This window comes from Bradyrhizobium centrolobii, from assembly GCF_001641635.1.
Lineage (GTDB): Bacteria > Pseudomonadota > Alphaproteobacteria > Rhizobiales > Xanthobacteraceae > Bradyrhizobium > Bradyrhizobium centrolobii.
The window spans coordinates 114,230-202,650 of record NZ_LUUB01000106.1; the positions used below are offsets into that span (position 1 = coordinate 114,230).

Consider the following 88,421-nt stretch of genomic DNA (forward strand, 5'->3'; position numbering starts at 1 on the left):
AAGGCGAACTTGGTCAGCGTGATCGGGTAGAAAAGCAGCAGTAACACCAGGACCAGCGCGGCGCGCCAGCGATAGCCGAGCAGCCAGTAGCAGGCGAAAGAAAACGGCAGCAACGTGCTGGAGGTCCAGCCGATCAGGTAACGCAGTGCGCCGGGGAAGTCGAGGGCATCCCGATAGTCGTAGATGTGCGCGATCGTGACCAGCCTGAAATTGTAGGTCGAGGCCACCGCGACGGTTGCCGCCGAGAGCACCATGATCGCCGTGAGCAGGTGTTCGAAGTTCGCCTGCGACAGGATGACGAGCTGCCTGAACGGCGCCCGGACGAACAGCACGGGCAGCAGGAGGAGCACGAGCGACAGCGCCGCCGAAATTCCCGCGAATAATCGCGCGTAGCTGTAGTTCGAGAAGACGTCGATCCACAGGAAGCCGAGTATCATCGTGTAAAGATAGAACCCGGCGAGATAGCCGAAGCTGAAGCGGGCGGTCACGAACAGCAGCGATACGGCCGAGAAGGCGAGCGCGATGGCCACCGCAGTCCAGACGTGCGCGTGGCTGAAGTGAATGTAGGATTGATAGTTTGCGACCTTGATGAGCGACAGGCAGGTGACGACGCTGTGGAGCGCCACCAGGATCGCCAGGCCGGGCTTCGATTCGAGCCGGAATCGGACGTCGTCGATAAAGCCGGACGATGAGATCATGATGAGGAGGTTGTCTGCGGGCGAAGGGTGATCAGGCCAGTTCCAGCGTGCGCTTGAAATAGGCGACCGTCTCCTTCAGGCCGTCCTCGAGCGCGACCTTCGGCTCCCAGTTCAGCACGGCCTTCGCCCTCGCGAGGTCGGGCTGGCGTTGCCTCGGGTCGTCCTGGGGCAGCGGCTTGAAAATCAGCTTCGAGCGCGAGCCGGTGAGCTTGATGACCTTTTCGGCGAGCTCCCGGATCGTGAACTCGGAATTGTTGCCGAGGTTGATCGGCCCCGTGATGTCCTCCTCGGTCACCATCAGGCGGATGATGGCCTCGACGAGATCGTCGACATAGCAGAACGAGCGGGTCTGCTCGCCGTCGCCGAACACGGTGATCGGCTCGCCCTTGAGCGCCTGGACGATGAAGGACGACACCACGCGGCCGTCGTTCGGCTGCATGCGCGGGCCATAGGTGTTGAAGATGCGCGCGACCTTGATCGGCAGCCCATGCTGGCGCCAATAATCGAAGAACAGCGTCTCGGCGCAGCGCTTGCCCTCGTCGTAGCAGGAGCGGATACCGATCGGATTGACATTGCCCCAGTAGTCCTCGGTCTGGGGATGGATCAGCGGGTCGCCATAGACCTCGCTGGTCGAGGCCTGGAAGATGCGCGCCTTGAGCCGCTTGGCGAGCCCCAGCATGTTGATGGCGCCGTGCACGGAGGTCTTGGTGGTCTGCACGGGATCTCGCTGGTAGTGAATCGGCGAGGCCGGGCAGGCCATGTTGAAGATCGCGTCGACCTCGATGTAGAGCGGGAAGGTGACGTCATGCCTGACCGCCTCGAACAGCGGATTGGCGATCAGATGGGCGATGTTGCGCCGGCTCCCGGTGAAATAATTGTCCGCGGACACCACCTCGGCGCCGGCATCGAGCAGCCGCTCGCAGAGATGCGATCCGATGAAGCCGGCCCCCCCGGTCACGAGGATGCGGCTGTTCTTGTAGCTTTCAAACGGCATTATCGATTCCAGACGGGTTTTGGGACGGAGTGGGGTCACGCGCGGGCCGGCAGAGTGGTATCGGCAACGGGAGGAAACGCCAATAGCTTTGCATTAACGGTAACAAAATACCTCGCCGAGACAATTTTCCAGAAACCGCCGCTTCGTATAGAAGCTCCTCTGGAACGCGAGGGGATCAGGCCTCCGGTTCGGAGCAGGTTGATGAAAGTCGTAATCCTCGCGGGAGGTCTGGGAACCCGAATCGCCGAAGAGACCAGCACGAGGCCGAAGCCGATGGTCGAAATCGGCGGCCGGCCCATTCTCTGGCACATCATGAAGATCTACAGCCATTACGGCTTCCACGACTTCGTGATCTGCGTTGGCTACAAGGGCTACATGATCAAGGAGTACTTCGCGAACTACTTCCTGCACATGTCGGACGTAACCTTCCATCTCGCCGAGAATCGGATGGAGGTGCATCGCGAAACCGCCGAGCCATGGCGGGTCACGCTGGTCGATACCGGCGAGGAGACTCAGACCGGCGGCCGGCTGAAACGGGTATTGCCCTACGTCGCCGATGAACCGTTCTTCGCACTGACCTATGGCGACGGCGTTGCCGATATCGATCTCGCCGCCGAAATCGCCTTCCACAAGGCCCATGGCCGCAGGGCGACCGTCTCCGTGGTGCGGCCAGCCAAGCGGTTCGGCGCGGTCGCGATCGAGGGCGACCGGGTCGTCGATTTCGAGGAGAAGCCGCATGATGACGGCGGCTGGATCAATGGCGGCTTCTTCCTGCTGTCGCCGTCGGTCGGCGACCTGATCGCAGGCGACAAGACGATCTGGGAACGCGAGCCGATGGAGCAGCTCGTCCGCGGCGACCAGCTTCGCGCCTTCGTGCATCACGGCTTCTGGCACCCGATGGACACGTTGCGCGATCGAAATTATCTCGAGGACGAGTGGGCCAACAACCGCGCCCGGTGGAGGGTTTGGTGACTGATCCGGCGTTCTGGCGCGGCAAGAAAGTCTTCCTGACCGGACACACCGGCTTCAAGGGCGCGTGGGCATCGCTGCTGCTGCGGCGCTTTGGTGCCAGTGTCTATGGCTACGCCTTGCCGCCGGCCCATCCATCGTCGCTATTCGTGGCGGCGCGGGTCGCCGAGGACATCGAGCAGTGCCTTGCTGACATCCGTGATCTCGGCAGCCTGCGCGCTGCGCTGTCGGAAGCCGAGCCCGACGTGATCATCCACATGGCGGCGCAGGCCCTGGTGCGGCCCTCCTACGCCGAGCCGGTCGAGACCTTCGCGACCAATGTCATGGGAACGGTGCATGTGCTGGAGGCGGCGCGGCATGTGCCATCCGTGAAGGTCGTTCTGATCGTCACCAGCGACAAATGCTATGAGAACGACGGTGGCCAGTCCGCTTTCCGCGAAGGCGATCGCCTGGGCGGCAACGATCCCTACAGCAACAGCAAGGCTTGTGCGGAACTCGTGACGCATTCCTACCGGCGAAGCTTCTTCGCGCAGAACGGCGCGCCGCGCATCGCGACCGCGCGGGCGGGAAACGTGTTTGGCGGCGGCGACTGGGCGCGTGACCGCCTGGTGCCGGATGCGATGCAGGCGTTCCTGGACCGTCAGCCGCTGCGCATTCGCAATCCCAATTCGGTGCGCCCATGGCAGCATGCGCTCGATCCTATCCTCGGCTATCTCACCCTCGTCGAGAGGTTGGTCACTGATGCGAGCTTTGCCGATGGCTGGAACTTTGGTCCGAACGCCGAGAGCGAGCAGCCGGTGCGGAACGTCGTGGAGCACCTGAAGTTGCTGTGGGGCGATGGCGCAGGCTGGACCAGCGATGATGGTCCGCATCCGCATGAAGCGGCTTTTCTGAGGCTTGATTGCGAGCGGGCCCGCTCGCGGTTGAACTGGACGCCGCGTCTCGACCTGCTACAGGGGCTGGGCCTCACCGTCGACTGGTACAAGGCGCTTCAACGCGGCCAGGATCTGCGACAGGTCTCGCTCGAACAGCTCGAACTCGTCCTGGACGGCGCCGTCGCGAACGGCGCATCACAGTCGCTATCCGAACCATCTCGCGGCCAGGCCGCCGCAGTCAACGCGAAGTCCTTCACATGAAAATGGCGCCAGCACCCGCGCGGGCGGGTCAACGAAGCCCCGAGGAGATCAGGGCATCGATCATGGAGCTGGTGGAGGAATACTCCGCCATCGCACATGCGCCGAAGCCGTTCGTCGCCGGTCAATCGCCCGTGCCCGTATCGGGGCGCGTGTTCGATGCGAGCGACGTCAAGTCGCTGGTCGATTCCGCGCTGGATTTCTGGCTGACCGCGGGCCGCTTCAACGACGAGTTCCAGCAGAAGCTCGCCACGCGCGTCGGCGCCCGCTACGCGATGACCGTCAACTCCGGCTCCTCGGCCAATCTCATCGCCTTCTCCGCGCTGACCTCGCCCTTGCTCCGCGACCGGCAGGTTCTCCCCGGAAGCGAGGTGATCACGGCTGCGACCGGATTTCCGACGACCGTCAATCCCGCAATGACGCAGGGCATGGTGCCGGTCTTCGTCGACGTCGACATCCCCACCTACAACATCGTTCCCGAGCTCGTGGAAGAGGCGATCACGCCGAACACGCGCGCGATCATGGTGGCGCATACGCTCGGCAACCCGTTCGACGTCGGCAAGATCGCCGATATCGCCAGGCGGCACCGGCTCTGGTTGATCGAAGATTGCTGCGACGCGCTGGGCGCGACGTTCTCGGGGCGTCACGTCGGCACGTTCGGCGACATCGGCACGCTCAGCTTCTATCCGGCCCACCACATCACGATGGGCGAGGGCGGCGCGGTCTTCACCAGCCACCCGGGCTTGCGCCGCGCGATGGAGACGTTCCGCGACTGGGGGCGTGACTGTTATTGCGAACCGGGCAAGGACAACACCTGCCAGCGCCGCTTCGACTGGCAGCTCGGCGAGCTGCCCTATGGCTATGACCACAAGTACATCTACAGCCATCTCGGCTTCAATCTGAAGATCACCGACATGCAGGCGGCAGTCGGAGTTTCCCAGCTCGATCATCTCGAAGGCTTCATCGCCGCGAGACGGCGCAATTTTGATCTGTTGAAGGACGGGCTCAAGTCGCTTGAGGAGTTCTTCATTCTGCCGGAGCCGACGCCGAACAGCGAGCCCTCCTGGTTCGGCTTCGTGCTGACGCTGCGCGAGCGGGCACCATTCAAGCGCGACGCCATCGTTCGTCATTTGAACGAACGCGGGATCGGCACCCGGCTCTTGTTCGGCGGCAATCTGGTGCGGCAACCCTACATGACCGGACGGAATTTCCGCGTGCACGGCTCGCTCGCCAACAGCGATACGATCATGAACCAGACCTTCTGGATCGGCGTCTATCCGGGCCTCGGCGACGAGCACATCGGCTACGTGCTCCAGGTGATCCGCGATTTCTGCGCCGTCCAGACCCGCGGCGCCTAGTGTGGGAATGACGCGATGAACGGTGCACAGTACATTGCGGAATTCCTCGCGCGGGTCGGCAGCGATCGGGTCTTTCTCCTGACGGGCGGCGCCTGCGCGTTCATGATCGATGCTATCGCGCAACATCCGAAGCTTCACTACACCTGCTTCCAGCACGAGCAGGGCGCGGCGATGGCTGCGGACGCGCTGTGGCGCGTCAATCACAAGGTTGGGGTGACCTTGGCGACCTCCGGCCCTGGAGCGACCAACCTCATCACCGGCATCGCCACCTCTCATTTCGATTCCATCCCGTCACTGCACATCACCGGTCAGGTGAACCAGCGCGAGAGCAGCGCATTCCACGGGGCGAATGTGCGCCAGGCCGGATTCCAGGAAACCAAAATCGTGGAGATGGTACGGCCGGTCACCAAATACGCGGTGATGGTCAGGAGCGCGGCCGAGCTGCGCGAAGAACTGGCCAAGGCCTATTCGATCGCGACATCGGGCCGCATGGGGCCGGTGCTGATCGACGTCCCCATGGACGTCCAGCAGGCCGAGGTCGGAGACGACGTGCTGCTTCCTTCCCGATCGCCCTCGGCGACCGAGGAGGCGGCGAAAGTGCTGTCGGATTTGAAGCGGACGCTGGCCGACGCGAAGCGTCCGGTGGTTCTGTGGGGTGCTGGCGTGGGCCTCGCCGGCGTCGAGCGGGACGTTGCGGAGTGGCTGCGGCACAGCGGCCTGCCGTTCGTATCGAGCTGGGCCGGCCTGAGCTACTTCGATCACGATCATCCGGGTTTCGTCGGGCAGATCGGCGTCTACGGCAATCGCGGCGCAAATTTCGTGTTGCAGAACGCGGATGCTGTGATCGTCCTCGGCAGCCGGCTCGACAACCGTCAACGCTCCGGCAACACCAAGCAGTTCGCGACGGGCGCGACCGTCCACGTCGTCGACGTCGACAACGAGGAACTGGCCAAGTACCGCAACGACGGCTATCGCGTCAGCCATCTGGATTTTGCGGAATTGCCAGAGCTGTTGCGCCAGCTGGATACCCAATCGCCGAGCCCGGAGTGGCGAGACTATGTCGCCGCCATGAAGCAGCGTTACTATCACAAGGAGGTCAGCACGTCGGCGGCGCGGCTGAACTCGCTCTCCCCCTACGACGTGATCCGCCGCGTCAACGCGATCATCGCGGAGGATGCGATCGTCATTGGCGATACCGGCGCCGCGGTGTGCTGGCTCTACCAGGCGTTCAAAGTGAAGCGGCACACCCTGTTCAATCCGGGAGGCAACTCGCCGATGGGCTATGCGCTGCCGGCCGCGATCGGAGCCAAGCTCGACCGCCCGGACCGGCAGGTCGTTTCCTACAACGGCGACGGCGGATTTCATCTCAACATACAGGAACTCCAGACCGTCAGGCACAACAATCTCGACATCGCGATCATCGTCATGAACAACGGATCGTACGGGATCATCAAGCAGTTCCAGGACAGCTACATGCAGGGCCGCTACAGCGCCTCGCGCGACGGCCTGAGCTTTCCGGATTTCGGGGCGCTCGCGGCGGCCTACGGATTGCGCTACGCGCGCATCGAACATCTGGAGCAGATCGAGCCGGCCCTGTTCACCGGAGGGCCGATCGTGATCGACGTGATGCTGAGCGAACACACGCTGATCGAGCCCAAGCTCGAGATGGGGCGTCCCATCAACGATCAGTTTCCCTATCTCAGCGAAAGCGAGTACGCAGCAGGCAACCGCTTCGTGGACTATCCGAGACCGGCTTCGCTGCGAACCGCGTAGGATGGACCCGGCGGCAGGTCACTCCAGGATATTGGCGGGATCGCGATGCGCATATTCGTGACGGGCGCCACGGGCTTTCTGGGCTCCTACGTCGCCGAAAATCTGGTCGAGCAGGGGCATGACGTTGCAGTGCTGCTGAGACCTGGCACCAAGCCCTGGCGCCTCGCCTCCATTCTGGAACGCCTGACCGTCGTCGAGAGTACGCTGGATGATCCAGCAGCGCTCGGAGCGGGACTTCGTTCCTTCGCGCCGGACGCCGTCGTGCACATGGCCTGGCGCGGGGTGGGCAACAGCGACCGAAACAGCAAGGATCAGGCGCGCAACATCGGCGACACCGTGGAACTGGTGGATCTCGCGGCAGGTGCGGGTGCAACGATCTTCGTCGGCGCGGGGTCGCAGGCCGAATACGGTCCTTACGATCGTGCGATCGTCGAGAGCGACGTGCCGCGCCCGACGACGCTCTACGGCATTGCCAAGCTCGCAAGCGGACTGATGGCCGAGCGCCGCTGCGCCGAGCGCAGGCTGCGCTTTGCGTGGCTGCGCATATTCTCGGCCTATGGTCCCAGAGATGGCGAGTCCTGGCTGATTCCGAGCCTGATCCGGACCCTGCGCGCCAATGGACGCATGGCGCTGACGGCCTGCGAGCAGCGTTGGGGCTTTCTCCATGCCAGCGATGCCGCGGCTGCCGTCAGCCTCGTGCTCGCAAGCCCCGCCGCGCAAGGCATCTACAATCTGGGCAGCCCCGATGCGCCGCCGCTGCGCGATACGGTGAGGCGGCTGCGGGACCTGATCGGTCGCGGCGAGCTCGCCTTTGGCGAAGTGCCGTATCGGCCCGACCAGGTCATGGTGCTTGCGGCGGACGTCGCGCGGCTGGAAGCTCTGGGCTGGCGTCCCGCGGTCGGACTCGATCAGGGACTGCGCGAAACGCTTGCCTGGCACGAGGCCGCGGAGCGGGGAGCGACGTAAGCCCTACGGCCGCGGCGGGTCGAAATTGACGCGCTCGCGTTCGAACACGACGGGCTTTTCGCGGACCTGGCCGTAGATCGCCAGGATGTATTCCCCGATCATTCCCATGAAGAAGAGCTGGACGCCGCCGAAGAAGAACATCGCGACGATGAGGGTCAGGACGCCGGGCTCGGCAAGGCGCTGATAGAGAATGAGGCCGAGCAGCAGGTTGACGACGGCATAACCGATGCTCAGGAACGAGAGGATGAACCCTGCATAGAGGCCAAAGCGCAGCGGTGCCGACGTGAAGGAGACCAATCCATTGAGCCCCTGGTCGATGAGCGCTGCGGCGCGGTTTTTCGACAGTCCTTTCTTGCGCGTGCGCCAGGTGTACGGTACGCCGACGGCGCGGCCGCCGCATTCGAAGGTCATCATCCGCATGAACGGATACCCGTCGCGGACCAGCCGCATCCGCTCGACCACGTCGCGATCGACGAGCTGGTAGTCGCCCACGCCCGGCGGCACCTTGATCTCGGAAAAGCGGGTCAGCACGCGGTAATAGGCGTTGCGGAAGCCGCGCATCAGCCGCCCTTCCTCGCGCACGGCACGGATGCCGTAGACGATCTCGTAGCCCGCTTCCCACAGCTTAACGAATTCGGGAAGCAGTTCGGGCGGATCCTGGAGGTCCGCCGGCATGAACAAGAGCACGGCGTCGCCGCGGGATGCCATCACGCCGTTGAAGGTGTTGCGCAGCGGTCCGAAGTTGCGCGCGTTGATGATGATCTTCACCGCGGGGTCGTGCGCGGCGATCTCGCGCAGGATCTCCACGGTGCGGTCGTCGGAGGCGTTGTCGCAGAAAATGTGCTCGCGCCGATAGCCCTTGAGCTCGGTGTCGAAGATCTGCCGGATTGCCTCATAGCAATCCCTGACGTTCAGCTCTTCGTTATAGCAGGGCGTGATAACGCTGATTGTCTTCACGTTGATGTTCTCTGGAAAAAAGTGCTTGCAGCACGGTCACGGCGAAGCGTCGGCGGCGTATATAGCAGACTTGTGGTAGTATCTGGCGATACAGTCGTTAGGCAACCTGCCCGCATCGGCCGTCACGTCGGCGCTCATGAGCAGCGACGGTGTCCATCTGTGCTTGGGAACGGCGACCACCGGCTCAGGGCTCGCCGTCAGGAGTTCGTGCCGCGCGACGCTCTCCCGNCCCGCCAATACGGGTAGAGGCTCGGCCACTGCCAGCGCAGCAGGGACGCCGTCGAGCTCAAGCCGAGCGAAGCGATCATGAGAAGCGCTAGACCGGTTGGCAGCGCGACCGGCCCGAGAAGGCCGAGATAGCCGCTCGCCGAAAGCCGCTCGCGCAATTGCGGACGATAGGCGCGGACCAGCAGCATGACACTCAGCATGATTCCAAACAGCAGCAGGATCAACGCCTCGTTCTGCGCCCTTTCGACGAGCCGCATTCCCGTCGCATATTGATGCGCGAAGTATTCGAAATAGCAGCACGCCAGGCAGATGGCGCTCGCGCCGAGCGCCAGCAGCTTGCTGTTGCGGGGCGCCCGCGTCGGCGGTTCCCGCTCGGCCAGGGCGATGAGGCCGGCGGCGACGAGCAAGACGATGACCGCCGGTTCGCGAAGGAATCGGCCGAGCCCGATCAGCGAATAGTGGAGCGCATCGAACAGCGACGAGAAGATGTGCCCAGCGTTCGGGAGCTGCCCCATGCGCGTGCTGTTGCCGCCGGCCGACACCACGATGATCCAGCCGACGGCGATTGCGACAGCGATCAGACCGTGATGCGCGATCTGGCGCTGCTGGCCGAAGAGGTGACGCGCGGCCAATGATGCGGCCATGATCAGCAGCAGCCAGACGCCGGTGAACTCGTTGCACATCGCGGCGAGAAGCCCGCCCAAGGCCATGCCGAGGCTGAGCAGCCACGAAAATCCTGTTTCGGTGTCCAGGGCCCGAATGCACTCTCCAAGGATCAGGATGGTGATGAGGGCGGGCGGAACGTAACAGGTCAGGCCGGCCAGCCAGTAGAGCAGTTCTCGCAGGCTCGGCGCGGCGCTGACCACGGCGCTCGCAAATGCCAGGGCGAGGAAGGTCAATTGGAGCGCGCCGGTGCGGGGCCAGGCGCGGCTCATCGCGAGAAAGGTCGCGAACAGGAACAGGCCCGCGCTCACGGCCAGGGTCAGCGAATAGGCCGACAGCAGGCTGACGTTCGCGGCAGCGGCGATCGCCGGCGGGAGCTGGGTCAGGAAGAGGGCCACGATCCGGCCCGACTGCGTGTGGTAGAAGATCGAAATGGTCTGGATGAAGCCGTAGCGCGCATTCAAGTCCGCGAAGCAGAAATCGTCATGCTCGGGCGCGCTGAAGAACGTCAGGGCAAACAGAAGCAGCAGAAAAGCTGCGGGAAACAGGCTGCTCAGCGCCCAGGTGATTTGGGCGCGGTGCTGCGCGGCGGGGCGCGCGGCCGACCGCATAACGTCTTGATTGTACACGCAGAGCCCCCCTTTGGCCCATGGCCAGACTAGTGGCAACCGGTCAAGGTCGCAACGTTCAATTCCGTCGTTACAGGCAGTTGCCGTGCGATGCTCGGCTCACGCGATCGCAGCTATCGCGCCGTCAAAATTCCCGGCGCTTCAGCCAGGCGCGCGCGCTCCAATGGCCGAAGCACCAGGCCGACTTGAGCAGCGGCAGCCGTTCGACGTTGCGGTAGATGTTCCAGACCCATTTGGCCGAGCGCACCGGGCGGCTGGAGACGGAGGAGCCTCTGACGCGATAGCGCCCGAGATCCTCGTTGAGGCCGTGGGCGACGTGACCCCGCCTGAGAATGGAAAGCCACAGGCAGAAATCGTCATAGCCCTCGTTCGTCATGGCGACGGGGCCCGAGATCTCGCGGTCGACCAGCGCAGTCAGCGTCGCGATCGAAGTGTTCTTCAGAAGCTGATTGTAGCTCAGCGACGCCGGCACCTCGATCAGCCGGCCGGCGATCGTGTTGGCTTCGTCGATGCGGCGGAACGCGGTGTAGCTCAGCGCCGCGCGCTTCTCGCGGGCGAAGGCGAGCTGGCGCTCGAGCTTGGCCGGCAGCCACAGATCGTCACTGTCGAGAAAGGCGAGGTAGCGGCCCTGCGCATGGTCGATCGAGGCCTGGCGCGCCAGCGNGGGCCGCCGTTCTTCGGCTGGCGGATCAGCTTGACGCGGGGGTCGCTGGCGCCGATGTCGGCAATGATCTCGGGCGTCCGGTCGGTCGAGCAATCGTCGGCGATCAGAAGCTCCCAGTCGGCGAAGGTCTGGCTCTGCACCGAGCGGATCGTCTCCTCGATGAAGCCTTCGACGTTCCAGGACGGGGTGATGATCGAGACGAGCGGCATGGCGCGGGGGTCCGTTCAGTGCGCGACGGCAGGCTCGGCGAGCGCAGCTTGCAAGGAAGCCGTGAACGTGTCGAGCAGCTTGGTATCGCTGATATAGAGCTCGCCGGGAAACGAGCGCCGCCATGCCGCCTCGAAATAGGGCGCGCCCTTGGCTGGATCGAACGGTCCGGCTCGGAGCGCCTCGCGCAGGCGCTGCGGAACGTCGGCCAGGCGGTCGGCGCGATGCACCAGCGGGCAGGTTCGATAGAACGCATCGCCCATCACAACGACCGGCTTGCCGAGCAGCAAAGCCTCCGCGCCCGACTTGCTGTTGACGGAGATCACCGCATCGGACCGGTTGAGCACCGCATAATTGTTGGTCTGCGGCGGCAGCAGCACGAAATTGTCGAAGCGCCGCGCGAGCTCGAACAGTCGTTCGGCCGAGATCGCGCCGATCTGCGCGGGATGTTCCTTGACGACCAGGACGTGCGAATCCGGGATCGTGCGCAGCAGGAAGTCGACGGTTGCAACCTGGTCGAGATAGTCCGGCGCGCGCAGCGTCAGCGCCATGTCCGCGGGGACATGGAAGGGATAGTAGACGAAGGGCGTGTCCGGGATCGGACGATACAGCTTGCGAAGTCGAGCCGCATTGACGGCCATCATGGCGTGCACGCGGGCATGCCGCAGATTGTGTCCGAACTCCTGGTGCTTGCCGAGCGCAAACTGGTCCCACAGTTTTTCCGCAAGGCGGCGCGAGTTGCGCAGGTTGACGACCTTCTTCAGGGCTGCCGAGTAGTGGTGCTGGTCCTTCTTCGGGATCACGATCGCGCGCTGGTTCAGCGTTTCGTCGAGATAGGCTTTCACGTCGGACGACACCGCTTCGGCCGGCCTCGCCATCATCTCGGGCGCGCCAAAGCTGTCCGGCGTGAAATACATCCGTCCGCGAAAGAACGACGGCTCGATGAACCAGTTGCGGATGCCGCGGCGCCGCGCCGCGTAGAAGCTCGTAATCACCGACAGGAAGCCGCCGAGCTCCTGGATCAGCTCGGCGCCCTTGCCTTGGGCCTCGAGCCGGTCGAGCAAGACTTCCATGGCGTTGGTGTAGATCATGAACCGCCGGCGCAGCGATGCAGTGTCGCGGATGCCGAAGGTGAAGCGCTCGTGGCTGAACAGGAAATTGCTACCGTCGAGCCCGTAGCCTGCCACGCGCGCGTCGAAAGCCTGCCCGTCGTCGGGTGGCGCGCCAGTCTTGAGGCCCTCGCGATACATGTTCATGGCGGGCACGCCGGCGGCCGCCGACATCTCGGCGCTGCGATCGTCGAAGGCCAGCAGTTCGACCTCGCGTCCCGCCGCCCGCAGCCGCTGTGCCACGGGAATCCAGAACCGGGTCTGGTATTCGGCGAGCGTCGTGATCAGGAGGGTCTTGTCGGATGACATGCGTGGGGCGGGGTTGTTTGGTTGCGGTTTCCGCATATAGAAGCCTGCCCGATAGCTCAAGGGTGGATTGAAGCGAGTTCCGTTGCCGAACTATGGTAGTAAACGGCTCTTTCTGGCCGCGCCCCGCGGGGTAAACCTGCGTGCTGGCCGACCGGGGGCAGGGCAGAGGAATGCTGGCTCGAATCGATGAATAGGCAGGCCGTCTTTCGCGTCGACGCTTCGGTCGAGATGGGACTGGGTCACCTGACGCGGTGCCTCACACTCGCCAACGCGCTCGCCAGCAGCGGGGTGAGATCGCGCTTCCTCATGCGCAGCCACGCGGGCGGCCTGGCGCACCTGGTGGAAGGCAGCGGACATGCAGTGCAGCTGCTGCCCGACCCGTCCGCGCCGGCGCCGGAGACCGACGATCGCGCCGGTCCGCATGCACACTGGCTGCCGACGACGTGGCGACAGGACGCGGAGCAGACGAGGAGCGCCCTGGCCGAGATCGGTCCGGCCGAATGGCTCATTGTCGATCACTACGCTCTTGACGCCCGATGGGAGCGCGCCTGCCGGCGAGAGGGCTTGCGCATTCTCGCCATCGATGATCTCGCCGACCGCGACCATGATTGCGAGATGCTCCTCGACCAGAATCTCGTTCTCCATATGAAGACGCGCTATCGCGACCGTGTTTCCGCCGGCTGCGTGCAGTTGCTCGGGCCCGGCTACGCGCTGCTGCGACCGGAGTTCGCCGCACAGCGACGTTTGCGCGCACAGCGCGACGGCCGGATCGGTCGCATTCTGATCTGCTTCGGCGGCTCGGACCCGACCAACGAGACTGCGAAAGCGTTGCAGGCGATCGGCAGTCTCGCGATGTCGCGGCTCGCTGTGGATGTCGTCATCGGTCAGACGAATCCGCACGCCGATTCGGTCGAAGCGCTCTGCCGCGGGGTACCGAACGTCGAGCTGTATCGTGGTGCGAATAATATTGCCGAGCTGATGAGGCGTGCCGATTTATCGGTCGGCGCGGGCGGCGTGATGAGCTGGGAACGTTGCTGCCTCGGTCTGCCGGCCGTGGTGGTCCATATTGCAGCAAACCAGATTGGAACGCTTGCTGCGCTGGCCGATGCAGGGGCGGTTCTATACCTCGGATCGGCCGCTTCCGTCAGCGCCGAGACGCTTGGGCATGCTCTCCGCTCCCTGCTGGACGATTCGGCTCGTGCCGTCGCGCTGGGGAAGGCTGCCTTTGCACTGGTGGACGGAGAGGGCAGTGGTCGTGTGTGTGCCATGCTCGGTTCCCGACCCTGACACGGCAAGACCGGCGATTCCCAACGATGTCGTCACGATTTCTCTTGATTTTACAATAGGAAGCAGCGCTAGCGCGGGTTCTCCTCGATGTTGACTAACGTTGGGCCTGCGCCTATTGGGATCGCGGTTGGGCGGGGTTGCCATCATGAGCGATTTTCGAATACGACCGGCCACTAAGGACGACGCTCGACGGTTGTTCGAGTGGCGCAATGACGAGTCGACCCGCACGATGTCCAAGAACAAGGACGTTGTGGAATGGGATGAACATCTTGGTTGGCTTGATCGAAGGCTCAAGATGAATAAGCCAGGCCTTTTCATCTTCGAGTTGGATGGAGAGCCGGTTGCAACTTTCAGGGTGGACGGCGAAGACGTGTCTTATACCGTCGCGCCGGAGCATCGTAACCGCGGGGTCGCGAAGCTGATGCTGAACGAAGTTAGGGCCCGCTTTGGTTGCCTTCGCGCCCACGTCTACTCAGACAATGAGCCGTCCATCAGGGCCGCGCGGCGCGCCGGCTTCGAGGTTGTGATAATAGATGCCTGATACGACGAACCGATCAGGTCGTGGTCGCCCCGGCGGCGGCATCTTTGGAAGTGTCGGGAGCAGCTGATGACGGACACGATCTCTATTGCTGGTCATGCAATCGGCCGGTCGCATCGGCCATTCATCATTGCCGAGATGTCGGGCAACCACAATCAGTCGTTGGATCGGGCGCTGGCGATCGTCGATGCCGCCGCGAAGTCCGGTGCTCATGCGCTCAAGCTTCAGACCTATACCGCCGACACCATGACGCTCGACCTTGCGACCGACGAATTCGTCATCGAGGATCCGAACAGCCTCTGGGCCGGCCGCGCGCTGCACAACCTCTACCAGGAGGCCTACACGCCCTGGGAATGGCATGCTCCGATCTTCGAGCGTGCGCGCGCGCATGGCATGATTCCGTTCTCGACGCCGTTCGACGCCACTGCGGTCGACTTCCTCGAGGGCCTCGGCGTTCCCTGCTACAAGATCGCCTCGTTCGAGAACACCGATCTGCCGCTCATTCGCAAGGTGGCGGCGACCGGCAAGCCGATGATCGTCTCGACCGGAATGGCGAGCGCAGGCGAGATCGATGAGGCCGTGCGGACGGCGCGGGCCGCCGGCTGCAAGCAGCTCGTCCTGCTCAAATGCACCAGCACCTATCCGGCGTCACCTTCGGACACCAATCTGCTCACCATCCCCCACATGCGCGCGCTGTTTGATTGCGAGGTGGGCCTTTCGGATCATACCTTCGGCATCGGCGCCTCGGTGGCGAGCGTTGCGCTCGGCGCGACCGTGATCGAGAAGCACTTCACGCTGGCGCGCGCCGACGGCGGCGTGGATTCGACGTTCTCGATGGAGCCGGAGGAGATGGCCGCACTCGTCGTCGAGACGGAGCGGGCGTGGCTCGCGCTTGGCCAAGTGCAGTATGAACTGACGGAGAAGGAGCGCAAGTCGCTGACGTTCCGTCGTTCGCTCTACGTGTCGGAGGACCTCGCGGCCGGCGACGTGTTGAGCGAGAAGAACCTGCGCATCATTCGCCCCGGCCTTGGACTGCCGCCGAAATATTTCGACACCTTGATCGGCAAGCGGGTCGGCCGCGCGGTTCGCCGCGGTACGCCGATGAGCTGGGACCTGCTGTCGTCCGCGGACGAGGCGGCATCGGCGAAGCAGGGGACGGCGAGGAGCGCCCGTGGCTGACCGGCCGCATGTCTGCCTGATCGTCGACAACCCGCTTCGCGACCTCGAAGGGTTGGCGCTGCTCGCGCGACAACTGGCGACGCGTGGCGCGCGGGCCACGCTGGTGCCGATGTACGAGCAGGGTTTTGATGTGCCGGCGCTGCGGCCGGACATGGTGCTCGTGAACTACACCCGGCCCAATAATGTCGACCTGATCAAGGCCTACAAGCGTGCGGGAATGCTGGTTGGTGTTCTCGATACCGAAGGCATCGGCGGCAAGAATGCCGATCAGTTCGCGGGCATGGTGAAGAGCGCCGGTGGTGGCGAACTCGTCGACCTCTATTGCGTCTGGGGACAGGCGCAGTATGCGGCCTTCCTGCGGCACGGCACCGTCTCGGCGGATCTCCTTCATGCCACGGGCTGCCCGCGCTACGATTTCTGCGCGCCGCCCTGGCGCGCTGCGCTGCCGGAACCGTCCGTCGGGTCGGGCTACGTCTTGATCAACACCAACTTTCCGACCGTCAACCCGCGCTTTTCGAACAGTTCGTCCGACGAGGAAGCGACGATGGTGCAAGCCGGCTTCTCGCAGGAGTTTGCGCGCCAGTTCATCGCCGACGGCCGGAACGCCTATCGCAACACGCTGGAGACGGCGATCACGCTTGCGAAGCACTTTTCCGGGGTGCAGTTCGTGCTGCGGCCACATCCGTTCGAGAACATCGGCTCCTACGACACGCTGGCCGCGCTGCCCAATGCGCGTGTGATCCAGAGCGGCACGTCGCTCGAATGGCTGAGCGGCGCGCGCGTGCTCGTCCATCAGAACTGCTCGACCGCCATCGAGGCGACGATGCTGAACGTCGAGCCGCTCAGCATGGAATGGTTCAATACGCCCGCGTTGCGCCTCGATTCCGCGACGCGCGTCAGCCGCCCGGCGATGGACACGGACGAGATGATCGAACTGGTCGGGCAGGGGCTCGAGGCGAAGCTGCCGCCGCCGCCGCCGGAGACTGCAGCGTTTCGCGGCCAGATCATCAGCGAGCTCTATACCGCCGTCGACGGCGCGAGCTCCGCGCGCGTCTGCGACGCCGTCTTCGCGACCATCGCAGCCGCAGGACGCGATGCGCTGCCGCGCCGCGCCGTGCCGGCGCCGTCCCTTCGGGGCGTCGCCGTCGATGCGGTTCGCCGTACCCTCGGATACAGGGCGAGCTCCGCGCTGCGCCGGCGCTATGAGTCCGCCGAGAACGAGCGTCGCCGGGCCGGCAAGGCCTTCGGGGTCGACGCGGTGAACGCGATCATGCACCGCCTCGATGCCGCCTCGGGCGACCAGCGCCGTTTCGTGGTCAGGCCGGCGACGAGCATGCAGGCGAGCCGCATGTTCAGCGGCGCCAGCCTTCAGCTCGCGGAAGCGGATTGATCCGTGCTCCGCCGCTTCCTGCACAACACTGCGATCTCCGCCGTCGCTTTCGGCCTTGCCGGCGTGCTGGGACTGTTTTCGGTCGGCCTGATTGCGAAATTCTATGGTCTCGCCGTCCTCGGCCTCATCGCCCTCGCACGGTCGTTTCTGCCCAATGGCTTTCTGTCCCTGATCGACTTTGGCGTGTCGGAAACCACGACCCAGATGGTCGCCCGCGGGCGGCTCGGCGATTGGGCGGCGGCAAGCGAGCGGGTCTCCTTCCTGACCGTGGTCGCCGTGATTACGGGACTGGTCTCCAGCGTGGTGCTGTGGTTCGCAGCGCCCGTGCTCGCAGTCTTGTTCAAGGTGGCGCAGGAGGAGATGCCGGCCTTTATCTCGATCCTGAAGGTCACCGCGCTGATCACGCCGATCGCCTTCGTCGGCCTCGTGGTGGAAGGCGTGCTGAAGGGGTTCGAGGAATATGGCTGGTTGCGGATGACCGAGGTGGGAGGCAGCGTCCTCTACGTCGCCGCGATCTATCTTGCGGTCTGGAGCAATCTCTCCTTCGAGTGGATCGCCTACGCCTATCTCGCCACCGTGGTCGTCAAATATCTCGTGCTTGCGCTCATCGTCGCCTTCGCCATGCGGCGCACGTCGCTTCGCTTCGGCACCTGGAGCCGTGAGACGCGTGACGATCTGGTGTATCGGGGCTGGCTGATGTTCAACGCGCGCATCGGCGGTGTCCTCCAGCAGACCATCATTCCGCTCGCGATCGGCGCGCTCTATGGCCCAGCCCAGGTCGGCGCCTACGATCTTCTGATGCGCCTGCCACGCTTCCTGAAGGCCGTGCTGAGCCCGCTGTTCTCCGCGATCCTGCCGATCTCGGCGCATATCGACGAGAAGACCGACGTGCGACGGTTGCAGCTCCTGGGCCGCAACAGCTTCGTGCTGCCTGCCGCGATCGTGATTCCGATCGTGGTGTTGATGGCGCTGTACTCGGAGGAGATATTGAAGGTGTGGGTCGGGCCGCAAAGCGCCGAGCAATGGCCCTGGCTCGCACTTGCGCTGATCGTTCCGGCCGCCAATGTCATGATCAGTGCCGGACAGACGGCGCTGATGGTGAGGGCGGATTTCATGCGCTTCGCCAACCGCTACCTGTATTCGCAAGTGGCTGTGCAATATGCGGTGACCGCGATCACGCTGCATTGGTTCCAGGACCGGGCGTTCATCGTGGGCTGGGTGGTGTCCTATGTCGTGCTCACGCCGGTCCTTGCGCATCGCATGCTGAGGCTCATGGGCCTGCCGAGGCGGCTGTTCTGGCAGCATGTCGCCAGGCAGGCGCTCGTGGCTGCGATCCTCGCGGTGCTGGTGCGCGCCTATAAGATCTACGTGACGCCGGAGACGCTCCCGGCACTGATCGTCGCCGGTGCGACAGGTTGCATCGCAGCGTGGGCGCTGAGCATGATGCTGATCCTTTCGCGCGGCGACCGCGCCATGTTCGGCAAGTTCGCGCGCGCGATGACGAATCGATAGGCGCAGGCCCGCCGTCTAGCGTCGCCAAGTTCCCGGCAAACACTCTGCGGTTGCTCGCTATTGGCGGATTTGCTAATGGCAACCGTCCGATCAGCCCTTGGGCACAGGGGATGCGCAACATATTTCCGGCACGATTGGGTGGGGCAACATGGGATTGATGTCCAGAGCACTTTGGCACGTGAATCGGTCTCCGCTCCGGTGGGCCGTAAAAGCCGGCGTCAATACCTGGCATCTGAATGAGAAGCGCGAGAGGCGCCGGCAGGCACTGCTGCTCGACGTCACCGCCGCCGAACGCGCCAAGGCCGATGACCTGAACCGGGACGGCTACGCGATCGTCACGGATTTGATCGATTCCAAAATCCAGCAGCAAATCGCTGCCGCCGGTCAGGTCAGGCTTCAGAACATCGAATCCGCGGAAGCGGGCCAGAATTCCACCTGGAAGAAGTTCTGGGTGCGGCTTCTGGACGCGGAGATGGAGAACGGCCAGCTCAGCGCCGACAACGTCTTCGTTCAATATGCGCTGCAAGCCCCGGTCATCAACGTCATCTCGGCGGCGCTTGGGGAGATCCCCTGGCTCGATTACGTCCTCCTATCCTATTCGCGCTACACCGGCGAGGAGCTCGCCTCGTCGCAGCTCTGGCATCGCGACCATGACGACGTCCGGGTCATCAAGTTCTTCAGCTACCTGACCGACGTCGAGGAGGACGGCGACGGTCCGTTCACCTTCCTGCCGCGACAGGCGACGGACAAGTTCGGCTATCCTCTGCTGTCCAGCCACTTCCCCGACGAGCAGGTGTTCAGCAAGGTGCCGCGCAGCGACATCAAGGTGATGAAGGCTCCGCGACTGGCGGCATTCATGGTCGACACCACCAAGTGCCTGCACATGGGAAGCCGAATGGGTCCCGGGCATGGCCGCCTGCTCTATACCGCCACCTTCTTCTGCTTCCCGCGCATGGTGCCGACGCAGAACAGGCGTCCTTTCTTCGCGACGCCGAATACGACCGAGCTGCAAAAGCTCATCATGGGCCTCTGATTGCGCGCGCATCCCGGCACGACTTTCTGACGATTGGCTCGGCCCGGGGGATTGGACCGCTTCTTTTTGTCCAAAGGGGAAGAGATGCTCGTCTCGTGGTGGTCGTTCGAGACCTTGCTTCCGGCTCTGCTGGACATCGTCGCGATCGGATTCATCCTGGCGATCATGATGCGGATCGCCGTGAGCCGGCCGGGGCTCGCAGTGATGGTGTTCCTGGTTTTCTTCTCGTTCGTCTGGCGACTGATCTCCGTCTTCTATATCGACGCGTTCGGACCGGTGTTCTCCGAAGAATTGGAGCGCTATGTCGGACCAGGCCTGGCGGTGCTGCCGCTGGCTGCGTCACAGGGCCTCTTCATTGCCGCGCTGCTGGTCTCGTTTCGTCCGCAGCGTCTGCAGGCGCTCGCGACCGGCTCGCGAGGCTGGCTCGCTGGCGTGCTGCCACCGGGGCGCTTTGACCTTTCCAACGTCGCATTCTGGGTCGTGCTGGTCTACGTGCTCGCGCTCTGGATCGAGTTGCGGCTAAGCGGCCCGATCCCGCTCCTGGCCGGGATCGAGCGGTTCGACTACACGCGGCAATATGGCGGCCCCCTGCATCAGCGCCTGGTCGAGTGGGGCCCGATGCTGGCCTTCCAGCTCGGTCTGTTCATGACTTTGCCGGTGCTGCGCGGCGGCCGGTTCGACCTGCGGTTTGCGGCCTTGTTCGGCGCTCTGCTGATCTATCTGTTCGTGGTCGGGCACCGTTTCTCGTCGTTCTATTCCTACTCGTCATTCTTTATCATTCCCGTCGGCGCCATGCTGCTCCGGCCGCAGAAGGGCGTCGAGCAGCGCAACCCGGTGCGGATCCTGTGCTATTTCGGGCTGCCGGCGGCCGGACTTGTGGTTCTGATCGCAGCGGCGCTGATTCACTCGTACACGGTCGTTCGCGGCTCGGAAATCGATCTGGTGCGGTTCAAGCTCACGCAGCGCATCCTGGTCCAGCAGGGCGAGATGTGGTGGGCCAGCTACGAGCGGGTCTTCATCAACGGCGACTGGAACGGCGCTCTCGCCATGTTCAAACTGTTCGTCGATCCGTTCAATCCGGCGACCAATTCCACCATGCAATTTCTCATGGGGCAGGCGCTTCCGCTCGACCGCGCGCACGCCTTGCTCACGCAGGGACAGACCTACACCGGAGGTTGGCCCGAAGTGCTGTTCGAAATCGCTGGGCCCGTGGGAGGATTTTTCCTCGTGGCGGCCTCGGCCATATTGTTCTCCGAATTCATGTTCTTGCTGACGCGCTGCATTATCGAGGAGCGTTATGCCACTTGCTTTTTTCTCACTCCGATATTGTATGCGGTCGCGATCTGTGTCGTCTCGGGAATGGTGAATTCGTTCGTCCAGCTCACCTTCATGGTGAAGCTGGCGCTGGCGGTTCTTGTTTACGTCATGGAGGACAGGTGGCGGGCGAGCCGGGTGGCATCGACGGCGAACCCAACGGATGCAGCGGTCGTTTTCGAGAGGGCGCCACAGCATGAATGATACGTCGGCTTCCATATCGAGCGTCGATTATGTCGGCGGAATGCTCGGATATCTTGGCCAATCGGTCCGCGCGCGGTTACGGCTGATCGTTCTGGGCACGCTGATCGCGATGCTGGTCGTGTTCGTGGTGGATCGCACGCGTCCCGCGGTCTACTCGGCGGAGGCCACGATGCAGCTCGGCCGGGTCGACGGCGCGGATGTCATGCCGATGCAGTCGACTGTGCTTCACATGAATTCGGCACCGTTCAGGCGCCGTGTTGCGGAGGCAATCGGCTCGGCCGGCGGCGGCGACAAGGCCGAAGAGCGGCTCTTCGACAATTTCACCGTTCGGCCGCAAACATCCGATCTGGCGTCGCTCACCGTCAATGGCCCCAGCGAGCAGCGCACGACCGAGGCGTTACAGGCCATCCTGCGGACTCTGAACGCGGACCAGGAGAAGCTCCGGCTTCCCGTTCTCGAGGAGCTCAACACCCAAATGGCCTTGATCGATGCCAACGTGGCCAGCCTCATGAAGGTGCGCGAGACGCTGGCATCGATGGACGCGGTCGCACCGTCGTCATCAACCGATCCAGCCTCGCTCGCGCTGCGGCGGGTCTGGCTGCTCGACCTGGTGTCGCGAAACGAGGATCGGCTGGCGGTCGCCACCAGCGAGCGGCGCGCGCTGGCGACGCGGATCGGGCCGTCCAAGACCTATCCGGCGACGCTCGGCGACGACGTGACGATCAGGCAGGTTTCGCCGCGGCCGTTTCGCTACGCGGCTTTCGCCGGGGCGATTGCATTGCTGGCGCTGCTGCTCTACGCCATGATGAGCAAGCCGAGGCGGGCGCGCATGCGCTAGGCGAATGCCACGCCGCGGCTCCATTGATTTCCTGAGGTGCCCCGGCTGAGATGACATTCGATCGCGATGTGGTCCCGTCTGCGCGACAGGCTGCGGAACTGGCGACATGGTAAGGCAGGTCGTCATCCTGATCGGCGGTGTAGAAACTCCGTCCGGCGAGTCGGCACGGCCGGTCCCCGTGCCGCTGCTGGACATCGCCGGCAGGCCGTTTCTCGATTATCTGCTCGACGAATTGTCGCGCTATCCGACGATCGACGACATTCTCCTGCTCGCCGACCACGCTGCCGCGGGCATTGCCGAAGACTATCATGGCAGGCGTTGGCGTGGCGCGAACATATCCGTGGCGACGACGCCCTCGCATTTCGGCAGCGCCGGCGCATTGAAGCATGTCTCGGTGCGATTGCAGGCGCGCTTCTTCCTCCTGAACGGCCGCACATTCTTCGACTTCAATCTGCTTGGTCTCGCTGGCGCCGCACACGGGGCCCCGCCGGTCATCCAGGCGGCCGTGAAGCCGGCTGCGGGCGGACCGGCCAACGGCGGCGTCTATTGTGTCGACCGCACGATTATTGACTACATCGGTGAGGCGCCGTGCTCGCTCGAGCGGCAGATCGTGCCGCGGCTCGTGGAGGAGGGGCGGTTCGTTGCCAGGACCTACGACGGGTTCTTCGTCGACATAAGCGATCCCGCCGGTCTCGCACGCGCCCGGACCGCCTTGCCCGGCATCCTGCAGCGCCCGGCGGTGTTCTTCGACCGCGACGGCGTCCTGAACGTCGACAAGGCCTATGTCTACAAGATCGACGATTTCGAGTGGATGCCGGGCGCGCGCGAAGCCATCAGGCTGTGCAACGATCTCGGCTACTACGCCTTCGTCGTGACCAATCAGTCGGGCGTCGCGCGCGGCTACTACGGCATCGACGACGTCCACCGGCTGCACGACTGGATGAGCGCCGAGCTGGCCGCAATCGGCGCCCATATCGATGACTTCCAATATTGCCCCTACCACGAGGACGGCACGGTCGAGGCGTATCGGGGCGCGAGTGACCGGCGCAAGCCGGCGCCCGGCATGATTCTCGATTGCCTGAAGGCCTGGCCGGTGCGGATCGAGGGCAGCCTGCTGGTCGGCGACAGCGGTCGCGACATCGAGGCGGCCGGCGCGGCGGGCATACCCGGGCATCTGTTCGGAGAGGGTGATCTCGCCGCCTTCCTCCGTCCGTTGCTCGTCGACCGGAACTAGCTCCGGTTGATCGCGCGGAACATGTATTCGGCCTGCTCCCAATCCTCGACGGTGTCGATGTCCTGGACGAAGTGCCGCGGCAGCACAATTCCAACAGAGCGCTCAGAGAATATAGGCACATCCTCGAGAAACGCAGCCGCCGTGCCCCAGTAGAACTGGCCCGCGTCGTGATAGGCCGGTTCGAGGTCCTGTGATCGGGTCAGGCGGTGCTCGGGATAAAACGGATCGACGCGGCCGGCAGCGGTCATGCGCAAGGCGCGCTGGATCGGAAACGCGTAGCTCGTCACCGAAAACGCGAAGGCGGCGTCGGAGCGGGTGAGGGCGTCGTGGGCTTCGCGCAGGAATCGCGCCTGGACCAGCGGAGCGGTCGCGTAGATGCAGCAGACGTGCGTGACGTCGTTGCCGCGTTCGATGAACCAGGCGACTGCGTGCTTGACGACCGCGGCGGTTCCGGTGTGGTCGTCGGCGATCTCCTTCGGCCGGACGAACGGCGCCGTCGCGCCGCATTGGCGCGCCACTTCCGCGATCTCCTCATCCTCCGTGGAGACGACGATCTCGTCGAACAGGCCGCTCTCCCGTGCCGCCTCGATCGAATAGGCGATGATGGGCTTGCCACAGAATGAACGGATGTTCTTGCGCGGGATGCGCCTGCTGCCGCCGCGGGCCGGGATCACCGCGATCTTCACGCGAGGATCTTCGTGAGCGCCGCGACGACGGTGTCCTGCTCGGCATCCGTCATCTTCGAGAACAGCGGCAGCGTGATGGCATCCTGGTAGTAGCTCTCGGCCTCCGGGAACATGCCGACCTTGAAGCCCATGCGCTGGTAATAGGGCTGGGTGTGCACGGGGATATAGTGCACGTTGACGCCGATGCCGGCGGCGCGCAGCGCCTCGAAAACCTGGCGACGGCTGAGCCTAATCTCATTGCGCCGCAGCCGGATCACGTAGAGGTGCCAGGCCGAATTCGTGTCAGGATGCTGCCACGGTCGGATCACCGGCAGTTTCGCGAGCAGGGTATCGTATCGCGCGGCGAGCTCGCGCCGGCGCGCGACGAAGGCGTCGAGCCGGGAAAGCTGGCTGGTGCCGAGCGCGGCCTGGATGTCCGTCATGCGGTAGTTAAGCCCGAGCTCGATCTGCTCATACATCCAGGGACCGTGCCGGTCTTCGTTGGAATGCCGCTCGTCGGCCGGGGCAGGCGCCTGCGCGGGGCGAACGATGCCGTGGGTGCGCAGATATGACAGCCGTTCAGCGAGCTTCGGCGCGTTGGTCAGCAGCATGCCGCCTTCGCCCGTCGTGATGATCTTGACGGGATGGAAGCTGAACACCGTGACGTCGCTGAGGCCGCCGCTACCGACCTTGCGTCCCCGATAATCGCCGCCGACCGCGTGAGAGGCGTCCTCGATGATGCGAAAGCCGTAGCGCTGCGACAGGGCGCGGATCTCTGCCATCTCGCAGGATTGCCCCGCGAAATGCACGGGCACCACGACCTTCGGCAAACGCCCCGCTGCGTCCGCCTGCGCGAGCTTTTCGGCCAATGCCGCGACGCTCATGTTGTAGGTGCGTGGATCGATGTCGACGAAATCGACGCTCGCACCGCAATAGAGGGCGCAATTGGCCGACGCCACGAAAGTGTTCGGCACCGTCCACAGGAGGTCGCCGGGCCCGAGATCGAGCGCGAGACAGGCGATGTGAAGTGCGGCGGTTGCGTTCGAGACGGCGACGGCGTGGTCCGCGCCGCAATATTTGGCCAGCGCCTGCTCGAAGCGTGGGCCGGCCTGTCCCTGGGTCAGCCAGTCCGATGTCAGGACGTCCCTGACCGCGTCGATGTCCTCAGCGGAAATATCCTGGCGCCCATAGGGGATCATTGGACCGCTATCTTGTTGAAGTCTCTGATCTTGGCCACGTCGAGGAAGTGCTCGTTCCTGCCCGAATTGTACTCGAAGCCGTCGGGTACCGCCTCGCCGCGTTCGCCGATCTGGTTGGTGAGGTAGTCGACGTCGCGGCGGAAGAACTTGATCGTCGGCTTGATCACGAAGTGGTCGTGGAATTTCAGCGTCAGATGCGAGTCGTCGATCGGGCACATGACTTCGTGGAGCTTCTCGCCCGGCCGGATGCCGATCACGCGGGTCGGCAGGCTCGGCGCCATCGCGGCCGCGAGGTCCGGGATGCGCACCGACGGGATCATCGGCACGAAGATCTCGCCGCCCGACATGCGCTCAAAACTCTTGATCACGAAGTCGACGCCCTGTTGCAGGGAGATCCAGAACCTGGTCATGCGCGGGTCGGTGATCGGCAGGTGATCGGCGCCCTCGGCGATCAGCTTGTTGAACAGCGGCACGATCGAGCCGCGCGATCCGACCACGTTGCCGTAGCGGACCACGCTGAACGATGTGCGATGGCCGCCGGCCATGTTGTTGGCCGCGATGAACAGCTTGTCGGAGGCGAGCTTGGTCGCCCCGTAGAGATTGATCGGCTGTGCCGCCTTGTCGGTCGAGAGCGCGACGACCTTCTCGATGTCGGCTTCCAGCGCCGCCTGGATCACGTTCTCCGCGCCATGGACGTTGGTCTTGATGCATTCCATGGGATTGTATTCGGCGGCCGGCACCTGCTTCAGCGCCGCGGCATGGACCACGAAGTCGATGCCTTTCATGGCCGTGCGCAGGCGCTCGCCGTCGCGAACGTCGCCGATGAAGTAGCGCATCACCGGCTGGTCGAAATCCTGCTGCATCTCGTACTGCTTCAGCTCGTCGCGCGAATAGACCACGACGCGGCGCGGCTTGAAGTTCTTCAGGAGGCCGGCAACGAACTTCTTTCCGAACGAGCCCGTGCCTCCGGTGATCAGAACAGATCTTTCGTCAAACATTGGCGTGTACGGCAGCTTGCGGTGTGATGTCGGGGAAACGGCGGCTGTTACCATACGCGCCCCCGGGCAGTCTATGGCCAAATCGGCCGGCGATCGGCGGCGGGAGCGGGTGCTGCATCGGTTTCACCGGCCCTCGAAGTTCGAGAGCCGTTGCAGCGCGACGCGAAAGCCCTCGCCGTCGTTCTCGTGGCCCTGCCAGATCTCCGGGATGAACGAGGCCTGCGGAGCCTGCCGGTTCAGCACCCGGAACACATTGCCGAAATCGATCTCGCCCTCGCCGATCTGGAGGCCCTCGCCGTCGACGCCGCGGGCGTCGGCCATGTGGACATGGGCGACGAACGGCCCGATCGTCTCCATGAACTCGTCGAACGACCACCTGTTCTCCGTGCATGCGAGCTGCGAATGCGAGGTGTCGAAGCAGATGCGTACGCCGAGATCGCGGCAGCTTCGCGCGATGTCCTCGCTGGAAACGAACAGGTTGTGATAGCGCTGGCCGCCGAAATGCCAGGGATAGGGCGGCATGGTCTGCGGCCACAGCTCGACCGCGGCATCGGCGAGCTCGCGGATGCTGGCGCGGAGGTGGGATTCGCAAATCGCCCGCTCCTCGGCGGTCAGGAAGCGTGCCGAGGAAAAGCCGCCGACATTGCAGATGATGCCGACCGGGCCGTCGTTCCTGAAGCGCAGCGCCAGTGCCTTGGTCTTGGCGATGACGCGTTTCATCTCCGCGATCGAGCGCGCACGATAGTCGTCGTCCGGCGTCGTCAGATCGAGCACGTGGTCGCCCTCGAACAGCTCGGGTGCGTGCACGATCAATCCGCACGGATAGCTGTCGGCGAGAAAATCCGCATCGTCGATGCCAAGGTCGCGGTAGCTCAGGTGAAACTCGACGAAATCCGGATTGATCGCCGCGATCAGCTTGTTGGCGTCGCGATGGCGCACCGGAACGCCCCAGGGGCGCTTGAAGCTGATCTGTCCGACGGCGGCAACCTCGCCGAGCTCGGATATATCGGACGGGTAGAGCGGCGTCTGCGCCGGGATCGTACGCCGCGCCCTCTGGCCGATCACCTCGTCGATGCGGTTCGGCGAAAGCCCCTGGCCCGGGCTGCGGATCTCGATCATCTCCCGCGTAATGGTCGTGCCGGCCTCGATGCTGTCGATCGCAAAGATCGACTTGCCGAGGCTGATGCGATTGGCCTTCTCGCCCTGGCTGAGGATGCGGGGCAGGGCGCTGCCCAGGGAATCCTCGACCTGGCGCACGCCTTCGGCCATGCGCTGGAATTCGTGCGGCAGCAGGCTGACCTTGTGGTCGTTGCCTTCCTGGTCGCGCGACAGCGTGAAATGCTTCTCGATCAGGCGCGCGCCCATCGCGACCGCCGCGGCCGATACGAAGACGTCGCGCTCGTGCCCGGAATATCCGACCGTGCTCTCGCACAGCTCCTGGAGCCGCAGCATGTATTTCAGGTTGATGTCGCGGAACGGCGCCGGATAGGTCGAGTTGCAATGGAGCATGACGTACTCCGCGCCCGACGTCTGGAACAGCTTCACCGTCTCGCGGATCTCGTCCTCGGTCGACATGCCGGTCGAGCAGATGATCGGAATCCGCTGATCGACGATGTGCCGGAGCAGCTCGTGATTGGTGAGGTCCGCGGACGCCGTCTTGATCGCCTTCAATCCGTAGGCGCGGCACTTGTCCGCGCTGTTGACGTCGAAGGCGGTGCAGAGCGGCTCCATGCCGAGCGAGGCCGAATAGTCGAAGCAGCGATAGAGGTCCTCGTCGCCGAGCTGGAAGCGGTCGAGCAGGTCAAGCACATATTCGGTGCCGAGATCTTCGCTCTGGCCCTTCGTCCGCTTGCCGTAGAGGCCGGACATGTCGCGCATCTGGAACTTCGCGGCGTCTGCGCCGGCCTCCGCCGCGGCCTTGATCAGCGCAAAGGCGGCCTCGAGGCTGCCATTGTGGTTGTTGCCGATCTCCGCGATCAGGAAGGTCGGGTTCTCGTCCGCAACGGTTCGGTTGCCGATCCTGATGCCTTCACCGGGATGCCGCTTGCGGGCGACGCCGACGACGTGGCGCTCGGCGTCGACCAGTGGAACGTAGAGCACCTCGCGCAGCAGCCGGTTGGCGGTCTCGCGATCACCCGAGACGGCGCTGCGGACCCGGCGGTTGCAGAGATCGCCGACCGCGGCCTGCACGCCGGAAGCGGCGCCTGCTCCGATCCAGCGGATGATGTCGCCGTTCGAGAGGCTGCCGAGCAGCCGGCCGCTGCCGTCGACGCAGAACACGATTTCGCGCCGGTTCGCCGCGACCTTGCTCGCCGCCTCCTGGATGGAGGCGTCCTCGTGCACCAGATAGCTCTGAAGGTCTCTGTCGATGATCATCTTGCGATGTTCCTGCGGAAGGCGGCCTCGAGGGTCTCCCAGTCGGACAGTTCGTCGAGCTCGATGCTCGCGCTCTCGTCCATCTCGTAGACGGCGATCTTGCCGTGAAGGCGCGCGCTGCCGCCTCTCAGCCGCTCCACTGTCGAAATGTAGAAGGCGCCGTTCTCCATCAGCGTGCCGCTCCATTGCTGGCGCAGCGGGCGCTTCGCCGGATCGTAATTGATCGGTGTGCCATCGTCATTCCAGAAGAAACGCCGGGTGCGGACGCAGGTGACGAGCGAATCGGCACCGATCGCCAGCAACTGGGAGATCGCAGCCGAAACGTCCCGGCGGGTCGTCTGCGGGCTGGTTGCCTGCGCGGTGACGAGATATTTTTCGGAGATGTCGCAGGCGTCGATCAGATCGTAGATCGCCTCTTCGGTGGTCGCGCTGTCGGTTGCCAGATGGACGGGACGGGGGTGGACGAGAATTCGGGTATCGATCGACCTCACCACGGCCGCGATCTCCTCGCTGTCGGTCGAGACGAAGACTCGCGAAATCTCCTCGCAGTCCAGCAGCGCCCTGAGCGTCCAGGCGCAGAGCGGCTGGCCGCAGAACGGCTTGATGTTCTTGCCGGGAATGGATTTCGAGCCCCCGCGCAGCGGGACCACTGCCGCGATGCTTTGCTTGCCAGGCGACGCGTTCATTGAATCAACGTTCATCCATGCCAGGTGGATCGCCGGGGGGAAGCAGGTTCGCGATCTCGGCGATGATCACATGGCTCGTCCACCAATGCCGCGTCTGCCGTTGATAGGCCGAAAAACCAGAGGTATTTCCGTCCCTTACCCCCCAAGACGAGCCGTTCGATCAGCCTCGATCGGGAGTCGCTAGATACGGCAGAGGGCAGGATCATGCAAGGTTTCCGGCAGTAGCGGAGGGGCGCCTTGTGTGCTAGCGGCAAGTCGCCGCTGGCCGCGATGGAGCGATCTGGGACCAACTCGCCCAGGCGCCGGGTTGCGGAACCCTAGATTTGCTTCACCCTTGGGACGGGCGCGCGTGCAGGCAGCAAAAGATCTCCTCAGGCCTTGGTTTCCGGCATTCGCGGTGGCGCGTTCCGGTTCGATTGAGGACACCAAGGCCAGCCCCGTCCAATTTGTCACGATCTTCACCGTGACGATGTCGGCGGTCTCGGCCGTGATCTGCGCGATCGTGCGCGGGCCCCTGGGCGGTGCCCACTGGCTGGCCTTCGCCAAGGCCTTCCTGCTGTTGGCGGCGATCGTGTCTACAGTGACGCTGACGCTGTCCTTCGTGGAGCGGCATGGCCGATCCTATGCCGGGGTCCTGATGGCCGCGCTGGCCGTGCTGTTTCTGAATTGCCTCGCCCTGCCGTTCGGGCGGGTGGCCGATCTCTTCATCGATCCGATCCTGCTCGCGCTCGCTGTTCTCGGCATCCGGCAGACCGTTATTGCAGCGCGCGCAATGCCGTTCCGCCACAAGCTGCCGGCCGTCAGCCTGGGCGTTCTGGCCGGTCTCGGCTATTTCCTGGTGATCAACGCGCGCGGCCTTGCCTCTGTGCTCTCGCCCGAACAGGCGATCGTCGGCGTCCAGAATCTGGATACGCTGTTTCACGCCGCGATCGCGAACATGCTCGTCAATTACGGTACGGTCAGCATGGGCATGGACGGCCTCGTGCCGGTCACCTATCACTTCCTCTCGCACATCTGGCTTGGTTGCCTCGGTCGCTGGCTCGGCAGTGGTACCTACCAGGCCTATTTCATCGGGGCGCAGGTTGTTGCAATCCCCTTGCTGTTCTTCAGCCTGTTTCTTGCTGCCTATCTGCTGCGCCCGCGCGGTGAGCGGCTTCGCTCCGGCGCGCTGCTCGCGCTCGCCCCGCTCTTCCTGCTGTTCTGCACGGAGATGTGGAACACATCGTCCTACCTGTTCTCGGAATCCTATTTCCTTGCCGCGATCATCTTCCTGCTGAGCCTGCCGCTGTTTGCGGAAATCTCGACAACCGCGAGCCGCCGGAGACTTTGCATTCAGGCCGGGTGCGTCGCCGTCGTCGGACTGCTGATGGAAATGTCGAAGGTATCCGTCGGCGTGGTGTTCCTGCCTGCGGCCGGCTACCTGCTGCTCAGGCAGCTGGCCCTGAAAGCGAGGACGCTCCTGATGCTCGGGGCCGCTGCCCTCGTGCTGGCTGCGGTCGCGGCATTCGCCATCTTCAGGGCAATGGGCGGGTCGCTGAAGATGGTCGATCCGCTGAACTTCCTTTGGGAATATCCCGAACTGGCCTGGCCGTCACTCGTCGCGAATTTCGTGCTGCTGTGTGCCACCATCGTGGTCTGGATCGTTAGTCGGCGTGCCGATCGCCTGTGCGCGGAAGCATTCGCGATCATGGCGCTTGCGGCAAGCATTCCGAGCGTGTTGCTGGTGATACCGGGGGGCTCGGCCTACTACTTCATTCATGTCGGGACGTTTGCCGCGGTCGTGTTCGTGGTCGCCTATGCCGGCCCCTGGCTCGAGCACAGGGTGCCGAGCCTGTTCAGACCGGAGCTCCTCGTCGCCGCGCTCGTGCTCGTGACGCTCGATACGCCGCAGAAGATCAGGAGCCCCATCGTTGTCGGTGAGGAATGGGCGGAACTCGCGCGGCGCACGAGCGGCTATCTCGGTAACGCGACCGACGTCGGCGACTCGACACGAAAGCGCCTCGGTACGCTTCTGCTTCCGGGCAGCGGGAGACGCCGCGCCCTTGCCGAGGACATGATGCGTCTGCCCCGTGCGCAATCGATCAAGACCCTGCGCGATAGAGGGCTCGCCGATGCGCCGGGCAGTGCCGTGTTCGTGCCGCCAGAAAACGTGCCATTCTGGTCGTACCTCCAGGACTGCCGCACCGTCTCGGAGATCATTCCAGCGCTGCTCGGCGTACCGATGATCAGAGGGCTCAATCCCACAGCGGCCGAGTGTCGCAACGAGGCCAATTATGGCTTTCCTGCCTACGGCCCCGACTCCGTTTCCCAACCCACCTCGGATGACGAGCTCTGCGCCCACGCGACCAGATGGGGGCTGCGCACCGTCTTCGTCCTCGCCAGGCCGACCGAGGTGCGCAGGATCGATTGCAGGCGCTAGCTGCGCGCTATTTCACTAGGCAAGCAGTTCCTATAGAAGGCGTCCCAGAGGTATTAACGCATGTATGTGATCGGAATCAGCTCGGGGATCAAGCACGGCCATCATGACGGCGCGGCGGTGTTGCTGCGCGATGGCCAATTGATCGCCGCGGCCGAGGAGGAGCGCTTTACGCTGGCCAAGCATGCGCGCGGCGAGCTGCCGCGCGGCGCGATCGGCTTCTGCCTCAGGCAGGCCGGCATCACCATGCGCGACGTCGACTGGATTTGCTCGCCGCTGAAGACCTACACCAACTACGCGCAGCGGCTGACCGAATATTTCAGGTACCAGTTCGGCCACTGCCCCAGGATTGAGCTGTACGACCATCACATCTGCCATGCCGCGAGCTCGTTCTACGGCTCCGGCTATTCGGAGGCGACGGTCGCCTGCTTCGATTTCTCCGGCGACTCCAGCTCTGGCCTCGTCGCGCACGCGCGCGGCAGCGATTTCCGCGTGCTGACGCGGTTCGGCCGTCACAACAGCCTCGGGCTCTATTACGGGATGCTGACCCAGTATCTCGGCTATCAGATGACCAATGACGAGTACAAGGTCATGGGTCTGTCCTCCTATGGCAGTCCGGAATATCTCGACAAGTTCGCCACGCTGCTCCGTCCCAACGGCATCAACTATGAGCTCGATCCGGAGCTCGACAAGCGCAGGCGCGACGCCGAGATATTCACCAGCGATTTCTCGACGCGGCAGGAGCGGATATTCACCGAGAAGATGGAGCAGATCCTCGGGCCGCGGCGCCTGCGCGGCCAGCCGCTCGACCAGCGCCTGACCAACATCGCGGCGAGCGGCCAGAAGCAGCTCGAGATCGTGACCACCGAGGTGATCCGTTCCGCGATCCGCCAGACCGGTTGCGGCGACGTCTGCATCGCCGGCGGCGTCGGATTGAATTGCAAGATGAACATGGAGATCGCGGCCGAGCCGTCCGTGAACCGGCTCTACGTCCCGCCGGTGCCGCATGATGCCGGCGTGGCGCTCGGCGCTGCGATGCTCAAATGCGCAGAGGCCGGCCACGCCATCGCGCCGCTGACGCATGCCTATTGGGGACCCGAATATTCCAACGACACGATCCGGGAGACGCTCGACAAGATCGGCGCGCGCTTCGAGCTGCTCGACGATCCCGTGGCGCGCTGTGTCACCGATCTGACGGATCAGAAGACGGTCGGCTGGTTCCAGGGGCGGATGGAGTACGGCCCGCGCGCGCTCGGCAACCGCTCGATCCTGGCCGATCCGCGCCAGGCCGGCATGAAGGACCGCATCAATCTCACCATCAAGTATCGCGAGGAGTTCCGACCCTTCTGTCCCTCGGTGTTGTACGAGCGCCAGGCCGACTATTTCGAGAACACCTTCGATGCACCCTTCATGGTCGTGACGTTTCCGGTCAACGCGAAGGTCGCCGAGACGATGCCCGCGGTGGTCCATGTCGACAACACTGCGCGCATCCAGAGCGTCCACGCAGAGAGCAATCCGCTCTACAGCCGCCTCCTCGGCGAGTTCGCGAACGCGACGTCGCTGCCGGTGCTGATCAACACCAGCCTCAACATCAACGAGCAGCCCACGGTGAACGCCCCGCTGGAGGCGCTGCATACTTACTTCTGCTCGGGGCTGGACGTGTTGTATCTCGGCAACTACCGGCTGTCGAAGCCGAGCTGAACTCGCGCGACACACTCTCGCAGAGGCCTGTGGTCAGCGGGGCTTTGGGCGAAATGGGGGTTGTGCGCGGAATGGTTGCGGGCTAGTTTTCCGCAGCCTTTTGATTAGCTTAAGGACCTCCGCGTGACGCAACGAAGATTGCTGATCCCATCGCTCGTGGCCCTCGGACAAGAGGCGGGCTTCGCGATGAACGCCGGGGTCGACCTGATCAGGATCCGGACCTTCCAGGACGGCGCGCTTGCCGCGGTCACAGAGCTCAAGCCGGATCGGATCGTCAGGATCTGGCGGTCGCACTGGGCGCAGCAGCTCCCTGCCACTGCCGATGAGATGAACACGGTGGAGCTGGTAGGTGGGAACATCGGCGAGTTCGAAGGCGAACTGTGCTTCCGCAATGACGACCAGCAGATCGCGGTGTTGACGGGACTGGTGCCGCTTCGCGATCCCAATTTCAAGTTCTCGCCGATCCTGCATCAGGCGCACTACAACGTCCTCATGCCGAACTGCGAAACCTACGTCGTCCTGGTCAATCTTGCCGGTGAAGGCGACAAGCCAGCACGGCCGAACAGGCTTCAGGTCGAGATCCGAAATCTCGCCGCGGACGTGTTGGCCGTGACCGAGATCGAGGCGAGTTTCAATACGACCTGTCTGCTTCCGATTGGCGACGTGGCGCGGCGGAACGGCGTGGCGCCGGAGCAGGGACTGTCGGTGCGTATCCGCGGCGGGGCGAGCCAGTTTGCGGTTTTCACGGTGTTCCGCAACCTGTCCAGCGGCGCCCTCGGCATCGAGCACTCGCTGCCGCCGATCTATTTCACCGAGGCGCCGTTCAATCCCGCTCTGCGATCGTGCTTTCAGAAGGCCGCGTTTGGAGATTTGAAGTTATGACCGCCTTTATTCCCAAGGCGCTGGCGCGCGCCGGCCGCATGGTCGATGCGGCCCATATGAAGCTGAAAAAGGCCAATCCGGCCCTGTTCGGATCGCCGATCCGTCAGAACATGGTGCAGCTTTATCGGCATGACGGCGATTTCGACACCGTCATCAGCATTCCGCATCACCTGAGCTTCCTCGCCCCCGACACCAATATCGACATCATCTACGGTATCCGGGCGTTCGACCGGAACGGCGGCCTGGTCGCGTTTCGCAAGCATCGGGTGAAGCATTTCGAAACGCTTCAGAAGCCGATATCGGAGCTGCTCGGCCGCGAGCCCGATGAGCACGGCATGTTCTCGATCACGTGCCACTACAGTTCGCCGTCGGGTATCGACTTCCTCGGCACCACGTCACCTCAGTTCATGACCATCTTCATGCCGCGCAGCGACCGCGGGGCGCCGCAGATCACCCATTCGCATAAATACATGGATCAGTTTCCGCCGCTGAAATCCAAATTCGTGCGCCGCTCCGCCCTCGTAGAAGGCGACCGGAATCTGACCGGCATCAGCTATTTCATCATGAACTCGAGCCAGGTCACGGCCAGCGCGAACCTGACGCTGACCGGGCCGTCGAGCTCGTTCTCGCATTTGGTCAAGCTCAATCCGCATGGTGCCGCGCGCGTCGATTTCGATGCCGCGGGCGAGGGGCCTTTCGAGCTCGCCTGCGAATGGGACCGCGTCGTCAATCACCGCAAGCCGATCGCGTTCAGGCGGTTTTCCTCAGGCCTCGTCACCGCCGCGCATTCCTAGCCGGTTATCGCCAGCTAGGTCATCGAGTCTGGACGCTGGCGGGACCGGGTTGGGCCGCAGCGTCGCGGCGGCCATCGGCAAGCGCCGCCGTCAATCCGATTCTCTCGGCAAAGTCCCGCCGCGTCTGCGGGCGCAGATTCCGCCGGATGTGGCCGCCGTCACGCCAGAGAAACTCGCCGTCCATCGAGACCTCGCAGGTGTCGTTGCGGCAGAGCCGCTCTGCGGGGATCACGGCCGAGACGTTTGGGGCCGACTTGGCAACCTCGACGAACATGGCATCGATGAAATCCGTCTTCTTGCGGATCAGGCGCTCGTCGGCCCGCTGGATCGTCGCCGCGCAGGGTGCCCGCAGCAGCGTTGAATGGAGCTGATGGGCGCATTCGACGACGCTCAGGGGAAGCTCCGGCACCGTGCCGACCAGGATGAAGCGGCGCTGCGGCATTGCGGTTTGGTTGGCGAGCTTCGACAGCGCGCTGCGCATCGCTTCCAGGCCGAACGCGGCGTCGTCCTTGTTGCCGATCCGTACGGGCAGATCGAGCCAGTTGGAGGTGAGGATCACCTGATCGATTGCGGTGTCTTCCCGCAGCAGCTTCTCACCATTGGCATGAAAGCGCCGGCAATAGTCCGGATATTGCGGAGCGCCGACGGGGAAGATGTCGTTGCCGTCGCCGAGCACGGCCGAGCAGCCCGCATAGACCAGGAAGGATCGTTCGGAGTCGCTGTTGATGGCGTCGACGACCGGCGCAAAGTGCGATGCGTGACTGTCGCCCCAGATCAGCGTCTTGCGCTTCGCACCTTTCCAGGGCGCGCCGAACACGCAGTAGGCGCCGGGGATCGTGTCGATCGTCATCTCCTGGCAGGGCCAGTCCCACATCACGGCCAGGCTGCGCATCGCGAGCCCGGTTGGAGGAATCCGCTGCGGCAGCCCATCCGAACTGTCGACATACATCGAGGCGCAGAAGACCGCCATGATGCCGGCGAGCCCGGTCGCGACGGTCTGGGCCGCGCTCCAGCGCCGTCTACGGAAGGGCTGCTCGACATAGCGGTAAGAGGCCGCCGATATTATGATTGAAGCGGCTGCGATGACGATGGCCTGGGTGTGATCCGGCATGCCGTTGCCGATGTAGGTCCGGAACAAGACCCAGATCGGCCAGTGCCAGAGATACAGGCTGTAGGAGATCAAGCCGATCGGCGCGAGCAGGCCGAGCAGGCGTCCCGAAAGCGTCGGTCGCGCACACGGCCAGATCACCAGGGCCGCGCCGAGGCAGGGGAAGAGCGCGGCCGCGCCGGGAAAGTTGTCTGACGATACCAGGTGAAATCCGGCGGCGACGAGCGCCAGCCCGGCCACCGTCGCCAGCTCGCCGATCAGGCGCGGCAGCACAGGCAGAAAGACAAGGAGCGCGCCGAGCCCGAGCTCCCAGGCTCTGGGCAGCGCCATGTAGAACGCGCTCTTGGGCTCGATGCCGAAATAGGCGATGCTGCCGGCGCAGCCGATCGCGACGAATGCGGCGAGGGTCGCGGCAAGCGCAAATCTCGCGCCGATCATGGTCAGGCCGAGCAGCAGCAGCGGCCACACCACATAAAACTGCTCCTCGACGGCGAGCGACCAGGTGTGCAGCAGCGGCTGGAAATCCGCAGCGCGATCGAAATAGCCGGTGTGGTCGAGGAAGTAGAAGTTCGAGACACCGAACGCCGCACTGGCGGTGCTCTTCGCGAGCGATGCGTAATCGCCCGGCATCAGCAGGAACCGGCCTGCCAGCAAAACAACGCCCAGCATGGTCAGCAGCGCCGGCAAGATGCGCCGCATTCGCCGATCATAGAAGCCAAGGACGGAGAAGGTCCCGGCGGCAATCTCGCTTGCCAGGATCTGCGTGATCAGGAACCCGCTGATGACGAAGAATACGTCGACGCCGGTGAATCCACCGGGAAGCGGCGCGCCGTAGTGGAAGGCAAGAACAGAAAGAACCGCGATCGCGCGCAGGCCGTCGATCTCGGCGCGATAGCCGACCTTTGTCGTGAGTTCCATCCTGACCTGCCCACCGGGTTGCGCGGGGCATAACACCGCGATCCGCCAGGAACAAGGGTAGCGCGTTTCCGCGAGAAGGACTACGGCGCGCTCCGATACGGAATGCCTGAGACGGATATTCTCCCCGAGTTGGGCCTCCGACAGCGATCTTTCACGTGCAGTCCGGCGACCTCGCATGCTTGATCGGCGCCTCGTCGTGCCGCGTACTTGGGGACGGAATGACCTTCGGAGGCACCTCGCGACTCGCGTCCGCAAATGTTCGCATTTACTCTGGAGACGTCGTTCGGGATTTCGTTGATCGCGATCCGGTTTTCGGGAGCAGACCGGAAGTGACGCGAGGCATGATGCCGGCGGAATCGCCCGCGCGTGGCGATGCGCCGTAGCCGGCGCCGTGCATCGCCCGGCAGGCCCTCCAGCAGGTTCCTGACCTCGTTTTGCGCCAAAGAATGCCTGTTGAATGTGCGGGGAAGCGCCGATATTGTCCGGCCGCAACTTGGGCGAGAGGGATATCGACGCAGACAATGACGGCAGATGCAGTGGCTTCGACGCAGCGATTCACCCTCGCTTCCTTGATCGCAGTGTTGTTGTCCCTGGTGGTCTGGACCGGGATCTACGGGCGTATCGGCGATGTCGCGATCCGGTTCGACAAGGATCTGCTGTATCTGTATCTGTGCGGGGCCGAATATGGCGGGCAGGCGTCGCACGACCAGCAGGACAAGCTTGTCGAGCATCTCGTCGCAGCATCAGCCCACGAGCACTACGTCTATCGCGCGAAGATGCGCGCCGCTTATTGCGACAATTACCCGTACACGTCGCTTTCGATGTATTTTGCGGGGCAGGTACAGCGATCGCTCGGCATGACCGATCCTGCCAAGGATTTTGCGGAATTTTTGTTCGTCTCGCTGCGCTGGGGCATGGTGTTGTCCGGCGCGCTTCTCGGCGGCCTGTGCCTGCTGATCGCGTTCTGGGCGGCCAGGGGACCACTGGTGCTGCCGCTGTTCGGAGCCATCGCGCTGGCCGCGCTGTTCTATCTGGCCGTGCCACCGCCCGACATTTCGTGGTCGTTGTATCAGCAAACACCCGCACCGCCCGCGCCGATCGTTAGTCTGCATCGTACGTTCGGGCTCGGTCTCTACACGTGGATCAATCCCACGGGTGCGTTCTCGCCTTTCTCGGTTTTTCCGCGCTCCCTCTGCGCGATGCTTGCCTTCGCCGCATACGCGCTGCGCTGGTCGGGGCGCGGCGGGCTGGCCTACTGGGCGCCGATCGCCGTGAGCTTCGTCCACCAGAGCGAGGCGCCGATCCTGCTCGGCGTGATGATCGCATGCGATGTCGTGCATCAGCCGAAGGCGCTGCTCCGCCCGGCTTGCTTCGTGCCGATCGTCGTCACGGTCGCCCTCACGGCGCTGCGTGAGCGCATGTTCTCGATCATGGGGTTTTCCTGGGTGACGGCGGCTATTGTGCTTGCCGTGCTGATCGGGCTTATTGTCCTCGCCTTCACGGTTCCGAGGATTCGATCTGCCGTGACGTCGACATGGTCGCTTATCGATCGTTTGCGGGTGCGCTGGTTCGCAGGCCTGTCCCTTCCGGCGTCGGATACCATTGTCATCGTGGTTGGGTGGGTTGCCGTCGTCATCCTCTGCTACGTCGTCTCCCGGCACGACTACGTCTACCGGGTGGGCTATCTCTGGTCGGAACTGTTTCCGCGCTACATTGGCCTGTTCCAGTTGCCGGTATTCGCCGGCCTGATCTACGCGGTCTGGCCCTGGGTTCTCGCGAAGCGCCCGACCGCGACGCGCGAGGCGCTGGCGGTCCTGTCCTGTCTCATGTTCGTCATTGCGATCATCGAGTGGAAGGGGCCGTGGACCCCGACCGCCGACATCGTCGCCAAGTCCCGGACCTACGAGCAAGAGGTGCTCCAGCAACGTTACACGCCGGAAGAGGCTTCGTTCTCCAAGATCGAAACCCCGTGGTACTATCTGATGCTCAGGCACGCTTATCTTGGAGGCAAAGGCCTTGACCAGTATTTTTCCAAGAGCTGACGTCATCCCTGCCGAGCGTGCGGGCTGCCAAGAGGCTTGTGCCCGCCCTGCCGCAGCGTCAGGAATCGGTCTGGATCGGACGTGATAGGCTATGACTGATCGAACTCCGCCGGGCCTTTCCGTCATCGTGCCCGTCTACAACGAAGAGCAGTCCCTCCCCATTCTGGTGGAGAAGCTGATGGCCGTCCTGCGCGGGCTGCCCAACCAGTTTGAGATCGTTCTGGTCAACGATGGCAGCCACGACGGCTCTCTGCCGATTCTCCGAGAGCTGTCGCTCGCGCATCCCGAGGTCAAGGTCGTCGACTTCCGCAGGAACTACGGCCAGACCGCTGCGCTGATGGCGGGTATCGACCATGCCTCGAACGAGATCGTGGTCATGATCGATGCCGATCTGCAGAACGATCCCGCCGACATCCCGCGGCTGCTCGCCAAGCTCGACGAAGGCTACGACGTCGTCTCAGGCTGGCGCAAGGAGCGCAAGGATTCCGAGCTGAAACGCAACTGGATCAGCCGGGTCGCCAATCGCTTCATCTCGCGCGTGTCGGGCGTGCAACTGCATGACTACGGCTGCACGCTGAAGGTCTACCGCCGCAGCATGGTGAGCGGCGTTCGTCTCTATGGCGAGATGCACCGCTTCATCCCGATCTATGCGGAGTGGCAGGGCGCACGCATCACCGAGCTTCCCGTCGCGCATCATGCGCGGCAGTACGGCGCGTCGAACTATGGTCTGGAGCGCATTTTCAAGGTCGTGCTCGACCTGCTGGTCGTGATGTTCCTGCGGCGCTATTTCGCCAAGCCGATCTATCTGTTCGGCGGGTTCGGGTTGATGTCGATCATCGCCGCCTTCGCCACCATCGGTCTCGCGATCCTGCTGCGCCTCTTCGCGCATATCTCGCTGATCCTGACGCCGCTGCCGCTGCTGGCGGCGCTGTTGTTCCTGGTTGGCATGATCAGCATCCTGCTCGGCCTCGTCGCCGAGATGCTGGTGCGGACCTACTACGAATCGCAAGGTGCGCGCGCCTACCTCGTGCGCGAGCTGATCAATTTCGAGGGCGAGGCGGCCGCGAGAACCGGTCCGCGGGAAACCTGACGAGATGTGCGGCATAGCCGGATTCTGCGGTGCGGGGGACATCGGCGACATCCGTGCGATGACGGATGCGCTCGCGCATCGCGGTCCTGACGGGTTCGGCTACCACACCGACGAGAAGCATCGCATCTTCCTCGGGCACCGGCGTCTCGCCATTATCGACATCGGCGGCGGCGCGCAGCCGATGTGGAACGAGACCGGGACCATCGCCGTCATCTTCAACGGCGAGATCTACAATCATGTCGAGCTTCGCGGCGAGCTGGAACGGTGCGGACACCGCTTCGCCTCCGACCACTCCGACACCGAGGTCCTCGTCCACGGCTACGAGGAGTGGGGCCACGACCTGCCGCGGCGCCTGAACGGCATGTTCGCCTTCGCGATCTGGGACAGCGAGCGCGCCCGGCTCTTCCTGGCGCGAGACCGGTTCGGCGAGAAGCCGCTGTTCTACGCCAAGGGCGCCGGGTTCTTCGCATTCTCGAGCGAGCTCCGTTCGCTGGCAAGCCACCGCGGTTTCGACGCGACCCTCGACATCCGTTCATTGCAGAAGCTGTTCGCCTACGGTTTCTTCCCGGCGCCGCGGACGCCCTATCGTCATGCGACGAAGCTGACCGGCGGCTCCTGGCTGTGCTTCGACCTCCGCTCGGACCGCGTCACCACGGCGCGATACTGGCAGTTTGCGTTGGCGCCGGACGAGTCGCTGTCGTCGCGCAAGGAGGACGAGCTCGTCGACGAGCTCGATCATCTCGTCACGCAAGCAGTGCGCCGGCGCCTGATCAGCGACGTGCCGCTCGGCGTATTCCTGAGCGGCGGCATCGATTCCAGCGCGGTGCTGTCCGCCGCAACCGACATCATCGGCCAAGGGCGGCTCGAGACGTTCACGATCGGCTTCAACGAACGTTCGTTCGACGAGTCCGCGCATGCGAGCCGCGTGTCGCAGATCTTCAACTCGCTGCACAATGAGCAGAAGCTCGATCTCGCGCAGGCGCGTGACGTCATTCCCGCTCTCCTCGACAAGATCGGAGAGCCCCTCGGCGACTCTTCGCTACTGCCGACTTATCTCCTATGCGAGTTCGCGCGCCGGAAGGTGACCGTGGCGCTCTCCGGCGACGGCGCCGACGAGCTCTTTGCGGGCTACGATCCGTTCCACGCCCTGCGTGCGGCGTCCTTCTACAACAGCAGCGTTCCCGGCGTGCTGCACGGCCTGATCCGCGGTCTGGCGAGACGCCTGCCGGTATCGACGCGGAACATGAGCCTTGATTTCAAGCTCAAGAGGACGCTGACCGGATTGTCCTACGGACCGGAATTGTGGAACCCGACCTGGCTCGGTCCACTCGCGCCTCCGGAGATCGAGCGGCTCTTCGGCGAGACGATCCCCACCGAGGACCTCTATGAGGAGGCCCTGACGCTGTGGAACGACTCTCCCGGACTGGGGCTGGTGGAGAAGACGCTGGAATTCTACACCCAGTTCTATCTTCAGGACGGCATTTTGACCAAGGTCGACCGGGCCGCGATGATGAACTCGCTCGAGACCCGCGCGATCTTCCTCGACAACGATCTGGTCGATTTCTGCGCACGGCTGCCGACCGCGTTCAAATACCGCAACGGCGTCGGAAAATACCTGTTGAAGAAGGTGCTGGCGCGAAAGGTCCCGGCCGATCTGGTCGCCCGGCCCAAAAAGGGGTTCGGCATCCCGCTCGCGGCCTGGCTCCGGGAAATTCCCCAGCGCATTCCGCTCGAGAAAATCGCCGGCATCGACCTCGCGGAAGCCGCCGATTTGTGGCAACAACACCGCAACAGGCGTTCGAACCATGCCATCGCCCTGTGGGTCTGGCTCGGCCTGCAGGCGTTTCGTCGCTCTCCTGCTACGGGATAGGACCGAATGTTGCGGAAAGCACTCGAGCGGGTTCTGGAACTGCCCGCCGTCTACGATCTCAACCAGTTGATCGGCCAGCCGACGGTGCGCCGGTACACACAGTTGATCGCCGAGGAGGTGCCGTTGACCGCGGAGACCTCCGTGCTCGATCTCGGCTGCGGCACCGGCGCGACGCGGCAGATCATTCCCGGTCGCTATTGCGGGATCGACATCAATCCCGACTATATCGCGGCCGCCAAGCGAATTCGTTCGGGCGGCGAGTTCATTGCGATGGACGCGACGAAGCTCACCTTCCCGGATGCCTCGTTCGACCAGGTCATCTCGGTCGCGACCACGCATCATCTCGACGGCGGCCAGCTCCAGGCGATGGCGCTGGAAGCGTTGCGTGTGGTCAGGGCGGGCGGCGCGTTTCACATCATCGATGCGATCCTGCCCGTCAATCCGCGCGATCGCGCCAAGGAGATGTTCTTCAGGATGGATCGCGGCCGCTTTCCGCGCAAGCTGGAGGATCTCGTCGCGGTCGTGTCGGGCGTGGCCGGCGTGGCGCGCACGCGAGTCCTGAACGGGCCGATGCACGACGTCGCCTATGTCAAGGTGGTTCGCGCTGGCGCGATAGCATGACGGAGGGGGCGATGCAGCGCCAGTACGACGAGAAGTTCATGGATTACGCATCCATGTCGTCGCACTATGCCGCCTCGGAGATCATTCCGCTGCTCTTGCGCGCGCTTCCGATCGCAAGCGTTGCCGACATCGGCTGCGCGGCGGGCGGCTGGCTCAGCGTCTGGCGCAGTGCGGGGATTGCCGACATCAGGGGCGTCGATGGCGATTATGTGCGGCTGGACGATCTCGGGATTCCACGCGAGTTGTTCACGCCGGCCGACCTGTCGCGCCCGCTCGATCTCGGGCGCACGTTCGATCTCGTGCAGTCGCTTGAGGTCGCCGAGCATATCGACGCGCAGTTCGCCGATCAGTTCGTGCAGAACCTCGTGGCTCATGCGCGCAAATACGTGATGTTCTCCGCGGCGGTACCGGGGCAGGGCGGCGAATATCACGTCAACGAACAGCCCTACGATTTCTGGCGGGAACGGCTTGTGCGGCACGGGTTCGACGCCTACGACTTCATCCGGCCGCAGGTCGCAGGCAATCACCGCATCTCGTTCTGGTATCGCTACAACACCATCCTCTACGTCCACCGCGACCACCAGGCCGCGCTTGATCCGGCGATCCAGGCCACGCGCGTCCGCGACGGTGTGCCGATCGCCGATTTGTCGCCGCGCTGGTTCCGCCTGCGAAAGAGCGTCGTGAGGGCATTGCCGCCCGAGGTCCGCGATGGTCTGGCGCGGCTGAAGGCGCGCGTCGCCCCGACCGGAAGGTTCTGATGAGCGAGAACAGCACCAGCATGAGCAAGCCGACCGGTTCGTCCGAACGGTTCGGCTACGAATGGAGCCACTACAACGAGATTCGCGCCGACTACGAGACGCAGTTCCGCAAGTGGACGCCGTTTGTCGGACCGGACGACTGGAAGGGCATGAGCGTGCTCGACGTCGGCTGCGGCACCGGACGAAATTCGTTGTGGCCGCTGAAATACGGCGCGCGTGAAGCGGTGGCGATGGACATCGACGACGGCTCGCTCGCGGTCGCCCGCCACAACCTCGCCCAGTTTCCCAACGCGACGGTGCTGAAGCAGAGCGCGTTCGACATCGGCTTCGAGGATCGCTTCGACATCGCGTTCTCGATCGGCGTCATTCATCACCTCGAAAGCCCCGAACTGGCGCTGCGGCAGATGGTGAAGGCGGCCAAGCCTGGCGGGCGCGTGCTGATCTGGGTGTACGGCTACGAGAACAACGAGTGGATCGTCCGCTTCGCCGATCCCTTGCGCAAGGCGCTGTTCTCGCGCCTGCCGATCGGCCTCGTGCATCATCTCTCGCTGTATCCGAGTGCGGTGCTCTGGCTGCTGCTGCGTCTGGGCGTCGGGCGGCTTGCCTATTTCGACCTGCTGCGGACGTTCTCGTTCCGGCACCTCCGCTCGATCGTGTTCGACCAGATGCTGCCGCGCATCGCGCATTACTGGCGCCGCGAGACGGTCCAGAGCCTGATGGAAGACGCGGGGCTGAAGGGCGTGCGCCTCGAATGGGTCAACGAGATGTCGTGGGCCGCGATCGGCTCGAAATAGCCACCCGCCTGCAGGCCTCACCGTTCGTCCGCGATCACCTTGCCGTCGTTCGGCAGCGCGCCGGCGGAAACCAGCTCGACCGCTCCGCCGAGCTTCGTCACCGCGCGCAGGCTGGCAGCAATCTCTTCGCGCAGCGCATCGCTTGGCGCGCCCGTTTCCGCCCTCAAGGTCATCGCATCGGTTTCGCGCTCGCGCGTGACGACGAGGCGCAGGCGTCCGAGCGCGGGATGGCGCTTGCCGATCTCTGCGATCTGCTCGGGGCGGACGAACATGCCCTTGACCTTGGTGGTCTGGTCGGCGCGGCCCATCCAGCCCTTGATGCGCATGTTGGTGCGCCCGCATTTGCTCGGGCCCGGCAGCGCCGCGGTGAGGTCGCCGAGTGCGAGGCGGATCCAGGGGTGGTGCGGGTCGAGCGACGTCACCACGATCTCGCCGACATCGCCTTCCGCAACGGGATCGCTGGTGCCCGGCTTGACGATCTCGAGGATCAGATCCTCGTTCACGACCATGCCCTCGCGCGCCTCGGTCTCGAAGGCGATGAGGCCGAGATCGGCGGTGCCGAAGGCCTGGTAGGCGTCGATGCCGCGCGCCTTGATCTCGGCCTGGAGCGAGGGCGGGAACGCGGCGCCCGAGACCAGCGCGCGCTTGATCGACGAGACGTCGCGCCCCGAGGCTGCTGCGGCATCGAGCAGGATCTTCAAAAAGTCCGGCGTGCCGCTGTAGCCGACCGGCCGGTAGGCCTCGACCAGCTCGAATTGCTGCTCGGTATTGCCCGGGCCCGCGGGGATCACGGCGCAGCCGAGCGCGCGCGCCGAGGCATCGAAGATGAAGCCGCCGGGGGTGAGGTGATAGCTGAAGGTGTTGAGCACGACGTCGCCCTCCCGGAACCCGGCCGCGAACAGCGCCCGGGCGCCGCGCCAGGGATCGGCCTGCCGCCCCTCCGGCTCGAAGATCGGGCCCGGAGAGGTGAAGAGCCGGGCGAACGAGCCGGGTGCAGCCGCCACGAAGCCGCCGAAGGGCGCCGAGGCCTTGTGCAGGGCCGGCAGTTCCGATTTGCGCAGCACCGGAAGGCGCGCCAGCGCCGCTCTGGAGGTCACTGAGGCCGGATCGAGGCCCCTGAGCCGCTCGGCATAGGCGGGCGCGGCCATCGCGCTCTCCAGCACGCCCGGCAGGCGGGAGAACAGCTCGGCCTCGCGCGCGCCTTGCTCGCGCGTCTCCAGGGCGTCGTAATGGGCGGTCATGGCTGGTCCTCGGGGGTTGGCATCCGTTGCGCGCCGCCGCTGGCATCGCTATCAGACGGCAATTGCGGTGGCCTGGAGAGGTTAAGGTGGCGGACGAACCGATCATTGCGGCGGAGGCGACGGCGGACGTCGTCGCGCGCCTGAAGCGCCGCATGATCGACGAGGCGCTGCCATTGTGGTCGACCGTCGGCTGGGACGCTGCCGCAGGCGGTTTCGTCGACCGGCTGCACCGCGACGGCACGGCGGATGCGGCCGCGCCACGGCGCGTGTTCGTGCAGGCACGCCAGATCTGGTGCTTCGCCAAGGCGGCGCAGATGGGCTGGTATCCGGATGGCCGCGCCCTCGCGCTGAAGGGGCTGGAGCACATGCTGGCGAAGGCCAAGGCGCCCGACGGCCGACCCGGCTATGTGCACCGGCTGACGCCGGGGGGCGCGGTGCTGGACGCGCGGCGCGATGCTTACGACCACGCCTTCATCCTGTTTGCGCTGGCGACCGTCTATGCGCTCGATCAGGACGCGCAGGTTCGCGCGGAGATCGACGCGCTGCTGGCGTTCCTCGACGGCCATTTGCGCTCGCCCCATGGTGGCGTCCACGAAGGCCTGCCGGTGTCGCTGCCGCGCCGGCAGAATCCGCACATGCATCTGTTCGAGGCGATGATCGCCTGTTTCGACGCGACCCACGATCTGTCGTTCCAGAACCGCGCCGGCGAGTTCTTCGCGCTGTTCCTCGCCAATCTCTACGACAAGCAGAAGCGGATCTTGACGGAGTATTTCGAGGAGGACTGGTCGAAGATCGAGCCGGTGAGCGTCGAGCCGGGCCATCAGGCCGAGTGGGTGTGGCTGCTCAAGGGTTTCGAGCGCATCACGGGATGCCCGACCGGGCAGCGGCGCGCTGAACTTCTGGTCACCGCGCTGCGCTATCGCGACGAGGCGACCGGCTGCCTCGCCGACGAGGGCGATGACGCCGGCGGCATCCGTCGCAGCTCGCGCCGGCTGTGGCCGCAGACCGAGATGGCGAAGGCGTGGATCGCGCAGGCCGAGTCCGGCGAGGCGGGAGCAGCGGAGGAAGCGCGCGCGGCGCTGGTGCGGGTCGAACGTCATTACCTCAGCCATCCCGTGAGGGGCGGTTGGTATGATCAGTTCGATCGCGACGGCACGTCGCTGGTCGACACCATTCCTGCGTCGTCGTTCTATCATGTTCTCTGCGCAGTCACGGAAGCGGAGCAGGTGCTCGAATAGGCGCTTTTGTTTTGACGCGTTTTCTTCACGGGAACCGGTTCCCACTTCGCTTGAGTACGCTATAGCCAGCGCTTGCGCCGCTTGAAGCTCTTCAGGTTCTTGAAGCTCTTGCGCTGGTCGCCGGCGCCGCCGAGATAGAATTCCTTGACGTCCTCATTGTCGCGCAATTCGTCCGCGGTCCCGTCGAGCACGACCTTGCCCTGTTCCATGATGTAGCCGTGGCTTGCGACCGACAGCGCGGCGCGTGCGTTCTGCTCGACCAGCAGAATGGTCACGCCGAGGTCGCGGTTGATCTTCTGGATGATCGAAAACACCTCTTTCACCAGCAGCGGCGACAATCCCATCGACGGCTCGTCCATCAGGATCATTTTCGGGCGCGCCATCAGCGCGCGGCCGATCGCGAGCATCTGTTGCTCGCCGCCGGAGAGGTAGCCGGCAAGCCCGGTGCGCTCCTTCAGGCGCGGGAAGTAGTTGAAGACCATGTCGAGATCGGCATCGACCTCGCGGTCCCTGCGGGTGAAGGCACCGAGCCTCAGGTTTTCCAGCGACGTCATGTCGGCGACGATGCGCCGGCCCTCCATCACCTGGAAGATGCCCCGGCGCACGATCTTGTCGGGATCGATGCCGGCGATAGCAGAGCCCTCGAACAGGATCTCGCCGCGCGTCACCTCGCCGTCCTCGGTCTTGAGCAGCCCCGAGATCGCCTTCAGCGTCGTCGACTTGCCGGCGCCATTGGCGCCCAAGAGCGCCACGATCGCGCCCTTGGGCACGTCGAGGCTGAGGCCGCGCAGCACCAGGATGACGTCGTCATAGACGACCTCGATGTTGCGCACGCTGAGGAGCGGAGGTGCGGGCACGACGCTGGGAGAGGGACGAGTGACTTCGGCGGTGTCAGTCATGCTTCATAGATCTCCGCTCTCGTCGCCCGGCTTGACCGGGCGACCCAGGATTCCAGAGACGCTCGACGTCCCCAGAGCAGCCGCGGCGTACTGGATCCCCCGCTTTCGCGGGGGATGACAGTTGTGCGTGCGGCCAGCGTTGAGCTCACCACCCCAGCAATTCCGGCTTGCGCGGCAACTCGATGGTCTTGACCTTCTCGAGCTTGATCGTGCCCTTGGCCATGAGGTCGTTGAGGTCGCCGTCGGTCGCGCCCGCGACCTTGGTGCGATAGAGATCGACCTTCAGCGTGCCGCGGTGGTCTTTCTCGGTCCAGGTCGAGGGATTGCAGACGCCTTCCATGCCGGCCGGCACCCAATCCTTCCTCTGGTAGAAGCCCTTCACGACGTTGTCGCCGGTGGCGCCGCCGTTCTTGGCGGCCCAGTCGAGCGCCTCCTTCATGTAGAGCGCCGAGCAGACGGCCGCGATGTAGTGCACGGGACGATAGACCTTGCCGGTCGGATCCGACATCTTGGAGATTTCCATCACCGTCTTCATGCCGGGCGCATCGCCGCCCCAGCTCACCGCGGTGCGCAGCGGGAAGATCACGCCGTCCGCAGCGTCGCCCGCGGTCTTGGCGGCATTCTCGTCCATGCCCCAGACATTGCCGAGGAACTGCACGTCGGCGCCGGCGGTCTTGCAAGCCTTCATGACGGAAATGTTCGATGCCGCTGTGTTGCCGAGATAGGCATAATTGGCGCCGGAGGATTTCAGGCTGAGGCACTGCGCGCTGTAGTCACCCGGCGACAGCGCGAACACCAGCGGCGGCAGCACCTCGAAGCCGAGCTCCTGCGCCATGGCTTCGCCGGCGGCCTTCGGCGCGTTCGGATAGGGGTGGTTGGCGCCCATGTGCACGAATTTCGGCTTGCCGGGCTTGCCCTTGGCCTTCCAGTCCTCGGCCGCCCACATCAGCATCGCGCGCAGCGAGTCCGAATAGCTCGGGCCGTAGAAGAAATTGTAGGGCGCGGGCTTGGCCTTGCCGCTCGTGCCTTCCGGATCGGTCAGCGCCGCGGCGTGGGAGCCCGACATGTCGGGAATCTTGTCCTGGGCGAGGAAGCCGGTGAGCGCCTCGGTGTCGGCCGTGCCCCAGCCCATGATCGCAGCGACCTTGCTGTCGGGCGCCGACCACTTCTTGTAGAGCGCGATCGCGCGCGGCACCTGGTAGCCGTAATCATTGGTGTCGACGCTGATCTGTTTGCCGCCGACGCCGCCGTTCTTGTTGATCCAGGCGAAGGTGTCGGCGACGGCCTGGCCGTAGGGCGTGCCGACGTCGGAGGTGCCGCCGGAATAGTCGGCGAGGTGCCCGATCGCAATCTGCGCCTGCGCGCTCGCCGAGAATGCGGCGATCGCCAGCGCGAGCGATGCGGTGCTCAAGAGCGATTTCGTCTTCATGGGTTGGTTCCTCCTGTTATCGTTTAAGTGAAGTTGCCGCGCTCAATGCGAGAACGGGTAGAGTTTCCAGTAGGCCTTGATCTGCCGCCAGCGGTGCGCGAGCCCGTCGGGCTCGAACATCAGGAACGCGATGATGATGAGGCCGATCGCGATCTCGCGCAGGAACGTGATGTTGTTGTTGAGCGAGAGCGCCTGATCGATCGCGCCGCCTTTCAGGTGCAGGCTCAGCCACTCCATCGATTCCGGCAGCAGCACCACGAAGGCGGTGCCCATCAGCGTGCCCATGATCGAGCCGGTGCCGCCGATGATGATCATGGCCAGGAACAGGATCGAGCGCTCGATGCCGAAACCCTCCTGCGATACCACGAGCTGGTAGTGCGCGTAGAGCGCGCCCGCGATGCCGGCGAAGAAGGCCGCCAGGCCAAACGACAGCGTGCGGTACTTGGTGAGGTTGATGCCCATGATCTCCGCGGAGAGATAATGGTCGCGGATCGCGACCAGCGCGCGGCCGTCACGCGTGCGCATCAGATTGGTGACGAGGACGTAGCTTGCGAGCACATAGGCCAGCACGACGTAGAAGTACTGTTTGTCGCCGCGCAGCGTGTAGCCGAAGATCGAGAACGGGTTTGCGCTCGCCGGCACCGAGCCGCCGGAGAACCATTCGGCGCGGGAGAAGAAGTCGAGCAGGATGTATTGCGCCGCGAGGGTTGCGATGACCAGGTAGAGCCCCTTCAGCCGCGCCGCCGGAATGCCGAAGATAAGCCCGACCAGCGCAGTGACGATGCCCGCAAGCGGGATCGCGAAGAACACCGGGATCGGCGCATTGTTGGAGATGTAGGCAGAGGTGAAGGCGCCGAGCAGGAAGAAGGCGGCGTGCCCGATCGAGATCTGCCCGGTGAAGCCGACCAGGATGTTCAGGCCGAGCGCGGCGATCGAGAAGATGCCGATCTGGATCAGGATGCTGAGCCAGTATCCGCCAAAGAATTGCGGTGCGAGACAAAGCAGCAGCACGCCGGCGATCGCGAAGTTGCGGCTGGTCTTGGTCGGGAAGATCGTGGTGTCGGCCGCGTAGGAGGTGCGGAAATCACCAGCAGGGATGAGGGCAGGGCCGGCCATGGGTCAGATCCGCTCGATGTCGTGGGTGCCGAACAGGCCGTAGGGCTTGATCATCAGCACGATGATCAGCACGTAGAACGGCGCGATCTCGTAGAGATTGCCCCAGTGCAAGTACTGGCTGTCGACATATTGTGCGATGTTTTCCAAAAGCCCGATGATGATGCCGCCGAGCACGGCGCCGCCGACGGAATCGAGCCCGCCGAGGATCGCGGCCGGAAATACCTTGATGCCGTAGGCGGCAAGGCCCGAAGACACGCCGTTCACGACAGCGACCACCACGCCAGCGACCGCTGACACCGTGGCCGAGATCGCCCAGGCCATCGCGAACACGCTTTTGACGGAAATGCCGAGCGACTGCGCGACCTGCTGGTTGAACGCAGTCGCGCGCATCGCAAGGCCGTACTTTGAGGCGCGGAAGAACCAGGCCATGCCGATCATCATGGCGACCGAGACGACGAGGCTCATGATATAGACGGTCTGGATCTGGAGCCCGAACAGGCTGACCGACTGGCTCTCGAATACGCGGGGAAACGGCTGCGGATTGACGCCGAACATCCACTTCAGCGTTGCCTGCAACACGGTGGAGAGGCCGATCGTCACCATGATCACCGAGATGATCGGCTCGCCGATCATCGGCCTCAGGATGAGAACCTGGATCGCGATGCCGAACACGAACATGAACACCAGCGTCATCGGCATGCCGATCCAGAACGGCACCTGGTATTTCGCAAGCAAGGCCCAGCACACCCAGGCGCCGACCAGCAGGAGCTCGCCTTGGGCGAAATTGACGACCTGCGTCGCCTTGTAGATCAGCACGAACGACATCGCCACCACGCCATAGAGCGTGCCGACCACGAGGCCGTTGACCAGAAGCTGAATGAGGAAGGCGGTGTTCATGTATGTTGGACCTTTCGCCTCTCCCCGCTTGCCGGGAGAGGCCGACGTGCAAAGCGCGGCGGGTGAGGGGGAGCTTCCGCATGCGAAGTGCCGATGAGTCCAAGACCAAGCGTGCGAGAAACTTGCGATCGGAATTGACGAATGCGGAAGGGACGCTCTGGTATCGCCTGCGTGCTCGCCGGTTGAATGGTTATAAGTTCGTCCGGCAGGAGCCGATCGGGCCGTACACCGTAGACTTCGTTTGCCGCGAATGTCGTTTGATCATTGAAGTCGACGGCGGACAACATGCCGACAGTCCGCAGGATGCCGTACGCGACAAATGGCTGACCGACAGCAACTATCGGATCCTGCGCTTCTGGAACAACGACGTAGCGAGCAATCTGGCCGGCGTTCTCGAGACCATCGTGACCGCCCTCGCGGAGGCTCCCCCTCACCCGGATCGCATCTAGCGATGCGATCCGGCCTCTCCCGGCAAGCGGGGAGAGGCGAAGAGCGGCAGTGCGCGCTTCCTGAATCACTCCGCCGCCTCCGCCATGATGCCGTGGACGCCGAGGTCCACCACGCGCAGGGTAGTGCGCACGCGCTGGGTGGTGCCGTCCTGGAAGCGGATGACGGTGTCGACCGGGATGTCGGCGTCGCCGCGGTAGATGGCGTCGATGATGCCTGCGTATTTCTCGTTGATGACGCTGCGGCGCACCTTTCTCGTGCGGGTGAGCTCGCCGTCGTCGGCGTCCAGCTCCTTGTAGAGCAAGAGGAAGCGCGAGATGCGCTGCGCCGGTGGCAGCGTCGCGTTAACGGTCTCGACTTCCTTCCGGAGCAGCGCATAGACCTCGGGCCGCGAGGCGAGGTCGCTGTAGGTCGTGAAGGAGAGCCGGTTCTTCTCCGCCCATTTCGAGATGATGGAGTAGCGGATGCAGATCATCGCCGCGAGCGCGTCGCGTCCGGCGCCGAGCACCACGGCCTCGGCGATATAGGGCGAGAACTTCAGCTTGTTCTCGATGAACTGCGGCGAGAAGCGCTCGCCGCGCGAGGTCTCGGCGAGATCCTTGATGCGGTCGATGACGACGAGCTGCTTGTTGTCGTTGAAATAGCCGGCATCGCCCGACAACATCCAGCCGTCCCTGATGTCGGCGACGCTCGCTTCCGGGTTCTTGTAGTAGCCGAGAAACATGTTGGGATGCCGCACCACGATCTCGCCGACGCCGTGGATATCGGCATTGTCGATGCGGATCTCGATATCGTCGGCCATCGGCACGCCCGTGGTATCTGGATCGACCTTGCCCGCGGGATGCAGCGTGTAGGCGCCGAGCAGCTCGGTCTGGCCGTAGAGCGTGCGCAGCGGCACGCCCATCGCCTGGAAGAACTTGAAGGTGTCGGGCCCGAGCGCCGCGCCGCCGGTTGCCGCCGAGCGCAGCCGGGTGAAGCCGAGCCGGTCGCGCAGCGCGCGGAACAGGATCGCATCGGCCAAGCCCGAACGTTTGCCCTGTTCGAGTGCGGCGAGACCCGTCTTCATGCCGAGATCGAACAGGCGCTGCTTGAAGGGCGTTGCGTCCATCACCTTGGCGCGGACGTCGGCTGCGATCGATTCCCACACGCGTGGCGCAAACAGCACGAACGTCGGCGCGATCTCACGCAGATCGTTCATCATGGTGTCGGGCTCTTCGACGAAGTTGATCTTCATCCGGCACAGGAGGCCTTTGCCGAGCACGTAGACCTGCTCCATGATCCACGGCAGCGGCAGCACCGAGACATATTCGTCCTCGGGGCCCTTCGGGTCGAAGGCGAGATAGGTCGCGCAATGGCCGAGCACGCGGCCGGCGGCGAGCATTGCGAGCTTCGGATGCGAGGTGGTGCCCGAGGTGGTGCAGAGGATCGCGACGTCCTCCCCCTTGGTCGCATCCACGAGGCTGTCGTAAAGCGCCGGCTCCCGCGCGGCCCGGGCGCGGCCGAGCTCGGCGAATTTTTCCGCCGACATCAGGCGCTGATCGTCATATTTCCGCATCCCGCGCGGATCCGAATAGATGATGTGCTTGAGCTTCGGCACGCGGTCGGCGAGCGCAAGCAGCTTGTCGACCTGCTCCTCGTCCTCGGCGAACACGAGCTGCGCCTCGCCATAGTTGAGGAGATAGGACGCCTCCTCGTCCAGCACGTCGCGATAGAGCCCGAGGCTCAAGCCGCCGATCGCATGGGTCGCCACTTCAGCCGCGACCCAGTCCGGCCGGTTGTCGCCGATGATGCCGATGACGTCGCCGCGGCCGAGGCCGAGCTCGACGAGGCCAAGCGCGAAATCGCGTACCCGCGTCTGGTAGTCGCTCCAGGTGAACAGGCGCCAGAGACCAAAGTCCTTCTCGCGCAGCGCGATCTCGCTGCCATGCTCCTTCGCGTTGAGCCGCAGCAGCTTTGGGTAGGTGTCGGCCCGCGCGACGCGCCCCGCGTAATCCATCATGCTGCGCTCTCTGTCCGCACCGGTGCGTCGTCCGGATCGACCAGCACCTCGTCCTCCTCACCGAGATAGGCGCGCTTGACGTGGGGATCGGCCAGCACCGTGGCCGGATCGCCCTCGGCGATCTTGCGGCCGAAATCCAGCACCATGACGCGGTGGGAGATGTCCATCACCACGCCCATGTCGTGCTCGATCATCACCACCGTCATCCCGAACTCCTCGTTGAGATCGACGATGTAGCGGGCCATGTCCTCCTTCTCCTCGAAGTTCATGCCGGCCATCGGCTCGTCGAGGAGGATGAGGCGCGGCTCCAGCGCCATGGCGCGTGCGAGCTCCACGCGCTTGCGCAGGCCGTAGGAGAGGGTGCCGGCGGTCGCCTTGCGCACCGACTGGAGGTCGAGGAAGTCGATGATCTCCTCCACCTTGCGGCGGTGCTCGAGCTCCTCCTTGCGCGCGCCGGTGAGCCAGTAGAGCGAGCCGGTGATGAAATTGTTCCTCAGGAGGTGATGGCGGCCGACCATGATGTTGTCGAGCACGCTCATATGGTGGAACAGCGCCAGATTCTGGAAGGTGCGCCCAATGCCGAGCGAGGCGCGGGCATTCGGCGTCAATCCGGTGATGTCACGGCCCTGGTAGAAGAGCTGGCCCTCGGTCGGCTTGTAGCGACCGGAAATACAGTTCACGATCGAGGTCTTGCCGGCGCCGTTGGGGCCGATGATCGAGAACAGCTCGCCCTCCTTGATGGCGAAGCCGACATCGGTCAGCGCGCGAACGCCGCCGAACCGAAGGGACACGCCGCGCACTTCAAGACTGGTAGCCACCAAAAAATACCCTCCCCGGTGATGGCGCTTGGCGCGCTCTTCATCCGTTCGTGCCTGGCGATCCTAATACGGCCGTGCCGGAGAGGCCATGCAGCTATTGGTCTCGACCGGCTTGGTGCCGCTCTCGTTCCCGTCGGGATCAAAAGCCGCATCGTCCAAGGTGGCCCTCAATAGGGTAAAGCGCTATTTTGAAATGTCTTGCGCCTGACAATTCGGCGACAATGTTTTTCGGGCGAGGGGGCGCCTTCATCTTTCGTCGGATGGAGGGTGCGGCGGTCATGCTGCAATGCAGCAAACGGGTGGAGTGACGAAACGGTGCGGCTGGCTTCGGGATCATGATTTCAGAGGATCATCTGAAGCGCGTCGCCGCGTGGTCGCGCGAGCTCACGGAACGAGAGATCGAGGTCGCCCGCACCGGCATCACGGAGCGGTCCTACGGCACCGGCGAGACCGTTTTCATGCGCGGCGACAAATTCGACTATTGGGTCGGCATGGTGAGCGGCCTTGCCCGCATGGGCGGAGTCTCGCGTGACGGCAAGGAGACGAGCCTTGCCGGGCTCACGGCCGGCGCCTGGTTCGGCGAGGGCAGCGTGCTCAAGAACGAGCCGCGCCGCTACGACGTGGTTGCCCTGCGCGACAGCCGCGTCGCGCTGATGGAGCGCAGCGCCTTCATGTGGCTGTTCGAGAACAGCGTCGGCTTCAACCGCTTCCTGGTACGCCAGCTCAACGAGCGGCTCGCCCAGTTCATCGGCATGCTCGAGGTCAACCGCACACTGGACGCCACCGCGCGTCTCGCCCGCAGCATCGCCTCGCTGTTCAACCCGATCCTCTATCCGGAATCGACCACGCATCTGGAGATCACCCAGGAGGAGATCGGCGCGCTCTCCGGCATGTCGCGACAGAACGCCAACCGCGCGCTGAACCGGCTGGAGAAGGAGGGCCTGCTGCGGCTCGAATATGGCGGCGTCACCATCCTCGATATCGAGCGGCTGCGCGCTTACGGCGACTAGAGCCCCGGGTACGTGCCTCGTCATCCTGCGTTGGCCGGCGCGTGTGTCGGCCACAGACCCTTACGCCAGCGCACGAAGACTGCCGTCATCGCGATGAAACCGGAGATCGCATAGAGCGATCCCATCGCGGAATAGCCGATGATGTCGATCAGGCTGCCCGCCGCAAGCAGCCCGAGCGGCAGGCCGTAGATCACCATCATGCGCACCCCCATGACGCGGCCCCGGAGGTGCGCGCTCGCCGTACGCATCAGGATCACGGCGGCCGCAATCATAGACATGCTCTGGGCGATGCCGGTAAGCACGAGGCAGGTCATGGCCACCGGCATGGTCCTGATTTCGACGAACACCAGCAGCATCGCGTACCAGGCGAGCGTCGCGCCGATCAGAAGCCGGGCGATGCGCAGGCCGCTCACCAGGCTGAGCGTGATCGAGCCGGTCAGCGAGCCCACGGCGAAGCTCGCCGACAGATAGCCGAGGCCGGTCTGGTCGGTATGAAAGATGTCGCGTGCGACATAGGGCAATAGCCCGTTGGTCAGCGGAAATGCGGTGAGATTGGCCAGGAACGCGACAGAGAGCGCCGCGCGCATCCCCGGACCATTCCAGGCGTAGACGATGCCGTCCTTGAGGTCGCGCAGCAGTCTCGCGCCGGCACTGTGCCCCGGCGGGTGAGTGGCGACGGATTTCTTCGGCCGGGTCAGGCAGAGCATCAGGACAGCGGCCGCGAGGTAGAGACAGGCGATCGCCACATAGACGAGCCCAATGCCAAGCGCGGCGAACAGTCCGGCGCCGGTCAATGCGCCGACGATGCGCGCGCTGTCCTGCGTCGTGCGCGACAGGCTGATGGCGCCAACCAGTTGCTCGGCTGGCATGATGTCGGCAAGCAGCGCGCCGCGAATGCCGAGATCCGAGGGGCGGATCAGGCCCATGATCGCGACGATGATCATGACGTTGAGCGGCGCCAGATGGCCGCTGAGAGCCAGCGCCATGATGGTCGACGACAGCGCCGTATAGGCAAGACGCATCGCGACCAGGAGATCGCGGTGACCGACGCGGTCTCCGATCATCCCGAACACCGGCGCTACCAGCGTCCCGACATATTGCAGCGATGCAAGGACGGTGAGCAGCAGCACCGAGCCGGTCTCGGCCAAGACGTACCAGCCGAGCACCAGCGTCTCGACCTCGAACGCCCAGGAAGTGAGCAGATCGGACGGCCATTGAAAGCGGTAGTTGCGGATGCGGAATGGCGCGAGCGCCGAACGACGCGCGGTTGAGCTCAAGACGCGATGACGGGTTTCACTGGCGATTCCCTGCCCTTATTATTGTTCTTTCTGTTCGGCAGCGTAGTGCCGGGGGTCCTCGTGTCAATTGGCACTAGCGCATGCCTCCATGCTCGCCGACAATTCGCGAGGCGCCGTGCACCGCGTTCGCGCAGCAGCCGGTTTTCGATCCGGCAGTGCGCCCGCAGCATCGGCTCGCTGTTCACCCCATTACAGGAGGAGTGAGACTAGTCGCCGCTTGCGCTTCGGGCACACCGAGCCCATTCTGGCCCGCATCCTGGGTCCATTCGGCAGGATCCAGAAGTTCGCGCCATCGCGGCTTCCGCGAGGTCTTGGGCCATCAAGAGGTCTTGGGCCATGAAGAGATCTTGGGCCATGACGTGCTCGGGTTGCGGTTGTGAGGTTCAGAGCGGCTTTGCCTTCTGCCCGAAGTGCGGCACGAAGCAGCCGAACGCATGCCCTAGCTGCGGCTTTCCATGCGCACCGGATTTCGCGTATTGCCCAAAATGCGGCGCTCTCGTCGGTGAGGCCCCCAAAGGCGGCTGGCAGGCATCGGTGCGGACGGACCCGATGACACTCCGGATCAACTCATCCTCACCACAGCTCGCGCCGACTGCCGAGGCTCAACACGCATTTCGAGCGCAGCCGGATAGCGAAGCAAACCGCCGCACCATCACCGTGCTGTTTGCCGATCTCAGCGGCTTCACCGCCATGAGCGAGCGGCTCGACCCCGAGGTCATGCAGACGCTTCAGAACGAATTGTTCGAGGAGCTGACGGCCGCGGTGCAGAGCTTTGGCGGCTTCGTGGACAAGTTCATCGGCGATGCGCTGCTTGCTCTGTTTGGTGCGCCGGCCGCGCACGAGGACGACCCGGAGCGAGCGGTCCGCGCTGCTCTCGACATGATCAGCCGGACGGCGCGCCTCAGCGACCGGGCGAAGCCGTATGCCGGTTCACCGCTGCTGCTCCATGTCGGCATCAACACCGGGCACGTCGTTGCGGGCGGGCTGGGCGTGGGTGTCGCCAAATCCTATTCGGTGACCGGCGACACCGTGAATACCGCCCAGCGATTGCAGTCGATGGCGCCTCCGGGCGAGGTGCTGGTGGGGCCGCTGACCCACCGACTGACCCGGCATGCGTTCGCCTATGACTCGCTTGGTGAGGTCTCGCTCAAGGGCAAGATGGGCAGCGTACTGGTCCACCGTCTGAAGGGGCCGCTCGACACACCCCGTGCAGCACGAGGCCTCGACACGCTGGGTCTCAATGCGCCGCTGATCGGGCGCGACGCCGAGCTTGCGCGCACGATCGGCAGCCTCGATCTCGCGTGCGGCGGTGCGGCTCAACTGGTGCGGCTGGTCGGCGAAGCCGGCATCGGGAAAACGCGGCTGGTGAGCGAATTCGTCGCTCGCATCCGCGATGAGGATCGCTTCGCGGGCGTCGCGATCCGGGAGGCGGTCTGCTCGCCGCTCGGCGAACAATCCTACGGCACGCTCGCCGCCGTGCTGCGCAGCGCCTATGGCATCACACAGAAAGCCGGCGCCGCAGAGGCAGAGGCGAAGCTTGCTAAGGCGCTGTCGGAGCTTGGGCTCGCGGCGGAAGAGGTCGACCGCCTGATGCCTCTCTATTTGCACGTTCTCGGCCTCGGCGATCCCAGAGCCGTGCTCAGGCATGTCGAGCCCGAACAGCTCCGCCGGCAGGTCTTTTTCGCGATCCGCACCGTCTTCGAGCGCCGCCTCGCCTTGTCGCCGCTTCTGGTCATCGTCGAGGATCTGCATTGGGCCGATGCGGTGTCTCTTGAAGCGTTGCGGTTCCTGATGGACCGGCTGGAGCGGACGCGGCTGATGCTGCTGTTCACACATCGCCCAATGCTGGTGCTGCATCAGTTCGGTTCGAGCAGGATCAGTCACACGACCCTTCGACTGCCTCCGCTCGGCGATGCTGACGGACAAAGGCTGCTCGCGGCTTACTTCAGTCACGGTTGGCGTGAACCGCCGGGAGATCTGTTCAACCGAATCCTCGAGCGCGCGAGCGGCAATCCGCTTTTCCTCGAGGAGATTATACGCGGCCTCATCGAAGCCGGCGCCCTGGAGCGTGACGGCTCGCAGTGGCGCATGAAGTCGGATGTTGCTGCCACCGACATTCCTGCAAGCATTCAGGCATTGTTGCTGGCGCGCCTGGACCGGTTGCCGCATGAGGTGCGCCACTTGGCCCAGGAGGCCGCGGTGATCGGTCCGCGCTTCGATACGTCTGTTCTCGGTGCGGCGACAGCCGAGCGGGCGAGGGTCGAAGCAGGGCTCGAACTTCTGTGCGACGCCGAGATCGTCGAGGAGGTGGCGGGCGCGAACTCGATTTCGCTGCGCACTTACCGCTTCACGCAAACCATGCTTCAGGACGTGATCTATCAGAACCTGCTCTTGCAGCGCCGGATCGAGCTCCATGGACGGATTGGTGCTGCGCTGGAGCGGCTCTACGGCAACGAGCCCGAGCGGCTCGAAGATCTCATAATGCTGGGGCATCACTTCAGTCTCAGCGCAAACAAGCCGAAAGGCGCGCGCTATCTGCGCGCGGCCGGCGATCGCGCACGCGCGAGCTATGCCAATGACGATGCCATTCGCTTCTACCAGCAATCCCTCACCGTGCTGTTGACCGGTGGCGAACCGGAGCCGGAGCATCTTGTCCTGTACGAGCGGATCGCGGACCTCTGTCGCGTGGCTGGTCGCCGAAGCACGGCCGAAGAGCATTACCAGAGCGCACTGGAGGGGCACCGCACGGCAGAGGATCGCATCGGCGAAGCGCGGATTCTTCGCAAGCTCGGCCGATTGTTGTGGGACGCCGGCAAGCGCGTCAACGCAGAGGCGCACTATGCCGAGGCGGCAGAACGGCTTGCCGGGACCGAAGCGCCGATCGAGTGGGCGCACCTCCTGCAGGAGCGCGGCCGTCTCGCGTTTCGCGTGGGTGATCATGTCGCTGCCGCGCGATGGGCAGACGAGGCGCTCGGCTATGCGCGGTCCGTGCCGGCGGACGCGGACGAGCAGGTCGGGCTCGAGGCGGCGCGCGCCATTGCGGAGGCACTCAACACCAAGGGGGTCGCGCTGGCGCGGCTTGGGCGGCACCAGGAGGCAGTGCACGAGGTGGAGCAAAGTGTCGCAGCGGCCGAAGCCGCCGGCCTACTCAACGCGGCGTGTCGCAGCTACACCAACCTTGGCGTGCTCTACACGATCATCGACCCGGCGCAAGCCATCGGCGTTTGCCGGCGCGGGCTCGAGGTCGCGCATCGAATCGGCGATCTCGGCTTCCAGGCGCGCCTCCTTGCCAATTTCGCCGTCGCTTGTTGCACCTTCACGGACAGATGTACCGAGGAGGGGGTGCCGGCTGCCGAGAAGGCGATCGAGATCGACCGTGCGCTCGATCAGCGCGAGCATCTCCCGGTGCCCTTGATCGTGCTGGGGCAGATCCATCAATGCCACTTCCGCCCCGATCTTGCCGCGCGCTGCTACAACGAGGCCATCGAGGTGGCGACCGAGACGGGCGAACCGCAGCAGCTCTTTCCGTGCTATGATGGTCTTGCGACACTGAACCTCGATCGAGGCGACATGCCCGAGGCCGAGCGGTATTTCGCGCTGGCCCATGATGTCTGTGCCCGGCACGGGCTCGATCCCGCAGGGCTGATCGTACTGCCATTTCTTGACTAGCCAATGTGAGGGAGTTCAATCATGCCAGACCGTCATGTCGATGGACCACTTCAGCCGGGCGATCACGCACCGAACATCGTCCTGGACGCCATCACGCGCGAAGGAAAGATCGCGCTCGAGGATTATCGCGGGCACAGTCCGATATTGGTCGGCTTGTTTCGTGGCCTGCACTGCCCGTTCTGCCGGCGCCATATCGCGGCCCAGGCACAGCTTGACGGCGCGCTCCGCAGGAGGGGCATCGAAAGTCTCACCGTTGTCAATACGCCGATCGAACGGGCGCGGCTCTACTTCCGCTATCATCCGTTGCCCAACCTGCTCGCCGCGTCCGATCCCGCGCGGGTCTCGCACCGCGCCTTCGGCCTGCCCAACATCGAGTTCACGGAGAATGAGACCGAGTGGCCGCGCAAAGTGGGCATGGACCTGGTCATGAGCATGCAAGTAAATATGCCCGGCGAATTGCCCAGTCCGATGAATCGGCCGGCTGCCGCCGAGTATCTCAACAACAAGGATGGTTACGAGATGACCGAGGCCGATCAGCGCATGGCGGCAACCGGCACGGGCCAGCTGTTCGGCCAGTTCCTGCTCGATCGGGAGGGGATCGTGCGCTGGACGTTTACGGAGGTTCCTGATGGCGGCCGGCGCATGTTCGGGGCGCCAAGCCCACAGGAATTGATGTCGGCCGCCTCGCAGGTGGCGGGCTAAGTATCGGCGCCTGGCGATTAACCCGCCTCCCTCGGCCGCTTCTGCGCCAGCGCCGCTGCCATTGCCGAGATCAGCGGGCGCATGAAATAGGCGTCTTCCGCCGGCGAGACATCGGTGCGCAAGCCGTGCGCGGCGAGCTCGCCTGAGACCGCCGGTCCCACCGACGCGATCAGCGTCCGCTCGAATCCTGCGCGCAGGCGCACCTCGCTGCCATGCGCCTTCGCGGTCTCGATCAGGCGACGGACCTGGCCGAGATTGGTCAGTGCGATGGAATCGATCCGCCCCTCAGCCATGGCGTCGATCGCGGCCACGATGTTGGCGTCGGCTGCCTTGGGATCGTAGACATAAGGCAGCACGGTATCGACATCGGCGCCCTGCGCCGCGAGCGCGCCGGTCAGCGCGCTGTGGTCCTTGTCGGGATAGAGCTGCAGGCCGAGGCGATGTCGCTTCAGGTCGATCTTCGCCAGCATCTCGATGACGCCCTCGGTGGTCGGTTTCTCGGTGGTCTGCTGCGCTTCGAGTCCAACCTCGCGCAGCGCCTTGCCGGGTTTCGGCCCGCGGGTGAATTTTCGCGACTTCGCGAGGGACGCGACAAGGGCCTGATCGAGCTCGCGCGCAGCCGCGAGCTTCATGATCCGCCGCAGGCCTTCGCCGGTCATCAGCACGAGGTCGTCGAACGGCTTGTCGATCGCGCGACGGATCCAGGCCTCGACCGGGGCGGGGTCGGCCGCGTCGTGAATGGCGAACATCGGGCATTGCACGACCTCGGCGCCTTGCTCGGCCAAAAGCTTGGAAAACTGCGCCTCCTCGCGCGCTTCCAGGATCAGGATGCGGTAGCCGTTCAAGCGGTCTGCCATGGGCGTGCTCCGGTCGAAAATCGCAATGGTACGTTCATCCTGACTCCGCGTGCGGGATTGGCGCAAGGGCGGGGTCGGTGATAGAGCAGGGCGCAAATCGCGGTGTTCCGCATCGTCTGCCCAAACCCTCATCAAGGCCCATGCCCGACCATCAATATATCCTGACGCTCTCCTGTCCGGATCGCCCCGGTATCGTCTCGGCGGTGTCGACCTTCCTGGCCCACAACGGACAGAACATTCTCGACGCCCAGCAGTTCGACGACATCGAGACCAAGAACTTCTTCATGCGCGTGGTGTTCACCGCGGCCGATCTCGCCGTGGAACTGTCGGCGCTGCAGACCGGCTTCGCCGCGATCGCCGAGCGTTTCGGCATGGAGTGGCAGATGCGCGATCGCGCCGCGCATCGCAAGGTGATGCTGCTGGTGTCGAAGTCCGACCATTGCCTGGTCGACATCCTCTACCGCTGGCGCACCGGTGAACTGCCGATGATCCCGACCGCGATCGTCTCCAATCATCCGCGCGAGGTCTATGCCGGGCTCGATTTCGGCGAGATCCCGTTCCATCACCTGCCGATCACCAGGGAGACCAAGCGCGAGCAGGAGGCGCAGATCCTCGATCTCGTTGCGAAGACCGGGACCGATCTCGTGGTGCTCGCGCGTTACATGCAGATCCTGTCGGATGATCTCTCCGCAAAACTCTCGGGCCGCTGCATCAACATCCACCACTCCTTCCTGCCGGGGTTCAAGGGGGCAAAGCCCTATCACCAGGCCCATGAGCGCGGTGTGAAGCTGATCGGCGCGACCGCGCATTACGTCACGCGCGACCTCGACGAGGGCCCGATCATCGACCAGGACGTCGAACGCATCAGCCATCGCGACACGCCCGAAGACCTCGTCCGCAAGGGCCGCGACATCGAGCGCCGCGTGCTGGCGCGCGCGATCCGCTACCACCTCCAGGATCGCGTCATCCTCAATGGCCGCAAGACCGTGGTGTTCGTGGATTGAGCTGTTTCACCTCTCTCCGCCTGCGGGAGAGGTGAGATTGCGGCCGGCGATGCGAAGCATCGTCCGGTGCAATCCGGGTGAGGGGGACTCTCCGCGAGTCTCTCTGTCACCGTCCTTGCGGAGACTCCCGCTCACCCCAGCCCTGTCCCGCAAGCCGGGCGAGGGAGCGCACGGGCCTAGCGCACCGCGCCGCCTGAGGTCGAGCCCGTGGCGCCCTTCTGGGGCTGCTCTTCCTTCTCGCGATCGGCCGCCGGCATCAGCCGCTTGCGCTCGCGTTCCTTCATGTAGGCGTCGTATTGCGGCGTCCCCGGCCGCGGCGGCGCGTCCGCCGGCAGCCCGCCGGCCCATTGCGGGATGTAATCGCCCATGCCGGCCGACAGCTTCTCGTTCATCGTGCCGCAACCGGATAGCCCCGCGCCGAGTGCGAGGAGGATCAGGTGGGAGCGGAAATGTTTCAGCATTGTAAGTAGCGCAGGGAATCGGAACGGGTTAGCCGGAGTCCGGCTGGAGCCGGCGCCGGGAGACTAGCCATCAACAAGGTAAAATAGACTTATTCGAGGTAGGTAATTGGCTACCAAACCTTGGCAAGCCAAGAGTCTTTCAAGGTAGAAATTCTGCAAAAGAAAGACGAAATCCTCCATCCACCCGGTTGATCGCATTTCTAAACTGCGGCGAGAAGCTCGCGACAAAGTGGCTTGATCGGCGACGGGGTTTTTCGTTGACAAGTCCATTTTATTTGTACAACCGTACAAATCGAAGCGTCCAAGGTCGGGGTGCTCGGGTTACCTCGACGTAACCACGACATCGCTCCCCGCTGTTGGCAATCGGAACGCTCGGCTTGCGCCGAATGGTCGCCAAACGTCCGATTGACAATGAGGGCGCGAAGGACGCCATGTGGCGCGCGACATGGCGCGCGACATGGCTCGCGTGTGAGCTAAGGTGAGGCAAGGACCGGGCACTCGGTTCAGGGCACAAAAGGTCAGGAATTAAGGGGAGGGACAGTCTGATGTTCGAACGCAAACAGTTTTCTCGGGTCGCTGCGGCGGCCGCCATCGCGGGCCTTGCAGCCGTCGCGCCCGCCAAGGCGGCGGACAGCGTCAAGGTCGGCCTGATCCTGCCGATGACCGGCGGCCAGGCCTCGACCGGCAAGCAGATCGAGAACGCGATCAAGCTCTACATGCAGCAGAACGGCGACACGGTCGCCAGCAAGAAGGTCGAGATCATCGTCAAGGACGATGCCGCGATTCCCGACAAGACCAAGACCGCCGCGCAGGAACTGATCGTCAACGAGAAGGTCAATTTCATCGCCGGCTTCGGCGTGACGCCGGCGGCGCTCGCCGCTGCGCCGCTCGCAACGCAGGCAAAGATCCCGGAAGTCGTGATGGCGGCCGGCACCTCCATTATCACCGAGCGCTCGCCCTACATCGTGCGCACCAGCTTCACGCTGGCGCAGTCCTCCACGATCATCGGCGACTGGGCGGTGAAGAACGGCATCAAGAAGGTCGCGACGCTGACCTCGGACTACGCGCCGGGCAATGACGCGCTCAACTTCTTCAAGGAGCACTTCACCGCCGGCGGCGGCGAGGTGGTCGAAGAGGTCAAGGTGCCGCTCGCCAACCCCGACTTCGCGCCGTTCCTGCAGCGCATGAAGGACGCCAAGCCCGACGCGATCTTCGTGTTCGTGCCGGCGGGCCAGGGCGGCAACTTCATGAAGCAGTATGCTGAGCGCGGGCTCGACAAGGCCGGCATCAAGGTGATCGGACCGGGCGACGTCACTGACGATGACCTTCTCAACAACATGGGCGACGCCGTGCTCGGCACGGTCACCGCGCACCTTTATTCCGCGGCCCATCCCTCGCAGATGAACAAGGATTTCGTCGCAGCCTACAAGAAAGCGTACAACACCCGTCCCGGCTTCATGGCGGTGAGCGGCTATGACGGCATCCACCTGATCTACGAGGCGTTGAAGAAGACCAACGGCGATACTGACGGCACCAAGCTGATCGAGGCCATGAAGGGTCAGAAGTGGGAGAGCCCGCGCGGCCCGATCTCGATCGACCCGGAGACCCGCGACATCGTGCAGAACATCTACATCCGCAAGGTCGAGAAGGTCGACGGCGAGCTCTACAACGTCGAGTTCGCGACCTTCGAGGCCGTCAAGGATCTCGGCAAGACCAAGAAGTGACGCGCGAAAGCGCGTCATCCCGGAGCGCGCTTAGCGCGCATCTCTGATGCGCAATTGCGCATCAGAGATCTCGAAGCTGTTGAAACGAGATTCCGGGTTCAGCGCTGCGCGCTGCCCCGGAATGACGAGCGCTTACCAGGAACACTCCACTTTCGATGACCGCAATCCTCACCAACCTGTTCGATGGCGTTGCCTACGGCATGCTGCTGTTCGTGCTCGCCTGCGGGCTCGCGGTCACGCTCGGCCTGATGAACTTCGTCAATCTCGCCCATGGCGCCTTCGCCATGGCCGGCGGCTATGTCTGCATGGTGCTGGTCAACCGGATGGGCTGGCCGTTCTTCGCCGCTCTGCCGCTCGCCTTCGTCTCCGCAGCCGCGATCGGCATCGCGCTCGAGCGGACGCTCTACCGCCATCTCTACACGCGCAGCCATCTCGATCAGGTGCTGTTCACCATCGGCCTGACCTTCATGTCGGTCGCGGCGGTCGACTACATCCAGGGATCCTCGCGGGTCTTCATCAATTTGCCGGCTGCGCTCCAGGGTCAGTTCGACGTGTTCGGCATCGGCATCGGCCGCTACCGGCTGATGATCATCGTGATCTGCGGCCTCCTGACCATCGGCCTCCAGATGGTGCTGGCCAAGACCCGCTTCGGCAGCCGCCTGCGCGCCGCGGTCGATGATCCCCGCGCCGCGAGCGGCCTCGGCATCAACGTGCCACAGGTGTTCGCCTTCACATTTGCATTCAGCTGCGGGCTCGCCGGCCTCGGCGGCGCGCTGAGCGCCGAGATCCTCGGCCTCGACCCGTATTTCCCGCTGAAGTTCATGATCTACTTCCTGATCGTGGTCACCGTCGGCGGTTCGTCCTCGATCACCGGTCCGTTCCTGGCCTCGCTCCTGCTCGGCATCGGCGACGTCGCCGGCAAATATTACGTGCCGAAGATGGGCCCGTTCGTGATCTACACCATGATGATCGTGATCCTGATCTGGCGTCCGAACGGCCTGTTCGGCCGCGCGTTGAGTCCAAGCCGATGAACGCTGCTTCCGACGTCGGTAATCACGCCCAGCGCCAGGCGCGCTGGCATTATGGCGAAGTCGCCTTCTGGCTCATCGTGCTTGCCTGCGGCTTCCTGTTCCCCACGCGCTATCTGATCATGACCGACATCCTGCGGCTGGCGCTGTTCGCGATGTCGCTCGACCTCATCCTCGGCTATGCCGGCATCGTCTCGCTCGGCCACGCCGCCTTCTTCGGCGTCGGCGCTTATGCGGCGGGGCTTCTCGCCTTGCATGGCATCATCAACGAGCCCGTGCTGGCGCTGCTCGCGGCCGGTCTTGCCGCCATGGTGCTCGGCTTTGCCACCAGCTTCCTGGTGATCCGCGGCGTCGATCTCACCCGGCTGATGGTGACGCTCGGCATCGCGCTGCTGCTGGAAGCGCTCGCCGAGCGCTTCTCCAACATCACGGGCGGCACCGACGGCCTGCAGGGCATCGAGATGCAGCCGATCTTCGGCCAGATCCCGTTCGACATGTTCGGCAAGGCCGGTTTCTTCTACTCGCTTGCCGTACTCTTCCTTTTGTTCCTGCTCGCGCGCCGCGTCGTGCATTCGCCGTTCGGCCTGTCGCTGCGCGCGATCAAGAACAATCCCTTGCGCGCCGCCGCGATCGGCATCCCCGTCAACCGCCGCCTGATCGCGATCTACACGCTCGCGGCGTTCTATGCCGGCATTGCGGGCGCGCTGTTCACCCAGACCACGGCGATCGCCTCGCTCGACGTGTTCGCCTTCGAGCGCTCCGCCGACCTGATGCTGGTGCTCGTCATCGGCGGCACCGGCTATCTCTATGGCGGCCTGATCGGCGCGGTGGTGTTCCGCATGCTCCAGGAACTGTTCTCCACCATCACGCCGCAATACTGGCAGTTCTGGATCGGCCTCGTGCTGGTCGTGATCGTGCTGGTCGGTCGCCAGCGCCTGCACCGCTGGGTGCTGTACGTGCCGAACCTGATCATCAAGCAGGTGGCCGGGCGCAAGGCCGTCGTCGCCGTGCCGGAGAGCGACGTATGACCATCGCGCTCGAAACCCTGAATCTCGAAAAGACCTTCGGCGGCCTGCGCGTCACCCGCGATCTCTCGCTCAAGATCGAGCAGGGCGCCCGCCACGCGCTGATCGGCCCGAATGGCGCCGGCAAGACCACGGTGATCAACCAGCTCACCGGCGTGCTCAAGCCGAATAGTGGCCGCATCCTGCTCGAAGGCCAGGACATCACCGATCTGCCCGTCCACAAGCGCGTGCTGCGCGGCCTGTCGCGCACCTTCCAGATCAACCAGCTCTATCCTGACCTGACCCCGCTCGAGACCATCGGCCTCGCCGTCTCCGAGCGGCTCGGCCATGGCGGCGACTGGTGGCGACGGATGGGCACGCGCAATGACGTCAATGACGAGATCGCCGATCTCTTGACGCGCTTCCATCTGCTCGACGTCATGAACGAGCAGACCGTGACGCTGCCTTACGGCAAGCAGCGCCTGCTCGAGATCGCGGTCGCGATCGCGGCCAAGCCGCGCGTGCTGCTGCTGGATGAGCCCGCCGCCGGCGTGCCCGAGAGCGAGCGCCACGACATTCTGGCGGTCGTCGGCGCGCTGCCGCGCGACGTTACCGTGCTCCTGATCGAGCACGATATGGATCTCGTCTTCTCCTTTGCCGACCGCATCTCGGTGCTGGTCTCGGGCGCGCTCCTCACTGAAGGTCCGCCCGACCAGGTCGCACGCGACCCGCAGGTCAAGGCCGTCTATCTCGGCGAGGAGGCGGTCAATGTCTGACCTGCTCGCGATCGACTCACTTCGCGCCGGCTATGGGGAGGCGGTGGTGCTGCCCAACATGTCCCTACGCCTCGCGGAGGGCCAGGTGCTGGCGCTTCTGGGGCGCAACGGCACCGGCAAGACCACGCTGATCAACTCCATCGTTGGCGTCACCCGCCGCTTCTCCGGCTCGGTCGGGCTTGCCGGTACCGACGTGACGACCTTGCGGCCCGACCAGCGGGCGCGGGCCGGCATCGGCTGGGTGCCGCAGGAGCGCAACATCTTCCGCTCGCTGACGGTGGAAGAGAACATGACCGCGGTGGCGCAGCCCGGCCCCTGGACGGTCGAGAAGGTCTACGAGATGTTCCCGCGGCTCAAGGAGCGGCGGAGCAACTTTGGCAACCAGCTTTCCGGCGGCGAGCAGCAGATGCTGGCGATCGGCCGCGCGCTCACCCTCAATCCGAAGGTCCTGCTGCTGGACGAGCCGACCGAGGGCCTTGCCCCCATCATTGTCGAGGAGCTCCTCAAGGCGATCGGGACCATCACCCGGGCAGGCGGCATCTGCTCGATCATCGTCGAGCAGAATGCGCAAAAGATTCTGGGGCTTGCCGACCGCGTTGTGATATTGGAGCGCGGAACGATCGTCCACGACGCCCCGAGCGCCGCGCTGAAGGCCGACCCCTCGGTCCTCGAGCGCCATCTCGGCGTCGCCGGGGCGGCCGCCCACTAGTCTGTCTGACGCGTTTTCTTCACGCGAACCGGTATCCACTTCGCTTGAAAACGCTATAGAAAATTCGGGAGTGAACCCAATGCAGCGAACCAAAGCCCCGTTCCGCGCCGACGAAGTCGGCAGCCTCCTGCGCCCCGCCAAGATCAAGGAAGCCCGCGCGAAGCTCGAGAAGGGCGAGATCTCGGCCGATGACCTGCGCAAGGTCGAGGACATGGAGATCGAGAAGGTCGTGCACAAGCAGGCCTCGATCGGCCTGAAGCTCGCAACCGACGGTGAATTCCGCCGCTCCTGGTGGCATTTCGACTTCCTGGCCAAGCTCACCGGCTGCGAAATGTTCCACCCGGAGACGGGCATCCAGTTCGCGGGCGTCGAGACGCGGCATGACGCGGTGCGGGTGATCGGCAAGCTCGACTTCCCCGACAACCACCCGATGCTGGATCACTTCCGCTTCCTGAAGAAGTATGCCGACCAGGCCCACGTCACCGCCAAGATGACGATCCCGTCGCCGGCGGTGCTGCACTTCCGCGGCGGCCGCAAGTCGATCTCCAAGGACGTCTATCCCGATCTCGACGCCTTCTACGAGGACCTCGGCAGGACCTACCGCAAGGCTGTGAAGGCCTTCTACGACGCCGGCTGCCGCTATCTCCAGTTCGACGACACGGTCTGGGCCTATCTCTGCTCGCAGGACGAATTGAAGAAGGCGCGCGAGCGCGGCGACAATCCCGACGGCCTCCAGCAGATCTACGCGCGCATCATCAACTACGCGCTCGCCGAGAAGCCGGCCGACATGGTGATCTCGACCCACGTCTGCCGCGGCAATTTCCGCTCGACCTGGATCTCCTCGGGCGGCTACGAGCCGGTCGCCGAGACCCTGCTCGCCGGCACGAATTACGACGGCTACTTCCTGGAATACGACTCGGACCGCGCCGGCGGCTTCGAGCCGTTGCGCTTCCTGCCCAAGGGCAACAAGGTTGTCGTGGTCGGTGTCATCACCTCGAAGTTCGGCGAGCTCGAGAAGAAGGACGACATCAAGCGCCGTCTCGAAGAAGCCGCGAAGTTCGCCCCGCTGGAGCAGCTCGCGCTCTCCCCACAATGCGGCTTCGCCTCGACCGAGGAAGGCAACATCCTCTCCGAAGAGGAGCAGTGGGCCAAGCTCGGCCTCGCCGTCGAGATCGCGAAGGAGGTGTGGGGCAATTAAGCCCCACGTCCTTCGGGTTAGGCGGAAATACCTCGCCACTCCCTCAGTGTCGTCCCGGCCTAGTGCGCAATTGCGCACGGGGGCCGGGACCCATAACCCCAGGGAGGAGTTTGGCGAAGACTAGTCGTTCGGTACCGCTACCTTAAGCAATCGATAGATTCCGCGGTATGGGTTCCGGCCTTCGCCGGGACGACGCTGAGTTTGCGGGCGCAATCTTCCGCTACGCAGGCCGCATCATCGGTCCCAGCATCTCGTGGACATCATAGGTCATGACCGCGAGCAGCGCCGCGAGCGCCAGATAGCCGCTGCCATATTCGAGCTTGGTCTGCAGCGGCACGCCGTAATAGGCGACGTTCTCCGGCGCATGGGGATCGTATCGCCACGCGTTGATGAGTTGCGGAACCGACAGCGCCACTACGATGAGAAGCATCGGGCTTGGCCGGTATATCATGAGCGCAACCAGGATCGGCGCGCCGAGGAGCCAGATCCGCGGGCTGAGAACGGCGGTCACCCGGCCGCCATCGAGCGGCGAGATCGGCAGCAGGTTGAACAGATTGAGGAACAGGCCCGCGTAGGAGATCGCGAGCAGCAATCCGCTGTCCTCCGATCTCGCCCACAGATACACCGCGAGCGCGGCGGCCGTTCCGACAACGGGACCCGCGAGCGCCACATAGGCTTCGGTCTCGACGTCGACCGGCTTGTCCTTGAGCGCGATCCAGGCGCCGACGAAGGGAATGAAGGCCGGTGCGCCCACGTCCAGGCCGCGCTGCCGCGCGGCGACGTAGTGCCCCATTTCATGCGCAAACAATAGCGCGATGAAGCCCGCAGCATAGCGCCAGCCCCAGATCGTCGCGTAGACCGCGAGCGACAACAGCATGCTGCCGCCGCTGGTGGCGAGCTTTCCCCATTTCAGGCCGGAGAACAGCAGGTGGAAGATCGTCTTCATGCGGCCCCGCCGGCGGAATCGTCCCGCGGCTTGCGGCGGAAGAACTTCATCACCCCGGCGCCGAACACGGCCAGCCCGAAGATGATCGCCTTGGCGAATTTGAGCGCGAAGGCGAGCAGCACAGCAAACAGGCCGAGCTTCTTGGCCGCGACGCCGCCGACCAGCGCGAGCAGCCCATATTCGGCGATCCGGTCCGTGCTTGCGCTGAAGTTCTCGTAGCGCTTGCCGGACTGATAGGAGAGGTTGGCAAGCAATTCGTGGGCTACGGCCTTGTCGGTTGCGATCCGGTTCGAGTCGGACAACAGGTTCAGGCTGAAATAGCCTTCGCGCCCGAGTGCATAGGTATTGTAGTTGACGTCTTTTTCAGCGGTGTCCGGTGCGCCCTTGTCCTTGCCGAGCACCGACCACACCAGACGATGCGACATGGCATCGTAATTCGGCGGCTCGATCCAGCCGATCAGCTCCATCTCGGGAAATCCGCGGGCGGCGCGATCCTTGTTCGATTCCTCGACGCCTTCCCTGAGGTTCTTCAGGAGGTCGTCGGCATTCCAGTCCTTAGCGGCATCATCCTTGATGTAGCCTTCCTTGATGTAGTTGATCACCACCAGCCAGCGGTCGTTCTGCCGGGTGCCGAGCACGAGGCCGACAAAGGTCGTGTCGCGAACCGTATTGCCGAGCGCGCGCAGAACCCGCGCTCCTTCGGCCTTCGGCACGAAGAAGTCGCCGGCCGGAATCTTCAACGTAGCCTGGTCGATCAGGGCGATGTCGGCCGGACCGGCGGTGCCAGCATTGCCGGCCGCCTGCCAAGCGGCGTTCAGTTCTGCTTTCCGCGCGGCTTCGCCGGACTGAGCACTTTGGGCGAGACCGGGCCGTGACCCCGCGATGACAAAAAGGATGGCGCCGACGACGGCAGCAAATTTCTTCACAAAATTCCCCCAGCAAATTCCAACGACGATCAGTTTATTGCCGGTACTGTAGAATAACGATAGTCAACATGACAGAGCAGCCGCAGGTTGCGTTCGACTATCCTGAGAGCTGTTGCAATTTTAGCTCGTTCTTGCGCGCGACCAGACGGCGCAAGCGCACCGTCATCGCCGCCATGCATCATCGGCGCGAGACGGAAAATTCGCGCAACCCCTCCGGTGTCGTCCCGGCCTAGTGCGCAATTGCGCACGGGGGCCGTCCACAGCATCAACCCCAGGGAGAGGTTGTGGCGCGAAATCGGTAACCACTAGTCTTCACCAAACCACGTCCTGTGGTTATGGGTCCCTGATCTGCGCTTCGCTTGTCCGGGACGACACCGAATTTGGGGCGAGGTACTTCCGTCTCGCGACAGGCGACGCAAGCGCCCCGTCACTTCTCCGCCAGATAAACCTCGCCCAGCAGCGACGAGTTCGACCACGGCACCTGCTTGTTCTTCGTGGTCGACACCACCTCCGCCCGCACCCGCGTCAGCATCTGCTGCACCTCCAGCCCCGGCGTGCCGATATGGCGGGAGAGGGCGGCGGAGAACGGTGAATTGGCGCCTTCGCCGTCGAGCGCGACCTGGCCCGGCGCGGTGGCGAATGCGATCAGTGTGCCGGCGCCCAGCGTCGCACCGGCCCCTAAGCTCATTGGAGCTGCGAGGCCCGAGGCGCCTTCGATGCCGCGATTGGTGCCTGCGGACGCCACCGGCTGCGCCATCGGATTGTTGCGGCAGGCATCGAAGATCAAAATGTTGGTGCGGACCTGGTCGTCGAGGCCGGCCATGATCGTGTCCATGTCGATCATCGCCTCCGTCATGCTGCTGCCAGCCTTGAGCTCGACGTCGACCGGGATGAGATAGTTGCGGCCGTCGACCTGCACGCCGTGACCGGCATAGTAGACCAGTGCGACCTGCGCCCGCGCCGCCTCGCGCAGGAAGTTGCGCGTCATCTTCTGCATCGCCGCTCGGTCGAGATCGACGCCTTCCGATACGGTGAAGCCGATGTCGCGCAGGCTCTTTGCCACCGCACGCGCATCGTTGGGCGGATTGGGCAGCGCCTTGACATGCGCATAGGCGCCGTTGCCGATGACCAATGCCATACGCTTGTCTGGGCTGGCAGGTGCAGGCGAGGGCGCCGGCGTGGTGTTGCCCTGCTGCTGCGTGGGCGTGCTCTGCTGTGTCGATGCCGGCGCGTCGCGCGGGATCGGCGCGCTTGCGTCCGTCACCAGCGACAGCCGCACTTTTGCCGTCGCCTGATTGGCCTTGCTGCCGGCGTCGGAGGCCACGATCGCCAGCGTCGCCTTGTAGTCGTCGCGGGCATGGGCATAGTCGCCCTTCGCCTCATAGGCGAGCGCGCGATGGATGTAGCCCGAGATCAGCACGCTGTTCGGCGGCGTCATGATGTTCGTCGGCGGCTTCTCCTTCGCAAGCCGGATCGCTTCGCTGCCGTCGGCAATCGCGCGATCGAGATCGCCCTTGGCCCGCCAGATCGCGGTGCGGTCGATCAGCGGCTGCGGCAGGCTCGGGTCGAGCCGGATCGCCTGGTTGATGTCGGCAAGCGCGCCGTCGAGATCGCCAAGCGCCTCTTTCGAGATGCCGCGGTTCTTGAACGCGAACGCCGATTTCGGATCGGCCTTGATCGACATGTCGTAGTCGGCGATCGCCATTGCGTAGTCGCCCTTTCCGCGCCAGGCATTGCCGCGGTTGTGAAAGATGATGCCGCTCGGCGGCCCGAGCTTCAGCGCATCGTCGAAATCGGCGATCGCGATGTCGTACTCGTCCTTGTCGTAATAGGCCGATCCCCGAAGATTGTAGACCGCCTGGCTCGGCTGCAGCCGGATCGCCTCAGCGGCATCCGCAATGACCCTGGTGTAGTCGCCCTTCTTGTTCCAGCCCACGGCGCGCCAGAAATAGATCGTCGCAAGCTGCGGGCCCTTGAACACCTTGAGCGCGACGATCTTGTTGCAGGCGTCGATCATCTGGTCCGCCGGCGTGGTGTCGGTGGTGCAGAGCGGCCCGAGCTGGCTGCGCGCCTGCGCAGAGCAGGGCGCGGACCACAGTGTTGCAGCGAGCAGGCAGAGCGCGACGAGCAGGCGGCGCATAGCGGTGGTCCCGTAAGAGGAGAAGCGCTTGTTTGTTGCCGGGCGGCGCATCGGGGTTCACGCGCCCGTCATTGGAAGTGAAGTAAAGCAAGCCGGGTATTCCCCCAGTGGGCAGATTTTGCTAAGAGGTTGGTCATAACGCTGCTGCCCACCCGTTTCCCACCGATGAAGAACGACGAAATCCTGAGCCAGATCACCGAGTTCTGCCGCAAGGCAGACATGGCGGAATCGACGTTTGGCCGGCGCGCGGTGAACGATGGGAAGCTGGTGAATCGCCTGCGCGAGGGAAAGCGCATCACCATCGACACGCTGGAGCGGATCCAGGCCTATATGGCCGCATCGATGGCCGGCGGCGTGCCGCCGCCGCGGGGACTTCAGGTGCCTCCGGAAAAGCGCGATCCGCGCGGCAATTTCCGTTTCTTCGAGAACCGGCAGAAATATCTGCTGTTCGTCCACACCTGCAGCGAGAAGCGGGTCATCGCCGACCGCGTGGCGCTGGAGCTTGCCACCATACATCCACGTCCGCCGGCACTGCGCGTGTTCGACGCGGGCATCGGCGATGGCACAGTGCTGGCGCGGGTGCTGCGCGCAACGCACCAGCGCTTTCCACACATGCCGTTCTATGTCGCCGGCAAGGAGCTTAGTCTCGAGGACCTGCGCCTGACGCTGGAGAAGGTGCCGGATCGCATTTTCGAGCATCCGGCGTCGGTGTTCGTCTTTACCAACATGTTCTACTCGGAGGCGCCTTGGCTCACGCCGGCATCGCCCGCGGCGGCGGCTGCCACCGTCTGGCAGGAAGTCCCGCTTCGGGGCGCTTCGTCGGGAGAGTTTGAGACGCAGATCGCAGAGCTGAGGCCGTTCCTGGAGCAGAACTGGCGCGCCGCGATCAGCCCACGCACGGCCATGCCACTATATGAGCGGCCCGTCGTCCTGGTGCTCTATCGCGAGGACCACAGGTTCCTTTTGGATTCGACCATTCCGCGGCCAGGCCAGACCGAGGCCAATTTCGACCTCGTTATTGCATCCCAGCCATACCGCGCCCTGTCCTCGGTTAATTTTCGGGCAAAACGGATCATTGCGCCTCTTGCACGGGCGCTTCGGCCCGGTGGGCGCCTGATCGGTATCCACTCCCACGGTCAGGATCCGGGCATGGAAATGATCCAGGCGATCTGGCCTGGAGAAAATCCTTTCTCGGTCAGCCGTCATGAGCTACTGCGCGCAGTTAAGTATGAGCTCGGATCGTTGGGCCGGGACCTAAATTTTAATGCTTACGCGGATAACCGTTCGATCTTCAGGTATGATATGGAAGCGCTGCCCAACGAGGTAACCGGCACGATCGGAACCTCGACAGCCTTTGCAGCCTGGAATGCGGCGGTGTATGTCGCTCAGATCGAGGACGACCGATTGACAGAAATGACTCAAAACGGCCGCACCCTGGATGCCGCCAGGGATGTGCTGCGGAAGTACAATGGGCTCTGGTTTCTTGACGAATCCTACGTCATCTCGCGCCGGCGTGATTGACATAATCCAACGGTAAACATCGCAAACGCCCGCCGGCTCTAGTGGCGGAACAAGGGGTTACTTGATGCGCGCGTCCTATCTCTTCACCAGCGAGTCCGTGTCTGAAGGCCATCCGGACAAGGTGTGCGACCGGATCTCCGATGAGATCGTCGATCTGTTCTACCGCGAAGGGCCGAAAGCCGGCATCGATCCTTGGGCTATCCGCGCCGCCTGCGAGACGCTCGCGACCACCAACAAGGTGGTGATCGCCGGCGAGACCCGCGGTCCGAAGTCGGTCACCAACGAGCAGATCGAGAGCGTCGTGCGCGGCGCCATCAAGGACATCGGCTACGAGCAGGACGGCTTCCACTGGAAGACCTGCGACATCGAGATCCTCCTGCACCCGCAGTCGGCCGACATCGCGCAGGGCGTCGATGCGCTTCAGCCGGGCGAGGTCAAGGAAGAAGGCGCGGGCGACCAGGGCATCATGTTCGGCTACGCCACCAACGAGACGCCCGACCTGATGCCGGCACCGATCTTCTACGCCCACAAGATCCTGCGCCTCATCTCCGAAGCGCGTCACTCCGGCCGCGAGAAGGTGCTGGGTCCCGACTCCAAGAGCCAGGTCACCGTGCAGTACGAGAACGGCAAGCCGGTCGGCGTGCGCGAGATCGTGGTGTCGCACCAACACCTCGTCGAGGACCTCACCTCCAACCAGGTTCGCGACATCGTCGAGCCCTATGTGCGCGAGGCGCTGCCGAAGGACTGGATCAACGGCAAGACCATCTGGCACATCAACCCGACCGGCAAGTTCTACATCGGCGGTCCCGACGGCGACTCCGGCCTGACCGGCCGCAAGATCATCGTCGACACCTATGGCGGCGCGGCTCCGCATGGCGGCGGCGCGTTCTCCGGCAAGGATCCGACCAAGGTCGATCGTTCGGCCGCTTATGCCGCGCGCTACGTCGCCAAGAACATCGTCGCGGCCGGTCTCGCCGACCGCTGCACGCTCCAGCTCGCTTACGCCATCGGCGTGGCGCGTCCGCTGTCGATCTACATCGACACCCACGGCACCGGTAAGGTGCCGGAGGACCAGCTCGAGAAGGCGGCGGCGCAGGCGATGGATCTCACCCCGCGCGGCATCCGCACCCACCTCGACCTCAACCGCCCGATCTACGCGCGCACCTCGGCCTACGGACATTTCGGTCGCACGCCCGACAACGAGGGCGGCTTCTCCTGGGAGAAGACCGACCTGGTCGAGCCGCTCAAGCGCGCGCTCTAACCGCACCGTCATTCCGGGGCGCCGCTTCAAGCGGCGAACCCGGAATCTCGAACCTCTGGATTCCGGGTTCGCTCGTTTCACGAGCGCCCCGGAATGACGAGCAAACAAACAGGAAGCTCTCATGAACGCGAAGCCCGGCTTCACCGATTACATCGTCAAGGACATTTCGCTCGCCGATTTCGGCCGCAAGGAGATCTCGCTTGCCGAGACCGAGATGCCCGGCCTGATGGCCACCCGCGAAGAGTTCGGCCCGAAGCAGCCGCTGAAGGGCGCGCGCATCGCCGGTTCGCTGCACATGACGATCCAGACCGCGGTCCTGATCGAGACGCTTGCCGCCCTCGGCGCCGACATCCGCTGGGTCTCCTGCAACATCTACTCGACGCAGGACCACGCCGCCGCCGCGATCGCGGCCGCCGGCATTCCCGTCTTCGCCGTCAAGGGCGAGACGCTGACCGAGTACTGGGACTACACCGCAAAGCTGTTCGACTGGCATGGCGGCGGCACGCCGAACATGATCCTCGATGACGGTGGCGACGCCACCATGCTGGTGCATGCCGGCGTGCGCGCCGAGAACGGCGACACCGCCTTCCTCGACAAGCCGGGTTCCGAAGAAGAAGAAATCTTCTACGCGCTGGTCAAGCGCCTGCTCAAGGAGAAGCCGAAGGGCTACTTCGCCGAGATCGCCAAGAACATCAAGGGCGTCTCGGAAGAGACCACCACGGGCGTGCACCGTCTCTATGAGATGGCGAACAAGGGCACGCTGCTGTTCCCCGCCATCAACGTCAACGACAGCGTCACCAAGTCGAAGTTCGACAATCTCTATGGCTGCCGCGAATCGCTGGTCGACGGCATCCGCCGCGGCACCGACGTCATGCTGTCGGGCAAGGTGGCGATGGTCGCCGGCTTCGGCGACGTCGGCAAGGGCTCGGCGGCTTCGCTGCGCCAGGCCGGCTGCCGCGTGATGGTGTCGGAAGTCGATCCGATCTGTGCGCTGCAGGCGGCGATGGAAGGCTATGAGGTCGTGACGATGGAAGACGCCGCGCCCCGCGCCGACATCTTCGTCACTGCCACCGGCAACAAGGACATCATCACCATCGAGCACATGCGCGCGATGAAGGATCGCGCCATCGTCTGCAACATCGGTCACTTCGACAACGAGATCCAGATCGCGTCGCTGCGTAACCTGAAGTGGACCAACATCAAGCCGCAGGTCGACGAGATCGAATTCCCCGACAAGCACCGCATCATCCTGTTGTCGGAAGGCCGCCTCGTGAACCTTGGCAACGCGATGGGCCACCCGAGCTTCGTGATGTCGGCGTCCTTCACCAACCAGACGCTGGCGCAGATCGAGCTGTTCGCCAACAACAAGGACGGCAAGTACGTGAAGAAGGTCTACGTACTGCCGAAGACGCTCGACGAGAAGGTCGCGCGCCTGCACCTCGCCAAGATCGGCGTCAAGCTCACCGAGCTGCGCAAGGACCAGGCCGACTATATCGGTGTGAAGCAGGAAGGTCCTTACAAGAGCGATCACTATCGCTACTGAGACACCAGTCCGATCGACGATCGATGTGAAGCCCCGGAGCGATCCGGGGCTTCGTTGTTTTGAACGTGCCGGGTGAATCTCCTTCTGGTTGTGCCTTTGGTCCATTGCCAGTTGACGGGCCGCGCCCGCAGGCGGACAATCCTCAGCGGCGGAGGAAACCATGTCCCAAGAACATTTCGACGTGCTGATCGTCGGTGCCGGCCTGTCGGGCATCGGCGCGGGCTATCATCTTCAGACGAAGTGCCCGACGAAGAGCTACGTCATCCTGGAGGGTCGCGACTGCATCGGCGGCACCTGGGATCTGTTCCGCTATCCCGGCATCCGCTCCGACAGCGACATGTTCACGCTCGGCTATTCCTTCAAGCCGTGGACCGATTCGAAGGCGATCGCCGACGGTCCGCAAATCCTGAACTATGTGCGTAAGACGGCGGCTGAGAACGGCATCGACAGCAAGATCCGCTATCGTCATCGCGTCAGGCGCGCCTCCTGGTCGACACCGGACGCGCGCTGGACCGTCGAGGCCGAGCGGGCGACGGGCGAGGGCGCAACCGAGCTCGTGCGCTTCACCTGCAATTTCCTGTTCATGTGCTCCGGCTATTACAAATACGAGGAAGGCTATACGCCGGAGTTCAAGGGCACGGCCGGTTTCCAGGGCCGTATCGTGCATCCGCAGAAATGGACCGACGATATCGACTACGCCGGAAAACGCGTCGTCGTGATCGGTTCGGGCGCGACCGCAGTGACGCTGGTGCCGGAGCTTGCCAAGAAGGCCTCACAGGTCGTCATGCTGCAGCGCTCGCCGACCTACGTGGTGTCGCGGCCGGCGCAGGATCTGCTGGCCAACAAGCTCCGCCGCAATCTGCCGGCGACACTCGCCTATCACCTGATCCGCTGGCGCAACGTGATGTGGGGGATGTTCTTCTTCCAGCTCAGCCGGCGCCGGCCTGCCAAGGTGAAGGACCTGATCCTCAAGGGCGTGCAGATGGCGCTCGGTCCCGACTACGATGTCGCGACCCATTTCACGCCACGCTACAATCCCTGGGATCAGCGGCTGTGCCTCGTGCCGGACGGCGACCTGTTCAAAGCGATCCGCGAGCAGCGGGCCTCTGTGGTTACCAACGAGATCGATACTTTTACGCGCGACGGCATCCGCCTGAAGGACGGCAGCGAGCTTGCGGCCGACATCGTCGTCACGGCCACGGGCCTGGTGCTCCAGGTCGTCGGCGGCCTCGAGATCAGCGTCGACGGTCGCACCGTCGATTTCGCGAAGACGCTGACCTACAAGGGCATGATGTATGCGGACGTGCCGAACCTTGCCTCGGCCTTTGGCTACACCAACGCGTCCTGGACGCTGAAATGCGATCTCACCTGCGAGTATGTCTGCCGGCTCATCAACTACATGGACCGCTGCAATTTCCGCCAATGCATGCCGCACAATGATGATCCTGCGGTCACGGCCCAGCCCTCGCTGGACTTCACCTCCGGCTATGTGCAGCGCGCGATTGCGAAGATGCCCAAGCAGGGCTCGAAGCGGCCATGGCGGCTCTACCAGAACTACGCCTTTGACATCGTCTCCTTACGCTTCGGCCGGATCGACGACGGCGTGATGCAGTATTCCTGATCATCGCCGCCGTCGTCGCTAGGCTTTGCGCGTGGTCAGGGCCATCGCGAGATCGATCGCGAGCGCCAGGACCACGGCGCCGCCGCCTAGGGCGAACAGCACGAGATAGTCGCCGCCGGTGTGCGCATAGAGCCAGGAGAAGCCGTAGGCTGCGGCCGCCTGGAACAGCGCGAAGCTGGTGGTGGCGTGGCTCCACGTGGTGCGCTGCTGCTCGGTGCTGTGCGGGACGAGCTCATGGATACGTCCGAGCACGAGCGGCACGATACCGGGCGTGAAGCCGCCGACCACGACGCTCGACACGATCAGCGAGACCGGCGCCGTGCTCACGGTCGGCAGCAGGACGGCAGCTGCTTCCACTAGAAAGGCCGCGCGCAGCGCCGGTCCAAATCCGGCCCTGTCGCCGAGATGGCCGGTGACGAGCGGGCCGACGATCGCGCCGAGGCCGTACAGCACCCAGTAGCGCGATCCCGCGGCGATGCCCTGGCCGAGGCCGCGCGCCACGAAATCGACGATGAAGACCATGTGCGGCACCAGCGCTACCGCATTGAGGCCATACTGGACCAGCAAGGCCTGAGCTGCGGGCGAGGTGTGACGTTGCTTCGCCGGATGCGGCACAGGCGCGGCATCGGTCTTGGCCTCTGCTGGCCAGTTTCGCCAGCTCACGAGCGTCAGCAGGCCTGAGAAAGCGCCAAGGCCGTACCAGCTCTGCGGCAGGCCCTGTTGCAGCAGCAGCGGCACCAGCGTGCCCGATGCAGCAACGCCGAGGCCGACGCCGGCGAAGATCACGCCGCCGACGATGCCGCGCTTGGCGGGCGAGGTATGCGGCAGCACGACGGACGCCGCCAGCACCATGATGATGCCTCCGGTGAAGCCCGCCAGGAAACGCCAGACGAAGAACCAGGTGAACGACACCGGGTGTGAGCTCGCGAAAAAGGAAACGGTGGCGAGCAGCATCATGATGCGCAACGAGCGGACCGCGCCGATACGGGCCGCCCCAGCGCGCGCCGCGAGCGCGCCGGCGAGATAGCCGGCAAGGTTCGCGGCGCCGAGATAGACGACGTCGGACGCGCTGAACCACTTTGCGGCGATCAGGGCCGGGATCAGCGGCGTATAGGCAAAGCGGGCGAGGCCGAGGCCGACCAGCGATGCGGACAGGCCGGCCACGGCATATCGCCAGGTTTGCTGCGAAGTTGATTGTGACGTCGATGCCTGCCGCTGATGCGGCCGGGCATGGTGCTTGGTATCTGCATTCAGTTCGGTCATGTCATCCTCCTGCGCGGATTACCCGCGCGGATCAGCCTGTCTGTGCGGCCCTGCGGCGCCGGAATTCCAGCGCGGGCAGCCCGCCCCAACCCCAATTGTCAGTGTCGACCTCCTCGATCACGACGAAGGTCGAATCGAGCGGTTTGCCGAGCACGTCGAGCAGGAGCTGGCTGGAGCCCTTGATCAGCGCGGCCTTTTCCTCCGCCGTGAGCGACGCCGCTCCCGGCGTCGTTCCCTCGCGGGTCACTTGAATGGTGACGATGGGCATCGTGGCTACTCCTGTCGGCTCAATGGCCGGCGCTCTGGCCGCCGTCGACGTGCAGGATCTCGCCGGTCACGAAGCCGGCCTGCTCGAGATAGAGCACGGCGTCGACGATGTCGGCCATCTCGCCCATGTGACCGACGGGGTGGAGCGCGCCGAGCTGGGCATGCGTCTCGACCGGATGCATCGGCGACTTGATGATGCCGGGCGACACCGCGTTCACGCGGATGCCGCGCTTGGCATATTCGATCGCCAGCGACTTCGTCGCCGCGTTGAGGCCGCCCTTGCTCAGCGAGGCTAGCACCGACGGCACGTTCGAATTGGCCTGATCGACCAGGCTGGTCGTGATCTGGACGACATGGCCGGAGCCCTGCTTTTCCATCTCGGCGATGGCGAGCTGCGTGATGCGGAAGAAGCCCGCGACGTTGATGCCCATCACCGCCGCATAGTCCTCGGCCGTGTACTGCGTGAACGGTTTTGCGACGAAGATGCCGGCATTGTTGACCAGAGTGTCGATGCGGCCGAAGCGCGCAACGGCCTGCGGGACCACGCGCTCGGCGGTGCTCGGGTCGGCGATGTCGCCGGCGACGGTGAGGATGTCATCGTCGGCGGAAGGCTTGATGGAGCGCGCCGTTGCGACGACGCGATAGTTGCGATCGCGATAACCCTTGACGAGGGCGGCGCCGATGCCCTGCGAAGCACCGGTGATGATGGCGACTTTCTGCTCGATACCCATGATGGGCTCCTGTTGTTGGATCTGTGAGACTGACCCTGTGCCGATCGACTGCGGGGCAGCCACTGGCTCGCGGTGAGAGGTACGCCGCAGCGGCTCGGGTGCGAATACGCGCTGTCCGGCAGACACTCTTTCGCGCCGCGATCGAATGGCGGATCGGTCTCCGGAGGTTGTCGCGGCGCGCGCGAGCGCCTAGCTTGCAGTCGGATTTTGATGGGGCGGCGGAAAGGCCATGGATCGGCTGGACGCGATGAAGGTGTTCGTCCTTGCGGCGGACGAGGGCAGCCTTGCTGCCGCAGGGCGCAAGCTGGGCCGGTCGCCGGCGGCGGTGAGCCGTGCCATCGCCTTCCTGGAGGAACGGGTCGGCGTCGAGCTCCTGCACCGCACGACGCGCTCGATCAAGCTCAGCGAGGAGGGCGAGCATTACGTCGCGATCTGCCGCCGCGTGCTGACTGAGCTGGAGGAGGCCGACGATATCGCGGCCGGCCCCCGTGCCGCACCGCGCGGTACTCTTGCGATCACCGCGCCGGTGGTCTCAGGCGAGATGGTGCTGCGGCCGATCCTCGATGCCTTCCTGGATGCCTACCCGACAGTGTCGGCAAAACTGTTGCTGTTCGACCGCGCGGTCAACCTCATCGAGGAGGGGATCGACGTCGCCCTCCGCATCGGTCCTCTCTCGGATTCGGCAATGGTTGCGACGAAGCTCGGCGACGTGCGCCGCGTGGTGGTGGCCGCGCCGCGATATCTGAACCAGCATCCGCGCATTGCGGAGCCGGGTGATCTCGCCAAGCACCAGATCATCGCCATGGCCCACCTGCCGAATTCCTGGAGCTTTGCGCCGCAACGCGGCTCCTCGAGCCCGCGAACCGTCCAGTTCACGCCGCGGCTCGTGATCAACAGCACCTATGCCGCGGTCGCCTCTGCGGTCGCCGGCCGCGGCGTCGCGCGGATGTATTCCTACCAGGTCGCCGAGCAGGTGCATCGCGGCGAGCTCGACATCGTGCTCGCGGGCGACGAGGATCCCGAGATGCCCGTGCACCTGATCTCGCCGCAGGGCCGGCTGTCGGTGCCGAAGGTGCGTGCCTTCACGGACTTCGCGGTGCCGCGGCTGAAGAAGCAGTTCGCTGTCCTGAAGAAAGCGATCGACACGCGCTGAATGACAGTCGCTGAATTGTGACTCGTCGGCTGCGCGAAACGGTGCTTCCCTCGCTGGCCATTCGCCGTCTCGGTTGCGCCTACGTCTGACATGATAGAGCGGCCGCCGGCTACGCCGAGCGCCTCTTTCCAATTCAAGAGATGGATATGTCAGAAAAAATAATCCCCGATCGTCGCAGCTTCCTGGCCTTCGCCGCGATCGGCATCGCCGCGCCGCTGGTCTTCGGCAGCGCCGCCGCTGCGCAGTCTCGCAAGGCGAGCCCGTCGAATTTGCCCACGGTCAAGCCGGGCGCGAATACGACCTTTGCCGCGATCAAGCAGATCGACGCCGGCGTCCTCAACGTCGGATATGCCGAGGCCGGTCCGGCCGATGGTCCCGTGGTGATCCTGCTGCATGGCTGGCCCTATGACATCCACAGCTTCGTCGACGTCGCGCCGACGCTGGCGCAGGCGGGCTACCACGTCATCGTTCCGCATCTGCGCGGCTATGGCACCACGCGCTTCCTGTCGCCCGACACCATGCGCAACGGCGAGCCCGCAGCGCTTGCCGTCGACATCGTCGCGCTGATGGATGCGCTGGGCATCAAGCAGGCGACGCTCGCCGGCTACGATTGGGGCGGGCGCACCGCCAACATCGTCGCGGCACTCTGGCCGGAGCGCGTCAACGCAATGGTCTCGGTGAGTGGCTACCTGATCTCGAGCCAGGCGGCAGGCAAGATGCCGCTGCCGCCGAGTGCCGAGCTGCAATGGTGGTATCAGTTCTATTTCGCCACCGAACGCGGCCGTGAGGGCTACGCCAAGAACCGGCACGACTTCGCCAGGCTGATCTGGAAGCTCGCCTCGCCCAAATGGCATTTCGACGACGCCACCTATGACCGCAGCGCGGCCTCGCTCGAGAACGCCGACCACGTCGACATCACCATCCACAATTATCGCTGGCGGCTCGGGTTGGCCGAGGGTGAAGCGAAATATGCCGAGCTCGAGCAGCGGTTGGCGAGCTTGCCCGTGATCACCGTTCCCACCATCACCATGGAAGGCGACGCCAACGGCGCACCGCATCCGGAGCCCTCGAGCTACGCGAAGAAATTCTCCGGCAAGTACGAGCACCGGACCATCACTGGCGGCATCGGGCACAACCTGCCCCAGGAGGCCCCGCAAGCCTTTGCCCAGGCCGTCGTCGATATCGCCGGGAGCTGAAGGTGCGGGCAGCCGGCGCGCGCTGCTGCTCTGGCGCCGCGCCAATGCGTCGTTTTGCGTATTCGGCCGTCAGGCCGAATCGGCCACGGTGCCCGAACGGTTAATGCCGAATTAACCGGTGAGTCCTAGCCTGTCTCGGCCGGGGTACTCGCAAGGCCGAGGTGAGCCCAATGGAAGCCCAGAAGATCGCGGTCGACGCCGTCGTCGCGCTGACCGCTTGTGACCGCGATGCCGTCGCCGCCTTCATCCGCCAGTTCTATCTCGCGGGCGTCAGGGATCCCAAGCGTCTGACGTTCAAGGGGCTGCAGGCGCTGGCGCGCGCCTGATTCGGCCCCTTCCGGCTTGTTCAGCGCCGGTTCCGTTCTTTGTGATCCGCCGTCAGACAGCAACCCACCGGTGAGTACCTTGCCGCTGGGGTCGCACCGCGCTACACGACACCTCGGCTGGGTCACTTGGGGACGGGGATATGCTGAAACAGCTTTTTGCGCCGCAGCTGGTCATTCTTTATGTGCTTGCGGCATCGACGATTTACGTTCACTTCCGGGGCAAGCAGCGGCTGCGCTTTGCGCGCCAGCTCGGCGACCACTCGACCTATCTCGCACCCTACAACGTGCTGATGTATGCGGGCTCGGCCGTGCCGAACAAGCCCGTGATCTCGGTCGACCAGTTTCCCGAGCTCACGCCGCTCAGCGAGAATTGGGAGACCATCCGCGACGAGGCCGTTCGCCTGTTTGACGAGGGCTTCATCCGCGCGGCGGCGAAGAACAACGACTGGGGCTTCTATTCGTTCTTCAAGAGCGGCTGGAAGCGCTTTTACCTGAAGTGGTACGACGACTTCCTGCCGTCGGCGCGCACGCTATGCCCGAAGACGGTGGAGCTGTTGAACTCGATTCCGAGCGTGCACGGCGCGATGTTCGCGATGCTGCCGCCGGGAGGCAAGCTCGGCGCCCATCGTGATCCCTTCGCCGGCTCGCTGCGCTACCACCTCGGCCTCGTCACGCCGAACTCGAACAAGTGCCGCATCCTGGTCGATGGCGTCGAATGCGTCTGGCGCGACGGCGAGGCCTTCATGTTCGACGAGACCTTCATCCACAGTGCCGAGAACGCGACCGACGTCAACCGCATCATCCTGTTCTGCGACGTCGAGCGTCCGATGAAGTACGGCGTCATGACCGCGATCAACCGCTGGGTCAGCCATCACATCGTCAAGGCGTCGGCGACCCAGAACGTCGACGGCGAGAATGTCGGCGCGCTCAACAAGGTCTTCGGCAAGCTCTACGAGATCCATCTCGCCAGCCGCAAGGTCAAGGAATGGAACCGCAACGTCTACTACACGCTGAAGTACTCGCTGACGGGGCTGATCCTCGGTCTGATCGTGGTGTCGGCGCTGAGGTGATTGGCGCGCTGCGCCAAGCCTGAATTGAAAAGCCCCGGAGCGCGCTCCGGGGCTCTGACGTTTTAGCGCGCACCTGGCCGGCGCGCGATGTGCTGGCGTAGTCGCAATCAGGCCGGGCGGGCACCGGTGTGAATGATCGTCCCGACGTGCTGACCGCGCAGCGCCGCCGCGAGCCGGCCGGGAACGAGGCCGTTCACGACCTGCAGGCGCGCGATGTGCCGCGCGTTCGTCATGACCTCGATCAGCGCCGGATCGAACGGCAGCGTGCCCTTGAGCTTCGCAAGCTCGGCGACGGTGGTCTCCCGCAACAGCTCCGCTTTCTTGCCGTCGGCGCCGTTGGGATCGCTGGTGTAGACGCCATCGACGTCCTCCACGATCGTGAGGCCCGCGGCACCAAGCGCGTCGGCGAGCAGGAAGGCGCCGGTGTCGGCCCGATGCAGCGGGATGCGCGAGGTCGGGAATTCATGATGGTGGTACGGCGGAAAGGCGCTGCCGATGACCGCGCGGGCCGCGCTGAGGTGGATGGCGAGCTGGCTCGCGATGGTGGGATGCTCGATGTAGGAGACGCCCTCCGGCGCGAGCAGGCTCGCAAGGATATGGCCATTCTGGCCCGCCTCGCTCGCGGCGAGCGGCGCAAGGGACCCGACGGGCAATCCGAGGTCGAGGCCGACGCTATAGAGGTGGCGGGCGCGGATACCGGCGCCGGTCAGGATGAGCAGGCGGTGCTCGGGCAGGAGCGACCGCAATTCGTCGACGAGCGGGAGGATCGCTTCGTGACCGCGATCCATGACGCGGCCGCCGATCTTGATGACCTGCACCCAGGGCAGCAACTTGTTCGGACGGTTGCCAGCGATGGGGCGGGTGAGATCGCCGTCGAGGAGAGTCTGGCGCGCGAGCGGCGAGGCGACGTGCTTGATCTGGTTGGTGACGGTCATGGCGCTAATCTCTTCAGCTCGCAGCGATGATGGTGCCGACATGCTCGCCCGCGAGCGCGCGGGTCAGATTGCCGGGCACGAGGCCATTGATGATCTGCACTTCGCGGACGTGGCGCGCCGCGGCGAGCAGATCGAGTACCGGGAATTCCAGAACCGAGTCCTGAAGGCCCTTGGCCTTCATTTCGGCCACCGAGATCTTCGGGATGAACGTTGCGTTCTTTGCGGTCTTCGGGTTCGCGGTGTAGAGGCCGTCCTCGTCCTTCACGTAGATCATCGCCTTGCAGCCGAACTGCTCGGCCACGAGGAAACATCCGGCATCCGTGCGATAGGGCGGGATCACGCCCTCGGCTGCGGGGCGCATCCACAGGCTATAGGGCGGCATGCCGCTGAAGATGACGGCGTTCACCTCGGCAAGGAAAAGCGGCACGGACGAGAGCCCGGCGCTGCTGACGGCGGAGATGCCGTGCTTGGCAAGGAGCTGCCCGAGCATTGCGGCGTTCTGATCGGCAACGGAGGCGCCGAGCTGCGACAGCACGCCGGCCGGCAGGCGAAGCCCTGCGGCGATCGAGTAGAGGTGGCGGGCGCGGGTGCCGGCGCCGGTCCCGATCAGGAGCTTGTGGATCTTGCGGGCAGCGACAATCTCGTCGACCAGCGGGTAGACCGCGGCGCGACCGCGATCAATGACGCTTTGTCCGCCGATCTTGATCACTGTGGCATCCGGCAGGATTCGGAAATCCGAAGCCGTCTCCGCCGCGGCCAGAAGCTGTGGGTCGGTGAGCGAGCGCTGCATCAGCAGCCCCTCGAGCTCCGTGATCGTGTTCGACATCCGAGACATCCTCTCGTTTTCTGATGCGGTCTTGACGGCGGCCCCTCCGGTCCCGACCGATCTCCACCGGTAGCCTCAAAGCGCGAGTCTTGCTGGATACGTCGCTCCATGGCAACAAGATTGCCGAGACTTAGTGGCCGAATATGGAGCATGCAATGGCCCCCTTGCCGACCGCGAACACCGAGACAGCGCAGTTCTTCCGCAGTTGGCTGGAAACCTTCGCAGGCTATGTCCGTGAGGTCGACTACGCTTCGGCGAGGCCGCTCTTTCACCCGGCCGTGCTTGCCTTCGGCACACATAACGACGTCATCCCGGGCCTTGATCAATGGGTCGCCACGCAATGGGATAACGTCTGGCCGAAGACGACCGACTTTCGCTTCGTCCTCGAGCAGACCTCGATTCTGGCGTCCTCCGACGGCACGATGGCAACCGTGATCGCGCCGTGGACCAGCACGGGCTATCATCCCGATGGTCGCCCGTTTCCGCGTCCCGGCCGGGCCACAATGGTGTTCACCAGAAATGCCGACGGTTGGCTGTGTGTGCATTCCCACATGTCACTCAATCGCGGCGTGCCGCAGGCGAGCCATGCCGATCGGCCGGTGAAGGCCTGGTAGATCGCATAGTCCGACATTCCTGCCCGCGCGATCCCAATGCAAAAAGGCCCCGGACACGTCCGGGGCCTTTCGATTTCTACACGTTGTGCAGCCTATTCCGGCTGGCCGATCGACACCTTCAGCGTGCCGACGCCGTCGACGCCGCATTCGAGCTTGTCGCCGGGCTGGAGCTGCGACACGCCGGCGGGCGTGCCCGTCATGATGATGTCGCCGGCGGCGAGCTTCACCTGCTGCGAGAGCTGCCAGATGATTTCCGGCACGTTCCAGATCAGCTCGGTGAGGTCGCCCGTCTGCGCTTCCTTGCCGTTGACCGTGAGCCAGATCTTGCCCTTGGAGGGATGGCCGATCTTCGAAGCCGGCTGCACCGCAGAGCAGGGCGCGGAATAGTCGAACGACTTGCCGATCTCCCAGGGGCGCTCCTTCTTGCGCGAGGCGATCTGGAGGTCGCGGCGGG

Annotated in this window: 75 protein-coding genes and 3 pseudogenes (1 of these 78 cut by a window edge); 45 read left to right on the plus strand and 33 right to left on the minus strand. The window is 64.4% G+C overall.

Annotated features, from left to right (window positions below; genetic code table 11):
* Both AYJ54_RS38550 and AYJ54_RS38555 read right to left on the minus strand, forming a co-directional pair.
* Positions 1 to 698, minus strand: the 5' portion of a protein-coding gene (locus tag AYJ54_RS38550) for a hypothetical protein (protein ID WP_063707630.1). The gene continues 643 nt to the left of window position 1, outside the view; only the first 698 of its 1,341 coding nucleotides appear in the window; its start codon is at positions 696 to 698; its stop codon lies off the left edge, out of view.
* A gap of 31 nt (positions 699 to 729) precedes the next feature.
* The gene (locus tag AYJ54_RS38555) at positions 730 to 1,692 is read right to left on the minus strand and encodes a UDP-glucuronic acid decarboxylase family protein (RefSeq protein WP_063707632.1); all 963 of its coding nucleotides are present in this window, start codon (positions 1,690 to 1,692) and stop codon (positions 730 to 732) included.
* Positions 1,693 to 1,893: 201 nt separating this feature from the next.
* Between AYJ54_RS38555 and rfbF the strand changes: the two genes are divergently transcribed.
* The 5 genes from rfbF to AYJ54_RS38580 are packed head-to-tail and all read left to right on the plus strand — an operon-like array spanning position 1,894 to position 7,891.
* The gene (gene rfbF, locus AYJ54_RS38560) at positions 1,894 to 2,664 is read left to right on the plus strand and encodes a glucose-1-phosphate cytidylyltransferase (protein WP_063707635.1); all 771 of its coding nucleotides are present in this window, start codon (positions 1,894 to 1,896) and stop codon (positions 2,662 to 2,664) included.
* Positions 2,661 to 3,797: a CDP-glucose 4,6-dehydratase gene (gene rfbG / locus AYJ54_RS38565; RefSeq protein WP_063707823.1), complete on the plus strand. Its 1,137-nt coding sequence runs from the start codon at positions 2,661 to 2,663 to the stop codon at positions 3,795 to 3,797. Before rfbF ends, rfbG begins: the two co-directional genes overlap by 4 nt.
* Positions 3,794 to 5,152, plus strand: a complete 1,359-nt coding sequence (gene rfbH, locus AYJ54_RS38570; RefSeq protein WP_063707638.1) for a lipopolysaccharide biosynthesis protein RfbH — start codon at positions 3,794 to 3,796, stop codon at positions 5,150 to 5,152. The genes rfbG and rfbH overlap by 4 nt, the downstream gene beginning before the upstream one ends.
* A gap of 15 nt (positions 5,153 to 5,167) precedes the next feature.
* Complete coding sequence (locus AYJ54_RS38575; protein ID WP_063707643.1) at positions 5,168 to 6,925, plus strand: thiamine pyrophosphate-binding protein; 1,758 nt, start codon at positions 5,168 to 5,170, stop codon at positions 6,923 to 6,925.
* A gap of 45 nt (positions 6,926 to 6,970) precedes the next feature.
* On the plus strand, positions 6,971 to 7,891 hold the full coding sequence (locus AYJ54_RS38580) for an NAD-dependent epimerase/dehydratase family protein (protein ID WP_063707645.1): 921 nt from the start codon (positions 6,971 to 6,973) through the stop codon (positions 7,889 to 7,891).
* A 3-nt stretch (positions 7,892 to 7,894) separates the two neighbouring features.
* Here AYJ54_RS38580 and AYJ54_RS38585 read toward each other — a convergent pair whose 3' ends face one another.
* The 6 genes and pseudogenes from AYJ54_RS38585 to AYJ54_RS38600 form a co-directional block, all read right to left on the minus strand.
* Entirely contained in the window at positions 7,895 to 8,848 is a 954-nt protein-coding gene (locus tag AYJ54_RS38585; protein WP_063707648.1) for a glycosyltransferase family 2 protein, read from the minus strand.
* 36 nt (positions 8,849 to 8,884) lie between these two features.
* Positions 8,885 to 9,076, minus strand: a pseudogene (locus AYJ54_RS53090) (DUF6056 family protein); the annotation flags it as partial.
* 1 nt (position 9,077) lies between these two features.
* Positions 9,078 to 10,350, minus strand: a pseudogene (locus AYJ54_RS38590) (DUF6056 family protein); the annotation flags it as partial.
* Positions 10,351 to 10,492: 142 nt separating this feature from the next.
* The coding region (locus AYJ54_RS38595) for a glycosyltransferase family 2 protein (RefSeq protein ID WP_245329236.1) at positions 10,493 to 11,031 on the minus strand (539 nt) is incomplete at its 5' end.
* 1 nt (position 11,032) lies between these two features.
* Positions 11,033 to 11,241 (minus strand): annotated as a pseudogene (locus tag AYJ54_RS53095) (glycosyltransferase family 2 protein); the annotation flags it as partial.
* Positions 11,242 to 11,256: 15 nt separating this feature from the next.
* On the minus strand, positions 11,257 to 12,657 hold the full coding sequence (locus AYJ54_RS38600) for a capsular polysaccharide export protein, LipB/KpsS family (protein WP_063707651.1): 1,401 nt from the start codon (positions 12,655 to 12,657) through the stop codon (positions 11,257 to 11,259).
* Between the two features lie 186 nt (positions 12,658 to 12,843).
* Between AYJ54_RS38600 and pseG the strand changes: the two genes are divergently transcribed.
* The 9 genes from pseG to AYJ54_RS38645 all read left to right on the plus strand — a co-directional run bounded on the left by pseG (position 12,844) and on the right by AYJ54_RS38645 (position 23,186).
* Positions 12,844 to 13,944 (plus strand): UDP-2,4-diacetamido-2,4,6-trideoxy-beta-L-altropyranose hydrolase, encoded by a 1,101-nt coding sequence (pseG, locus tag AYJ54_RS38605; protein WP_063707654.1) that lies wholly within the window; start codon positions 12,844 to 12,846, stop codon positions 13,942 to 13,944.
* Between the two features lie 145 nt (positions 13,945 to 14,089).
* Complete coding sequence (locus AYJ54_RS38610) at positions 14,090 to 14,485, plus strand: GNAT family N-acetyltransferase (RefSeq protein WP_063707824.1); 396 nt, start codon at positions 14,090 to 14,092, stop codon at positions 14,483 to 14,485.
* Positions 14,486 to 14,551: 66 nt separating this feature from the next.
* A complete protein-coding gene (gene pseI, locus AYJ54_RS38615; protein ID WP_063707660.1) occupies positions 14,552 to 15,661 on the plus strand; it encodes a pseudaminic acid synthase in 1,110 nt (369 codons plus the stop codon).
* On the plus strand, positions 15,654 to 17,051 hold the full coding sequence (locus tag AYJ54_RS38620) for a surface carbohydrate biosynthesis protein (RefSeq protein WP_063707662.1): 1,398 nt from the start codon (positions 15,654 to 15,656) through the stop codon (positions 17,049 to 17,051). The genes pseI and AYJ54_RS38620 overlap by 8 nt, the downstream gene beginning before the upstream one ends.
* Before the next feature lie 3 nt (positions 17,052 to 17,054).
* Positions 17,055 to 18,563 (plus strand): oligosaccharide flippase family protein, encoded by a 1,509-nt coding sequence (locus AYJ54_RS38625; RefSeq protein WP_063707663.1) that lies wholly within the window; start codon positions 17,055 to 17,057, stop codon positions 18,561 to 18,563.
* A gap of 178 nt (positions 18,564 to 18,741) precedes the next feature.
* On the plus strand, positions 18,742 to 19,596 hold the full coding sequence (locus AYJ54_RS38630; protein WP_245329237.1) for a hypothetical protein: 855 nt from the start codon (positions 18,742 to 18,744) through the stop codon (positions 19,594 to 19,596).
* An 84-nt stretch (positions 19,597 to 19,680) separates the two neighbouring features.
* Positions 19,681 to 21,114 carry a DUF6418 domain-containing protein gene (locus AYJ54_RS38635; RefSeq protein ID WP_063707667.1) on the plus strand — a complete coding sequence of 478 codons (1,434 nt, stop codon included), beginning with the start codon at positions 19,681 to 19,683 and terminating at the stop codon, positions 21,112 to 21,114.
* On the plus strand, positions 21,107 to 21,952 hold the full coding sequence (locus AYJ54_RS38640) for a GumC domain-containing protein (protein ID WP_063707669.1): 846 nt from the start codon (positions 21,107 to 21,109) through the stop codon (positions 21,950 to 21,952). Before AYJ54_RS38635 ends, AYJ54_RS38640 begins: the two co-directional genes overlap by 8 nt.
* 106 nt (positions 21,953 to 22,058) lie before the next feature.
* Positions 22,059 to 23,186 carry an HAD-IIIA family hydrolase gene (locus AYJ54_RS38645; RefSeq protein ID WP_063707671.1) on the plus strand — a complete coding sequence of 376 codons (1,128 nt, stop codon included), beginning with the start codon at positions 22,059 to 22,061 and terminating at the stop codon, positions 23,184 to 23,186.
* Here AYJ54_RS38645 and pseF read toward each other — a convergent pair.
* From pseF to AYJ54_RS38670, 5 genes are all read right to left on the minus strand, one after another.
* Positions 23,183 to 23,872: a pseudaminic acid cytidylyltransferase gene (gene pseF / locus AYJ54_RS38650; RefSeq protein ID WP_063707673.1), complete on the minus strand. Its 690-nt coding sequence runs from the start codon at positions 23,870 to 23,872 to the stop codon at positions 23,183 to 23,185. The genes AYJ54_RS38645 and pseF overlap by 4 nt on opposite strands.
* Complete coding sequence (gene pseC, locus AYJ54_RS38655) at positions 23,869 to 25,050, minus strand: UDP-4-amino-4,6-dideoxy-N-acetyl-beta-L-altrosamine transaminase (protein ID WP_063707675.1); 1,182 nt, start codon at positions 25,048 to 25,050, stop codon at positions 23,869 to 23,871. The genes pseF and pseC overlap by 4 nt, the downstream gene beginning before the upstream one ends.
* On the minus strand, positions 25,047 to 26,048 hold the full coding sequence (gene pseB, locus AYJ54_RS38660; RefSeq protein WP_063707678.1) for a UDP-N-acetylglucosamine 4,6-dehydratase (inverting): 1,002 nt from the start codon (positions 26,046 to 26,048) through the stop codon (positions 25,047 to 25,049). The genes pseC and pseB overlap by 4 nt, the downstream gene beginning before the upstream one ends.
* Positions 26,049 to 26,171: 123 nt before the next feature.
* Positions 26,172 to 28,424 carry an N-acetylneuraminate synthase family protein gene (locus tag AYJ54_RS38665; RefSeq protein WP_063707679.1) on the minus strand — a complete coding sequence of 751 codons (2,253 nt, stop codon included), beginning with the start codon at positions 28,422 to 28,424 and terminating at the stop codon, positions 26,172 to 26,174.
* Positions 28,421 to 29,110 (minus strand): acylneuraminate cytidylyltransferase family protein, encoded by a 690-nt coding sequence (locus AYJ54_RS38670; protein ID WP_063707825.1) that lies wholly within the window; start codon positions 29,108 to 29,110, stop codon positions 28,421 to 28,423. The genes AYJ54_RS38665 and AYJ54_RS38670 overlap by 4 nt, the downstream gene beginning before the upstream one ends.
* Before the next feature lie 349 nt (positions 29,111 to 29,459).
* Here AYJ54_RS38670 and AYJ54_RS38675 point away from each other — a divergent pair, with 349 nt between their 5' ends.
* From AYJ54_RS38675 to AYJ54_RS38690, 4 genes are all read left to right on the plus strand, one after another.
* Positions 29,460 to 31,529 carry a hypothetical protein gene (locus tag AYJ54_RS38675; RefSeq protein WP_063707681.1) on the plus strand — a complete coding sequence of 690 codons (2,070 nt, stop codon included), beginning with the start codon at positions 29,460 to 29,462 and terminating at the stop codon, positions 31,527 to 31,529.
* Between the two features lie 60 nt (positions 31,530 to 31,589).
* The gene (locus AYJ54_RS38680; protein WP_063707683.1) at positions 31,590 to 33,227 is read left to right on the plus strand and encodes a carbamoyltransferase family protein; all 1,638 of its coding nucleotides are present in this window, start codon (positions 31,590 to 31,592) and stop codon (positions 33,225 to 33,227) included.
* 123 nt (positions 33,228 to 33,350) lie between these two features.
* Entirely contained in the window at positions 33,351 to 34,109 is a 759-nt protein-coding gene (locus AYJ54_RS38685; protein ID WP_136624225.1) for a hypothetical protein, read from the plus strand.
* Positions 34,106 to 34,903 (plus strand): hypothetical protein, encoded by a 798-nt coding sequence (locus tag AYJ54_RS38690; protein WP_063707687.1) that lies wholly within the window; start codon positions 34,106 to 34,108, stop codon positions 34,901 to 34,903. Before AYJ54_RS38685 ends, AYJ54_RS38690 begins: the two co-directional genes overlap by 4 nt.
* Positions 34,904 to 34,922: 19 nt before the next feature.
* On the opposite strand, the gene AYJ54_RS38695 is transcribed toward AYJ54_RS38690, so the two are convergent.
* Positions 34,923 to 36,929, minus strand: a complete 2,007-nt coding sequence (locus AYJ54_RS38695) for an acyltransferase family protein (RefSeq protein WP_063707689.1) — start codon at positions 36,927 to 36,929, stop codon at positions 34,923 to 34,925.
* A gap of 521 nt (positions 36,930 to 37,450) precedes the next feature.
* Between AYJ54_RS38695 and AYJ54_RS38700 the strand changes: the two genes are divergently transcribed.
* From AYJ54_RS38700 to AYJ54_RS38725, 6 genes are all read left to right on the plus strand, one after another.
* A complete protein-coding gene (locus tag AYJ54_RS38700) occupies positions 37,451 to 38,971 on the plus strand; it encodes a hypothetical protein (protein WP_136624226.1) in 1,521 nt (506 codons plus the stop codon).
* Positions 38,972 to 39,062: 91 nt separating this feature from the next.
* The gene (locus tag AYJ54_RS38705; RefSeq protein WP_063707693.1) at positions 39,063 to 40,061 is read left to right on the plus strand and encodes a glycosyltransferase family 2 protein; all 999 of its coding nucleotides are present in this window, start codon (positions 39,063 to 39,065) and stop codon (positions 40,059 to 40,061) included.
* A 4-nt stretch (positions 40,062 to 40,065) separates the two neighbouring features.
* Entirely contained in the window at positions 40,066 to 41,931 is a 1,866-nt protein-coding gene (gene asnB / locus AYJ54_RS38710) for an asparagine synthase (glutamine-hydrolyzing) (protein WP_063707695.1), read from the plus strand.
* A gap of 6 nt (positions 41,932 to 41,937) precedes the next feature.
* Complete coding sequence (locus AYJ54_RS38715; RefSeq protein WP_063707697.1) at positions 41,938 to 42,552, plus strand: class I SAM-dependent methyltransferase; 615 nt, start codon at positions 41,938 to 41,940, stop codon at positions 42,550 to 42,552.
* 11 nt (positions 42,553 to 42,563) lie between these two features.
* The gene (locus AYJ54_RS38720) at positions 42,564 to 43,310 is read left to right on the plus strand and encodes a class I SAM-dependent methyltransferase (protein ID WP_136624227.1); all 747 of its coding nucleotides are present in this window, start codon (positions 42,564 to 42,566) and stop codon (positions 43,308 to 43,310) included.
* The gene (locus AYJ54_RS38725) at positions 43,310 to 44,104 is read left to right on the plus strand and encodes a class I SAM-dependent methyltransferase (RefSeq protein ID WP_063707700.1); all 795 of its coding nucleotides are present in this window, start codon (positions 43,310 to 43,312) and stop codon (positions 44,102 to 44,104) included. Before AYJ54_RS38720 ends, AYJ54_RS38725 begins: the two co-directional genes overlap by 1 nt.
* A 17-nt stretch (positions 44,105 to 44,121) precedes the next feature.
* Here AYJ54_RS38725 and AYJ54_RS38730 read toward each other — a convergent pair whose 3' ends face one another.
* Entirely contained in the window at positions 44,122 to 45,345 is a 1,224-nt protein-coding gene (locus AYJ54_RS38730; RefSeq protein ID WP_063707702.1) for a phenylacetate--CoA ligase family protein, read from the minus strand.
* Between the two features lie 86 nt (positions 45,346 to 45,431).
* On the opposite strand from AYJ54_RS38730, the gene AYJ54_RS38735 reads away from it, so the two are divergent.
* A complete protein-coding gene (locus AYJ54_RS38735; protein ID WP_063707704.1) occupies positions 45,432 to 46,583 on the plus strand; it encodes an AGE family epimerase/isomerase in 1,152 nt (383 codons plus the stop codon).
* Positions 46,584 to 46,642: 59 nt separating this feature from the next.
* Here the strand turns inward: AYJ54_RS38735 and AYJ54_RS38740 are convergent, their stop codons facing one another.
* From AYJ54_RS38740 to AYJ54_RS38755, 4 genes are all read right to left on the minus strand, one after another.
* Positions 46,643 to 47,482, minus strand: coding sequence for an ABC transporter ATP-binding protein (locus tag AYJ54_RS38740; protein WP_063707705.1), 840 nt, complete (start codon positions 47,480 to 47,482; stop codon positions 46,643 to 46,645).
* Positions 47,483 to 47,627: 145 nt separating this feature from the next.
* Positions 47,628 to 48,911: an ABC transporter substrate-binding protein gene (locus AYJ54_RS38745; protein ID WP_063707707.1), complete on the minus strand. Its 1,284-nt coding sequence runs from the start codon at positions 48,909 to 48,911 to the stop codon at positions 47,628 to 47,630.
* A gap of 42 nt (positions 48,912 to 48,953) precedes the next feature.
* A complete protein-coding gene (locus tag AYJ54_RS38750; RefSeq protein WP_063707709.1) occupies positions 48,954 to 50,027 on the minus strand; it encodes a branched-chain amino acid ABC transporter permease in 1,074 nt (357 codons plus the stop codon).
* A gap of 3 nt (positions 50,028 to 50,030) precedes the next feature.
* Complete coding sequence (locus tag AYJ54_RS38755; protein ID WP_063707710.1) at positions 50,031 to 50,924, minus strand: branched-chain amino acid ABC transporter permease; 894 nt, start codon at positions 50,922 to 50,924, stop codon at positions 50,031 to 50,033.
* Between the two features lie 80 nt (positions 50,925 to 51,004).
* Here AYJ54_RS38755 and AYJ54_RS38760 point away from each other — a divergent pair, with 80 nt between their 5' ends.
* Complete coding sequence (locus AYJ54_RS38760; protein ID WP_063707712.1) at positions 51,005 to 51,373, plus strand: endonuclease domain-containing protein; 369 nt, start codon at positions 51,005 to 51,007, stop codon at positions 51,371 to 51,373.
* Positions 51,374 to 51,438: 65 nt separating this feature from the next.
* Here AYJ54_RS38760 and AYJ54_RS38765 read toward each other — a convergent pair whose 3' ends face one another.
* Positions 51,439 to 53,370, minus strand: coding sequence for a long-chain fatty acid--CoA ligase (locus AYJ54_RS38765; protein ID WP_063707714.1), 1,932 nt, complete (start codon positions 53,368 to 53,370; stop codon positions 51,439 to 51,441).
* A complete protein-coding gene (locus AYJ54_RS38770; protein ID WP_063707716.1) occupies positions 53,367 to 54,188 on the minus strand; it encodes an ABC transporter ATP-binding protein in 822 nt (273 codons plus the stop codon). Before AYJ54_RS38770 ends, AYJ54_RS38765 begins: the two co-directional genes overlap by 4 nt.
* A gap of 335 nt (positions 54,189 to 54,523) precedes the next feature.
* Between AYJ54_RS38770 and AYJ54_RS38775 the strand changes: the two genes are divergently transcribed.
* The gene (locus AYJ54_RS38775; protein WP_063707718.1) at positions 54,524 to 55,198 is read left to right on the plus strand and encodes a Crp/Fnr family transcriptional regulator; all 675 of its coding nucleotides are present in this window, start codon (positions 54,524 to 54,526) and stop codon (positions 55,196 to 55,198) included.
* A 20-nt stretch (positions 55,199 to 55,218) separates the two neighbouring features.
* On the opposite strand, the gene AYJ54_RS38780 is transcribed toward AYJ54_RS38775, so the two are convergent.
* Positions 55,219 to 56,475 carry an MFS transporter gene (locus tag AYJ54_RS38780; protein WP_063707720.1) on the minus strand — a complete coding sequence of 419 codons (1,257 nt, stop codon included), beginning with the start codon at positions 56,473 to 56,475 and terminating at the stop codon, positions 55,219 to 55,221.
* A gap of 375 nt (positions 56,476 to 56,850) precedes the next feature.
* Here AYJ54_RS38780 and AYJ54_RS38785 point away from each other — a divergent pair, with 375 nt between their 5' ends.
* Positions 56,851 to 60,165, plus strand: a complete 3,315-nt coding sequence (locus AYJ54_RS38785) for an adenylate/guanylate cyclase domain-containing protein (protein ID WP_063707722.1) — start codon at positions 56,851 to 56,853, stop codon at positions 60,163 to 60,165.
* A gap of 21 nt (positions 60,166 to 60,186) precedes the next feature.
* A complete protein-coding gene (locus tag AYJ54_RS38790; RefSeq protein WP_063707724.1) occupies positions 60,187 to 60,867 on the plus strand; it encodes a redoxin domain-containing protein in 681 nt (226 codons plus the stop codon).
* Between the two features lie 17 nt (positions 60,868 to 60,884).
* Here AYJ54_RS38790 and AYJ54_RS38795 read toward each other — a convergent pair whose 3' ends face one another.
* Positions 60,885 to 61,724 carry a uroporphyrinogen-III synthase gene (locus AYJ54_RS38795; RefSeq protein ID WP_063707726.1) on the minus strand — a complete coding sequence of 280 codons (840 nt, stop codon included), beginning with the start codon at positions 61,722 to 61,724 and terminating at the stop codon, positions 60,885 to 60,887.
* Between the two features lie 140 nt (positions 61,725 to 61,864).
* Here AYJ54_RS38795 and purU point away from each other — a divergent pair, with 140 nt between their 5' ends.
* Positions 61,865 to 62,728 carry a formyltetrahydrofolate deformylase gene (gene purU / locus AYJ54_RS38800; RefSeq protein WP_063707728.1) on the plus strand — a complete coding sequence of 288 codons (864 nt, stop codon included), beginning with the start codon at positions 61,865 to 61,867 and terminating at the stop codon, positions 62,726 to 62,728.
* 176 nt (positions 62,729 to 62,904) lie between these two features.
* Here the strand turns inward: purU and AYJ54_RS38805 are convergent, their stop codons facing one another.
* Entirely contained in the window at positions 62,905 to 63,189 is a 285-nt protein-coding gene (locus AYJ54_RS38805) for a hypothetical protein (protein WP_063707730.1), read from the minus strand.
* A 545-nt stretch (positions 63,190 to 63,734) separates the two neighbouring features.
* Between AYJ54_RS38805 and AYJ54_RS38810 the strand changes: the two genes are divergently transcribed.
* The 6 genes from AYJ54_RS38810 to AYJ54_RS38835 all read left to right on the plus strand — a co-directional run bounded on the left by AYJ54_RS38810 (position 63,735) and on the right by AYJ54_RS38835 (position 69,628).
* The gene (locus AYJ54_RS38810) at positions 63,735 to 64,913 is read left to right on the plus strand and encodes an ABC transporter substrate-binding protein (protein ID WP_063707732.1); all 1,179 of its coding nucleotides are present in this window, start codon (positions 63,735 to 63,737) and stop codon (positions 64,911 to 64,913) included.
* Positions 64,914 to 65,068: 155 nt separating this feature from the next.
* Positions 65,069 to 65,944, plus strand: coding sequence for a branched-chain amino acid ABC transporter permease (locus AYJ54_RS38815; RefSeq protein WP_063707734.1), 876 nt, complete (start codon positions 65,069 to 65,071; stop codon positions 65,942 to 65,944).
* Positions 65,941 to 66,969 (plus strand): branched-chain amino acid ABC transporter permease, encoded by a 1,029-nt coding sequence (locus tag AYJ54_RS38820; protein WP_063707736.1) that lies wholly within the window; start codon positions 65,941 to 65,943, stop codon positions 66,967 to 66,969. Before AYJ54_RS38815 ends, AYJ54_RS38820 begins: the two co-directional genes overlap by 4 nt.
* The gene (locus AYJ54_RS38825; protein WP_063707738.1) at positions 66,966 to 67,721 is read left to right on the plus strand and encodes an ABC transporter ATP-binding protein; all 756 of its coding nucleotides are present in this window, start codon (positions 66,966 to 66,968) and stop codon (positions 67,719 to 67,721) included. Before AYJ54_RS38820 ends, AYJ54_RS38825 begins: the two co-directional genes overlap by 4 nt.
* Positions 67,714 to 68,430 (plus strand): ABC transporter ATP-binding protein, encoded by a 717-nt coding sequence (locus tag AYJ54_RS38830; RefSeq protein ID WP_063707740.1) that lies wholly within the window; start codon positions 67,714 to 67,716, stop codon positions 68,428 to 68,430. The genes AYJ54_RS38825 and AYJ54_RS38830 overlap by 8 nt, the downstream gene beginning before the upstream one ends.
* 79 nt (positions 68,431 to 68,509) lie before the next feature.
* Positions 68,510 to 69,628, plus strand: a complete 1,119-nt coding sequence (locus AYJ54_RS38835; protein WP_063707742.1) for a cobalamin-independent methionine synthase II family protein — start codon at positions 68,510 to 68,512, stop codon at positions 69,626 to 69,628.
* 220 nt (positions 69,629 to 69,848) lie between these two features.
* On the opposite strand, the gene AYJ54_RS38840 is transcribed toward AYJ54_RS38835, so the two are convergent.
* The 3 genes from AYJ54_RS38840 to AYJ54_RS38850 form a co-directional block, all read right to left on the minus strand.
* Complete coding sequence (locus tag AYJ54_RS38840) at positions 69,849 to 70,574, minus strand: site-2 protease family protein (RefSeq protein WP_063707744.1); 726 nt, start codon at positions 70,572 to 70,574, stop codon at positions 69,849 to 69,851.
* Positions 70,571 to 71,500: a DUF2167 domain-containing protein gene (locus tag AYJ54_RS38845; RefSeq protein WP_063707746.1), complete on the minus strand. Its 930-nt coding sequence runs from the start codon at positions 71,498 to 71,500 to the stop codon at positions 70,571 to 70,573. Before AYJ54_RS38845 ends, AYJ54_RS38840 begins: the two co-directional genes overlap by 4 nt.
* Positions 71,501 to 71,927: 427 nt before the next feature.
* Positions 71,928 to 73,640 carry a caspase family protein gene (locus tag AYJ54_RS38850; RefSeq protein WP_063707826.1) on the minus strand — a complete coding sequence of 571 codons (1,713 nt, stop codon included), beginning with the start codon at positions 73,638 to 73,640 and terminating at the stop codon, positions 71,928 to 71,930.
* A gap of 165 nt (positions 73,641 to 73,805) precedes the next feature.
* Between AYJ54_RS38850 and AYJ54_RS38855 the strand changes: the two genes are divergently transcribed.
* The 4 genes from AYJ54_RS38855 (at position 73,806) to AYJ54_RS38870 (ending at position 79,586) form a co-directional block, all read left to right on the plus strand.
* Positions 73,806 to 75,161 (plus strand): hypothetical protein, encoded by a 1,356-nt coding sequence (locus AYJ54_RS38855; RefSeq protein ID WP_063707748.1) that lies wholly within the window; start codon positions 73,806 to 73,808, stop codon positions 75,159 to 75,161.
* Positions 75,162 to 75,225: 64 nt separating this feature from the next.
* Positions 75,226 to 76,422 (plus strand): methionine adenosyltransferase, encoded by a 1,197-nt coding sequence (metK, locus tag AYJ54_RS38860; RefSeq protein WP_063707750.1) that lies wholly within the window; start codon positions 75,226 to 75,228, stop codon positions 76,420 to 76,422.
* A 121-nt stretch (positions 76,423 to 76,543) separates the two neighbouring features.
* On the plus strand, positions 76,544 to 77,965 hold the full coding sequence (ahcY, locus tag AYJ54_RS38865; RefSeq protein WP_063707752.1) for an adenosylhomocysteinase: 1,422 nt from the start codon (positions 76,544 to 76,546) through the stop codon (positions 77,963 to 77,965).
* 160 nt (positions 77,966 to 78,125) lie between these two features.
* Positions 78,126 to 79,586, plus strand: a complete 1,461-nt coding sequence (locus tag AYJ54_RS38870; RefSeq protein WP_063707754.1) for a flavin-containing monooxygenase — start codon at positions 78,126 to 78,128, stop codon at positions 79,584 to 79,586.
* Between the two features lie 18 nt (positions 79,587 to 79,604).
* On the opposite strand, the gene AYJ54_RS38875 is transcribed toward AYJ54_RS38870, so the two are convergent.
* The 3 genes from AYJ54_RS38875 to AYJ54_RS38885 are packed head-to-tail and all read right to left on the minus strand — an operon-like array spanning position 79,605 to position 81,847.
* Entirely contained in the window at positions 79,605 to 80,849 is a 1,245-nt protein-coding gene (locus tag AYJ54_RS38875) for a YbfB/YjiJ family MFS transporter (RefSeq protein WP_063707756.1), read from the minus strand.
* A gap of 31 nt (positions 80,850 to 80,880) precedes the next feature.
* The gene (locus AYJ54_RS38880) at positions 80,881 to 81,117 is read right to left on the minus strand and encodes a tautomerase family protein (RefSeq protein WP_063707757.1); all 237 of its coding nucleotides are present in this window, start codon (positions 81,115 to 81,117) and stop codon (positions 80,881 to 80,883) included.
* 19 nt (positions 81,118 to 81,136) lie between these two features.
* Positions 81,137 to 81,847, minus strand: a complete 711-nt coding sequence (locus tag AYJ54_RS38885) for an SDR family NAD(P)-dependent oxidoreductase (protein ID WP_063707759.1) — start codon at positions 81,845 to 81,847, stop codon at positions 81,137 to 81,139.
* A gap of 229 nt (positions 81,848 to 82,076) precedes the next feature.
* Here AYJ54_RS38885 and AYJ54_RS38890 point away from each other — a divergent pair, with 229 nt between their 5' ends.
* The 4 genes from AYJ54_RS38890 (at position 82,077) to AYJ54_RS38900 (ending at position 85,592) form a co-directional block, all read left to right on the plus strand.
* Positions 82,077 to 83,000 (plus strand): LysR family transcriptional regulator, encoded by a 924-nt coding sequence (locus AYJ54_RS38890; protein ID WP_063707761.1) that lies wholly within the window; start codon positions 82,077 to 82,079, stop codon positions 82,998 to 83,000.
* Positions 83,001 to 83,146: 146 nt separating this feature from the next.
* Positions 83,147 to 84,196: an alpha/beta fold hydrolase gene (locus tag AYJ54_RS38895; protein WP_063707827.1), complete on the plus strand. Its 1,050-nt coding sequence runs from the start codon at positions 83,147 to 83,149 to the stop codon at positions 84,194 to 84,196.
* Positions 84,197 to 84,366: 170 nt separating this feature from the next.
* Positions 84,367 to 84,522 carry a hypothetical protein gene (locus tag AYJ54_RS51605; protein ID WP_201724313.1) on the plus strand — a complete coding sequence of 52 codons (156 nt, stop codon included), beginning with the start codon at positions 84,367 to 84,369 and terminating at the stop codon, positions 84,520 to 84,522.
* A gap of 140 nt (positions 84,523 to 84,662) precedes the next feature.
* Positions 84,663 to 85,592 carry an aspartyl/asparaginyl beta-hydroxylase domain-containing protein gene (locus AYJ54_RS38900; RefSeq protein WP_063707763.1) on the plus strand — a complete coding sequence of 310 codons (930 nt, stop codon included), beginning with the start codon at positions 84,663 to 84,665 and terminating at the stop codon, positions 85,590 to 85,592.
* Positions 85,593 to 85,699: 107 nt separating this feature from the next.
* Here AYJ54_RS38900 and AYJ54_RS38905 read toward each other — a convergent pair whose 3' ends face one another.
* Positions 85,700 to 86,527, minus strand: a complete 828-nt coding sequence (locus AYJ54_RS38905; RefSeq protein ID WP_063707764.1) for an amino acid kinase family protein — start codon at positions 86,525 to 86,527, stop codon at positions 85,700 to 85,702.
* A gap of 13 nt (positions 86,528 to 86,540) precedes the next feature.
* Positions 86,541 to 87,353 carry an amino acid kinase family protein gene (locus AYJ54_RS38910; protein ID WP_063707766.1) on the minus strand — a complete coding sequence of 271 codons (813 nt, stop codon included), beginning with the start codon at positions 87,351 to 87,353 and terminating at the stop codon, positions 86,541 to 86,543.
* A 155-nt stretch (positions 87,354 to 87,508) separates the two neighbouring features.
* On the opposite strand from AYJ54_RS38910, the gene AYJ54_RS38915 reads away from it, so the two are divergent.
* Positions 87,509 to 87,967, plus strand: coding sequence for a YybH family protein (locus AYJ54_RS38915; RefSeq protein ID WP_063707768.1), 459 nt, complete (start codon positions 87,509 to 87,511; stop codon positions 87,965 to 87,967).
* Between the two features lie 92 nt (positions 87,968 to 88,059).
* Here AYJ54_RS38915 and AYJ54_RS53100 read toward each other — a convergent pair.
* The coding region (locus AYJ54_RS53100) for a fumarylacetoacetate hydrolase family protein (protein WP_245329238.1) at positions 88,060 to 88,421 on the minus strand (362 nt) is incomplete at its 5' end.

Bases quoted from the DNA above. Each gene is read 5' to 3' on its own strand.
- AYJ54_RS38555 (WP_063707632.1), bottom strand. From the start codon at position 1,692: ATGCCGTTTGAAAGCTACAAGAACAGCCGCATCCTCGTGACCGGGGGG.
- rfbF (WP_063707635.1), top strand. From the start codon at position 1,894: ATGAAAGTCGTAATCCTCGCGGGAGGTCTGGGAACCCGAATCGCCGAA.
- rfbH (WP_063707638.1), top strand. From the start codon at position 3,794: ATGAAAATGGCGCCAGCACCCGCGCGGGCGGGTCAACGAAGCCCCGAG.
- AYJ54_RS38575 (WP_063707643.1), top strand. From the start codon at position 5,168: ATGAACGGTGCACAGTACATTGCGGAATTCCTCGCGCGGGTCGGCAGC.
- AYJ54_RS38580 (WP_063707645.1), top strand. From the start codon at position 6,971: ATGCGCATATTCGTGACGGGCGCCACGGGCTTTCTGGGCTCCTACGTC.
- AYJ54_RS38600 (WP_063707651.1), bottom strand. From the start codon at position 12,657: ATGTCATCCGACAAGACCCTCCTGATCACGACGCTCGCCGAATACCAG.
- pseG (WP_063707654.1), top strand. From the start codon at position 12,844: ATGAATAGGCAGGCCGTCTTTCGCGTCGACGCTTCGGTCGAGATGGGA.
- AYJ54_RS38610 (WP_063707824.1), top strand. From the start codon at position 14,090: ATGAGCGATTTTCGAATACGACCGGCCACTAAGGACGACGCTCGACGG.
- pseI (WP_063707660.1), top strand. From the start codon at position 14,552: ATGACGGACACGATCTCTATTGCTGGTCATGCAATCGGCCGGTCGCAT.
- AYJ54_RS38635 (WP_063707667.1), top strand. From the start codon at position 19,681: ATGCTCGTCTCGTGGTGGTCGTTCGAGACCTTGCTTCCGGCTCTGCTG.
- AYJ54_RS38640 (WP_063707669.1), top strand. From the start codon at position 21,107: ATGAATGATACGTCGGCTTCCATATCGAGCGTCGATTATGTCGGCGGA.
- AYJ54_RS38645 (WP_063707671.1), top strand. From the start codon at position 22,059: ATGGTAAGGCAGGTCGTCATCCTGATCGGCGGTGTAGAAACTCCGTCC.
- pseC (WP_063707675.1), bottom strand. From the start codon at position 25,050: ATGATCCCCTATGGGCGCCAGGATATTTCCGCTGAGGACATCGACGCG.
- pseB (WP_063707678.1), bottom strand. From the start codon at position 26,048: ATGTTTGACGAAAGATCTGTTCTGATCACCGGAGGCACGGGCTCGTTC.
- AYJ54_RS38665 (WP_063707679.1), bottom strand. From the start codon at position 28,424: ATGATCATCGACAGAGACCTTCAGAGCTATCTGGTGCACGAGGACGCC.
- AYJ54_RS38670 (WP_063707825.1), bottom strand. From the start codon at position 29,110: ATGAACGCGTCGCCTGGCAAGCAAAGCATCGCGGCAGTGGTCCCGCTG.
- AYJ54_RS38680 (WP_063707683.1), top strand. From the start codon at position 31,590: ATGTATGTGATCGGAATCAGCTCGGGGATCAAGCACGGCCATCATGAC.
- AYJ54_RS38690 (WP_063707687.1), top strand. From the start codon at position 34,106: ATGACCGCCTTTATTCCCAAGGCGCTGGCGCGCGCCGGCCGCATGGTC.
- AYJ54_RS38695 (WP_063707689.1), bottom strand. From the start codon at position 36,929: ATGGAACTCACGACAAAGGTCGGCTATCGCGCCGAGATCGACGGCCTG.
- AYJ54_RS38700 (WP_136624226.1), top strand. From the start codon at position 37,451: ATGACGGCAGATGCAGTGGCTTCGACGCAGCGATTCACCCTCGCTTCC.
- AYJ54_RS38705 (WP_063707693.1), top strand. From the start codon at position 39,063: ATGACTGATCGAACTCCGCCGGGCCTTTCCGTCATCGTGCCCGTCTAC.
- asnB (WP_063707695.1), top strand. From the start codon at position 40,066: ATGTGCGGCATAGCCGGATTCTGCGGTGCGGGGGACATCGGCGACATC.
- AYJ54_RS38715 (WP_063707697.1), top strand. From the start codon at position 41,938: ATGTTGCGGAAAGCACTCGAGCGGGTTCTGGAACTGCCCGCCGTCTAC.
- AYJ54_RS38720 (WP_136624227.1), top strand. From the start codon at position 42,564: ATGCAGCGCCAGTACGACGAGAAGTTCATGGATTACGCATCCATGTCG.
- AYJ54_RS38725 (WP_063707700.1), top strand. From the start codon at position 43,310: ATGAGCGAGAACAGCACCAGCATGAGCAAGCCGACCGGTTCGTCCGAA.
- AYJ54_RS38730 (WP_063707702.1), bottom strand. From the start codon at position 45,345: ATGACCGCCCATTACGACGCCCTGGAGACGCGCGAGCAAGGCGCGCGC.
- AYJ54_RS38740 (WP_063707705.1), bottom strand. From the start codon at position 47,482: ATGACTGACACCGCCGAAGTCACTCGTCCCTCTCCCAGCGTCGTGCCC.
- AYJ54_RS38745 (WP_063707707.1), bottom strand. From the start codon at position 48,911: ATGAAGACGAAATCGCTCTTGAGCACCGCATCGCTCGCGCTGGCGATC.
- AYJ54_RS38750 (WP_063707709.1), bottom strand. From the start codon at position 50,027: ATGGCCGGCCCTGCCCTCATCCCTGCTGGTGATTTCCGCACCTCCTAC.
- AYJ54_RS38755 (WP_063707710.1), bottom strand. From the start codon at position 50,924: ATGAACACCGCCTTCCTCATTCAGCTTCTGGTCAACGGCCTCGTGGTC.
- AYJ54_RS38760 (WP_063707712.1), top strand. From the start codon at position 51,005: ATGCGAAGTGCCGATGAGTCCAAGACCAAGCGTGCGAGAAACTTGCGA.
- AYJ54_RS38765 (WP_063707714.1), bottom strand. From the start codon at position 53,370: ATGATGGATTACGCGGGGCGCGTCGCGCGGGCCGACACCTACCCAAAG.
- AYJ54_RS38775 (WP_063707718.1), top strand. From the start codon at position 54,524: ATGATTTCAGAGGATCATCTGAAGCGCGTCGCCGCGTGGTCGCGCGAG.
- AYJ54_RS38785 (WP_063707722.1), top strand. From the start codon at position 56,851: ATGACGTGCTCGGGTTGCGGTTGTGAGGTTCAGAGCGGCTTTGCCTTC.
- AYJ54_RS38790 (WP_063707724.1), top strand. From the start codon at position 60,187: ATGCCAGACCGTCATGTCGATGGACCACTTCAGCCGGGCGATCACGCA.
- AYJ54_RS38795 (WP_063707726.1), bottom strand. From the start codon at position 61,724: ATGGCAGACCGCTTGAACGGCTACCGCATCCTGATCCTGGAAGCGCGC.
- purU (WP_063707728.1), top strand. From the start codon at position 61,865: ATGCCCGACCATCAATATATCCTGACGCTCTCCTGTCCGGATCGCCCC.
- AYJ54_RS38805 (WP_063707730.1), bottom strand. From the start codon at position 63,189: ATGCTGAAACATTTCCGCTCCCACCTGATCCTCCTCGCACTCGGCGCG.
- AYJ54_RS38810 (WP_063707732.1), top strand. From the start codon at position 63,735: ATGTTCGAACGCAAACAGTTTTCTCGGGTCGCTGCGGCGGCCGCCATC.
- AYJ54_RS38815 (WP_063707734.1), top strand. From the start codon at position 65,069: ATGACCGCAATCCTCACCAACCTGTTCGATGGCGTTGCCTACGGCATG.
- AYJ54_RS38820 (WP_063707736.1), top strand. From the start codon at position 65,941: ATGAACGCTGCTTCCGACGTCGGTAATCACGCCCAGCGCCAGGCGCGC.
- AYJ54_RS38825 (WP_063707738.1), top strand. From the start codon at position 66,966: ATGACCATCGCGCTCGAAACCCTGAATCTCGAAAAGACCTTCGGCGGC.
- AYJ54_RS38830 (WP_063707740.1), top strand. From the start codon at position 67,714: ATGTCTGACCTGCTCGCGATCGACTCACTTCGCGCCGGCTATGGGGAG.
- AYJ54_RS38835 (WP_063707742.1), top strand. From the start codon at position 68,510: ATGCAGCGAACCAAAGCCCCGTTCCGCGCCGACGAAGTCGGCAGCCTC.
- AYJ54_RS38840 (WP_063707744.1), bottom strand. From the start codon at position 70,574: ATGAAGACGATCTTCCACCTGCTGTTCTCCGGCCTGAAATGGGGAAAG.
- AYJ54_RS38850 (WP_063707826.1), bottom strand. From the start codon at position 73,640: ATGCGCCGCCTGCTCGTCGCGCTCTGCCTGCTCGCTGCAACACTGTGG.
- AYJ54_RS38855 (WP_063707748.1), top strand. From the start codon at position 73,806: ATGAAGAACGACGAAATCCTGAGCCAGATCACCGAGTTCTGCCGCAAG.
- metK (WP_063707750.1), top strand. From the start codon at position 75,226: ATGCGCGCGTCCTATCTCTTCACCAGCGAGTCCGTGTCTGAAGGCCAT.
- ahcY (WP_063707752.1), top strand. From the start codon at position 76,544: ATGAACGCGAAGCCCGGCTTCACCGATTACATCGTCAAGGACATTTCG.
- AYJ54_RS38870 (WP_063707754.1), top strand. From the start codon at position 78,126: ATGTCCCAAGAACATTTCGACGTGCTGATCGTCGGTGCCGGCCTGTCG.
- AYJ54_RS38875 (WP_063707756.1), bottom strand. From the start codon at position 80,849: ATGACCGAACTGAATGCAGATACCAAGCACCATGCCCGGCCGCATCAG.
- AYJ54_RS38880 (WP_063707757.1), bottom strand. From the start codon at position 81,117: ATGCCCATCGTCACCATTCAAGTGACCCGCGAGGGAACGACGCCGGGA.
- AYJ54_RS38885 (WP_063707759.1), bottom strand. From the start codon at position 81,847: ATGGGTATCGAGCAGAAAGTCGCCATCATCACCGGTGCTTCGCAGGGC.
- AYJ54_RS38890 (WP_063707761.1), top strand. From the start codon at position 82,077: ATGGATCGGCTGGACGCGATGAAGGTGTTCGTCCTTGCGGCGGACGAG.
- AYJ54_RS38895 (WP_063707827.1), top strand. From the start codon at position 83,147: ATGTCAGAAAAAATAATCCCCGATCGTCGCAGCTTCCTGGCCTTCGCC.
- AYJ54_RS51605 (WP_201724313.1), top strand. From the start codon at position 84,367: ATGGAAGCCCAGAAGATCGCGGTCGACGCCGTCGTCGCGCTGACCGCT.
- AYJ54_RS38900 (WP_063707763.1), top strand. From the start codon at position 84,663: ATGCTGAAACAGCTTTTTGCGCCGCAGCTGGTCATTCTTTATGTGCTT.
- AYJ54_RS38905 (WP_063707764.1), bottom strand. From the start codon at position 86,527: ATGACCGTCACCAACCAGATCAAGCACGTCGCCTCGCCGCTCGCGCGC.
- AYJ54_RS38910 (WP_063707766.1), bottom strand. From the start codon at position 87,353: ATGTCGAACACGATCACGGAGCTCGAGGGGCTGCTGATGCAGCGCTCG.
- AYJ54_RS38915 (WP_063707768.1), top strand. From the start codon at position 87,509: ATGGCCCCCTTGCCGACCGCGAACACCGAGACAGCGCAGTTCTTCCGC.